A 115343-nucleotide genomic window follows, 5' to 3' on the forward strand; every position below is an offset into this window, starting at 1 on the left:
ACAAACCAGGCTGGGCATCTTGGCTCAGCTTAGGTATATTGACGCTCTTAATAAATAATAAGAGCGTTTAATGAAAGTCCTTCATACATCTGATTGGCATTTAGGCCAACAATTCTACGAGCATTCCCGATTCGATGAGCATCAAGCATTTCTAGCTTGGTTAACCGATACGCTTGTGTCAGAACAGATCGACTTACTACTGGTTGCGGGTGACATTTATCATACGGCAACACCTCCTGCCAGCGCAGAAAACCAACTCTACCAATTTATTAAAACCACTAAGCAACATTGCCCTGACTTACACATAGTGATTATTGCTGGCAACCATGATTCAGCAAATCGTATTATGGCGGCAAAACCTTTATTGGCTCAGTTTGATACCCATGTTGTTGGCCGCTTTGATAGCAATGCTCCTCATGAAGTAGTACTGCCAATCAGCACAAAAAACGGCGATGCGAATGTTGTTGCCATGCCATTTTTACGTAGCAGTGATTTAAGCAGCTATAACCGCCAACAAGAGCAGCCGTTAAGTTACAACCAGGCCGTTGCCCTTGCTTACAAAGATGCATTGCAAGCAGCAAACGAATTACCTAACGCGCCATTAATAGCTATGGGCCACCTGCATGCAAAAGGTGGAGACATCTCATCTGATTCTGAACGTAACTTAGTTATTGGTGGTGAAGATGCGATATCGGCAAGCATATTTACTGATCAACCTGATTATGTTGCGCTAGGGCATCTTCATAAAGCTCAGACCGTCGCGAAGAAAGACACCATTCGCTACAGTGGCACGCCAATGCCGATGTCATTTTCTGAAAGACGCTATCAGCATCAAGTTGTGATAGTAGAGCTTAGTGACTCAGGTACTTCTGTAAACCCCCTTTACATTCCTAGCTTTTGTAAAGTCATGTTGCTACCAGAAAAAGACTGTGTGCCACTGAACGAACTCTGTGAGCTTATAAAGCAACTCGATTTAACAGATGAAGATTTAGCGCCATACTTGCGGGTTAAATTGAGCGCCCATGACACGGACACCACTTTTAGGGAACAAATAGAACAAGCCCTTGAAGGTAAGCAGGTTAAGTTTTGTGGTATTGAAAGGGTACGTCAGCAAAGCAACCAGCAAGACGATGAACAAACTCTATTTGAAGATGTCTCGCAAATTGAAGCGCTAAACCCACATTCACTTTTAGAGCAAGCATTTGCAAACAATAAAGATATGGCAGGGCAGGCGGTGCCAAAAGAATTAGAAAGCTTACTAAGCCAAGTGATCGATGAGTTGAATGCAGAGGACCTACTATGAAAATTTTAGCGATTCGTGTTCACCAACTCGCCTCTATCTTAGACGCCGAAGTCGACTTTAGCGCTTCACCATTAAAAGAAGCAGGGTTGTTTGCCATCACCGGTGATACTGGCGCCGGTAAAAGCACATTACTCGATGCCATTTGCTTAGCGCTTTATAATAAAACCGCAAGGTTACGCGGCGATACAGGCAATAAAATTGACTTTAACGGCGACAATATAAAACTCAATGATTCGCGTAATTTATTACGCCGCGGGGCAGGGCAAGGCTATGCCGAAGTTGACTTCGTTGGCCAAGATAAACAGCAGTACCGAGCAAGGTTAAGTTTTAGCCGAGCGCGTAATAAAGCCGATGGCAAGTTACAACCTGCACAACATAGCCTGCACTCTTTACCTGATGAAACCCTTATCGCTGATAGAAGCGCAGCAAGTAAAGAAATCGAGCGTATTATTGGTTTGAGCTTTGAGCAGTTCTCAAGAGCAGTACTGCTTGCGCAACATGAATTCGCCGCATTTTTAAAAGCAACCGGGGATGAGCGTGCGCAACTACTTGAATGCTTAACAGGCACCGATAAATTCAGCCGCATTGGCCAGCGAATTTTTGAACGCCATCGTGATCAGCTGCAAGCATTAGAGCAGTTAAAGTTAAGTTTAAGTAACTATCAGGTTTTAAGCCCTGAAGAGGTCGAAACGAAACAAGCAGAACAAAAAGCGCTTGAGGCTAAACTTGCTGAGTTGCAAAAGCAAATAAAACAATTTGAACAGTACCAAACGTGGTACAAGCAAGCATCTCAGCAGCAACAGCAGCTAAACCAGGCAGAGCAAGCAAGGCAAGAGTTACAGCAACAAATGCACGCGCTTGCTGAAAAAGCCACTGAAGCGAAACAAGCCCAGCAATGCCTAGAAATAAAAGATAACCGCGAGCGCGTTACTTCGATTGCTGCTCAACATGGGCAACTTATTAAAAACCGTGAGCAGCTTTTAAATGTTGACCATGAAACACTGATCAAAGACGCTGAGCAAACACTTGAGAAGCAAACCGCGCAACTAAACCAAGCAAAGCAAGCACAAAAAGACGCGCAGCCTATTATTAGCCAGGCCCGTGAGTTATATAAGCAACTTGCCGTATTAAACCAACAAGCAGCAGCGCAAAAATTACAAGCAGAGAAAGCAAAACACCATCATCAAGAGCTGACTATTACACTAAATAGCCATAAAGCAGAGCAGCAAAAACAGCTCGATCAACAAGCACAAATAAATAGCTATTTAGAAACACACGCACAATGGCAACCATTAGCAAAAGACTGGTCATTCTATAAAAGTGAGTTAAGCCGCTTTAGCCAGCAACAGCACACAATTAGCCAATCACAGCAAAACGTAAAAGCTCTTCAACCTAAAATTGATGAGCAGCAAACAGCTGCGCAGCAGTGTAAAACTCAATACCAAGCCCTTGAGCAAGAAATTAAGCGCCTAAATGAGCAAGATACCGCCTTTAAATCGAGTTTAAACACCCAATCAATGGCAGATATTGATGCGGGGCTTGAGGCGATTAAGCACCTGATTGAAAAGCGCCAAGTATGGCAAACTAATCATCAGCAGTTAAAAAATTGGCAAACCCAGCTAAACACATTAAGCCAAACTGAGCAGCAACTACAAACAGCATTAAAAGATGCGCAGCAAGGGGCAGAGCAAGCGCAGCAGCAGGTTTCGTTTTGTGAGCAAAACTTACAGCAAGTGCAGCTTAGAGCCAGTGAAGGGGTCAGCCAGTTACGCGCTACCTTAAAAGCAGGGGAGCCGTGTGCAGTATGTGGCTCAAAAGAGCACCCGTTTATGCATGAAGAAATGGTTAACGAGCAATTTAGTCAACTTATTAACGACTTTACCAACCAGCTAACTAATGCCAAACAGCATTTAAAAGCTCAGCAAGCATTACAGCAAGCTAAAAGTAATGAGCTGGCGGCATGTAGCCAACAGATAAGCTCGTTAACTGGGCAAATCTCAGAGCTAAGCGCGCAACAACAAAGTCTCAAAGAAACCATGGCAGCTAATCGTACTGAGCTAAATGATTTAACCGAAGAGCAGTTAAGCGAGCGTCAACAACAGCTCAGCCTGCAAAAACAGCAATACTACAAAACCCTTGAGCAGCAACAACAACTGCAAAACACGCTTGCGGCTAAGCAAGCTGAGTATAATCAGCAAGGGCAAACGCTACATAGCAAAGAGCAGCAGTTAAACGAATTACAGCAACAGCTGAATAATCAGCAAACACGTTTAAACGAGCTCAATGATGATCATCAGCAACTCTATACCGCACTAAATCAACAGTTCGCCAGTGCACCTTGGTGGCAGGCACTCAATACACAAAGCATTTCTTTAGAGAACATTGCAGAGCACGTTGAGGCTTATCAAGCTTCGCTGCAAACGGCAGATGAGCTTAAAACTAGCTTAAAAGCCATTGAGCAGCACCTTGCACATGTAACGCCGCAACTTAACGAAGCACACGCCTCTTTAACTCAGTACAACGAGCAACTAAGCCAAACTGAAAACGAACTCACGCAGATACAATCAAAGCGCGAGGGCTTATTTAGTAACGCAGCGATATCGGTAGATGAGTTTATAGCAGAGCTTGAAAAGGCGATAGATTCAGCGCAGCAGGCACTGCAACTTGCCCAAGCAACCCATAGTAACGCGATAAAAGCGCGTGACGAACAAGCCATTCAAATCGCCAATTTTGACGAGCGTGAAAAAGAACTCGCCGCAGAGCAAGGGGCACTTAATGAGCGCTTTAGTCTGTGGTTTAACGATTTTAAAGCGCAGCACCCAAGCTTGGATGAGCAAGCCGTTAGTCAGTTATTAACGATAAGCCCCGCTGAAATTAAACAAACTCTAGCAGATTACCACACCAGCGAAAGTAGCTTAAAAGACGCAGAGGCGCTTTTAAAACAACGACAACAGGCTTTGGCTCAGCATCAAAATGATAAGCCAGCTCTCGGTGAAGATGAGCTGCAATTACAGCTTAATCAAGCCACAGAGCAACAAGTACAAGCGAATAACGCATTATTGCAAGTTGCGACTGAGCTTAAAACCCATCAACAAAATAGCCAAGCGCTTGAAGACAAACAAAAGCTATTAGTTGAGCAGCAAAAAAACTATGAGCACTGGCATTTACTCAATAAGGTCTTGGGGGATGCCAGCGGTAAAACCATGCGTAATTTAGCGCAAACGCAAACTTTAAAAATACTGCTGCACTACGCGAATAGTCACTTACAGACACTAAATAAACGCTACAAATTAACAGCCATAGGGCAAACGCTCGATATCGCTATTATCGATAAAGACATGGCCGATGAGCAGCGCTCTGTTAATACATTATCGGGGGGTGAGTCATTTTTAGTATCGTTAGCACTAGCGCTTGGGCTTGCTTCGTTGTCGTCGAATAAAGTACAGATAAACTCTTTGTTTATCGACGAAGGGTTTGGTACGTTGGACAGTGAAACGTTAAGCATCGCGATGGATGCTCTTGATTCACTACAAGCACAAGGCCGCAAAGTAGGGGTTATTTCGCACGTATCAGAAATGACCGAACGCGTTGCCACGCAAGTGCATGTGGCGAAAAAACCAGGTGGTTATTCAACCATCTCAGTTATTTAAAGGATTAGCATGCCAACTTTTAATCACGAAGAAGCAAATCACTACGACGAACGCATTTTGCGCCTAGTTCCAGGTTATGAGCTATTACATCAAGCAACCGCAGCCCAATTAGCAACCACGCTTAACGATGATGCGTGCATTTTAGTGGTTGGTGCCGGAACTGGTAAAGAAATCATCGAATTAGCGGCGCTAAAACCAAGCTGGCAGTTTATTGCTCAAGACATTTCACAAGACATGCTCGATATTGCCGAGCAACAGTTTGGCCAGCATAACATCAGCGATCGCGTGACAGTTCACTGCGGTGATATCAACGACATCGACACTCAATGTGACGCCGCACTGTGTTTACTAGTAATGCACTTTGTTGAAGATAACGGCGATAAAAAAACGCTGTTAAAAGCGATTCACAGCAAACTTAAAAAATCGAGCAACTTATATATTGCCGATTTAATGCGCCCAGAAACCGCTTTTGAGCGCGAATCTCAACTACAGCTGTGTACGCAGTTAGGTTTAACCGAAGTCGGCGTAGAACGCATGCGCCACAACCTAGAGCACGAGTTTTACCCATTAGACCGCATTCGTTTTTCTGAGTTAATGAATGAAACCCGCTTCAGCACCCCAAAACAGTATTTTAAAGTGCTTGGTTTTGCTGGGTATGTGGTTGGGAGTTAGCTGTTTTATAGAGCTGTCAGCTTTCAGCCGTCAGCTCTCAGATTTAAACCAACAAGTTAGCAAGCTTCAAGGGGAAAGAGTAAAGTTACATCGCGTAGGCGTGAAATTTATTTCGCGCGATGGCTTGTAGATTGGCTAGAACGCAGCAAGACCCAACAAGTTAGCGAGTTAAGAGAGCTGTCAGCTTTCAGCCGTTAGCTCTCAGATTGAAACCAACAAGTTAGCGAGCTACAAGTGGAAAGAGTAAAGTTACATCACGTAGGTGTGAAATTTATTTCGCGCGATGACTCGTAGGTTGGGTAGAGCGCAGCGAAACCCAACTAGTTAGCGAGTTTCAAGGGGAAAGAGTAAAGTTACTTCGCGTAGGCGTGATATTTATTTCGCGCGATGACTCGTAGGTTGGGTAGAGCGCAGCGAAACCCAACTAGTTAGCGAGTTTCAAGGGGAAAGAGTAAAGTTACTTCGCGTAGGCGTGATATTTATTTCGCGTGATGGCTCTAACTTTACTCTTTGAATTTACAAACTTTATCTTGCCTTGATTCAAGCAACTCAATTCTGAATATGTACGTTTTAAGAAGTCGGTTGTATTAGGTGAGTTTCGCGTAAAGTTTATTTCGAGATAACGCAGCATAGCGGGCAGATTATGCTTGGCTAAAATGCGGAGAGAAATGGCACTCCCCATATGTTACTGCCCCAACAAACCCGCAAGCGGTTTAAGTAGTTTGCTATATGACAATGCCTAAAGCTGCCTAGTTAAATACAAAACTAGAAGTATTTCTAAGCCCATAAACACGACACTCATAATAATGTCAAAAACCTTCCAAACTGCGCCACGCTTTGAATACTCAATGAGAACTCTTTGCTGATATGACGACGATAGAAAATATAGCCAGCCACGGTAGACCCACTTAAAACTGCTTCCAATTTCAGAAATAAACTCTAGCAATCAGCAACTCCTGACACATAAACAGCATAAGTAAAATTGGGAAACTATTCTTCCTGACATTTAACGCCGTGCTAAACCACACAAAATGCTTAGCTAAAATCAGCGAAGAAGGAGCGCAAGCCAAGCGTTTTTCATCCTTTAGAGCTCGTTGGGTAAGCGAAGTGGTGTTTTGATGGCGCTTGTTAGGCTTGTGGCCGAAAATAAAATTCATAGTGAGTAATCTCTGATGGATCTTCATTGATAGTTTCAATAGCTTCCATAGACGTTATTTGTCTTTCCCTGCTGAATGATGCGTTGAATTCCATATGTGGTTGTCTAGTACCATCTGAGAAAACTGTAAAGGCGTCGTACCCCAAGAAGTAAAAACCTTTTTCGTATAACAACTCAATCACTCTTAAAGCCTGTTCACGAGCGATTAGTACACCTGATCCGATGATGATATAAGGTAAACCCCAATCTTCATATAACTCAGAACTTTTCATTTGATACCAACACCCCAATAAGCGGCAAGTTACGAGCGTAAGCTAAGTTTTAGACCCCCGTTTAAACGGCTTGTTATATGGCTACTTACTCTTTCTCTTTATTAAATAAACGATATATCGATAACTGAAAAGCAGAGCAAATACTATTAAACCAAATTTAAATGGAAACCACTCCAAGCCTGTTTCTGCAAGACCGACTAAAATACATAGCCTATAAAGAGGCTCCCAAACGATACAAACTAGAGAATAAGCAAAAGCATCTGGCGCAAGTAAAATAGCAAATTTTAGCTTCTCTTTTAGTAAATTAAACATCAACTCTCGATATACACGCCCCCATAAAGGGCTAAAATTATTGGCCTAAATTAGCGACGAAGCAGCGCCGTGTTTTTGCCCCAATATCCATATGGAACGAATCCATGCTTTTGTTATATGGCATTTTGTAAAAGTGCTCGTTTAATTTTGGCATGTATTTCAACACTTTTTGAGCAGGTTATTGAATGGGCAGAAGCTAACTCCCTATTTACCAAGCTATAGAGGTGTTGAAACACAAGATTAGCTAATTCGTCTTCAGTTATAATGCCTTTTTCCATGCAAATATAGCTTTCCCGGTTAACCAGAATTTCCGTTAATTTATCTACTACGTCGTTTGATTTTGGTTTTGAAACACCTAAGTCTTCCGCAATCAAATTGCAACATTCAATAAGTGCTTTTTCGGAGTAACTGATAGTGATTCCCTCATAGCAGATAAAAATTTTACAATGCGCGCTTCGCGCATCTTTTTGTCGATATCACGCTAATGTATTTAGTAAATCTACTATAAACAAATAACGTAATACATTGCTAACTTTACTCTAGTAATTCGCTACCAAAGCCTCAAGAGGGGCCACTTTTAAGCTTGGCTTAAATACGGAGCTAAATGACTGAGCTCAGGTGTTTATGTCCTTGGGAACACAGTGAACGGCAACATTTGTTTGTTATATTTCGTCTTCAAAAAAAGCTAAAACAAATGGCTCAACTGTTTCATCCAGTTTGGCTAATTCAGCTTTACATACATGGTTTGCGAAGCCTGATTGTGCTACACCTCCATTTAATGCCAGCTCACGTAATACTTCTTTTACCATGCGTCGTTTGGTTAGACCACGAGAAAGTACGTTTAACCTGCGACTTATTGAACTATGAATTACTGGTCGATCAAAGCGAGAGTTTTCGAACAACTCGGAGCTCAAAACAACCTGATCGATAGCCATTTTCCACTCTTCAGGAACCAAAGATAAAATACGTTTTATATCTTTTTTATTAAGAGAGTGAAAAGGTTCAATATTTAATTTTGCAGAGATAATCTTCATACCCAACTTCCGAGAAATATAACGTCGCAATATGGGCCATATTAAGCTTGGCCTATAATTAACTATGAACGAGCGCCAACTAAGCTTTAGACATCCATTAATTAATGCGTTTATTAGGCATGCTTACTATTCGGCAATTGCTTTGCGCCCAAATGTTAAACACAATTCGGTTTCCCACATTACAGAAATTTCGACGGAATAGTTTTCTTGCTCCATGATTTGAATCTCTCCTTCGTACAAATTATTATTTGATAGCCAGTCAATAGCCTTTTTCCAAGTGCTATTTAGAGTTAATTCTTCACGATTCTCTTCTTGAGGGAGGCATAACAGTTGAGTTCCATCACTAAGAATTTCTTCTTTACAATCTTTGTCTATATCATGAGAAGTATAGATCAACGTTACAGTTGGCCAACCGCTAGAGTTTTCAATAACTCGAGGAATCGAGATACGATAACTGTTTTCACTCTCTAACTTTTCAAGATTAATTAACGAATCATACTCTTCACCTTGATTCGGTAACATACAAGCGCAAACCAATCGAGGAAGAAATAAAAATAATAAAAAAATCAAACGTTTAGTCATGCGCACCTACCCCCTGTTAATATGCAAACTTTTTGGTTATGAACTGGAGCGGAGCCAAATCAGCCAACTGAATTTTGTTCACTATGAAACTGTTCGTTATATGCTTTCACATCGGAGTGTGCCAAATACTGAGGCTGGAATAACTTCGCATTTTTGTCCGTTTCTATCAACTCTTAGTGCATCTCCACATTGAGTTTCCTTTTTTATTAACTGCGAGTTTTTATAATTTTTTGAGCCACATATCTCTTTAGCTTTCCGATGCCAATATGGAACTAATTGTTTAGGGTCACTAGCCGGAGCTCTTACGCTAAGACCGTAGCTTGACTTGCTATTTGCTACTTCTGTTATTCGATATTCTATATCAATTGTCGCATTGCAAGCCCAGCTTACACTCAACAGCAAAAGTAAAATTAGGATACTATTCTTCATGACATAACGCCGTGTTAAGCATCACAAAACCCTTGGCTAACATTTGCGACGAAGGAGCTCAAGCCAATCGTTTTGCGTCCGTCCTTAAGCACTTTGTTATGTTTTCAATTAAAGTTGATCGCCTTTTTTGACCACACTTTGTCAAAGTCATTTTCTGTTAAAAGCGTACAAGTACCGTAACTCCGATCATTTAAATTATCTGGTGTTATAATACCTTCGGGTAATTGACCATAAGAATCAGCTTGATGCTGCTTCGAATACTTAAGAAGCTCAGCATTTGGTTGTATCTCAATACTTTTAATAATTTCGCCCAGTTCATTAATTTGCCAATAGCAATTGATATTATCATCCAAACCAACTGAGTTGCCATTTGAAGAATACTTTACAAATTTCAATTAAACCTCAGGAAAACATAACATTTTAGTATTTATGCGACACGCATATTTCTGTCGATGCCACGCTCATTTATTTAATAATTCTATTATTACCAAAGAAGGTAATGCATTGCTAACTATAAATTTTTTATTGATACTAAAGATGTTCAGAAAAAATGGCTCAACGCTGATTTTCATCTTATTTGCAGGGTATATGGTTGGGAGTTAGCGGGCAATGAACCATCGCGCGAAATAAATTTCACGCCTACGCGATGTAACTTTACTCTTTACTCTTGAAACTAATTAGCTGATTTGAATCTGAGAGCTGACGGCTGATAGCTGACAGCTCTTTTAACTCGCTAACTTGTTGAGTTTCGCTGCGCTCTAGCCAACCTACGAACGATAGATTTTTATCGGTACTAAAGATGTTCAGAAAAAATGGCTCAATGCTGATTTTCATCTTATTTGCAGGATATATGGTTGGGAGTTAGCGAGTAATGAAGCATCGCGCGAAATAAATTTCACGCCTACGCGATGTAAAATCGCTGCTACATCAAGGCTCGCTAACTTTACTCTTTACTCTTGAAACTCATTAGCTGATGGTTTTGAATCTGAGAGCTGACGGCTGATAGCTGACAGCTCTTTTAACTCGCTAACTACCGAGAGCCTAATACCCCGCGGCCTGTCCGTCTTTACGGGTTTCTGATGCGCCGTAATAAACGCCGCTTTTTGGGTCTTTCAATATAGCTTGATAACCACCGTATGGGCCAACCGCGTCTTGTAATGTGTGGCCTTTTTTCATTAACTCACGGCGGGTTTCCATTGAAAAACCTGACTCTAAGCTAACAAAACCACCGTCTTCCATGATCTCACCGGTTGGTTGCGATGAACCTGTGTGCAGAATACGCGGTGCATCACCGGCTTCTTGTAGGTTCATGCCAAAATCAATCATGTTGATAAGTATTTGAGCATGCATTTGTGGCTGTGTGGCACCGCCCATTACGCCATAACTCATATATGGCTTACCATCTTTGGTGACAAACGCAGGAATGATTGTATGAAATGGTCGTTTGCCTGGCTCATATTGGTTCATGTGGCCTTTTTTAAGGGCGAACATTTCGCCACGGTTTTGCAATACAAAACCTAATTTTGCCGGTGTCATACCTGAGCCCATGCCGCGGTAATTACTTTGAATAAGTGAAACCATGTTGCCGTCTTTGTCGGCGGTCGTCATATAAATGGTATCGCCTTCTACTGGGCCTGCATGGTCACGTTTTGCGGCTTTGTTAGGGTCTATCAGTTTGCGTCTTTGGTCAGCATATTGCTGTGAAATAAGTGTTTGTACGGGAATGGTGTTAAATGCTGGATCGGCGTAGTACTTTGCACGATCTGCAAACGCGAGCTTTTTCGCTTCAACAAAGGTATGTACGTATTCTGGGCTATCAAAGCCCATTGCTTTGATATCGTAACCTTCAAGAATATTTAGAATTTGCTGTGCAGCAATACCTTGACCATTTGGTGGTAATTCCCAAAGCGTATACCCTCTATAATCGGCGCTCACAGGCTTAACCCATTCACTATGATGGGCAGCTAAATCTTCATAGGATAAGTAGCCGCCGTTTTCTTTCATGTAGCGACCAATTTCTTTAGCAATATCGCCTTTGTAAAAGGCATCTCGGCCGCCTTTGGCTATTTTACGATAGGTGTTTGCAAGGGCAGGGTTCTTAAAGATTTCCCCTTTTTCTGGCATTGCCCCATCAGCCATATATACATCTTTAAAACCTGGGTATTTACCACGAGCAGCCACACTTTTTTGCATATAATAGGCAATCAGTTCAGACACAGGGAAGCCATTTTCAGCGTAGTCGATTGCAGGTTGGAGTAAGGCTTTCATAGGTGTTTTGCCAAACTTTTTATGTAACTCAAACCAACCATCTACCGCACCCGGTACCGACACAGGCAAGGGCCCATAAGCAGGAATGTAGTCACCTTGTGCTTTTAAAGTATCAAAAGACAAGCTTTGTGGTGAACGACCAGAGGCATTTAAACCGTAAAGTTGCTTGCTTTTGTTATCCCAAACAATGGCAAATAAATCGCCACCAATTCCACACCCGGTCGGTTCAACCAAACCAAGTACTGCATTTGCTGCAATAGCAGCATCAATGGCATTACCACCGTCTTTTAATACTTGTAAGCCTACTTGCGTAGCTAACGGCTGTGATGTTGCAACCATCCCTGATTGTGCGATGACTTCAGAACGACTAGCAAAGTTATGGCCAGTGATGCGATCGTAAGCTTGAGTGGCGCCTGTTGTGCCTATGCATACTGCTAGCACTAAGCTCTTAATGAGTGGAGTTGATTTCATAGTTCTGCCCTTTTTATTTGTCACTATAAAAAGCAATTTAAGATGAGGCAATGGCTTTGCGTTCGAGCGCGAAAAATCGCGATTGACTTCTAAAATAAAAAAATAGCGGCTAACTTACCTAAAACCACTCCAATTTAATAAATAGCAGAACCATTTAAGCACTGCTGTGCAACTGTCGATGCTTCGCCGTGAGAGTGCATATCCTCTGCTACAAACTGATCAACAAGAGAGTCAATCAGGTTTTCTTGCTTCATGGTATCGAGGGCGTGTTGCAGCTTAGTGATCAACTCTGGCGATGTGTTTTTGTTAAGTGCTAAGTAATTACCCACCAAGGCAGGATGCTTTAACTCAAATACCGGCGTGACTTGGTCTGGGCTCATACCTACATTCATCAACTGTGATGAAAGAGTGAGAGAGGAGCCAATCAGCAAGTCATGCTTACCTTGCTTAAACATTTTTAGCTCTTCAAACTTTTTTGAGTAAGTTAAAAATTGCTGGCCTTCAGCAAGGTTAAAATCAGCAAGAACGGTTTGATAAACATCACCACGAGATACGCCAATGGTGTAGTTTTGCAACGATTGTGTACTCGTTACTTTAATGTCATTACGGTTATTTAAACGGTATAAACATGAATGCCCAGATACCAAAGGACCAACCCAATAAAATTGAGTTTCTCGCTTTGCGGTGCGTGAAGTAGAGTAAATTCCAGCATTCGGTTGGGCGAGTGTTAGTGACATTGCGCGCTTCCAAGGCAATACACTAAACGTACAGCTCAACTTGGCTCTTTCACACAAAGATTCCATGATTTTGGTGTTAATACCGGTGAGTTGATTGTGCTGCACAAAGTTATAGGGAGGGAATACTTCAGTATACAAAGTCAATTGTTCAGCACTCGCCATTGCAGTGCTGGCAGTGAATAAACTTACTATTGTTAAATGCTTAAACATCGCTCTTAACTCCAGTTTTTAACAGGTTATTCTGGTTTAACAATTCGACTTAACTGTTTTTGCAGTGTATTTAAACAAAATGGCTTAATGATAAAACCGTTCACTTTTGCTGTGATCATCTCGCTTACTGTTTGTTTACTGTCTTCGCAGGTTACCATCAATACAGGTAAATCACTTAGGACTGGGTTTTCGCGAATATGATTAAGCAAACATTTGCCATCCATTTTCGGCATATGCAAATCAGTAATCACCAGATCAAAGCTGTGTTTTTCGAGTAAATCAAACGCTTGAGCGCCATCAGTCGCCTCCGTTATATCGTTATAATCAAGCCTGCGCAACATGTTTATTAACACATGGCGCATAAGTGGCATATCGTCAACGACCAGTATTTTCATCTAGATTACTATTAAGTTTTACAATATTTAAAGCTTAGTTTGCTAACTCAATAACGCAATAAACCAGAAACTAAGAAAAAATATCTGCAACTAGCTGGCTAAGTCGTGCAATTTTAATGTTGCTCAACTGGCGGTAATCAAAATATGGGCAAACAATCACTTTATCAGATTTACTAATAGCAAATTCATCATCAAGCCAAGTTAATTGGCAATGCAAAAGCCCGTCATTTATAAGCTGCTTAGCATGGGTTCGCCCTGCAATTATATGTAATTGCTCTGGTTTGCCTAATATCGGTGGGCTAAACAGTAATGCAGTTTGGCTATGTACTTGCAGTAGTTGTCCATCGCGAAAGCTCTGCCAATCAGGTGCTCTTTTAGCAAAATCATAATATTCACTTGGTAGTGCAAAAAGTACTTTGCCATACACATTAAAAACTTTGCGCCAACCATTTCCACATGCTTGGTTTATTTCGTTTATCTGGCCGGGTTGCATTGCATGCAAATGGTCAAGCTGTTGCCAAGCAGGCATCGGCGGGCGCTTTTCTATATAAACAGCGACTTTAAACGCCTCATCACCAAAACCTTGCAGTGGCGCACTATTAACGACACTCATGACTTTTTAGCGAGGATTCGATCAAGATTATTTGCAAAGTTTTGTCGGTCAGCCTGGCTTAACGGCGGTGGGCCACCGGCCATTTCAACGCCACTTGAGCGCATTGTTTCCATAAAATCACGAACATTTAAACGTGAGCGAATGTTTTCAGTCGTATACAACTCACCGCGTGGATTAAGCGCTTGTGCGCCTTTTTCGATAACTTCAGCAGCTAAAGGAATATCACCGGTGATCACCAAATCATTGGGCTCGATGCGCTTAACAATTTCGTTATCGGCAATATCAAACCCAGAAGATACCTGCAAACGGCTAATATACTTTGAAGGGGGTACTCGCATCGCATGGTTCGCCACTAATGTGGTGAAGGTTTGTGTGCGCTCTGCGGCACGAAATAATATTTCTTTAATAACGACGGGGCAGGCGTCTGCATCAACCCAAATCTTCATGCTGTTCTCAATAATTGATTTAAAACTTTAATAGTTTACCGTAATTGAACTTAATTAGTGCTATTAACGTATTAATTTATTTAATTTTAAAGGAGCAAAAGCGTGCAAACATCATTAAAGTTACTCGGGATTTTGTACATCACTGCCATTTTGTCTGCATGTACTGGCGTGCCAGACAACATCAAACCCGTCGATAATTTTGAGTTAAACAAATACACAGGGACTTGGTACGAAATTGCACGTTTAGATCATTCATTTGAACGCGGCCTTGAGGGGATTACCGCCGAATACTCAATTAACCCTGATGGCAGTGTAAAAGTTATCAATAAAGGTTACAGCGCTGAAGAGCAAGAATGGCAGCAAGCTGAAGGTAAAGCGAAATTTGCAGAGCAACAAGACATAGGCCACTTAGAAGTATCATTCTTTGGACCATTTTACAGCTCTTACGTGGTATTTGAATTAGATAAGCAAAATTATCAATACGCTTATATCACAGGTTATAACAAAGAGTATTTATGGTTTTTGTCGCGCAGTCCTAACGTTACAGAACAGCAAATGCAGGACTTTATAAACACAGCAAAAGAATATGGTTTTAAAACAGACGAGCTTATTTATGTTGACCATGAGAGCTTGTAAAGGGGCTTTACAACTGTCTTTAAACTATCACGAATGTGCAACACAAATGTAATGGATACTAGGCAAACTTAGCGTCGTTAATTTGAAACAACATGTGATCCCCCAATTTAATCCCCTGCTTGGGTAGGCATTGCCTACCCATTTTTTTACTATTTGCTCAATTAAGCATTATTGCAAATTGGTATCAGATCAGTTTTTTACTAACTACACTACAAAATCATCACCGAAAAGCCACTCAACAGCAAAACAGACATAGTTAATACACTGACATGCTTTACCCATGAAACAGTAAAACTGTATAAAATCATGAGCATAAGTACACTTAAAGCCATATAACCGCAAAATAGCAATGCGCCGTACCCAGCATCTGACAGCACGCAAAGCACCAAACTTAGTAAAATACTGATCCAGCCGCTGAATAAAAAGCTACTTCGCTGTTTTTCGGTTAATTTCTTTTTAAATACATCACGGAAATGATTGAATTTTGCAAGAGCAAAACAATTAAAACCAAAAAAGCAGAGACTAAATTGCAGTAACTCCATCATCCTTGTTGCTCCTTTAACAGCTTGTTTTTATTTAATTTAGCCTTATTTGTAGCGGTTTTATGGCTAGGTATTTTTTTGCTTTGTAGTAAAAACAGCAGCCCAGCACAAATAAATGCACTATCAATACCGAATAAAGCCCACTGCTGAGTTAGTAAATACGTGATCCAATTACCATCTGTTGTCAGTGCATTTACCACAGGTACTAATAAGCAAGCAGCAGCGTTAAGCCAAGCACTATAGCGCCAGTGGCGTTTTTCTCGGCCGATCACAGCAACGATTAGCATCGCCAGCCAAGCTAAGAAAAACACGAGTATTTCTTTATCGGCACGCCCGGCTAACCCTAAAGGTAATAATCGATTAGCAATGAAGAACGCTGCGGTTGCAATTGGTAAACCCATCAGGGTGGCTAAATTTAGTGTCTCAACGAGCTTAAGCCCAAAGCTTGGTTTTTGCTCTGCTTTGAGTCTCTCGCGTAAGCGCCTTGCCCACATGATGCAGCCTGTGGCTATCATGGCACAGCCAGCTACACCACAGAAAAAATACAACCAACGCAGCAACGGCTCGGCTAAACGACCACTATGTAATGCCGTCATTGAGTCATAAAACTGCGCCGAAGCACTCCAATCTTCGCCAGAACTCGCTTCAAGCTCACCTGTTACACCATTGAATAAGTAGCGTGGTCCGTTATCTACAACCTCTTTGCCGGTTGCCAAATAAACCACGATTTGTGAGGTCGCTGTATTGGCATTTCTTACAAACACGTAGCTAATGTCGGCATTCGGTGACTTAGTATAAATCTGATCTAACACATCTTTGATTGCCACCATAGGGCGTTGTTCTTCACTTGGCTTTGCACGTTTATTAATAGGCAATGCCTCTTCAAACATTTGCCTTAAGCCATTTTCATATACAGTCTCGGCAGGGTAGGGGAACAGCATAAATATCAGCGTGATAATCCCCGTGTAGGTGATCATGATATGAAATGGCAGTGCCAGCACTGACGAAACATTGTGTGCATCGAGCCAGCTTCGGCTGCCTTTGTTTGCTCTAAAACTAAACATATCTTTAAAAATACGTTTGTGGATCACGATGCCTGTTATAAGCGCTACCAACATAAATAATGAAGCTAAACAAACAATTATCCGTGCAGTAAATACATCTATGTAATGTAAATCAAAGTGCAAACGATAGAAAAAGTTACCCCCCTTAGTTTCCCGAGGTTCGGGTAATTGCTCTAAGGTATTAGGGTCTAGATGTGTGTAGTTGAAAGGTGCTCGGCGCTGGCCTGGCTGTTTAGGCTCAGCAAACCCATAGCTTAAAACAGGGTTACGTGGCTCAGGTAAGTTTATCCGCCAAGATAATGAATTAGGTGCCTGTTGCTGTAATTGCGCAAACACATAATTAATTTGCTCGGCTTGAGACTGAAGCCGTTGTGCTTGATGCTGCACATGGTGCGTTTCAGGCTTGGCCCAAATAGTGATTTCATCTTTAAAAAAGCTGATGGTGCCAGCAAAAAAGATTAAGAACAGTAACCAGCATACCAGTAAGCCAACCCAAGTATGAAGCCAAGTCATTGAGCGGAAAAAGCTCTCTTTCATAACCAATCCTTAATCAATGAAAGGGCCAGCAATTGCCCACCAGTTGTTAGTAAAATAGTGATCCAAATAGTCTTTAAAGACTTAACGGCAAATACCCAAATAAACACACAACAGTAAAAAAATACCGATAGAGTCGTGGTTAACAGCACGCTGTCGAGTTTATTAAGTGGTAATAACACAGCTAGTAATGAAATAAGCACACTGGTAAAGGCGTAACCACCAATGATGGCTGCAACAAAACGCAAAAACACAGCAACACGATAAGATAGGCTCACAGAGCGCTTTTTAGCTGTATTTTTAGGGCGATTGGTAGTCACTGCATCTAATGATTGAGAATGCATGATAATCCCTTAAAAAATAACACGAGAAGAAAACCCCGTATTATATCGCCGACAAACAGAAAAGATAGTAGTTATCATTTGCATAAGCGTATTAAATAATGAAACAGAACCAACTAACTCGATCTGTTAGTAAAATAATGATCTGCTAGCTTTGTTCTGTGCAATATCATATGGTGTTAAGTAAATAAAAAGGGAGCTGCAATGAAAACAATAGGCTTAATCGGTGGCATGAGTTGGGAGTCTACACAAAGTTACTACCAGCTTTTAAATCAAGGTGTTAAAAACAAACTGGGGGGGTTGCATAGTGCCAAGATAGTACTCGTTAGCCTCGATTTTGCCGAAATAGCTGTGCTTCAACAGCAACAAGATTGGCCACAGATGGCCGAGATACTCATTAAGGCCGCTAAGCAAGTTGAAGCCGCGGGCGCGGATTATTTATTAATTTGTACCAACACCATGCACAAACTCGCTGAGAAAGTGCAAGCTGCGGTTGCAATTCCTTTGTTACACATTGCAGATGCAGTTGGTGAAAACCTGATCCAACATAACTTTAAAAAAGTGGCTTTGTTGGGCACCCAGTTCACTATGGAACAAGACTTTTACAAGCAACGTCTAGCTGATAAATTCGCCATAGACGTGTTAATTCCTGATGCACAGGGGCGTGAAACAGTGCATCGTGTGATTTATGATGAACTATGTAAAGGCATCATCAGCCCAGAATCTAAAACTGAGTATTTAACCATTATTGATGATCTAACTCAGCAAGGTGCTGAAGCCATTATTCTTGGTTGCACCGAAATAGCCTTGTTAGTTCAACAATCAGATACGTCTATTCCATTACTTGATAGTACAGCACTTCATTGCGCTATGGCGCTTGAGAATAGTTTAAATTAGGAGCACAACATGTCGAACCACCATTGCTTAAATTATGTTGAATTTGCTGCTAAAGATTTAGCCGCAACAAAGGCATTTTTTCATCAGGTTTTTAAATGGCAATTTACCGACTATGGCCCTGAATACACGGCCTTTAGCGCTGAATCAGCGGGCCTAGATGGCGGTTTTTATCAAGCCCCATTAACTAGCTTAACCAATAATGGCGGCGCGCTACTGGTGCTTTATTCAAATAATATTAAAGAAACTCAAGCACAGGTAGAAAAACACGGCGGCACAATTATTAAGCCCTTGTTTGATTTTCCTGGAGGCTGTCGTTTTCACTTCACAGAGCCAAGTGGTAATGAGTTAGCAGTTTGGTCAAAGCAAGCATAGATCATATTTTTACTAACTCATGAGTACTCAATCATTATTAGAACAAGTAAGTAAATGCGTGATCTGCGAGCCTCATTTAGCTCTTGGGGCGCGGCCCGTTATTCAATTTAATCCTCGAGCTCGTATTTTAATTGCCGGTCAAGCGCCGGGAATTAAAGTACATGAAAGTGGCAAACCTTTTAATGATGCAAGCGGGCAAAGGCTTCGCTCTTGGCTTGGTGTAACAAGCGATGAGTTTTACGATGAGCGCAATTTTGCTATCTTGCCGATGGGCTTTTGTTACCCGGGCAAAGGAAAATCAGGTGATTTACCGCCAAGAAAAGAGTGCGCGATTGCATGGCGTGAAAAGCTCTTAGCGCAACTAAATAATATTGAGCTCACCATTATCTTAGGTAAGTACGCGCAGGCATATCATTTACCCCACACTAAGCAGCTACCCTTAACTGAGTTAGTAAAATCGTGGCGTGAATATTGGCCAAATTACTTGCCACTTCCTCACCCAAGCCCTCGCAATAATATCTGGCTAAAGAAAAATCCGTGGTTTGAGCAACAAGTATTACCTGAGCTTAGTAGTAAAATACGTGCAATTTTAGCAAGGTAAAAAATGGAAAATAACTTTTTTGCTGAAAACGGCTACTACCATGTAAAGGGCCTTTACACAGAGAGTGAGCTTAGCAAGGTAAGGGCAATTCTCAATAAATTTCATCATCACTGGTTGCAAGAAAACCAATCTTTTTACCAATCCAGAGGGATTAATAGCTCAGGTTTGACTGGTGCTGCATGTTTAAGTGTTGAGGAAAAGTTTACTCTTTTTGAGTTTGTCAGCGCCAACACACTATTGAAGCAAGTTAAGGGCATTGTTGCTGATCCTCAGTTTATGAATACTCAACTATTCTTTAACCCTTACAACCCTAAACAGGCAAATTACTGGCATCGCGATATGCAGTATCACTTAGAGCTTGATGCGCAAAAGGCCGCTCTTAGCGGCCCTGAAGTGTTACATTGCCGCGTTGCTTTTGAAGATGAGCCGGGAATAGAGCTAATACCAAGCAGCCATAAAAACTGGGATTCGGATGAAGAGTTAGCAGTTAGATTAGAACAACAGGGCGCTCGCAATAGTGACTCACTGACTCGCGGTAAAAGTGTGGCACTCAAAAAAGGTGACTTACTCATATTTTCGGCAAATATGATTCATCGGGGCTTGTACGGTATGAATCGTTTTGCCTTAGATATTTTGTACTTTGAACGTCACCCAAGCCTTAATGAGTTTGTACAAACTGGATTTTTACCAACTGCACAACAAAAACAGCATCTAAAAAACGCTATGGTATTCAAGTAAGCATAAAAAAAGCGGCTCACTCGCCGCTTTCTTTATTTGATAGTGCTGTTACTGCAACATTGCGAACAGTTCTTTTAACTGCGGCATATATTGCTTAACTAAGTTAACGTTACTTTCGCTAACATCTGCTGTTGCAGTACTTGCTTTAACACCTTCTAAAGCACCTGCCATTGAGCGAGTACCCGCATCAGATGATGATGCCGTAAGGCTTTGTAAACCACTCATTGCTTGGTTTACACGTTGCTTGTTCTCTTCTGACATACCCGCTTTAAGGTTTTCTAAATACGCCATTGATACCTCTGAGCCTACAGTAACTAACTGCTCTGGCGTGAAACCATATTGTTTGGTAAGGGCTTCGAACTCAGTATAAAGCTCATGCTCTTTGATGTGACCCAGCGCATCCATAACTGACGAACTGTCAACACCATCGGAACTACCTAGCATACCACCGAGGTTTACAGTATCTAACTCAGATTGGCTTTGTGACCAATTAACGACTGCAGGAAGGGCTTTAATGTAACGCTGTAGTTGATTTTCTGAAATATCTTCTGCGAAGCTAGAAAAACTCATCGCAAGTAAGCTCATAGAAATAAGTAGTGCTTTCATCGTGATCTCCTTTCTTTCAAAATGGTTAGCAACCGGCGCAAATAGTCGAGCTATTATGTTTAGCCAATTACAAATGTTACAATACCTTTTTTACCATAGCTAACTGAACCTGATGTTAATTATTTCTAATACCGTCACAATTGATGAATGGGAACTCGACTTTAGTGCGATCCGCTCGCAAGGCGCAGGCGGGCAGAACGTCAATAAAGTAGCTACAGCTATTCATCTTCGTTTTGATATTAATCGCTCAAAGTTACCTGACTTTTACAAACAACGTTTACTTAATTTAAATGATTCTCGAATTACCAAAGAGGGCGTTATTGTCATAAAGTCGCAAAGTCATCGCACGCAAGAAATGAACAAAGAAGATGCGCTTAATCGTTTGAAAGAATTAATCATTAATGCAACACAAATACAAAAGAAACGAAGAGCAACAAAACCAAGTAAAAGCTCTCAGAGAAAGCGCATGGACTCTAAAACAAAAAGAGGACAAACAAAAGCATTAAGAAAAAATGTAAAATTCTAACTTTCACATCAGAAGATCGTGTCAAAAATAAGCAGAACTGTAAAGAAGTGTAACTTGTTAACAAAGTTAATTGATGGTTAATCCTGCCGCGTCTATAATAGTCATACAATCTCACCATTAATGAAGGAGCCGCGTATGGGCCAGAAATCACGCATTGTTGCCGCTGCAATGATAACGCTGTCAGCTTTGCCTATGTCGAGTTTTGCTGTAGATTCATGGCAAGCCGGAAACGCGTATCCGCAAGGTAGTGAAACCTGTTATAACGAAATTCTTTATAAAGCTAGATGGTGGGCAACCCCAGGAGAAGAGCCTGGCAGTTCACAATGGGGCGCTTGGGTTGCAGATGTCGCCTCAAAAACCTGTGTACAGAGTGTAGTAAAAAAACAAGACGATTTACTTAAGTCTTTACCCACAATTTTCGAACCAAATAACAATAAAAAAGGGAGTTCTGATTAACTCCCTTTTTTAATCTTTAATCAAACGTGTGATGCCTTGTCATTGCAAAGCGATTTAAGATGTGATGCATTATATACACCGCACATAAGCTCAATAGTATGGCCACAGACACCGACGAAAAACGATAGAGCGCGCTGTAAACCAGATCTTGCCCCGGCCCTAATGACTGGCCAAACAAAATACCAAATGTCGTGATAATACCAAAGCCAACACCCGGAATACCGCCACCAATTATGTGATAACGACTAAAGATAAAGGTCAAAATCCACAGAATTAACGCAGGAAATATCAAAATATCGGTATGGTTATACAAAAATAACTGTGCCACTAACGCTAAGTTACAACCGATTAAGGTGCCTATCGCGCGCTGCCATGCCGCCATACCTGCTGCTTTCCAGCACAACGAAAACAATATCAGTACCGAGGCCGCTTGAGCAGAGATAGAATCTTGTAAATCAAATACCTGAAATACAACAAATGATAAGGTCGCTACGGTTGAACAAAGTAAGACTTCATGGCGGACACTTTCTTTTGCTTTTTCTGGCATTACCCGACCTTGGCGCGGTGCAACATCAGGGAATAAACCATGCATTAGCATCGAAAACACCACAGTTACGACAACTGCAACTGCGTTACTAATGATCAGCGGATAAATACTGACACCACCGCCGGTGTAAGTCGAAAAATGTAATTGAATCGACAAACTCACCACGGTTGTAGCGCCAAATAAAAAGTTAGCGCCACGGCTCATTTGATAAAACAAAAAGGCAAAAGCCATAAAGCTCATCATTGTCATTACCACTGGCAAGTGTGCAAACAACCCTTGTACAACCAATACGAATAGCGCACTGAACACAGCGCCTGCGTAAAACTGACGAATGATATGCATGTTAAGCACAGGCACTAAACCGAGCAGTAACATAGGGTAAACAGTGAAAAAGATGCCATTCGGCCAGTTCATCAATTTTGCCAGTGAAAACCCTAATGCTGAGCCCGTAGCAATGCGTAGCGCTTGGCGTAAGCCATTACCATCGAGTTGCAATACTGACATAACTCACCCAGCCTTAGTAAATAAAGTGCAGAACACTAATGAAGCGAATTTGCATGCTTGCAAACCAGCTACCGATGCTAGAGTCAGGCAAAAGTTGCACAGTTGCACGCGCACCACTTGGAAATTTAGCCAGCATCTGGTGTTCATCTAGTTGAATATGGATACGTTGACGCTGAGCATCACGTACCCAACGGTTGCTGCTTTCAGTGGCACTGAGTAAACCATTAGCGTTAAGCTGACCATCACTCACACCCGCTTCAAAACTAATAATTTTGCCAGTAAACACTTTGCCCGGTAGCGCATCAAAGCTGACTTTTGCAGTACTACCAATTTGCACGTGAACTAAAGACTTTTCGCGAAAATCAGCAACTAAATCAGCTTTATTAGCAACAATCGCCATTAACGGCTGGCCCTTATTAGCATAGGTACCCGGTGTTACCTGTAAGTTTGCTGTTTTACCGTCGGTATCGGCTGTCACTGTGGTGTACGACAGGTTTAGTTTCGCTTGTTCAAGCTGGTTTTGAGCATGACGAAGCGCTAAATTATCATCCCCCATTTTACCGCGCGCTAATTTAGCCTCGCTAAGCTGGGCTTCAATTGCAGCCACATTGGCTTTGCTTGATTGATAGTTCGCATTGATAGTTTCGTACTCTTGATCTGAAATAGAACGCTTTTTCAATAGCGACTCACCGCGTTCAAACAGCAACGTTTGCTCATGTAGCTTAGCTTGAGCAGCCGCTAACTGTGCTTCTATTGCCTTCACACTACTATCTAAACGTTGGTTTTGTAGTTTTGCATCATCATATGCAAGTTCAGCTTGTTGCACGGCAAGCTCAAAAGGCTCATCGTTAATCTTAAACAAGGCTTGCTGTTTTTCGACGGCTTGATTATTAGTCACTAATACGTCGGTTACGCGACCACTTACCTGCGGGGTCACTTGCACAACCGGATGATACACACGGGCCTGCGGTGTAACAGGCATATACAAATCGGCAATTACAAAATATAAAAATAAAACAATAAAACCCGCTAAAGAGATTTTTACGTAACGGGCAAACTTTTGATCTGGTGTCATAACGTTACTTACCTCCTGAATAATGAAGGATACACTGACGGGCGTTTTGCTCCATCTGAATTAAGCCATGCGCCATGGTATCGAGTTGCTCAGTGGTTAAATCGGCATAAAGGTGCTCTTTCACATCGGCAATAATCACCTGCAATGTGTCTAACAATTGTAGACCTTGCTCAGTGAAGTACAGACGTTTACTGCGTTTATCTTCAGCGTCAGCTTTACGAGCAATAATCTCTTGTTGCTCAAGCTGCTTAATAGTGCGAGTTAGTGAAGGCATTTCAATGCCTAAGCTATTTGCCAACTCTTGTTGCGTACAACCTTGGTTTAGATGAAACAGGTGCATCATCGCAGTCCAGCGAGATTGAGTAAGGCCTAAAGGCTCAACCGCCAAAGTGACAGCATCGCGACATAAACGATGCACACGGCCCATACTGCCGCATAATGTTAAATCAAGAGTTTCGTGAAAAGGGGGAGTGGAAGACATGATGCGCTCCATTTACTTAGCATGCTAACTATTTTAATGTAGTTAGCATGCTAAGTAAATATTACTGCAATTAATAAAATAGATAGCTGTGTTCGATAAAAGCGAACAACTGTAAAAGTTATCTGCTAGATAACACTATTTAGCAATTAACTCTTTGATATGGCTTTCATAGAGGTCTAATTTTTCAGCAATAAATCCTGTGTGTTGGAACCGTACTACGCCTTCTTTATCGATTAAAAAGCTGCTCGGCATCCCTTTAAGTTGGTATTGTCTGCCAATAACAGCATCTGGGTCGTAAATAATATTAAAGTTAACTGCAAACTCAGCTAAAAAAGCATCGGCATCACTGCGCTCAACATCAATGTTTACAGCAACTACTTTAAGGCCTTGCTGTTGATACTTGCTCTGCATGGCAATAAACCAAGGAAACGAGCGTCGACACGGGCTGCACCAAGACGCCCAGAAATCGAGTAACACGACTTGCCCTTTGTATTGATTTAATAGTTTAGACAACTGCTGCTGACTTGCAGCTAAAGGTGGGGGAGAAGGGGGCTCTGCCATAGCAGCAGAGCTCGTAATTAAAAGAAATGCAACTAAGGTGTATTTGATCATTGATAATTTAATAAATTCGCTGGTGAATATTGGTCAGTGAGCACCTTGGTATCCGCTGGCCAATCTTGATTACCCTTAGTATAAAACAAATGCTCGCTGAGTAACTGCAAATCAACATCGTAAGGGGTTAACTTATTTGCGAGTTTGTTGACGCGTTCGGCTAACTTTTGCTGGCTAGGCATTGTCTCGAAGCCAGCTAAAATAATGCGATTAGAATTTTCATCGGTCACAACATTAACAAAGTCACCAAACACATCGAAGTAAGTTGCCGACTCATGCTGGTACAATTTACTCGATGAAAAAGTATTTGCAGCGACAATTCCGCCATCAGCCAAAACACTTTTGACTTCCGCAAAAAACTCCTTAGTGAGGAGGTGCTCAGGGATATAATCGCCGTTAAAGGCATCAAGAATAATCCAATCGTACTTTTGTTTTTTAAGTGCGGCACGTTTAATAAAAATACGACCATCTTGCACCTTAGACGTTACGTTATTAGTTTCTACAAAGCTAAAATAATCACGGGCAACTTTTATTACCGCGGGGTCAATTTCGACATTTTCGATATGAGCGCTAGGGTAAAGCTCATGAATGGTATTAGAGAGTGAACCTCCCCCTAAACCTATGATCAGTACATTTTTAGGATCATCAATAAATAGTAAGCTTGCGAACGTCATTTTGGTGTAATTAAACACCAGCTTTTTAGGCTCACTCTTATACATACAACTTTGCGTACTTTTACGGGTTTTTTCGTTAAATTTTAAACACAGTAAATCGCCAGTCTTCTCAACTAAAATATTGCGATAAAGCGAGCGCTCTTTATGTATTACTTCTGCCAAGCTGCTAAAAGGCAATGTCATGAGCAAACAAACCATTAAGACTCTAAACATACAGTACGCTCCTTTGTTTTTATTTGACTAACAGCAATTGCAAGCAAACCAAGCGCGCCTAATACCGCTGCAAAGGTTTTAATGATGTCGTTAACATCAAACGCTAACACCATATAAAAAGAGGTAATAATCGTGCCAAGAGCGCTTCCTAGGGTGCTCACAAAATACAAACCACCGGCAACCTGACCACTTTTTTCATGATCGGTAACCAATAATCGCACTGAGTAAGGTGAGATCATGCCGAGTATTGTTGTAGGGATAAAAAACAACGCTGTTGACGCCAGCAACGAGCCGTAACGACTGTCTTCAATATGGGTGAAAATAAAGGTCATAATTGGCTCAGCAAACAATACTATTGGCACCACCATAATGCTTGCTACAAAGAAAATGAGACCATATTTAGTTAACGAAGGATTGCGGGTTGAGAGCTTACCGCCAAGTAAATAGCCGAAAGATAAGCTCAACATAAATACAGTGATAATACTGCCCCATATATGCACACTGCTACCAAAGTACGGCGCTAAAATTCGACCGCCTAAAAGCTCAACTCCCATAATACAAAAGCCGCTACTAAAGGCTAAAAAGTAGATAAGCGCATTGATTTTATTCATTAAACACCCGCTGATTTTGTTGTTATTTTACCCATCTTAACCTGATGCAGATAAGGATGCCATGACTGTTTTTTAAGCTGTAAAGGCCGTTGACAAAATATAGTCTTTTAAAAATAAATAATTAAAAAGGCTAGGTTAAAGTACATGTGCTCTGGTATTTTAATGGGAACAAAATAAGCAAGGAAAAATGCAATGGATCAGCAAGTAACGAAGATCAATATCGACAACCCAACAACTTTATTTGGCCTCAAAGTTCGCACCAGCAATATGAAAGAAATGAGTGGGGAAGGTGCCAAAATCGCTGGCTTATGGCAGCAATTTTACACAGACATAGCGCCAAATTTAACGCCATCTAGCCAAGTTTATGGCGTGTATACTCATTATGAATCTGATGTCACAGGAGAGTTTGATGTATTTGCGTGTACTGACATGCAAGTCACGTCATCAGAGGTAGAAAAAACTACACTTTCTACAGGTAACTATCTTCACTTTAGCGGCAAAGGTGCAATGCCACAAACCGTTATCGATGTTTGGGGCCAAGTTTGGCAGTACTTTAGTAATGAACAGTGCCCGCATATTCGAGCATATAAAACTGACTATGAGTTTTATAAAAGCAGTGAAGAAGTTGAAGTATTCATTTCGGTTGAATAAAGCCAAACCCTATTTTTAGTGTAAAGCCCCATTACAGATAAAGCCGCTTATTGCGGCTTTGTTGTGTTTATTAATTGGCGTATCTCAGCGCTAATTGCTCTGCTTTAGCATAGGCATTAGTCAAAGAGCGTTGGTGTCTTTGGTCATTAAATTCTTGATACTCACAGGCTATTTCATCAATATGCTGCACACCTAAATACTTACTCAAGGTTTTAATGTGCGGCACTAAATGGCTCATACTCTCGCGAATACCACCTGCCTCAAAGCCAAACTCACCCGTTGAGGTTATAACCAGCAAACGTTTACCAGTTAACAAGGGTTGCAAAGGGAAATCCCCCCGCTGCAAGTCAAAATCAAACGTTTTATTGATCCTAACGATTTGATCAAACCATGCTTTTAATTGTGCAGGCATGCCATAGTTATACATAGGCGTTGATATCACGATGGTATCAGCCTTAACCAACTCATTTATCAATTCATCTGATTCGGCCAGTACTTCTCTTTGCTCAAGTGTTAACTTGTTGGCTGGCGTAAACACAGCACCAATCCAAGATTGATTAATAAATGAAGGTGGATTCATTCCAACATCACGATAAATATACTCAGCTATAGCATTATTTTGCTGTAAGTGATTTACAAATTGCTTAGCAATATTTTTAGAGATTGAATCGTGGTTAGGGTTTGCATTTTTAGCTGAACGCACACTAGCATCAATGTGTAGCAAAGTAGTCATAGTAAATACCTCATTAGTTAATGTGTTGGTATCATCAATAAATGAAGGCTATTTAACAAACGAGTTATCATTCACTATAAGTAAGTTATACTCATCTATAAATTTAGATGGGTTCAACTATGCATATATCATTACAAGCTTTAAAAGCCTTTGAATCAGCTGCGCGATTAGGTAGCTTTAAAGCAGCCGCCGCTGAGCTTGCGATTACGCCTACAGCGGTATCGCACCACATTGCTAACCTAGAAAGCCGCTTGAATACTGATTTATTTCATCGCGAGGTGAGAAAGATTACCTTAACTCCATCAGGCGAGTACCTGAGTCAAAACACAACTAGCGGCTTTAAGCTTATTTTTGCGGCAATTGAACAATTGAGCCAAGCACATAACCAAGTACGCATCACCACAACATCATCTCTAGCAGCCCTAAGATTAATACCCGCTTTAGATGAGCTAAATAGCGAAAAACCACATTTACAGCTCGATATATCAACTAGTGAAACTTTAGATAAGAAACTGCATACCTTGCCTGTTCGTCTAGGAAATAGCGAGGAAGTAAACAAAGCAGATATTATCAAATATGAGCGCTTTGATATGTATGCGGTAAACGCACAACAAAGCGCTCCTTGGCTTGATAAACAGGTTGATTTATACACCAGCCAATGGAAAAATAATGCCCTACCAGCCCCACCACTAACGCAGTGGCTCAAAAAAAATAACCTAAGTGATTCATGTTTTAAGGTAAAAACATTCGATCAAGAGCTGTTTGGTATTAATCAGGTGCTCGCCAATAAAGGTGTGGTATTTTGCTCAAAAACCTTGGTGCAACCTTACCTAGATGCAGGGTTACTAACATCGTTTGATAGCCAAGATGTTGAATCAAAACTGTGTTACTACATTCCCGAAAAGTCTCGCTTCAAAACATCAGCACATAACGCTGTGATTGAATGGCTTGAGCGGTTACTGAATTAATGATGTACAAATAACCATCATTTAAGTTACTGTGTATTCGTAACTTTTAGTCACCAATAAGGATGTTGTTGTGTATAAATTACTACTCTTTACCAGCCTATTTCTCGCTGTTTTTTCTACCAGCGCAGCGAAAATTATCGATGATGAACACGTAACAAAAGAAACAGACTGCTTCACAGGTATCTTTGCTGACTATGATTCGTGGCATCAATTTATTGCGCAAAAGAATAAACGCAAAGCTAAAAACGAAGAAGCATACTTAAAGCGCATTAAAGCCTTTGAAGAAACCTTTCCACAAGATATGTTCGATAACTTTAAAGCTAATTTAACCTGCCATAATTTTAAATATCAGGTCGATAATGTTGAGGTGCTTGGTTATATCATCAAACCTAAAGTCATCAAGAATAAGCTTCCAGTATTAATTTATAACCGCGGCGGTAACGGTAATTTTGGCAGTGTTTATTTTGCTGCAATGATGCGCAATTTATTTCCTTTAGCAGAGCAAGGCTTTGTGGTTATCGGCAGCCAGTACCGCGGTACATCGACTAAAAATGATGACTTAGATGAGTTTGGTGGCAAAGATGTTAACGACGTACTTGCGCTTATTGATTTTATTCCGCACATAGCAAGTGCAGATGAAAACCGTATTGGTATGTTAGGAGCAAGTAGAGGCGGTATGCAAACCCACCTTGCAATGCAACACACAAACAAGATAAAAGCCATTGCAACCATTGCGGGGGCGACTGATTTAGTCAAAGAGCTTACGTTTAGACCTAACATGGAAAAAAACGTGTATGTGCGTCGTATCCCCAACTATAAAGAGAACAAACAAGCAGAGCTTGAAGCACGCTCTGTGATGAACTGGGTTGATAAGCTATCACCTAAAGTGCCAATATTACTTATTCATGGCAGTGACGATAAACGAGTATCGGTCGAAAACTCAATTCAATTTGCCAAAGCGCTAGATAAGCATCATATCCCCCATAAACTTGTGGTGTATGAAGGTGACAATCACTTTTTAATGAACCATAAAGAACAAATTGAATCAGAGCTAGTTAATTGGTTTAACACCTATTTGTAAGTTTGTTTTAAAAGTAAGAAGGGCCAAATAAGGCCCAGTTTTGCCATTACTTAGCCATATCAAAATGATTAAAAGCCCCATCTAGTGCACTGCTGACGGATTGTTTTGCGTTTTGTTCATGATCAGCTCCTTTGTTGGTGTGGTGCTGCCAGGTAAGATCGTTTGGTGCATGCTTTTGAAGAGCATTCACTAAGCCATTAAATGCAACGGTTATGATTGGATTCTCATCACCACCTAATGTGACATAAAAATAGTGGGTGTTGCCTGCTGTATTAGGTAAGCTTTTACTGAACTGTTTTACGACAACATTATCGTCATACCAAGCCGCAGGGCTAAAAGCAAAGTATGCATTAAATAACTCTGGTTTAGTAACCATGGTATATAACACAAAGCTACCTCCCGCCGAAAAACCTGTTAGCGTGCGCTGCCCGCTAATACGGTACTCTCCCTCTAAATAGGGTATTAGCTCTGTTTCAATAAACTTTAAAAACACATCAGCTTTACCAAATATTTCTCGTTGATTTTGATTGATTGGGCGCGCTTCTATCGCCACATCCTTACGGGCGTAAGGTGGCACTAAATCACGATTTCGTGTGTCATGCCAAAAAAGGTTCGGGATGGCCACGAGAATAACCTCATGCTTGTCATCGGTGCTTTCAAGAAAACTTAAAGCGTCATCCCAAGTATCAAGGTTAAAATTTCCGTCAGTTTTAATTATGAGCGGATAAGCTTTGTTAGGGTTGTAGTTTTTGGGCAAGCGAATGAAAACTCGGCGCATTTCTGAAAGCGCATTCGACTTGATATCTATATCAATAAAGCGTGAACTATAGTGCTGTTGGTATTTCATCGCGATATACAAGCCTGTAGCTAACAAAACAAATGTAATAAGCCAAGCTAGATACTGAAATCTAAATTTTAGTAATGCCATTTTATATCCTTAATCAATAACTTAATGACACTACTTCAATTATAAATATTAGTTAATAAGACAATTGTAACAGGGTATTAGTTAGCCTCTTTCACCGACTTAACTGTGATACAAGATATTCATTACACACTTCGCTCGATAATCCAATAGCTCGCAGCCGCCATTACCAGCACTGATCATGTAATTCGAACTTTTGATAGCTTTCATCGAATCGCTTTATTTGTGTAACGGGGGTTTACAGTTTGCATAAAAAAACCGCAGCTTAATGTCTAAGCTGCGGTATTTTTTAATAAAGCATATTTACTTGTTAAGTAAATGCTTTTCGAAGAAGTTAGCCATCATAGTGTGATAGTGTAGGGTAGTGCCTTCACCTTCACGGAGGCTGTGAGAACGGTTCGGGTAAGAGAAAAACTCGAACTGTTTATTGTGCTTAACTAATTCGTTAATTAAACGCTCTGAGCCTTGGTAGTGTACGTTATCATCTCCGGTACCATGGATCAGTAGCAACTTACCTTGCAGGTCTTTTGCAAAGGTGATCGGAGACGTGTTGTCGTAACTTTCAGGATCGGTATTTGGGTTACCTGCATAACGCTCTTGGTAGATAGTATCGTACAAGCGAATATCAGGCACTGGGGCTGAGGCAATACCCACTTTATATTTATCACCATGGCGGAATAACAAATTAAGCGTTGAACTACCACCACCTGAGTGACCCCATACACCAACACGGTCGGTATCAATGACATCCCAACGTTTTGCCATTGCATCAAGGGCGTCAACTTGGTCACGCACAGTAATAGAGCCTATTTTTTTATAGATAGATTTACGCCAATCTCTGCCCTTTGGTGCGCGCGTACCGCGGTTATCAACAGAGGCAACAATAAAGCCTTGCTGAGTTAGATACGACTTGTATAAGTAACTGTTACCTTCCCAACGATCTTGTACTGTTGAGCCCCATGGCTCACCATAAACATAGAAAACGATTGGGTATTTTTTACTTTTATCCATATTCGCTGGGAACATGATGTAGCCATCAAGCTCAACACCATCGCGCGCATTAACCGTAAAGAACTCGTGAGTCGGTAATTGTTCAGTCGCTAATTTCTCTTTTAGTGCTTTGTTCTCAACTAAGGTTTTCACATTGCTGTGATCGCTTACTTTGATGATCTCTTTCATTGGTGGAGTGCCAAATTTAGAGAATGTATGCATCGCCCAAGAGGTATCTTTAGACATGTAATAGCTGTTTGAACCATCAAATGACGCTGGCGTTACGCGCACCGGTTTAGAGCTGCCATCAAGCGAGGTACGGAATAAGTAACGTTGGCCAGGCTCGTCCGGTGATGCAGTAAAGTACATAACGTTTTTATCTTCGTTGAGCGCTAGCATATCAATGATGTCGTACTCGCCCGGTGTTAAATCAACAACCGTTTTGCCATCGCGAGATACACGGTACAAATGGCGCCAACCATCACGCTCACTGTGCCAAATAAAGAACTTACCGTCTTTTGACCAGTTTGCTTTATAAAACCATTCAATAAAGGCATCGTCTTTATCTTCAAGAATTTTAGTCAGCTGTTGTTTTTGCCAGTCGAATAACCAAACCTTATTGTGGCTTTGCGGACGGTTAAGATCTTGGATCATCAAAGATTCACCTGTGCCTGCCCAGCTAATACGTGGAATATACCGATCGCGATTATCGCCACCTAGTTCAGCCCAGCGAGTTTTCTTGTCGCTAAGACTTACCACCCCCACTTTAACCGCAGAGTTCATCTCGCCGGCTTTTGGATACGGGAATTCTTTAAGGGTAGGGTAGAGATCATCGGTGTTATTGATCATGGTGAAGTATTTCACGCCACTGGTATCAAGCTGCCAATAGGCAATTGATTTATTATCTGGACTCCAGCGGAAACCATCACGAATGGTAAATTCTTCTTCGTATACCCAGTCAAAATTACCATTAACAATGGTGTCGTTACCGTCAGTGGTTAAAGCAGTCACAGCCTTGCTGCCGACTTTTTCCATGTAGATGTTGTTATCACGCACGTAAGCTACTTTTGAGCTATCTGGTGAGAACTTAGCAAACATCAGCTTTTTCGCTTCGATGTTTTCGCCACCTAACTGATACAGCGAATCAGTTTCGAGGTTTAATAGCCAAAAATCACCACGGCTACGTGAGCGCCACACTTGCTCGCCATTGGTAAAAACCATCAGCCATTTACCATCTTTAGACCATTGATAGCTTTCAACAGTGAGTGGCTCTTTCTCACCTTTTGGAATTAATTTTTCGTAGCTAACCAGTACCTTACGACCCGTCCCATCAGCGTTATAAAACACAATATCATTGCCTTTTACGCCGTGCTCGTCGTCTTTAGCTTTATCGTCTTGGCTGTTTTTATCGCTTTCGCGCTCTTCAAGTACCGTATAACCAGTACCATCATCGAGCCACGTAAAATAGGTGCTACGCTCAGCTTTAAAGTCTTTTTCTTTATAAATTTGTTCAAGCGAGAGCGAATTAGCCGTTGCGTTCACTGTTGCTGATGGCGTGCTCGCTTGCTCTGTACTTGAGCATGCTTGCAAACCTAAACCCGCAACCACAGTAAACGCAAGGGTTGATGTTTTTATCAAGTTCATTTTGTTGTTCCTAGGTTTTAACTTACCTAGCGTACCAAATTAGACGAATAAAATCTGAGCTTTTATCGTGCTATCAGGGGGGTTGAACTTAAACTCAATCGTCCCACAAGAACATACTGGCTTGCTTATTGGCAATACGTAGTTCGTAGATATCACTACAAGGGCGCATCGCCGCACCATAGCAAACATGTAACGGCAATAAGTGCTCTTCTCGAGGATGACTAAAACGCGCCGCAGGGGCCATTTGCCATTCTAATAGCTTAGCTTGTCGCTGTTTTTCACTCAGCTCAGTATTACCACACACATCGACTAACCATTGCTCAAAAGCGATATTTTGCGCTTTAATTTCAGCGGTTTCAGGGGTGAAAAATGCGCGCATATTATGAAAAGTAAAGCCAGAACCAATGATCAATAAATTATCGTAATCAAGCTGCTGTAAAGCCTCACCTATCGCTAGGTGTAAGCTTGGCTCAAGGCTTGGATGTAACGACAATTGCACACAAGGTATATCTGCTTCTGGATACATAATCTTCAAAGGCACATACATACCGTGATCAAAGCCACGAGATGGGTTTAATGTGCTATCAATATTAGCCTTTGCCAATGCCTGATGTACTTTTTCGGCAAGGGCTGGTTCACCTGGGCTTGGGTACTCAATACTGTAAGCAGGCTCAGGAAAACCATAGTAATCATAAATTAGCTCAGGAGCAGCGCTCGAAGTGATGCTAATTGGGTTCGCTTCCCAGTGCGCACTCACCATCAAAATAGCTGACGGCTTTTGAATTTTTGCAGCAATAGACTGCAAACAAGTGACCATATCGGCATGACTTGGATCGCCAAGTAAAGGCATAGGACCGCCGCCATGAGAAACAAAGAAAACGCGTGGCTTTTGCATAAATGTGCTCCTTAAATACACTTTTCACTATAGTGCACGCACAGAGATACAAAAACTAGCCAGAAAAACGCACAACTAGAGTGTGAATTTACACACCACTAGTTTGTAAGTACTAACTTAGAAGCCAAGCTACGTTCATGGCGGGCACTTGCCCTTTTAAGCCACCTTCGAGAGGCTCTTTGCACAGTAATGTTAGTTGATAAAAAGCATCGTAGTGCTGATGTAGCTCATCGGCTACCACACTAAACGGCGGACCCGAAAACTCATTTTGCTGATACTCAAAGACCACCACTAATTGTTTTGCTCTATTGGTTAACTCTAGTAAATGTTGGGTATATCGAATTCGTACTGGCTTTGGTAGCGCAACTAAAGCGGCACGGTCATAAACTGCGTTGATAGTGCCAAGATCAGCTGCAGTAAGTGCAAAAATATCACCCACCCAAACGGTTAGATTTGCGCCTTGGTAACATAATAGTTCGCCGTGTTGGCTAATTTCGGGTTCTAGCTTTAACTCATCAAATAACTGCTTAATGGCAATCTCACTCAGTTCAGCCCCGACAACACGCATACCTTGCCCAAGTAAATAATGAATGTCGTGAGTTTTTCCGCACAGTGGTACAAAAACAGTATCGCCTTGCTGCAAATTCAAGTTAGTAAAATACTGATCTAGATAACGGTTAACGTCTCCTTCATGAAAACCAATTTCGTTATTTTCCCAACGTTGATGCCAATGCTTTGCGTCCATTACATACTCCTAAATAAATTGAATGAATTGAGCTGATAAATATATTCCGACACCAAAAAGTAGGTGAGTTACAGCACTTTTTAAGCGGGCTTGAAGTGGGTTTGCTGTTTTCGTAGCCATTATCCCCATCCCTAAAGCGGGCTGCATAACAAAAAATGGCATAGATACGCTAGCTAATCCAAATATAGATGCAGCGATTAAGGTGGGCTGTTCAAGCCAAGCAATACCGACCAATAATATAAAAAGAAACGAAAATAAAACACCAATAAAGTAGTGTAAACACCAGCCAAACACGCACTCAAACTGCTTAACTGGACTAGTTGCTATATTCAGGTGCTTAAACTTTCCATCTAATAAACCCAAGCCCCAACGGCCAACTAAACAAAAGTTTAATGACGGTATCTTAAACACTTTAGCCAGCATAAAAGCATAAAGATCAATGAACAAAGTCGCCGCTATGCCTACAAAAGTTATCACATAAATATCATTAACACTCATAATTAGATGCTCTTAAATGATTTAATAAAAGACATGATATCTAATTGCAAAAATGCTAAAAATAGCAAGATAAGCAAACTATGATTGCATAAATGAGAACATGATTGACGATATTGCTCTATTCATACAGATTGCTAAACAAGGCGGCCTAAGTAATGCGGCTGAGAGCTTGTCGTTGCCTACCGCAACTGTATCGAGACGCTTGCAACGACTTGAGCAACGCCTAGGCGAGCAGCTTTTAAATCGCTCAGCAAGGCAATGCACGTTAACACAAGCAGGAGAGGTATATTTTCAAAGTTATGTTGAATTAATTGAGCAGTTTGAACAAACTCACCGCCAGCTTAATGATCAAAAAGCACAATTATCAGGAAAGCTTAAAGTTTTAGCACCTCTGAATATTAGTCATGGTTTCTTAAAGCCGATGTGGCTCGCATTTACTAAACAGTACCCTGATATTCAACTTGAGTTATTGCTTAATAATCAACTTGAAGATCTCAGAAAAAGCCAAGCTGATATAGCAATAAGAGTCGGGCCGCAGGCTGATTCTATGCTCCATCAAAAAAAGTTAGGCAGTGCTGATACATTATTTGTAAGCACTAAAGCATACCTTAATTCGGCACCTGCCATAGAAGAGCCTGCAGATTTAAAACAGCATAGGTTAATTGGTACCACGTTGAGAAATAAATGGCAGCTAACTAATACACAAACAAATGCAACTCATACTCACATGTGCCGCTTTGCTAGTACTTTTAACGATACTGGATTTGTAAAATACTTAGTTTGTGATGAGCAAGGTATCGCTTTGTTACCTCGGTTTGAGGTTATCGATGAATTAAAATCTCAGCAGCTAGTTCAGGTACTGCCACACTGGCGAGGAGAAAACCGCGACATTTATGCCATCTGGCCAAGCGCACGTTTACTGAGTAAAAAGGCTGCCTGCTTAAAACAGTTTATAACTGACTACATGGCTGAGAAATTATAACGTCTGCCATTTATATTCCATCTGTTTGGCGGTCAGTAGGGCGTGTTCGTAACTAATAAATTCAGCGAGTAACGCTAGGCTCATATCAATGCCTGCAGAAATTCCCCCAGAGCTGGTAAACTTACCGTCGGTGACCCAACGAGTATCTGAAATCACATTGAGCTTAGAAAACGTAGCAGCCAGCTCAGGTTGATCTTGCCAATGAGTCGTGACATTTTTACCGTTCAAAAGCCCTGTTTTGGCAAGCAAAAACGCCCCCGTACAAACACTCGCAACACGCTTGGTGTTAGTAGCTGTGTGTTTTAACCAAGTAATAACCTCTGCTTTTTCTAGCTCTCGTGTATGGTCGCCACCAACCACAACAAGGAGATCAAGCGAAGGGCAGTCAGCAAAGCTGTAATGGGGGTTTACACTATAACCACCGCGGGCAAGTACAGGACTATCACTTTCGGCAATTAAACTCACTTGCCAATCATTATTCGCTAGGCGCTTAGCAGTACTAAACACCTCAAACGGACCTGAGAAATCGAGTACTTCGGCATCATCATAGATGTAAATTCCAATATTCATACAATTGTTCCTATTATGTGGATTTATTTCTCAAGTAAAAAAACGTACTATGCCATTTTTGCAGTTCGTTAATGACATATTATTAAATTGCGCACTGTATACAAACAAAACTTCAAGGCATTGTTAATGCGTTTTTTATTTTTATTGAGCGTGCTGCTGGTTGGTTGTAAAACAACACAGCAAAGCGTTGCTGAAATTAGTGAAGTATCGCCGGGCACTATTTATTTTCAGGGCGAAACATCAAAGCAAAATGTTGAAAAGTTCGAACAGTTATTAGTAAGTAGCGATCAACAAATCAACACCTTGGTTATTAATAGCCAAGGTGGTGATGTGATGGCGGGTTTACATTTAGGTGGCTTAGTTCATGAATATCAACTCGATGTTGTGGTACACGAGCTTTGTGCATCGTCTTGTGCCAACTATGTACTTACCGCAAGCCCACATGTCCTCGTTGAAGAGCAAGCCGTTATCGGCTGGCATGGGGGCTCATTACAGCCATTATACGTGCCCATGGAGCAACCGCCTGAGGTCGCTAGCTATATAGCAAAATGGCAAGCCGCAGAGCGACAATTCTTCGATATCATTAATGTTGAACAGGCGGTTACTATCATAGGTATGATGCCTGGTATTACAGAGAAACGTGATTCTGCTATTTATAGTTACGACGCCCAAACCCTGAAGCGTTTAGGGTTACATATTGAGTTTGCTGGTGCGCAAACAGGGAAGTCAGCAAGTGGCGAAAAAATCGCGCAGGTATTCGAACTTGAAGAGTCTGTACTTAACCACTTTTTAATGCTCAACGATATCGTTTCAGCCGAACTTATTAACTAATAAAAAGCCAACATGACGTTGGCTTTTTTGTATCGCATTTAATCTAACTCTAATTGGGCTTTTTCAACAGTTTCCGCGGGTAACTCTTTTTGAACAGAAACCCCCAACTCTTTGAACTCAGAGGCCTGCTTAATCAAGTTTCCTTTACCGCGGTACAGCTGAGAAAACGCTTTATCATAGCTTTCTTTGGCGCGGTCTAACTGCTTACCAACCCCTTCCATACTGGTTAGGAAACCATTGAGCTTGTTGTAAAAACGCTCAGCACGGGCGGCAAGCTCTTTTGAGTGTTTAGTTTGCTCTTCAAAACGCCACAATTGTTTTACGATGTTCAAGCTAGTCAATAAGGTCGTTGGAGTTGCAACTAAGATATTTTTTTCGATTGCTTGCTGATAAATATCACCCTGGTACTTAAGCGCTTCAACAAATGCAGACTCTATGGGTACAAACATGATCACCACTTCGGGGGAGTTAATACCTGGTAGTCTGTCGTAGGCTTTGCTTGCTAACTCGTTTATACGTGATTGCACCGCCGTGACATGCTCTTTAAGCGCTTGCTGCGCTTCAAGCTCTGTATCGGCATTTACATAGCGTGTATACGCGTTTAAAGAGGTTTTCGCATCGATAACTAAATGACGTTGCTGAGGTAAATACACCACAACATCTGGGCGTAGACGGCCATCTTCTGTGTTAAACGATACTTCTCGCTGATAATCTACTCCAGCACGCAGCCCTGCGCTGTCTAGTACATTTTCAAGCATTAACTCCCCCCAATTACCTTGGGTTTTCTTTTGCCCTTGTAATGCGGTGCTCAGCCTATCAGCTTGTTCGGTGATAGCTTGGCTTTTAGCCTGTAAATGCAATAACTCAGTTTTTAGTGCTGCACGCTGCTTTAGATCTTCAACGTGGATCAATTCCATCTTATCGCGAAAGCCTTTTAGCTCACCCTGAACCGGTTTTAAAAGTTGCTCAATACTCTCTTGGTTTAAGGTTTTAAAACGTTGCGATTTTTCTTCAAGGATTTGATTAGCGAGGTTTTCAAACTCTTTTTTGAGTTGCTCTTTGCTTTCTTTGATATGACTAAGCTGCTCTTTAAAATGCAGTTCTTTTTGTTCTATAGTGCTTCTTAATGTACTTAAATCAACATCGCGCTGATTAAGTGCAGCTTTAGTATCAGCAAGCTCAGCTTCAACTTGACGCCAAAACTGGTTGTATTGTTGTGCTTGCTTTTCTTGTTCAACAAAGCGGGTTTTAAAGTGTTGAGACTCATCACGTTGTTCAGCGTAATCTTGCTGTAACTGCGAAAGCGTAAGTTGGCTTTGTTCAAGTTGCAGCTGCTTTTGTTCTAAATGATTTTGCTGGATTTGCTGACTATTTTGCAGTTCGGTTAATTCATTTTTTAAGCGACTTTTTTGTAAGGCAAAAATAACACCACTTGCAACAGCACCTACAGCAGCACCAAGCACACCACTTTGCCAATTAATCTGTGCAATCAGCTCTGTAATCATAACGAAAACTCAATAACTTAAAGACACATCATCATAACGAATTAGTGCTCAGCAGAGTAGGGGGTTTAGGCATAAAAAAAGCCAGCTCAAAGTGAGCTGGCTCTAACATTACTAAAATTTAGTAACCAAATGGGAAATCAACATAATGCTTATGTAAACTGCAATTTAACAACAAGCATAATAATAGACGCCCCAAAATTTGATTAGTTCAAAAAAACTTTAAAAAAATTTAATTTTTTATCAGAGCAAGCATTTGCTCTTCATCAAATTGAGTGAAACTCATTGATTTTTCGGTAAATAATGCATCAACAAGGGCTTGCTTATGCTGCTGCATTTTAAATACTTTTTGTTCAATTGAGTTGGCCATAATTAATTTATAAACAAAAACAGGGTTAGTTTGGCCAATACGGTAGGCACGATCTGTCGCTTGTTTCTCAACAGCAGGGTTCCACCAAGGATCAAAATGAATCACAGTATCAGCTTGAGTTAGGTTTAGCCCTGTACCACCGGCTTTAAGGCTAATTAAGAATACGGATGTATCACCTTGAGTAAACTCTTCGATAACACGGTCGCGGTGTCTTGTTTGCCCGGTAAGCATACTAAAACTGATGCCTAATTCATTTAATCGCTCTGCTATGACATCAAGTGCCATGGTGAATTGACTGAATATAATCACCTTACGACCTTCGCTAAGCATGATAGGCAAATGCTTAGATAACCATTCAAGTTTAGCGCTGCCAGCCTGTGAACTAGGGTCGATCAATTTTGGATGACAGCAGATTTGTCTGAGCTTTAATAATGCATCTAAAAAGGCTAGCTTACTTTTTTGCACACCTTGCTGTGCAAATAGGTCAACTAATTTCTGCTCTAAAGATTCAGTTATACCGGTGTAAATTTCCTTTTGTTTGCTCTCAAATTCAAACTCTTTAACTAGCTCTGTCTTCTCTGGGAGCTCTTGTGTTACCTGTGCTTTAGTGCGACGCAAGATAAATGGCATAATCAACGACTTAAGTTCATCAGCTCGGGCAACGTCGTTATCACGCTCAATAGGCGTTTGAAAATAGCTCTTAAAATGTGCTTGCGAACCAAGTAAAGAAGGCATTGCAAAGTCGAGCAAAGATTTAAGCTCAAATAAGTTATTTTCGATAGGCGTGCCGCTTAAGCAGAGCTTAAAGTCTGCATTAAGGCGCTTAACCAAGCGTGAAACCTGCGCAGCGTCGTTTTTAATATATTGCGCTTCATCAAGAATGATGTTTTCAAAATATAGTGGCGAATAAAAGGCAATGTCACGCTTCAACAGTGGGTAAGTTGTTAAAATACAATCTGCTTGCGACAACTGTTGTAATTGGTCGCTGCGCGCAGCACCGAAGACGGTGGTAATTTTTAAGTTACTCGCAAATTTATTAATTTCACTTTGCCAGTTACCAACCAAGCTGGTTGGGCAAACAATTAACGTGGGGCCTGCTTGTGGTGATTGCTTGGCATTAGCTAAAAAGGCAATAACTTGTAGGGTTTTACCTAGCCCCATGTCATCAGCCAAAATACCACCAAGCTGGTGACGTTTTAAAAAGTTAAGCCAATCAACACCGTGTTGTTGATACTCACGCAATTGCACACCCTGGTTTAAGCCTTGAATATCGGACTTTTTAATAAGCTGTTGTGAGCTATTTAATTCAGATAGATAAGCATCTAGAGCATCGTCAACAATATTAACCTTAATTGCTTTTTGCTCGATGAGCTTAGGCAAAAACGACAAAGGCATTAAGATTTCGTCACGGGTTTTAATATGCTCAAAACGTTCACGATAATCATTAAGCTGCATCATCGCGGCCTTTTCAACCACAGCAAAGCGTTTTCCTACAGTAAAGTAATAAAAGCGCTCACTTTGTCGATTAAGCGATTGATAAGTATTGTTATCAGTGACAAACAACTGTTGAGTTTTAACACCAGAGATCACGATTTTACTAACTATCTGATGACCTTTACCACGCTCAACTTGCAGTGAAAGTTGTTTAAGGACTTTGCCGACTGCTAACTCATCATTAATTTTCCAACCGCGTTTTAATAAGTTTGGAATTATTTCAAACTTTAACCAATGCTCATGAATAACTGATTGTTTATTAAAGATAAACTCAGTTTGTAAAGCCCCTTTACATAATTCAAAGCCAAGGTTAGTTAACTCATTTACAACGGTGTTTTCTAATGACTGGTTTAATATATCAGCTGGCGCCTGGCTTAAATCATACAAAGAGTTTTGATAATTAAACTGCAATCCTAAGCGGATTGTGCCCTCGTCATTATTAATACTGATGACAGGGAATACAGTTCGAGCTAGGCTTTTTTTGCTTTCCTTAAATGCATGAGGGATCACACCTTCACCAAAATTATCATTGAGCTGTTGATAAACGCGGTCAAAGTTCTCTGTGTGAATAGCAGGCATATTGGCAAGTAACGCTATTTCATCAGCCGTTAACGGAGTACGAATTCGGCCTACTTTTAGCTTTTCAGGGTCAAGGTAAGTAGGGGGGGTTGTTTTTAACAATAACCAATTATCTTGGCCAGCAAGCGTCATGCTCAATGACGTTAAATCTTTGTTTTGTTTCCAATCAAACTCTAACGCTTGCATACTGTCAGCTTTAATTGCTTGGCGCGAACGGCCTAAAAACAAACGCTGGGTGGCAATTAATTGCTGTAGTGCTGCAAAGCCCCATTGACCTTTAAGCTCTAGTTTACCAAGGGCATTTTGAGAACGGATCCAGCTATATAACCGAAAATCCGATTCTAATAAATCAGTAGGGGTTACAAAACTATTTAATTGCTGCTCGGTAAGGTTACGACCAAGAGTATAGTTATGCTCAGCGTCATAATTAGCTATTTTAGGAGTAAGGGTTACAACAGATTTCTCTACATCAAGAACAAATAATAAAACCTGTTTGGCATTGTCATTAGCAACTTGCTTAAGGGTTTTTAGCTCACTAAACCAATCGTTAATAATGTAGTCTTCACCGTAGTCACCTGAATGTTCAATTTTGAGTTTTAGGAGCACAGCTGCAATATGACGGCATTTAGTTTTAGAGCCACAAGTACAATGCGAATCGACCGAAAAACCACTTGGTAATTTACTGATCTCAATATGCTGAGTAAAGGTATTTCCTTCGTTACCAAACATAGATGCATCAATAACGCTAAAATCACTGTTATGTTCTAACCAGTTGATTTGGCCGTTCTGGTGATACTCTTTTGCTTTACTTAACACATGCGGCTTAAATAGCTGTTTGATGAAGCGCTCAGACAGAGGAAACTGAGTTTCTTGCTCTTGTTTGATTTCTTCAAAGATAGCTAATAAGTCATTTTTGGATAAGTTAGCAGACATAACGCTTTTGGCAGTAAAAACAAAAAATAATTCTGCCAGTATATGATCTATCGGCCCAGAGCTAAAGCACTATTGAGCAATATTGGACTGGTTGGAGCTGATAACTTAGTAAAAACCTGCTTTAAAATAAAATCAAAGCTGAAAACTGACATGCTGAGCATTTAACAAACAACAATCGCACAAGATATAAACAGGTTAATAACAAGGCAGGGGCTTTACAGATCAATTTTTTACTAAGCAATCTAATTATGAAACGAAAAGCCCTGTAAAGGGGTTATTAGTTGGTAAAAAACTGATCTGAGAGTGTAATAAGTACCAATTTCACTGGTAATTGATCACTATTTTACTAACAAAAGGAAGGGGGGAGATCACGCTTTTACTAACAGTAAAAGCGTGAGAGATCATTCTTTTACTAACTAATTAAAGCTATTTAATAGCTTAGTTAGCTGCTCTAAGCGTTTGTCTGTCATCACTTTATTATCGATTTTCACAGATAAATCACCGCTTTTGATGTTACGTTGTACGCTGACAAACTCACTATCAATAAGGGCTTCGCGACGGCTTGGCGCTGCAGGCTCAGCAGTTAATAGCTTGGTAATTGCAAGAGCACGTTTATCATCACTGCTAATTTGCGCTATTTCGCTATCACTACTTACGTCATTGACAAGCTTGGTAAACAGCTGCTCATCACGCTCTTTGGCACTAATAAGCTTTTTAGCGACTTCACGGCCAACATGATTCGCTGTTGGGTAAAGACTTAAAACCTCAGAAGGTAGGTTCTCATACGCTTTGATAGCATCAGCAATAGCAGTGTGTGATACACCCTCAATTGCCGCAATTTCACGATAAGAACCTTTTTTACCCTCAGCAATAAGCTCATCACGGGTCTGTTGATATGCTTGACCTAGCTCCCATAGACTTGGGGCAATGTATTGATCAGATGATACAGCAAGAATTTTAGCATCTTGATCTGTGAAATCTTCAGAGCTTAAAACTAAGTAATCAGAGTTACTTAAGATACATGCTTTACGACGACGAGAGCCTGCTAATACAAGCATTTCGTCACCTTTATCCCAACATAGGGCAGGGTGCTGATTACGGCCGTCTTCGGCAATTGCAGGAAGGATATCGGCAACTGACTTTTCATTTAGTAATGATTGTACACGACGGTTTTTACCATAGACCTTTGTTTTAGCTTCAATTTCTGAGCTTGGAATAACCTTACACACCAAAGTAATTTGACGTGTAGGATCGCTTGGAGCAGGCATACTGATAACATCACCAGCTGAAGCTTGCTCTAGCAAAGCATCTAAACTGCTACTTTCGATAGACGTTGAAAAAGGGTCTAAGCTGGTATCGTTTTTACGTTTTTTAGCCATTTTTATTAATTACCTTACTTAGCTGTATTTAGAGACGATTGAGTTGACTGCCAATTAGAACGGATCAGCATTTCAAGTTCATCTACAACATCTTTGATATTTTCTTGCGCACGAAGTAGTGACTCACGACTAGCTAAGCTATCTGACGTTTTTTGATCAAAAATGGTATTAAAAGAAGATGAGCTGGCGGTAATTGCCGAGCTATGATTGATTGGGTAACTCATTACTTGACGACCAAATGCACTACGAACATCTTTAACGATGTCGCGCTGTGAATGGTTCCCTTTAACATAGTTAGTTACTAAGAACTGCATGAAGTCCCAACCTTGGTGGCCAAGCGCAGCAACTGTATGGTAAATCTCGCCTAATCGCTTTAAGTATTTATTGTTTGCATCAAAGTCTACAGCTTCAGGATGAACAGGGATAAGCATCGATGTAGAAGCCATTAATGCATTATAAAACATAAAGTTAAGTGATGGAGCTGTATCAATTAGAATAATATCAAATTGATCTTTTACCGGTTCAATAACTTTTTCGAGCAATTTATGATAGTGACGAGTTTTATCATAACTAGAGCTATCTTTTAATAAAGTTGCTGTTTCATGCTCGAAGTAAAAATCATCCATACCAGAAGGCAAAATACGAATATTAGGTATATGGGTAGGTAAGAAAGAGTTTGATACTAATTCATCCCAGGTTTCATTTTCATCGAGTTCAATACAGTCACGCATTAAGTCACCCACAGTAATTGGGTCTGGCTCACTTGGTGGGAAAAAGCTTGATGAAGAACCTTGTGGATCAAGGTCAATAATACCAATTCTGTAACGTTTAATATTGGTAGTAGCAAGTGCAGCGGCAATATTTACCATGCTGGTAGTTTTACCACAACCACCTTTTAACGAGTTAATAACGATAACTTGTAATTTATCATCAACTGTACGGTGATCAGGCTTAATATCCATGATATCAGCCATAGCAAAAATATTTACCAAGGTATAAGCGTAGTGGCCATTTGCACCACGTTTGATATCAAGTGCATCAAAGTCACCATTATCATGACGTCGTTTTAAGGTACGATTATTACAACCTAATAAGTCAGCGGCTGCTTTTTGCGTATAAGTACGAAGTTCTTTTTCTTCAGACTTTAAATGGGCACGATAATGTTGAATACGTCCTTCTAGCGATTTTTCAGCAACTTCTGCTGTCGCTTTTAGTAACCTATAAGTGGCTAGCGCATTATTATTGATAGACATACTTTCTTCCTCAAAGTTATGCTTTAAGTATAATGTCCATTCAAATTGCTGTAAACAAGTATTTAAGGCGACATACCTTTTATTTATAAGACATTTAATAAAAATTTGTAACTTTACTGATACTAAGTATAAATAAGTAAGTTTAATATCGGTTAAGTATATAGGTATATAAGGTTAAGATGCTAAAATAGTGAAGTATATGACTGATTTCATTAAATATTTAGTAAAAAGCCAGATCGTGTTTTTACTTGGTAAAGATCAGATCTTTAATGACTCGCAGATCAGCCAATTACTAAGCAAAAAATGAGCTTTCAACTTATACACAGCTTAACCACTGCTTTACTCACAAAAATAGTGGTGTAGATCAACTTTTTACTAACTAAATTATAAAGTTATGCACCGAGAGCATGACTAAAATGCACAATAAGTTGGTATGGATCTGATCTATAGTTGGTACAGATCAGATCTATGCTAACTTAAGAGCTGTTTATCCACATGGAGTTTTAAAAAAGCGATTTATGTCGTGTTAAATCGCTTTAAAAAGGTGATTAACAGGACATAATCTGAACTGAGTTAGTAAAATCGCGACCTATCAACTATAACTTAGTAAAAATCTGATCTGAAAATCAGCAATTACGAAACAGTTAGTATAAAACTGATCCGAAGAAATTAATTATGATCGGATCAAGTTTATACTAACTTAAACATTTAACTTTTGAAGTTTTATGTGTTGTTATTAACTGTCGAAGAAAAATTGGAAATAAGAACAATGAGCCGAAAGGTCAACATCTCGGTAGATAACTTACCCGATACATTACGCGGGCAGATCCACGGGGTGGAAAGTGCAATAGATAATGAAAGTCTTGCACTATTTACAGACAACAAAGATGTGCGTGTTTCAATTGAAAATGCTGCACATGGTTTGAGAGCTTACTCAAATACATTTAATCATTATGATCTATGGGGACGATTTGTCCGTTCTGGTCATAAGAAGCTTCCGGTTGAAGAAGCACCAAAGAAAACCATCGTTACACGAAAAATCTCTGAAAAAGTAGACGGCATTCTATATGATGGTGAAATCAAAATTACACCTGCGGTAGTAAGCACAAGAAAAGATGGTGAAGATGTTGAATATCTTGTTTGGCCATCTGATCGTGAAGAAAAGGTCGAACGTGCTTTAATTCGATTAGCCTCTAAAGGTAAAATTGTAAAAATCAATTTTAAGTCTGGTATTCAATACGCAGTTGTTTTTTCAATGAATGAATTAGCGCAAGAGCTGAAAGCTGTTGGTCAGTCGATGCCTTATCCGCAAATCAAAGAATCATTAGAAGCATTACAAGGTTCTAAACTTTCTTTTAAATATTCAGCAACAGATACGCGTAACTCGGATATTGATGACTCATTTTACGAATCGAACATGAACTTTTTATCGTCACTTCATTTTAGTGGTAAGAAAGGTCAGGGTGGTAACGTAAAATGTGTAGCTTGTTTGAATGCCTTCGTTCATAACATGATCGATAACCTTGAATACAAAGGTTACTACTTTAATAGTGCTCAAGAATTAAAACGTGGTTTATCTCGTTGGATGATGCTGCGTTTATATCATTTATGGCGTTATGCAGCACCGGGTAAGACCTACCATTTCCGACTATTATCGATTATGGAAAAATATGGCTCTATTTATTCAACAGACGAAATTACCGAGAATAAATTAAAAGCTTTGCGTCGTGATATGACAACGACAATGAAAGACTTAATTGAGAAAGGTGCAATCTCTGAATATAACATTACCAATGTTAAAGATGACAAAACGGGAAATATTATTGATTACACATATGAGATGCATCCATCTGATCAATTTTGTGATGAGATTCTTACGCTGAATAAGCATAACAAACGAATCGAAATTCAAGGTGGTAAGCGCATTGTTGAAAATGCTGTTTTAATCGATGAAGATAAAATTGAAGAAATAGTAGAAGACTAAATTTTTAAATACTGCTAACTATAAAGAAAAGGCCACATATGTGGCCTTTTTAACATAATCAATCTGTTACTTGTTCTAAGTAAAGTCTATCAACTAAGAAATCATATTCTCTTTTTCGAGGATGACTTTCTGGTTTTTGGTAATCAGATAATGTACCAAGTTTTACATCTGGTTCTGGGTTTATCAAAATAAAAGGTAAAGCAGCACTGACATGATATCGGTTTTGAGCTGTATACCTTACATTAACTTGTGGACTAACTCTTGTTGGTCTACGAATTCGTAATTTTTCTTTATCACCTAAACTTGCAACACGACTTTGCTCTTGTGCAACTAGTGCTTGCCAAGAGTGTTGGTCTATCATTCTTGGATTAGAATAACTAGCCGATTTATCGAGCATTGCTAAGGCCATTTTTTTAGTTAGCGTTTTAGTTGCGTGTTTGTGCATCCAAGTAAAACGAACAGAGTAGGGCGATTCAGTTTCGAAGTGGATCTTACGATATGCAGCAAGTGTAATGAGATTAGGCACAGCATTATGAACCGCTTCAAATCGCGCATCATTATTATCGATAGCTATTACACTATTTTTAAAATCAGCTTTGGCTTTGTTTAACTGATTTATCCTTGCAATGAAATGTTGCTTATCGACATCTTTTAAAACTAATAAACCTGGATGTCTTTTTAAGACTCGACTACTTAATCCTGTCTTTTTATAAAAATCACCAAAGGAATTTAGAATTAACTTATGAGCATCATCGCCTTCAATTTTTTGTACACTAATTGAAGAAGGGACTTTCTTTTCGTCGTTTATATCGATATCTGGCAATTGATAATATAATGCCTTGTGAAAACCCACTTCCTTTAATTCTTCACAAAACAAATGAGTTAACTCACTTACTAAATCAAACTGACTGCGTATTTCTAACTTGGAACTCATAGGAACACATCTTACTTAAAGTTAATTCAATTCTAATCTTATCCCCTGATTATTTAAAGAAAAATTTCCACCATTGCTGACCTAATATATAAAGTTAATTAAGTATGATGTGTTCTCTCTATTGTTTGCTAGTACAACTTTTGAATTTGATCAATGTAGGACCTAAAAAGTATATTTTAAGCATGTAAAGCTAAGGTTACAGTAAGGCTTTGATTAAGTAAGATGTGTTCTTGTACTGTGTAGGAACAAATAAGGTGGTCAAAGAAGTGTAACTAACTGGTTTTAAACAATAAAATATTGGAACCTTAATTGTTATTTTCGAAACTATTTATCAAATAACGAAATAATCGTAAATAGCTGAATATTGTCCTTGAACTTAGTACGTGCAATAAGTTAGTTTTCGTTAATGGTCTATGTTAGGAATGAGGAAAGAACATGCAATCGTGGAACCCAGATAGCTGGAGAAAACTGCCGATACTTCAGCAGCCAGAGTACCCAGATCAAGAAGCCCTTAAATCTGTTGAAGGGCAATTAAAAAGCGCACCACCTTTGGTATTTGCCGAAGAGACGCGTAGTTTATACAAACAACTAGAAGCTGTATGCGAAGGTAGAGCCTTCTTATTACAGGGTGGTGATTGTGCAGAGTCATTTAGTGACTTTAATGCCGCAAATATCCGCGATACATTTAAAACCCTTTTACAAATGGCCGTTGTTCTAACTTATGGTGGTAAATGCCCTGTAGTTAAAATTGCGCGTATGGCAGGCCAGTACGCTAAGCCTCGCTCATCAGATTATGAGACAATTGACGGTGTATCTCTGCCATCGTACCGTGGTGATATCATCAATAACTTTGAATTCACAGAGCAAGCACGTGTACCCGATCCGCAGCGTTTAATGACGGCATATCATCACAGTGCTGCAACGCTGAATTTATTACGCGCATTCGCGCAAGGTGGTTTAGCCGATTTACATCAAGTAAACCGTTGGAACATGGGTTTTGTTGCTGCAAATCCACTTAAAGAGAAATACCAACAGCTAGCAGACAGAATTCAAGATGCGCTTGAATTTATGGAAGTGTGTGGTATCGACTCAACCGTTGCACCGAGCTTAAAAGAAACAGACTTATTTACATCACACGAAGCCTTGTTATTAGGATATGAAGAAGCACTAACACGCCGTGACCACTTATCAGGTGATTGGTACGATTGTTCTGCACACTTTGTTTGGATTGGTGAACGTACACGTCAACTTGATCATGCACACATCGAATTTTTTAAAGGTATTAAAAACCCAATTGGTGTGAAGGTTGGCCCAGGCATGGACCCAGATGAGCTAATCAAACTTATTGATACAGTTAACCCAGATAACATTCCAGGTCGCTTAACGTTAATTACACGAATGGGCGCTGATGTTCTTCCAGAGAAACTACCGGCACTAGTACGTAAAGTACAACAAGAAGGCCGTAAAGTTATTTGGAGCTCAGATCCAATGCATGGTAATACAGAGAAAGCGAGCTCAGGTTATAAAACACGTAGTTTTAATAATATTCTTCGTGAAATTAGCCAGTTCTTCGCAGTACACAAAGCTGAAGGTTCATACCCTGGTGGTGTTCACCTTGAAATGACTGGCCAGCACGTGACTGAATGTACTGGTGGTGCGTATGGATTATCTGATGAAGATTTAGCACAACGCTACCGCACACAGTGCGACCCACGTTTAAATGCGGATCAAGTTTTAGAACTAGGTTTCTTAGTTGCTGATTTATTAAAAGACGCACGTAAGTAACAATAAGTTATTCAAAAAAAGGCTGCACATTGCAGCCTTTTTTAATGTCCGATACTAAATAAGTTAGTACTTACGTCTTTCAAGTCCAGTATCAGATATAATCTTTGCAGAAATTTCTTCTACTGAATGATGAGTTGAATTTAAAAATTGAATCTTCTGCTTTTTATAAAGCATTTCTACTTCACGTACTTCGATACGACATTGTTTTAAAGATGCATATTTTGAATTTGCCATACGTCGCTGGCGAATATCGGCAAGGCGAACAGGGTCAATCGTTAAACCAAAAAGTTTATGTTTGTAAGCTTTTAAACACTCAGGCAGGGTGCCTCTTTCTAGATCATCTTCTGTTAGCGGGTAATTGGCTGCTTTAATGCCATACTGTAATGCCAAGTATAAACTAGTAGGTGTTTTACCGCTTCGGCTAACACCCACTAAAATAATGTCGGCTTCAGAGTAGTTTTTAATGTTAGCGCCATCATCATTGGTCAACGCATAGTTAACAGCATCAATACGAAAATCATAACTTTTCTCGTGCATTGAATGCGTTCTATGAACCTTCGGTACTGGCGCAACTTTTAACTCTTGAGAAATTTTATCACTGTATTGTGATAAAAAGTCATAACACACCGCACAAGACGATTTTATAATTTCACTCAGCTCGTGGTTTACAAAAGTGAAGAACACGAGTGGCTGTTCACCATCACGTTGCGCTGTTGAATTAATTAAGTTCTTAACTTCAATTGCTTTTTTTTCTGTTTCAACAAAAGGAATTGTTTTGTGATTAAACTCAACAGGAAACATAGATAAGGTCGCATGACCAAACACTTCAGAGGTGATTGCTGTTCCATCAGAAATATAAAATGCAGTTCTCATATTTAACCTTTTTATTACCTTTATCTGCAAAATAGGGGCTTCACGGTTTACGTGAGGTCTGTTGCCAGTGTAGAATGACTACGACCTTTTTAGAAGGTTTTCTTTCTTAACTCTCACAGTTAGTACTACAATTTGTTTATGGAGAAAGATCCGTGCAAGAATACGTTCTCTGGTATCAAGAGCTTGGTATGCAAGATGTTCCTCGTGTTGGCGGTAAAAACGCTTCACTAGGTGAAATGATCTCAAACCTAGCTAACGCTGGTGTTCAAGTGCCAGGTGGTTTCGCTACAACCGCTGATGCATTCAATGAGTTTCTAGAGCAATCTGGTTTAAACTCAAAAATCCACGATATTTTAGACACATTGGATGTGGATGATGTAAATACACTCGCTAAAGTCGGTGCCGAAATCCGCCAATGGATTATCGATACACCATTCCAACCAAACCTAGACCAAGCCATCCGCGACGCATATAGCCAACTACACGGCGACGCATCACAAGATGTTTCATTTGCAGTTCGCTCATCTGCTACAGCAGAAGACATGCCAGACGCTTCATTCGCAGGACAACAAGAAACGTTTTTAAACGTACGTGGTATTGATGCAGTAATGACTGCTATCAAACACGTGTTTGCCTCACTATTTAATGATCGCGCTATTTCTTACCGTGTTCACCAAGGTTATGACCACCGTGGTGTTGCATTATCAGCTGGCATCCAACGCATGGTTCGTTCAGATAAAGCAGCTTCAGGTGTTATGTTCAGTATTGATACTGAATCTGGCTTTGAAGATGTTGTATTTGTCACTTCAAGCTATGGTCTTGGTGAAATGGTTGTACAGGGTGCTGTAAACCCAGATGAATTTTATGTTCATAAACCAACGCTTGCTAACGGTAAACCTTCAGTAGTTCGCCGTAATATTGGTTCAAAAGCAATCCAAATGATTTACTCTGCGGATGAATCACATGGTAAGCAAGTAGAAATTGTTGACGTAGATTCGTCACTTTCAAACAAATTCTCAATCACAGATGCTGAAGTTCAAGAACTTGCAAAGCAAGCTGTGATCATCGAAAAGCACTACGGTCGTCCAATGGACATCGAGTGGGCAAAAGACGGCAACGACGGTAAACTTTACATCGTTCAAGCACGTCCAGAAACAGTTCGTTCAAACGAAGACGCTAACGTTATGGAGCGTTTCCAATTAAATGGTACAAGCACTGTTGTTGCTGAAGGCCGTGCAATTGGTCACAAGATTGGTTCAGGTACAGTACGCGTACTAGATTCAATTGATGAAATGGACAAAGTACAACAAGGTGACATTCTAGTTACTGACATGACTGACCCAGACTGGGAGCCAATCATGAAACGTGCCGCTGCGATTGTTACAAACCGTGGCGGTCGTACTTGTCACGCGGCAATCATTGCACGTGAATTAGGTATTCCTGCAGTTGTTGGTTGTGGTAATGCAACTGATTTAATTCAAGCAGGTCAAGATGTAACTGTTTCTTGTGCCGAAGGTGACACAGGTTATATCTACGAAGGTATTTTAGATTACGAAGTACTTACTTCACGTGTTGATGAAATGCCAGAGTTACCAATGAAAGTTATGATGAACGTAGGTAACCCTGATCGTGCATTTGACTTTGCACGCTTACCTCATGCCGGTGTTGGCCTTGCTCGTGTTGAATTTGTAATCAACCGTATGATTGGTGTTCACCCTAAAGCACTTCTTAACTTTGATGCTCAATCTGACGAGCTAAAAGCTGAAATCTCAGAAATGATGGCAGGTTATGAATCACCTGTAGAATTCTATATTTCTAAGCTTGTTGAAGGTATTGCAACACTAGGTTGTGCGTTTGCACCTGAGCGTGTCATTGTTCGTATGTCTGACTTTAAGTCAAACGAATATGCAAACCTTGTTGGCGGCCAACAATATGAGCCGGAAGAAGAAAACCCAATGATTGGTTTCCGTGGTGCAGCACGTTATATCTCTGAAGATTTCCGTGACTGTTTCGCGTTAGAGTGTGAAGCGATTAAACGTGTTCGTAACCAAATGGGTATGACTAATATTGAAATCATGATCCCATTTGTTCGTACGCTTGAAGAAGGTAAGCGCGTTATTGAATTACTAGAAGAGCATGGCCTTAAACGTGGCGAAAATGGTCTGAAAGTAATCATGATGTGTGAATTACCATCAAACGCGTTACTTGCAGATGAGTTCTTAGAATATTTTGATGGTTTCTCTATCGGTTCAAACGACTTAACTCAGTTAACATTAGGTCTTGACCGTGACTCAGGTTTAATTGCGCATCTATTTGATGAGCGTAACCCTGCAATCAAGAAACTATTATCAATGGCTATTCAAACTGCTAAAGCAAAAGGCAAATACGTAGGTATTTGTGGTCAAGGTCCTTCAGATCATGAAGACTTTGCAGCTTGGTTAGTTGAGCAGGGCATTGATTCTGTTTCTCTGAACCCAGATACAGTATTAGAAACTTGGTTATATCTTGCTAAGAAATTAGCCGACTAAGTGACTTTATTTAACTAAAATAAAGATTCTAATATAAAAAATGCCAGCACTTAGCTGGCATTTTTGTTACTTCGAAGGGCGTGTTGACCTTTTATGATTGATTTTGCAGCAGTGTGTTTGGTATTAAGGCAAGGCAGAGCCTGTGTAGTGTGGTTTTTTCACATAAATAGGCGATAACGCAGCATCAATGCCAAACACGCGTTGCCCTTTGGGTTCTTTCTAGGGGCGATTAACTCTTTGTTACCTACATGGATGTAGGTAAGGAGCGTGAGCAGGACGCGGTAGCTTTGCTCGATTTTTACTTAGCCCACTAGGTTACAAATCTCGCGCCGCGATTAAATCGCCCCAAGAGTGAACAAAGTCTAATCTATAAAGGGCAACACGCCCTTTAAATCAGCGAGCAAGTTTTTTATCGATATAAGCACATGACTTAGTCAGAGCCTTTTGGCACAAGGTTAAATAATCACGCGCTTTAGGATAGTAAAAAGATAAACAGAAAAGTCCTGCAATAAAGAAGATAAGCGACGGTCCGGGAATAATGACAAAAACTAAACCCAATAACATGCACAAGGCACCTAAACTGATTAATGCATTTTTTTTCATCTGACTATCTCATTTGCTGCTTTAATACACAGTATAAAAGTATTGCCCCTGAAATCGATAAAAAGAGTGTTACAAACTGTAAAATCTTCAATTTATCTTAGCTATTAGCATGATATAATTTGCAAAATGCCTTAATTTATCACCGTCATGATAGCAACAATAAGCCAACAACAAGCCGCCACAGAACTCGTATCTAATTACTTAGAAACAATTAAAAAACAAGGTTTTAGTGGTGATACCGATGCAAGCTTTTCTACACGTTTAAGTTTATCGACCGATAACAGCGTTTACCAACAGGTACCTCAAGGTGTCATCTTTCCAAAGTCAGCAAAAGACATACAACTTGCTATGCAAATTGCTTCACGTGATCCTTTTTTATCACTGACTTTTGGTCCACGCGGAGGCGGTACAGGTACTAATGGCCAGTCGCTAACCCCAGGTATAGTTGTTGATTTATCTCGCTACATGCGTGAAATCTTAGAGATCAATGTCGAAGAAAACTGGGTTCGCGTGCAAACGGGTGTAATAAAAGACCAATTAAACGACTTTTTGCGTCCTTATGGTTTTTTCTTTGCGCCCGATTTATCAACAAGTAACCGTGCAACAATCGGTGGAATGATAAATACAGATGCATCAGGTCAAGGCTCTTTGGTTTATGGCAAAACAAGTGATCACGTTTTAGGACTGACAACTTATCTTGTTGATGGCACTGAAATGTCAACAACTCCTATGCCTGTTGAAAAAGCAAAAGTAATTGCTGAACAAAACACGACAGTAGGTAAGTTATATAAAACAGTTCTTGATATTGGCCTTGAGAATCGAGACGCTATTTTAGAAAAATTCCCACGCTTAAACCGTTTTCTTACCGGCTACGATTTAGAACATATTTTTTCTGATGATTTACAAACCTTTGATATGAGCCGATTAATTACTGGTTCTGAAGGTTCATTAGGTATTGTAACTGAAGCAAAACTAAATATTACGCCCATTGCTGAATTTAAAACATTAATAAATATTAAATACGACAGCTTTGATTCTGCACTTCGTCATTCACCATTTCTAGTTGCAGCAAATGCAACTTCTGTAGAAACAGTCGATAGCAAAGTACTTAACCTTGCTCGAGAAGATATCATTTGGCATTCAGTATCGGACTTAATAACCGATGTTGAAAACAAAGATATGCAAGGACTCAACATGGTTGAGTTTAATGCAGTTTCACCTGAAGATATTAAAGATAAAGTAGACACTCTCTGTAAGCTACTCGATGAATGTGTTGAAAAACAAACTAATGGGGTGATCGGTTATCAGTTAACGAATGACAAAGCTGATATTTTAAAAATTTATGCAATGCGTAAAAAATCAGTAGGCCTTTTAGGTAATGTAAAAGGCAATCAAAAACCGTTAGCTTTTGCTGAAGATACTGCAGTACCACCAGAAAACTTAGCAGATTTTATAGTCGAATTTCGTGAACTTCTAGATAACCACAACCTACAATATGGTATGTTCGGTCATGTTGATGCCGGCGTATTACACGTAAGACCTGCACTAGATATGTGTGACCCTGAGCAAGAAAAATTACTTCGTCATATTTCAGATGAAGTCGTTAAACTCACTGCCAAATATGGCGGCTTGATGTGGGGTGAGCACGGCAAAGGATATCGAAGTGAATATGGCCCTGAATTTTTCGGCGAGCATTTATTTACACAACTTCGAAAAATCAAAGCGGCATTTGATCCAAATAACAGAGTAAACCCAGGTAAAATCTGTACGCCAATTGAAAGTAAAGACTCACTCGTTTCTGTTGATGATCAAAAGCGTGCCTGGTTCGACAAAGAAATTTCTATCGATGTTAAAACAGAATTTAATAACGCGATGACCTGTAATGGTAATGGCCTGTGTTTTAACTACGATGAAAAATCACCAATGTGTCCATCTTATAAAGTAACAGGTGACCGCCGTTATTCACCTAAAGGTCGCGCAAGTTTAATGCGCGAATGGTTGCGACTTCAAGAGTCTGAAAATATAGATTTACTCAATGTCGAAAAAGAATTAGTTAATGGCGAAGTAATCACTTGGTGGGAACGCTATCAACATAGTCGCGATAAGAAAAAAGGTGTTTATGATTTCTCTCACGAAGTGAAAGAATCAATGGATGAATGTTTAGCTTGTAAAGCATGTACAACTGCATGCCCAATAAAAGTTGATGTACCAACATTCCGTTCACGCTTTTTAAATTTCTACCACAGTTATTATGCTCGTCCTGCTAAAGATTACTTAGTTGCAGGCATCGAACAAACTGCGCCGGTGATGGCAAAGTTTGCTAAAGTGGTAAATCCAATTGTAAATACAAAGCTTGTTTCAGGTTTAATTAAAAATACCATTGGTTATGTTGATACGCCAAGCTTAAGCGTACCGCAACTTTCTAAACGTATTTCTAAAGATCAGCAATTTAATTTTGAATTACTTAACTCGCTTTCAAAAGAACAACAAGCAGAGTATGTACTAATAGTTCAAGATCCATTCACTAGTTTTTACGAAGCTGAATTAGTCGAAAGCTTTATTAAAGTGATTAAAGCGCTAGGCAAAAAACCGATGCTATTACCGTTTAAACCAAATGGTAAAGCTCAGCATGTAAAAGGTTTTTTAAATGAATTTAAAACAACAGCAAAAAATGCAGCTGAGTTTTTAAATTCACTGAGTGAAATCAACGCGCCTTTAGTTGGGCTCGATGCATCTTTGGTTATGTGTTACAGAGATGAGTATGTCTCAATATTAAAAGATCAGCGTGGTGACTTTAAAGTTGAATTAGCTCATGAATGGCTTCAAACGCAAAACTTTAAACAAGTTACTCTTGCCACTACAACGAGTTCGCCATTTAAATTATTAAGTCATTGTACTGAAACAACCGCAATGCCGAATGCTTCTAAAGTTTGGCAAACCATTTTTGCTGATCTAAATTTACAACTCGAAACTACCAGTACGGGTTGTTGTGGTATGGCAGGAACATACGGCCACGAAAAGCAAAACCAAGAAAATTCACGGGCTCTTTATGAAATGAGTTGGCAACCAATTATTTCTAATAATGAGCCTGAAACTATTTTAGCAACTGGCTTTTCTTGTCGTAGCCAAGTGAAGCGCTATGAAAAATTTAAGCCAAAGCATCCACTGCAATTAATTGCAGAGCTACTTTAAGTTGTAAAAATAAAAAAGGCGCTCAACGCGTCTTTTTTATTGGTAACTTTTTGCGATGGGCTTGGTACTCATGCCATGAATGAACACACTAAATAAAATGGTTGTTAATGTTACTGTGGCAATTTGTTCTTTGTTTGCAATTTCTGTATCCATAACCATTAAAGTGAAAACGATAGACGCCAATCCTCGAGGACCAAACCACGCAAAAGTAAGCTTGTCTTTAAAATTTAGATTAGTAAACATAAGTGAAAGTAGTACCGGCACAATTCTAAAAATCGTAACACTTAATAACGCATAAAAAACAATTGGCCAGGTAATATCATTCACAATTAAGTGACCACATACAAAACCAAATAAACACCAAATAAGTAGGGCAACGAATTCAGCGATATGCTCTGAGTCTTTAACTAATGTTATACGAATTTTTTTGGGTGCTAAGTAATCAAATAAAAGTCCCGCAACAAAAACAGCTATAAAACCACTGCCATGTAAATTTTGTGTTAAAGAGAAAATGGCCATCACTAAACCAATCAATAAAAATGGACTGCTATTATTTGCAAAGTAATGACGTGCTAATGCAATTTTTAAAAGTGGAATAAATACTGCCATCGACACACCTGCAATAACCAGTGCAACACCTAACTCTCTTGTAAAAACAAGTAAAGTATCAATTGTCGTTACAGCACTTTCTGGATTTTGAGCTAATAAAAGTAAAACTAAAAAGATGGGTACGCAAAGGCCATCGTTCAAACCACTTTCCGTATTGATTCCTTCGCGAACTTTTTCTGGTACCGATGTACATTCTAAAATTCCTTTGCTAAGCGCAGCATCCGTTGGTGTTAAAATAATCGCGATCAAGGCAGATTGAAAAAGTGATAACTCCGAAAAGAAAAACAATCCACCGGCAACACCTAACAGTAATGTCATCGGCAAAGCCACAAAAAGTAGCAGGCTAGGGTACTGATAACTATGTTTTAATACGGGGAGTTTTGATTTTGCTGCATCGGTAAATAAAAAAATACTTAAGGTTAATTCAACCAAAGGTAAAATGTCGCTGAGTCCGGCTTTGCCTAACTTAAACTCACTCGGCAAAAAGTAAGACATTGCAATTCCGACCAACACAAAAAACATCGGCCCAGTAATTTCTGTTCGCTCTAATTGCCGAATCGTCAGTGAGTAAAATAATAAAGCTAAACCGACTAACGCCAGTATTGTATATTCCATTAAACTTTCCTTTTTATTCCAGACTTTGCACGTTCTTTTATATTTGTTTGAATATAAATTTGATCCGTCGTAGCGATTTTTGCATGACCTAAATCTTCAGATAAATGTTTTAGCGGTCTTGTTTGAGCATCGTGTGTTGCACCGGTATGTCTTAACCAATGAGCAGTCGCCGCTTCAAGTTGTTCCGCATCATCTTTAAAGCCGTCTTGTAAGAGAGACTGTTTTGCTAAGTCAAAACTTTGTTGTACCAAACGACGAATTTGTCGAACAGTCATTCCCCCTTTACCACGAATTTTGTGAACAAGCGGCTCAGCTTCATCAACACGGGGCAGGGCAGGTAAACCACGGTAAAGCCTATAACGTTTTAGATAAGATATAAAATCTTCACTTAAGGTAACATCGCGTAATTTGTTACCTTTACCCATAATTCTTAAAAACCAAAAACCATCATTATCTTGCCAAAAATGTGACATAACCGGCGACCACTGAGGGCGCTCGGATAACTCAGAAATTCGTAGATACAATCCTTTTAAGCAAGCGAGAGTAAATAAATTTCTTTCTAAATCAGGTTGTTGCTCACATAAATCTCGAGTAACGCCAAATACATACTCCCATTGAATATCACTGAGTGTATCGGGGATTTTAATTTGCGATTGCACAACTAAGTAAGGGCTATTCTTTTTAACAACCGGTACAAAGTTAGCAAAGGTTTTTTCTTCTAAAATTGCGAACTTATAAAAAACATTGAGTGCTGTAAACATAGCTGCGAGTGTTTGTTGGCTAGCAATATTTTCTTTATTGATGAAAGGGCGCCAATTTGTATTTAGTCGTCTTATGCCTTGTTCATCTTTATAACGCCATTGCACTGAATTTGATAACCAGGCTGAATCTGGTTCAACCATAAAATCAACATAAGCTTCAATATCGTCACGTTTTAGATCAAATACCGATTTTTCAGCAACCAACCACGACCATAAACAAAAACGCTCAAGCTCATTTCGAAAACGATTAAATGTGGCTTCTGATTTTCGGCCATACACATATAAAAACTGATAAAGAAAAACTAAGTCATTTTTTGATTCAGCAACAGTCAATCCAACTTGATGTATAAAGTTATCAAGTTCTGGATATTCTGTTGCAAGAGTATCATCTTCAAGATGGGCAATTTGGTAACGCAGTTGTTTTAGTGTATCGACGAGAGCAACGAGCATAATGATGTAATATCTTGTAAAATAGCTAGTTATAAGATTACCATAAAGTCCGATACTGTCTAGTATTGGACTTAATATATCTTTAGTATTTGCAACATTAACTAGATTGCCATACTAATATTCAAGGAATATGTATGAAAAAGTTTATCGCTATTAGTTTAGTTTTAATCACTTCAATTTTAACCGGTTGTGCTACAACAGGCAGTGCATCTCCCGATGAAAAACGTGCTTTAGTACAAAGCATGAAAAACAATACATTAAGTGAGCTTTACACTCAAAAACCTGATGTTAAACAACAAATTGCTAACTCTGCTGGTTATGCGGTTTTTGATAATGCCAATGTAAATGTTGTTTTAGCCAGTTTTGGCGGTGGCTATGGTGTTGTTAAAAACAACCTAACCGGTAAATCAACTTACATGAATATGGGTGAAGCGGGTTTAGGTCTAGGTTTAGGTGTTAAAGACTTTAATGTTGTGATGGTCTTTCATAACCAAGCAGCAGTAAATCGCTTTATTGAACATGGTTGGGCATTCGGAGGAAATGCAGATGCAGCAGCAAAATATGAAGATAAAGGTGGCGCTTTAGTTGCCGAAGCAATTGCAGACCAAGTAACTGTTTACTCTTTAACCGAAAATGGCCTTGCGTTACAAGCGGTACTGAAAGGCACTAAGTTTTGGGTAGATTCTGAGCTAAATTAAGCTATTTAAAACCCTTCTAAAAGTGGGCTAGTTAGCAACCTAACTCCCGCTTTTAATTATTTTAGCTAATTTAACATAACGTAATTTATGGGTAGTTTCTATATTTTAATCTTTAGGTATAGGCTATTAAATTGACTAGTTTTCTAAATTCACATTTCTAATGATTTAATACTTAAAACTGCTGTTCATTTCAAACTTTTTATTTATCTATGCTATCAGAAATTTCGTATTTAATTCATAAGCCACTAATTTTACTTAATATTATTTCTTCATCTTATTATAGTAAGACTTTCGGGTTGGGCCATAAGGCTTAGGCCTCAATACCGCTCACGAATCACATTAGTCTAAACAATAATAACAAGGATTCATCATGAGGAAGTTTTTTCTAATCATCATAATTGGCTATTTCGCATGGGATTATTATGCAGTTAATTATGGGGGTATCTCACCAACACAAACGCTTCAAACAAAAATTATTGATCCCGTAAAATCAAATTACAGCCATAATCGAGATATCACAATATCTGATTATGAAAAGCCAGAGTATGAATGTGATGGCCGACAATATTGCAGCCAAATGAACTCTCTAGAAGAAGCGTTATTTTTTACTAAAAATTGCCCTAACACAAAGTTAGATCAAAGCCCTGGTGAAGCCCCCTGCCAGAGTGATTTTATTTTGCGAGATTAATGTATTTTAAAAATCAAGTTGGCTAAATTTTACAATTTAGCTAACTTTTAACCCATATACCCAACTTTTCTTAGTTAAATAATATTAACTTTTGTAACATAAAACCGGAATTTTCCTAGTTCTTTATCACGAATTTATCGCTAAATTGTTTATAAACATTAGTGTTCAAATTAACACTACCTCTTTCTGGTTCAGACTGTTTTTACTCCGCTAATTTACTTTCTGAACTTAAAGCTGTACTTGGGTGATTTTAACGTGAAACATAGAATTAATACCGATACCGAAGTTAAATTTTCTGAATCTGACATCCTCTTATCAACTACAGATTTACAAAGTCATATTACTTATGCCAATGATGAGTTTTGCAAAATAGCTGGTTTCACGCTAGACGAAATGCTAGGTAAGCCTCATAACCTTGTTCGTCACTCTGATATGCCAAAACTGGCTTTCGCTGATTTATGGCAACATCTAAAAAATGGTCAATCTTGGATGGGGCCTGTTAAAAATCGCTGTAAAAATGGTGATTATTATTGGGTTAATGCCTTTGTAACACCGATTAAAGATAAAAGTGGTCGTACCGTTGAGTTTCAATCAGTCAGAACTAAACAAAGTGATGATGTCGTACAAAGAGCGACCGCTGAATACGCTAAAATAAACAATAATCAAAAATCTCATGCTACAGCAGCCAAGTTCGATTCCACTCTTTACATAAGTGCCCTATTATTCATTAGTTTTTTAGGTTCGCTGGCTGCCGTTTTTAGCTCTGGATTCGATATTTTTAATTGTCTACTAGTTCTATTTTTAGCATCAGCTAATGGGCTTATGTATTTTTGGCGTCAAAAATATTTAGCGCTTATAAATAAAGCAAAACAAGTGTTTGATAACCCTTTAATGGCCTACCTCTACTCTGGTACTAATGATCAATCTGGCTTTTTACATCTTGCCCTTGAGATGCAACAAGCTAAATTAAAAGCGGTTGTTGGTCGTGTAAATGATGTGACCATGGGCGTTAATTACAACGCGCAACAATGTGCAGAGTCTGGTCATAACGTGACTGAACTTTTAAATAAACAAACAGATGAAGTCTCTCAAATTGTTGTTGCCACAGAGCAAATGACGGCCTCAATCAATGAGCTTTCATCGAGTACAATGCAATCTAATCAAGCTGCTGAAGAGTCAAACCAAGCAACCGAACAAGGCTCACTTGCGGTCAAACAAACGATAACTTCAATTAGTGAGCTTGATGAAAAACTCAAAGCAGCGAGTAGCCAAGTAGAAAACTTAATTGAAGGCAATCAACACATTGTTGCAATTTTATCTGAGATAAACGCCATTGCTGATCAAACTAATTTACTTGCTTTAAATGCGGCCATCGAAGCTGCCCGAGCAGGCGACCATGGCCGTGGCTTTGCCGTTGTTGCTGGTGAAGTACGTGCATTGGCCTCACGTACTCAGCAATCCACAGAAGAAATAAACAATGTATTAAATCAGCTCACACACGCCTCAAAACAAGCACAACTTGCCATGCAAGATGGACTTAATTTGTCGGCTAAAAGTGTTGAGCTTGCACATCAAAGTGGTGATAGTTTAGACCATATTAAAGCTCAGTCTATCAAACTAAGTGAACTCAATAGCATCATAGCGCATGCAATGAACGAACAACTCACAGCAAGCCAAGTTATTGCTACCAACTTAACGTCAGCACAAGACTTTGCTCATGAGTGTACAGAGCTTGGCCATACTTCGCAGCAACTTTGCGAAGCGCTCCTCAGTAAAGTGACAGAGCAAACTTCCTTGATTAATCAGTTTAAGTAGCGAAAGCAATACTATTTAATAAGCTTTATTTTCGGTGTGTGCTTATTAGTACACACCGCATCGAATGCTTCTGCTAGCCGTTCTGTTTCTTTGAATACCTGCTGCCAATATTTAATGCGTGTATCAGCATCAAGTTCTGTAAAGTCTTTACGATCAGGGATTTTGCCATAAGGTAATGAAGCAACAAAGTCAGCTGATGGAGTGATCATCACTACGTTATCATAGTTACTCGGGGTAATACCGCGCTTTAGGCTCTTATCAAACCAACCTGCTTTAGGGCTGTTATTAAAATGCGGATATAAAATAAGCCCGTCATTATGAATACTTAAGTCAAAGTGATAATCGATAATACCGCCATCACGATACATACCAGGCGGTGTTCCTGTTATATTTTTAATACCCTGCATGACTAATGGAATAGAGCCTGAAGCAAGTAACGCATCCGCTAAATTATCTTCGCCTAGCTCAATAGTATGGGTATTGAAAGTATTATTATCGGAAAAAGATAACTGACTATCCGCAGGCTGAAATACATAACGTTCATATTGCTTACTTAACAAACGTCTATTCATTCGATTGACTAAGTAGCTTTTAGATAAACCCATTAACTGCATCACTTTGTTTTCTGATGCTGTAAAGCCATTCGATTTTGCAACTATAAAGTGGGCTTTAAAAATAGGGTTGTTAATGATTTCTTGAATACCATTTTCAGCAAAAACTATGCTTAATAACTCTCGCGCTTTTGTTGTTATTTCTTCTGGTTTTGCTTTATTCGATGAATAGCGTGTTTCAGAGTAAGACTTGGCTAATCGAGATATTGCAGCAACAGGGTCATTTTGTGCAAAACAAGCAGATCTAAATGCCCCGGCACTTGACCCTAATAAGTTTAAAGGTGTGGTACGGCCTTTAAAAAACTCACCAAATAGATATTTATCCAAACCAAATAATGTAAACCACTTGGGCCCGCCGCTTGCTCCTAAAAAGGTATTAAACAAATCGGCAGACAGGCCTTGCTCTTGAATTACTTTTGCAGCACTAGGCCCTGCATAAATATCTATCATGGTTACTTTTCTCGTTATTGTTTTAGCTTATTTGCGCCAAATCCCTTGTTCTGTTTGACCTTGAACCTGCACTTTTTCAGAATCAAAACTAGGTTCTTGTCCTGCTTCACGTTGACTATGATAGTCTTTTGTCACAGATAAGATGGTTGGCGTTAAGCGTATGATAGCGATAACGTTCACCACTGTCATTAAACCTAAAGCAATGTCTGCAAGATCCCACACTTGTTTAATGGTGGCCGATGCGCCCCAAATCATCATGGATAAATATAAACAGGTATAAATACCTCGGCCGAGTTTATTATCTAGTTTAAATAAGTGCAGGTTACTTTCTGCGTAGGCATAGTTTGCAACCACTGAAGTAAACGCGAATAAACAAATTGCAGCCGCTACAAAGTAAATGCCACCAGCAGCCATATGCGCTGTCATCGCAGATTGAGTTAAGCGGATCCCTTCCATTTCGCCGCTAATATCAATATCAGCCAATAAAATAATCACCGCCGTACAACTACACAGCACAATGGTATCGAAAAACACCCCTAGCATTTGAATATAGCCTTGAGTGACTGGGTGATTTGGTACGGGTGATGCACAGCCAGATGCATGTGGCACACTACCCGCTCCGGCTTCATTCGAATAAAGCCCTCGCTGAATACCATTTTTAATTGCGGCGCCCATTGCTCCTGCGCCTGCTTCTTGTAAGCCAAAGGCTGAAAGTAAAATATCCTCGATCATCGCAGGCACTTTACCGATATTTAATAAAGTAATAATGATGGCGGCGAGTACAAATAAAATGCCCATAACTGGTACAATGCGTTCAGCAAAGCGGGCAATAGCTTTAAAGCCACCTAAAATAATAGAGCCTGCCAGTATCGTGATCACAATACCTGAATACAAAGTTGGAATTTCAAATGCGTAATTAAGGGCATCGGTAATGGTATTCGTTTGCATGGCACTAAACGTAAAGCCATAACCAAGAAACAAGCAAAAAGCAAAACACACTGCAAGCGCTCTGCTGCCCAAGCCTTGCTGAATATAATAAGCAGGCCCGCCCCTAAACTCGCCATTGGCATCCCTAACTTTATAGACTTGCCCAAGTACGCTTTCGGCAAAACCAGTGGCCATGCCCAAAATGGCAATCACCCACATCCAAAATATTGCACCGCTGCCCCCTAACGAAATTGCAACGGCAACCCCTGCAAGGTTACCAGTACCTACACGTGCTGAAAGACCTGTACATAAAGCTTGAAACGAACTGATTGAGTTTTTATCTGTGCTGCTACTCGACTTTAATAGGCTAAACATATGGCGAAACTTAACCAATTGAATCGCTTTTAACCTGACCGAAAACCAGATCCCAGCAAACAGAAGAATATAGATAAGAATTTGGCCTTCTCCCCAAAGAAGACCATTGATCGTCGATACAGCACTGTTAAACATGGTAAGCCTTTATTGTTCTTGTAGATAAAAAATCACAAAAAGTGAATAGCTAACCACTTTAACTCTATTTACAAATATCTCAAGTAGGCAATGGGATTAATTAACTGAGCCTGCTACCGACTAATTTAGCAGTTGCTTCTCTAAAAAGGCACGACCTGCCGCTAGGCCTAATTTGTGATCATAACGAAGATCATAGTCTGTGCTACCCAGTAGCTTACTGCGTAATTTATCGCCTGCAAAAATTTGCGTGATACGGGCATCACTTGGTGGGTTGGCAATGAAATCCAGTTCATCTTGATAAGCTTGTTCGTGTTGAACCAAGTAATCAATGGTTTTAGGGCAATAACCTGATACGCAAACCAGTGACTTTAACTTATTTACCCATTCAGATTGTACTTGAAAGTTTTCATCAACAGTTCTAATAACCACAATATCACGAGCACCACGGTTATAAGCTTCTTTCACAGGTAAAGGTGCAGCTAAGCCACCATCTAAATACATATCATGCACTAAATCAGTATTAGAGCTTTGAATAATGGCATCGTTTGCGGCCTTTGTTGTTAACCAAGGTGTTAAGTTAACGCCGTCTTTATATAAAAAGGGTAATGCGCTTGATGCTTTTAACAAGGTCAACCATTGTGTATCTTCACCATTTGGGCTCAAGTAATATGGCTTACGATCAGCTGCGTTAGTGGTTGTGATCAACAGTTCGCGTTTACCTAGGCTTTGTGTTGCTGTTTTAAAATCAAGGGCACGGTTTACCTCTTTGGTTTTATCAAAATACCAATCAAGGTCAACAATGCTTTTACCAAACAGCCCGCGGCCAAGTTGGAAAAAACGTTTATGACGAGAAAGGCCTCTGATCAAACGTTTTGCATAGCCTTTTTGACGCGCTAAATAACTTGTTAAGTTTTGTGAGCCTGCTGATGTACCAATGAATAAATCGAATGGATCATAATTATTTTCTAACCACGCATCGAGTACACCTGCGGTAAAAATCCCTCGTTGCCCACCACCCTCAGCGATTAATGCTGTTTTTGTTTGTGGTTCTACTGCGGCAATTGTTTGAGATTTCACGGTGCACCTTCCTAGGGTAATGGTTAATAAATGTATTGTATAAAGTTAAATTCAATCCTTAAAACGGATTATATAAATTGATTTAATCTATAAAACCGTTTAATAAATGAGTGTCAGGGCTTAAGCAATGCGCATAAAAACTCATTACACGCATTAACTATTTGCTAAACCGTATTAGTGCATGATGCTTGCTAATATTTCCAGCGCATGTTGTCTGTCACTCAATTCATACAGGTCATTTGTAAAAATAAACTCATCAACCTGTAGCGTTTGTTTAATCATACTCAGCTTATGCTTAACGCTCGCTTGACCGCCAACAACTGAAAGCCCTAAAAAGCTTTCTACTTGCATTTTTTCTTGCGCTGTCCACAATCCTTCCATTGTTGCAACAGGCTCTTTAAGCCAAAGTGGCTTGCCGCGCATAAGTGCTAAGATACGTTGTTTCGCTGTGGTTGCTAAAAACTGTGCTTGTTCGTCGGTGTCAGCGGCAACAACAGGCAAACCAAGCATGACGTATGGCTTATCTAATACCTCAGATGGTTGAAATTCTCTGCGATACAATGCTATGGCATCTTCAACAAAGCGTGGCGCAAAATGACCCGCAAATGCATATGGCAAACCTTTTTTAGCAGCAAGCCCCGCACTATAAAGGCTTGAGCCCAGTAACCAGATTGGGACATTAGTGTCTTCACCTGGGATTGCGCGTACTGGAGAGTCACCTTTATATGGGCCAAGTAAAGCTTGCAGCTCCGTTACTTCATCATTGAAGTGTTCAGCGCGTTGTTCGTCACGGCGTAAAGCACGGCTGGTAATTGGATCACTACCTGGGGCACGGCCTAAACCTAAATCAATGCGACCGGGGTATAAACTCTCTAGGGTGCCAAATTGCTCAGCAACCACCAGCGGTGGATGGTTAGGTAACATCACCCCACCTGCACCTACGCGGATATTCTGGGTTTTGCCTGCGATGTGGCCTATCAGTACAGAAGTTGCGGCACACACGATACCACGCATATTGTGATGCTCTGCCATCCAAAACCGATTAAAACCCAGTTTGTCGGCTGTTTGTGCATAGGTAACACTGTTAGCTAGTGTTTGCGAAACGGTTTCATGCTCTTTCATTGGGCTCAATTCAAGCAATGAAAAAGGTGTGTTGCTAAGATCTGACATTCGCTCTCCAAAGTTTAACTCTTTATACTTAGTTAATGAGAGCGAATGGCTATTTTTCAAATGCTAATTAGGCACGGCTTTGTTGCTGTTTTTCCACCTTTAGGCCATCGGCATCAATACCACGCTTCCAATAGGCCGATGCAACTATGTGTTCACGATCAATTTCAAAACTGCTTGTAATTAAACGGCGAATTGCCTTCACCAAATTTGCTTCTAGCGCCATAAACACCATAGGTTGCGTGTTATAGCCAGCACATAAGCGTGTTATTTGGTCGAGCAGATCGGTTTCTGGCTCATCTGTAACTAACCATTCAACACTGTGTTGGGTATGTGCTTTAATTTGCTCAAGTTCAATGATGTCGGCTTTATCAGCAACATGAATAATGACATCGACAGTGGCATCTTGTGGCAGGGCTTGTAAGTAGCCATTGATTGCATTTACAGAGGTTAAATCTGCCAGCATTAAATAATGTGTTTGCGTAAAATCAGTGAGTTTTTTAGGGCCTGGGCCTGCTATGCCTACCTCGTCGCCTACACACGCATTTTGTGCCCAGTTGGTTGCCACGCCTTGATGTTGGTTAACCACAAAGTCGAGGGTAATTGCACCGTTAATTGGGTTGATATCACGAATAGTGTAAGAGCGCATTAATGCAGGATGCTCAGCGTGTAAATCAAGTTCAACCTTAGATTCACCGGCATGCGGGAGTAATACCTTTACGTACGCACCTTTTGCATCTTGTGGAAAATCGGCAAACTCCTCTGAGCCAACAACAATTCTTTGTAGATGCGGGGAAATACGTGTAGTACTTAATACGTTTGCACGACGAACTTTTCTAGCCATCTTGGTCTCCTAGCTGGTTAAATTGCACAACGCCCCAATAGTTGATATAGTCAACTATACGCTTTAAATTGACTTTGTCAACTAATGCAAACTTGCTTAACTTAGGTGAACCATGCCACAAACCTCGCTTTCTTCTGCTTTATTTACACTGGCACAAAGTTACCGTGTCACTGTACGCGAAGCCATTAACGCCAACGAGCTTGGTCTTAATGCGCTGCATGTACGCTGTTTACATATCATTGCCGAAACACAGCACTGTACCGCTAATGATATTGTTACCAAAACCGGTCGTGATAAAGCACAAATAGCACGCTTAGTAAAAGAGCTTATAAAGCTTGAACTGGTTTCTAAATGTGCTGACGAAAATGACAAACGCTGTTTAATTTTATCCTTTACTGATCAAGGTAACGCCCTGTTCTCACGTTTAGAAGTTGCAGAGCAAGAGGTTGATGCCAAACTTTGCCACGGTTTAACGGATCAGCAAGTACGTGATTTTATCGCTATTGCCACAACCATGATCGAAAATATCAATCACAACACGCCGTGATCTTATTGGCAAGATAACCATAAACCACTATACTGTATGAATGTACAGTGTGGTGGTTTTGTTATGCGTGTTATTCCTATTTATATCGAAGCTGGCGTATGTGGTTTTGAATCACCGGCAGCACAATACAAAGAGCTAGGCTTATCATTAGATCAACTATTGATTAAACACCCTGATGCAACATTTATTGGTATTGCCTCTGGCGAATCAATGCAAGGTGTGGGGATTTTTGATGGTGACTTATTACTGGTTGATCGCGCCGAAGATGTTAAAAATGGCGATGTCATTGTCGCGAATCTAAATGGTTTATTTGTTTGTAAGCTATTAGATAAACACAATGCCCAGCTATTATCAGCCTCGCCTAAATACCCTGCAGTGCAACTACGCCAATCGGATGAATTTCAATTAGAAGGCGTGGTCACTCGCTCAATTCGCTTACATCGCAGTAGTAAAGAGCTATTAGCATGTACGCCTTAGTCGATGCGGTGGCCTTTTATGCCAGCGCCGAAAAAGTATTTGACCCAGCTATTCGTAGTAAACCGGTCGTGGTTCTTACTAACAACGATGGCTGTATTTGTGCCGTGTGCCCTATTGCACGAAAGCTGGCTATTCCAAAATTTCAGCCTTATTTTCAAGTAAAGAAAATACTCGAAGATAACCAAGTGGTGATCCGCTCATCTAACTATGAGCTGTATGCGGATTTAAGCGAGCGGATGATGAACGTGATTGGCCGTTTTTGCGATAATCAGCACATATACTCTATTGATGAATCATTTTTAAACTTTACTGGTTTCAAAAAACTTATCCATGATTGGCATCGCTATGGCCATGATATTCGCCGTACCGTATGGCGCGAAACAAAGCTGCCTGTCGGTGTTGGATTTGGCCCAACAGCAACCCTAGCCAAAGCCGCCAATCATGCAGCGAAAAAACTCCCCGGCTTTGATGGCGTTGCAGTGATTGACTCAGAAGCTTCACGGGTAGCCATTTTAAAAGCCATGGACGTACAAGATGTTTGGGGCGTTGGTCGACGCTTAGCTAAAAAACTCAAAGTAATGAATATTAATACAGCCTTTGATTTAGCCGAGCAAGACCCACGAAAAATGAAACGCCTATTTAGTATTGTATTAGAGCGCACAGTGAACGAGTTACGGGGTAAAAGCTGTTTAGCCTGGGATGAAGTACGCCAAGACAAAAAAGAGATTTTTTCGACCCGTAGTTTTGGAGAGCGTATCACTGACGCCACCGCGCTGAAAACGGCACTGATCAATCATTGTGTCATTGTAGCAAGAAAACTACGTGCGCAAGGCTCACACACTCAACGCTTATTAATGTTTGTGGCCAGTTCTCCTCACCAAGATGGCTATTATAAAAAGTCCTATATTTATGAGTTTAGTGTCGCCACCGCCGATAGTTGCGTGTTTGCCAATGCTATCAGCGAGGTATTTGATCATCTCTATAAACCTGGGGTACGATTTTATAAATGTGGTGTAGGTGCCCTAGAGTTATCAAGCCAAATGTTTCAGCAGCCTGATTTGTTTCAAACGCCTATCGATAACCCTAAACTGATGAAGTGTCTTGATAGCATTAACAGCCGTTATGGCGTGGGTACCCTTGCCATAGCCAGCGAAACTCCAACGACCCGTTGGCATATGAAGCGCGCGTACTTATCACCTCATTACACAACCCGCTGGCATAACCTACCAAAAATACATTGCTAAAAGTCTGCCAGCTTAGCATTTAATAAACTACATAAATCCTTAGGTGCCAATGCAATCTCAAGTCCTCGTTTACCTGCTGAAACATACATCACATCAAAGCTATCTGCAGATTGATGCACATAGGTATTAAGGCGCTTTTTCTGACCTAGCGGGCTTACCCCACCTAAAATATAACCTGTGGTATTTTCGACTTTTTGTTGTGGAGCCATCTGTACTTTTTTAACCTTTGCCGCTTTTGCTAGCATTTTAAGGTTAACTTGCTGGCTAACTGGCACAATAGCAACCAAAAGCTGGTGGTCAGCATCTTCAAGTACTAATGTTTTAAATACTTGCTCTGCTGGTAGCTTAAGCTTTTGAACCGCTTCAAGGCCAAACTGTTGTTGCGAAGGCTCATGCTGATAGCTGAGCACATCAAAACTAATACCTTTCTTCTTCAGTAAGTTTATAGCCGGCGTCATTGATTTTCCTATAACTAATTAATTAGTAGTGACTTTATGAAACATACCGTGAACATGGGATATAAGGCAATAGAAAAACCGCTACAAAACACACGAAATAGACCTAATTCGACTACACTAAAGTAATGAATCCTGGGCAGGGTATCAAGCATGTCTAGACACACAGGGCTCTATCTAGCCAAACAGTTATTTATCATACTCACCCTATTGTATGCAGTGAATTTTGTGTGCAACGAATACCTAGCATGGAATGCTTACATGGATTGTCAGAGCAAATGCCATACGCTTGGCTTAGAAAAAGGCCGAATACAAAACACTACATTTTCAGAGGATGTGACTTTATGTCGTTGCCTTGCTGATACCGACTACTACGTTGTGCTGAACTAAATCTGAAAATACCGACTAGGAATTAGGTAAATTTCACGTATTATTAAATTGATTATAAGTTAAACAAAGGAAAGTACATGTTTTTAGACTACTTTGCACTGGTCATGCTAGTGTTTGTAACGGTAGTAATATTTTATGGTGTTATTGCCATTCACGATATTCCCTACGAAATTGCCAAAAAGCGTAATCACCCTCATCAAGATGCCATCCATTATGCAGGCTGGGTTAGCCTATTTACCCTACACGTGCTGTGGCCATTTTTATGGGTTTGGGCGACATTATGGCGTGATGACCGCGGTTGGGGTTTTAACCAGATCCAAAAGGAACAAGAGGACTTAGCTGAAAAAGTGGCAAGCCTGACAGCCACAGTGGCAGCGCTACAAGCACAAATAAATGCTCAATCGAATAATAAAGAGAAATAGAATATGGATTTGTTATTAATACTTACTTATACCGCATTGTGCATTGGTATCTTTAAAGTTTTTAAAATCCCACTTAATAAATGGACGGTACCCACCGCGGTACTTGGTGGTGTAGTGCTGATCGGCGCTTTGATCCTGTTAATGAACTATAACCACCCACATTCAAATATGGCCAGCAGTGCCTATGTCACAACACCTATTGTGCCAAATGTACGCGGTACCGTTGAAGAAGTTGCAGTAAAACCAAATCAGCCTGTGAAAAAAGGAGACTTACTGTTTCGCCTAGACAATACCTTATATCGAGCCAAACTAAATCAAGCGATTGCCGCTTTACAAGATGCAAAACAGTCAGTCCTCGGTTTAGAAGCGGCCTATAAATCAGCACAAGCCAGTGCCCTAATGGCTAAAGCTGAATATGATCGCAGTAAGAAAGAATACGAACGTTATGAAAAAGGCGCAAAAAGCGGTGCTTACTCAAAAGGCCAAGTTGATAATAAATTAGGTGTATACTTAGCAGCAAAGGCAAGTTACGAAGCAGCACAGGCCGAAGAGTTACGTCAAAAACTTGCATTTGAGTCTGAAATAAACGGCGAACAAACTAAAATTGCCGCAGCTCGCGCTAATTTAGAGCAAGCTCAATTTAACTTAGACAGCACAAGCGTTTATGCACCTACCGATGGCTATGTTACACAACTAACATTACGCCCTGGGATGATTGCAGTACCAATGCCACTACGCCCAGTAATGACCTTTGTGCACAAAGAAGATACCGTTTACGTCGCTGCATTTAGACAAAATTCACTATTAAGACTCGAACCAGGCTACAAAGCAGACTTTATCTTTAAAGCTATTCCTGGCAAAACCTTTGCTGGTGAAGTAATCGATGTATTACCTGCTATTGGTGAAGGGCAAGTACAAGCACAAGGCACACTGATGGGCACTGAGTTTTTTGCTCGCCAAGGCCGCGCAATTGTCACCTTAAAAATCACAGACGACATGAGTGAATATCACCTACCACAGGGGACAAGCACAGAAGTCGCTGTTTATTCAGAACACTTCGAGCACGTATCAGTAATGCGTAAGGTATTGATCAGAATGAAAAGTTGGCAAAACTACCTATTCTTAGATCACTAAAGTAGGCAATTACCAATAAAAAAAGGCGCTTATTAGCGCCTTATTTACTCTCTAACTAAAGTTGCTTAACGAGAGTTACTTAGTTAGGTCATCGAAAAACTTCTTAACACCGTCAAAGAAACCTTTTTCTTTTGGACGGTTTTTAGAGCCATCTTTACCCATGCTTTGCTCAAGTTCTTCAAGCAATTCACGTTGACGATCATTAAGATTAACCGGCGTTTCAATAACCACTTTACAGATCAAGTCACCTTGAGCGCCACTACGTACAGACTTAACGCCTTTACCACGCATACGGAACATCTTGCCCGTTTGGCTTTCTGATGGGATCTTCAGTTTTGCACGGCCATCCAGTGTCGGAACTTCAATTTCACCGCCCAGTGCTGCTGTTGTAAAGCCAATAGGCACTTCACAATACAAGTTATTACCATCACGTTGGAAAATCGGATGTTCACGTACAGAAACCTGAACGTATAAATCACCTGCTGGTGCTCCATGCATGCCCGCTTCACCTTCGCCCGATAGACGAATACGGTCACCTGTATCAACACCCGCTGGGATCTTAACTGATAAGGTCTTAGTTTTTTCTACGCGACCTTGACCATGACAGCTGTCACATGGATCAGAAATAATTTGACCTGTGCCCTGACACGTAGGACACGTTTGCTGAACCGCGAAGAAACCTTGGCGCATTTGTACTTGGCCTGCACCATGACAGGTAGTACATGTTTTTGGTTTAGAACCAGCTTTTGCACCGCTACCGTCACATGGCTTACAGCTAACCCAGGTTGGTACTTTAATTTCGACATCTTTACCACGAACAGCCTCTTCAAGGCTTAAGTCCATGTTGTAACGTAAGTCCGAACCACGTTGTTGACGCGATTGACGACGACCACCGCCACCACCAAAGATATCTCCAAACACATCACCGAAAATATCACCAAAATCACCATGACCGCCGCCGAAGCCACCGCCATGACCGCCACCACCTTGTTCAAAGGCTGCATGGCCATACTGATCATACATTTGACGCTTTTGCGGATCAGTTAGTACTTCGTAGGCATCTTTTACTTCCTTAAATTTAGCTTCAAGGTCTTTATCGCCTGCGGTACGGTCTGGATGATATTTCATCGCTAAGCGCTTATACGCTTTTTTTATGTCTCGTTCGCTGGCATCTTTGCTCACGCCGAGAACTTCATAATAATCGCTTTTTGACATATCTATCACACTACTCTTTTTACTGCAGCTACACTGCGTAAGGTAAATCGACTGATACAAATCGTATAATGGTCATGACCATTTAAGAAGATTAGCAACTTATCAATTTACCATTTATATACATGCAAAAGGCGCGTCAAGCGAAATCGCTGGCGCGCCTCAATCATTTCATCCTAACTTAATTGGCTAAACAAAGCAGCCATTATTACGTTAGGCAGAAGCGAAACAAGCAATTACTTGTCGTCTTTCACTTCTTCGAACTCTGCATCAACAACATCGTCGTCTTGTTTTGCAGAAGATTGCTCAGCACCTGCATCCGCACCGCCTTGTTGTTGCTGTGCTTTAGCTTGTGCAATTTCCATTAGCTTTTGTGACTTCTCGGCAAGAGCTTGTGTTTTCGCTTCAATCTCTTCTTTGTTGTCACCTTTAATCGCCGCTTCTAGCTCTGTAAGCGCAGCTTCGATTGCTTCTTTATCTTCTGCAGGTAATGCATCACCCGCTTCTTCGATTTGCTTACGTGTACCGTGAACCATTGCATCAGCTTGGTTACGAGTCGCTACTAGCTCTTCGAATTTCTTATCTTCTTCAGCGTGCGCTTCAGCATCACGAACCATTTTTTCTACTTCATCATCGCTTAGACCTGAAGAAGCTTGGATTGTGATCTTCTGCTCTTTACCTGTATCTTTATCTTTAGCAGATACATGTAAGATACCGTCCGCATCTACGTCGAATGTTACTTCGATTTGTGGAGTACCACGTTGTGCTGGGCGAATACCTTCTAGGTTAAATTGACCTAGTGATTTGTTATCGCTTGCACGCTTACGCTCACCTTGTAGTACGTGAATAGTTACCGCTGATTGGTTGTCTTCAGCTGTTGAGAAAACTTGTGATTTCTTAGTAGGAATCGTCGTGTTTTTCTCGATTAGAGCTGTCATTACTTGACCCATAGTCTCGATACCTAGTGATAACGGAGATACGTCAAGTAGTAGTACGTCTTTAACGTCACCAGCTAGTACACCACCTTGAATCGCTGCACCTACTGCAACTGCTTCATCTGGGTTAACGTCTTTACGAGGCTCTTTACCAAAGAACTCAGCAACTGTTTTTTGTACTAAAGGCATACGTGTTTGACCACCAACAAGGATGATGTCATTTACGTCGCTTACTGATAAGTCAGCATCAGCTAGTGCGCGCTTAAGTGGCTCGATTGACTTAGTTACTAAGTCTTCAACAAGTGACTCAAGTTTTGCACGAGTAACTTTAACGTTCATGTGCTTAGGACCAGTTGCGTCAGCAGTCACGTACGGTAAGTTAACTTCTGTTTGCTGTGCAGAAGAAAGTTCAATCTTCGCTTTTTCAGCAGCTTCTTTAACACGTTGCATTGCAAGCGGGTCGTTCTTAAGGTCGATGCCTTGATCTTTCTTAAACTCTTCAACTAAGTAGTTGATAACACGGTTATCGAAGTCTTCACCACCTAAGTGAGTGTCACCGTTAGTTGCTAGAACTTCAAATGTGTGCTCGCCTTCAACTTCGTCGATTTCGATGATAGAGATATCGAAAGTACCACCACCTAAGTCATATACTGCAACAACGTTTTCACCTTTATTTTTGTCCATGCCGTATGCAAGTGCAGCGGCAGTTGGCTCATTGATGATACGTTTAACTTCAAGACCGGCAATACGACCAGCATCTTTAGTAGCTTGACGTTGTGAGTCATTGAAGTATGCAGGTACTGTGATTACTGCTTCAGTAACCGCTTCACCTAGGAAGTCTTCTGCTGTTTTCTTCATTTTTTTCAGCACTTCTGCTGAAATTTGTGGTGCAGCACGTTTCTCGCCACGTGCTTCAACCCATGCATCACCGTTATCAGCTTTTACAATTTTAAAAGGCATGATACCGATATCGCGTTGTACTTCTTCGTCTTCAAAACGACGACCAATTAGACGCTTGATTGCAAATAATGTGTTAGTTGGGTTAGTTACTGCTTGGCGTTTTGCAGGTTGACCAACTAATGTTTCACCGTCTTGCGTATATGCAATGATCGATGGTGTTGTGCGATCGCCTTCCGCGTTTTCGATAACGCGTGCTTTATCACCGTCTAGTACTGCTACACAAGAGTTAGTAGTACCTAAATCGATTCCAATAATTCTACCCATGAATCTTCTCCAACTTCAAAATTCGTTAAAACGTTCGATGACTAGTAGATAGGGGTGCAGGAAACTGAATTCAACTGTAAAAATGAAAAAAAATTACTTTTTTTTGAAATATTTTCGAAATGGGCGTTTTTTCCACAAAAAGCGCTGTTTTCTCAGCCTGCTTGCAGGATAAACAAACTGGTCTGATGACTTTAGCTATGCTATAACAAACACCATAACAATAAATGTTAAGGAAAATTATGCATTTTGAACAATTACTCGCCATGGCAGCTGAACTAGGCAAAGACAAAACAAAAGTAATGCAGTTTCCAGAAAACTGGTGCCAAGGTCGCACAGCGTTTGGTGGATTATCTGCAGCTTTATTATATCAAGCTATACGTCAGCATATCGATAGCTCTCGCCGTTTATTATCTTTAAGCACTAACTTTGTTGGCCCGTTAATCGCTGACAATGATTTTTCAATCGACGTTGAAGTCTTACGTGAAGGCAAAAACAGTGCGCAGGTACTAGCAAAAGTGATTCAAAATGGCGATGTTTGTGTTATTACACAAGCCTGCTTTGGTGCACAGAGACAGTCCGATGTTCGTGTAGATGTCACTAAGACCATGCAGCTAAAACCGGTTGATGAGCGTTTCACTCTACCTTATAAGGAAGGCGTCATGCCGGCATTTTTCCAGCATGTGGCATTGTGTTTACAAGACGGCAATATGCCTTTCTCTGGAGCAGATACCTCACATTTAGGTGGCTGGATGAAATTCAAACATGTGCCAGAGCAAATGACTGAAGCCCATATCATCGCCCTAACAGATGCATGGCCACCAACCTTATTACAAATGTATAAGCAACCTGCACCAGCAAGTAGTATGTCGTGGTACATAGAATTTGTAGAAGAGCCTGCAATTGCCCATGATGCTTGGATTGGCTACGAAGCGGTTACACACCATAGTAAGGATGGCTATGGGCTAGAAGATGGCTGCATTTGGAGTGAAGATGGTAGGCTAATTGCGCTGAGCCGCCAAACCGTCGCGTTATTCGCGTAACTCGGGCTCTGAAAGTTGCGCGTACTCAGTACCATCAAGGCGAATAATTGCTTGGTACTGGCCTGACTCAATGATCTCACCAAGACCCAAATTAAAGGTGTTTTTTAAAGTTTTACTGTAAAAAAACGCAGGTCTTGGTGCTTCTTTAAAGATTGCATGCACAATAAAAGGTTTTACCTCAGCGCTTTGTTTATATTTTTCTAAATAATATAAAAACACTCGGCGCTCTAAGATAATTACATCGACCCAGCCTTTCATAAGGTGATCAACTTGTGCTTCTTGATTAACTACTTCTTCGTAAGAACGCAAAATATTAGTAACCGATTTAAAAGGTGCTTCAATGAAATTAGTCGCATTTTGAAAGGCAAGCACGCTTTTACCTGCTAAATCGTAGATACTATTAATTTTCAGCTCTTTATTGGCAAGACTAACAGCCACATTTTGGTAGCTCAGTAGCTCGTCACTTTTATAAACATGCGGCGTGAGTACGGGTGGAAAATTTAATGCAATATCTACTTTGCCCTGCATAAGCTGCTGCTCAGCACGCTTATTAGACATGTAATGGATATCGATATTAGATATGCCTTGCGATTTAAAAGCAGCTTTCAATATTTCGAGTTGAATACCGCTGTTAGTGTCTTGAATGACGTAAGGAGGCAAAGAGGCGCTTGCAGCAACAACTATAGGCTTTTGCGTATTTGGCTCAGATAAACACTCACCTTTAACACTAACAAACAACATTAAAAGGATAAATAATTGCTTCACTGCTCACCTTAAAGAATTAAATGTATTAAAAAGCGTAATCGCTTTGTACAAATATTAGCTTATATTAAACAAAGGTGCATTTGAATTTATACACTATTTGATGCAAACTTAACTAAGTTCTTGTTTAAGAGACCCTAAGTTTGCAAACAGCCTGTCCTAGCTGCGATCTTGTCATTGAGATCCCACACTTAAGTGCAAAACAAGTGGCAATATGCCCTCATTGCAATACAAAGCTTTCGGCATCGCAAGCTAACCAAGATAGTATGGTGGTCGCACTAAGTTTAAGTGCTATTGTTATGCTACTGAGTAGTATGTTTTACCCATTTCTGTCTTTTACCAGTAGTGGTATTACCCAAACAATCACCTTACCCGATGCCGCACGTATTCTCTTTAATTACGACAACGACTTTTTAGGTTTGTTCATCGACACCAGTATTATTGGTCTGCCACTACTTTTATTAGTACTCATAATTCCTCTGCATTTAGGCTTACTAAAAGCGCTGCCGTATCAATGGGGAAAAAGACTGTTAAAAACCACCTTTGCGTTAGAGCCTTGGATCATGTCTGAGATTTTTTTAATTGGTGTGATGGTCAGTATGGTTAAAATCATGTCGATGGCCGATATTGAATTTGGTGTAAGCTTTTGGGCCTATAGCGCTTTTGTTATCTGTTATGTGGCAGCCACAGCAAAATTAAATAAGCACACCTTATGGCAACAATTAAAAGAACCAGAATATATAGAGCAAACACAGCCAAATACGCGTGCTATTGATCAAGGATTAAGAGCATGTCATGTTTGTGGACAACTGTGTACGACCGAAATCTGTTCACGCTGCGACTCTAAAACTTACAGTCGTAACCCTTTTAGTGTGCAAAAAGCCGCAGCATGGTTATTAACCTCAGTGGCCTGTTATATTCCTGCTAATGTCTATCCTATTATGTACACCACAAGCCTTGGCGATGAAACTCCATCGACCATTATTGGTGGCGTAATGATTTTATGGAATAGTGGCTCGTACCCTATCGCAATGATCATCTTTTTAGCGAGTGTGGTTGTACCCCTTGCCAAAGCGCTAATATTAAGTTTTTTATGCTTTATGGTGATGAGGCCAGCAAACAGACAAACTAAGAGCTATACACGTATCTACCAATTGACTGAATTTATTGGTAAATGGTCAATGATCGATGTATTTGTTGTGGCGATTCTAGTAGCCTTAGTACAACTAGGAAACTTAATGTCAGTAACACCTGGCATTGGCACAATATTTTTTACAACCATGGTTATTTGCCAAATGTTGGCAGCCCATGCGTTTGATCCCCGTTTATTGTGGGATAACCCAGATAACTTAAGTACTGCGAAACAAGAGACCTTGGCATGAGCGAAACCGCTAAAATAAAAACAGCGCCAAATATATCGGCCATCTGGATCATTCCAGTTATTGCCTTATTAATTGGCGCATGGATGTTGTACCAGTATCAAGCAAATAAAGGCACCACCATCTTCATCAAAATGCCTCATGCAGAAGGTATTGTGGCTGGTAAAACAGAAATAAAAGTACGTAGCGTGAAGATTGGCCAAATCGACCATGTTCGTTTATCAGATAAACAAAATAGCGTTATCGCACGGGCGCAAATCGATAAACATTACGACGATTTACTCACAGATGATGCGAAAATTTGGGTTGTAAAACCACGGATTGACGATACCGGCATAAGCGGCATGAGTACCCTACTCTCTGGTGTGTATTTAGAATTTGCACCGGGAGAGAGTAAAAAGCTGGCCGAAAGATTTGAGCTACAAGATGAACCGGCTCTAATTGGTAAAGATGTAAAAGGTGGGCGCTTCACCCTATTAAGTTATAACGCAGAAGTGCTTGATGTCAGTACCGGTATTTACTTTAAAGATTACAAAATAGGTCAAATAGAAACCGCCACCTTTGATTGGAAGAATCAAGCGATGAAATATGGCATTTTTATCAATGAGCCATATCAAAACTTGATCACCTTAAACTCTATTTTCTGGGTAAACTCAGGCATCGAAATAGATCTCTCTGCAGATGGTATTAATGTTAACACAGGCTCCTTAAGTAAATTGCTCAAAGGCGGTATTTCTGTTGGCATTCCTGAGCAACAAGCGCCCGGTGAAGTTGCCAGTAACGGCCATAGCTTTTCTTTAAGTAATAGCTACAAAGCCGCCTTAGAAGAACGCTTTTACGATTTTGACTACTACTTAATCGACTTTGAGCAATCAATTCGCGGCTTACGCGCTGGCGCTCCTGTAGAATACCGAGGTATGCGTATCGGTAGTGTGGTTGAAGCACCTGCAAGTGTCATAATAGATGGTAAGCCCGCACACTTTAGAACCGATAATACCGCAGTACCTGCCCTGATAAAAATTGAATATGGGCGCCTCTACCACGACAGTGCAGCAGCACGCGAGTTTTGGTACTCGAGTTTAGATGGTTGGATCAAAAATGGTCTTCGTGCTTCTTTAAAGCCGGGTAACTTACTCACTGGCGCAGTGTACGTTGACTTAGATATTTACGATAATGCAGAGCCTGCCGAATTAAAGACAATAGCCGAGTACACTGTATTCCCGAGTGTATCAAGCGGTATTACAGTCATAGCCGACCAAGTCTCTGATGTATTAAATAAAGTAAATAACCTTAAAATTGAAGATAGCTTGGCACAAATGCAGACCACCTTTGCCGAGTACCAAGCGCTTGCTCATGACATGAGAGAGTTACTAAATAAGCAAGATACACAAGACTTACCGGGTGATATTAATCGCAACTTTGCAGAAATGACTAAGAGCATGCAACAGTTCGATAAAACCATGAAACAATTTGAAAAGACCATGGCAAGTTATGAGCAAGGTTCAACATTCCACCAGCAGTTGCAAACGACTTTATCTGAATTTAAACGTTTAAGTGAAGAGCTACAGCCATTCACACGAGGTTTAAACCAGCAACCTAATATGTTGATCTTTGATAAAGAGCTACCAGCAGACCCAACGCCGAGGAAACAATAATGAACTATAAACTCTGTGCTTCCGTTGCATCAGTGCTATTACTTTCGGCCTGTAGTCAAACGTCATTCTCGACTATTGAGTATTATCAATTTTCGCAGCCAATAGTCGCAATGCAGCGATTAGCTGATAATACGCAAGCTCAGCTCAGAATTAACACCGTACAATTACGAGGTGCGCTTAATAATCGTGGCATTGCTATGGTTCTCGACAACAACCGAGTCAATGCTGCTAACTACCATTTATGGAGCGAATCACCTGATTTAATGTTAACCGCCAGTGCCCATCAACAGCTTTACACAGAGCTTGATAATTGGATGGTAATAAAAGGCTTGCCAGTGATCACCGATTTAGATCAGCAAAGTTTCTATGAATTAGAATATGAGCTACATCACTTCAACGGCGATGAACAAGGCAATGCCAACATTGCCGGGCTTTGGCGTTTGTACTATACAAACCCTGAATCTGGCCGAAAGTTAAAGGCGGTCAATTATTTTAATGAGCTTACACCACTTCAAGACAGTGATTACGAAGGCCTTGTTGCAACACTTGAGTCAACGTGGCTGAAAGTTAACAAACAAGTTGCAAACGAAGTATCAAAGCTTGCTCTTTAATAAGAGTTTTAGAGACTGATTGTCATCGTTAATGATGACATCGCCTAGAAACTCAAAACCGAGTTTCTGTAACACTTTCTGTGAGCCAATATTGGTTTGCGAGGTTATTGCAGCAAGTACACCAAGCTCTAATACGTGTTTTTTGGCCATCAATAACCGAGCAGCAGCTGTAATAATACCCTTGCCTTCATATTTAGCTAACAATGCAAATCCTAAATCGGGGATAGCTAACGCATCGCGCTGAAAGAGCCCCACCATTCCAACCGGTGTATCATCAGCTAAACAAACAATATAACTGCCAAAGCCCAATTGCTGGTGGCTATTTATAAACGTTTGTTGAATATAATGCTCAGCTTGTACGGGCGTATTAATATTTTTATTACCAATGTGCTCTAAAAATGTTGCTTGGTTTAAAAGCTCAACGATAAAAGTCGCATCATCAGGCTGCCCGGCACGTAAATATATATCTAACATTTATTAAAACACCTTACTAACGACATCATTGCTAAAATTAAGGCAGTCAAGAACACGCTCTTTTTGTACTTTAGATAACTCGTCTATATCGAAGTAGCCGAACTCTGTGTGCTCATCGCTCAACATTATCTCAGCGTCCTCAGCCATATGAGCACGGAAAATAAACGCATGAGAGTTAAACGCTGTGTGATAATAAACACCACTTAAATAAGCGATATCTACGTCACAATTAAGTTCTTCTTGGCATTCGCGAAGTAACGCTTGATGAATGGTTTCACCTTTATCTAAAGCGCCGCCAGGTAACCCCCAACTTTTTTGACCGTAATCAGCTTTTAGTAATAACACTTGCCCTTGGTTGTTGGTGATAACCGCATGGCTACTGAGTCTGTAAGTATCTGAAAATGCCATAATCCCTTTGCTCATTTAATAAAAAGTGACGTTATTGATGAGTGTAAAATAATTATCATCGCAATAAAAATTGTTATTGACTAAATTAATATTCAGGATTATTTTTCTTGCGATGTTTTGGGCAAAACAAAAGCAGTATACCCTCTATACTGTCTGGCGCCAGCCAACGCAGGCACTTTCCCTAATGGGTCCATAAAAGTGTGTTCGCGTAAAGCAGTTACTTGAGTCGATAGACTTCTGATTTCTGTAAGCAATCTCGCATTGCTTAACTGTGTGAAAAATATAATGCAAGAACCTTCTGCGTTAAGTTTACTGCCGCCAGTATTGGTGGTGGTTTTGGCCGTATTTTTACGCCGCCCTATTTTATCTTTACTAATTGGATCTTTGTTTGGTTTAGCCATGCTAGGCCCAACCGCTGTGTTAGCCAATTTTGCTGATATTTCATTAAAAGTAATGCAAGACGAAACCATTGCTTGGCTAATTTTAGTCTGTGGTGGGTTTGGTGCATTAATCGCTTTATTAGTGAGAACCGGAGGTGCAAGTGCCTTCGCCGAATTAGCGTTAAAATTTGCAAGAGGCCAGCGCTCATCGTTGGTGATGACCTTTGTGCTAGGTGTGATTATTTTTATTGATGATTACTTAAATGCATTAACCGTTGGTGAAACCATGAAGCGTATCACCGATAAGTTTAAAATTAGCCGTGAAATGCTCGCTTATGTTGTTGACTCAACTGCTGCGCCTATCTGTGTGCTTGTACCACTCTCTACATGGGCCGTTTTTTTTGGCGGCTTGTTAGTTGATAATAATGTTGCACCAGAAGGCCAAGGTATTGCCGTCTACATTCAAGCAATCCCTTATATGTTATACGCTTGGTTTGCAGTCATTGTGGTATTACTGGTTAGCTTAAATGTGATCCCTGCTTTTGGTCCGATGAAAAAAAGCACAACTACGTGCCATGAATAATCAAATCGAGATCTCGAATAGCCAATACACAGATATTCAAACAGCAGATGAATACGCAGTGAAAGCAGCGGAAGAAAACTTTGAAACAGCAGCATCAAACGGCAAACTCTATAACTTTTTAGTGCCGATAGTTTTACTTGTTTCGTTTACTGTTTACTTTGACATTGACGTATATAAAGGATTGCTTGCAACCTTTGCCGTTGTTTTACCTTTTTACATGTTACAAAAGTTAATGACATTGTCAGAACTCGTTGAACGTATGCTCGATGGTTTTAAAAGCATGATCCCCGCTATTGGGACTGTGGTTGCTGCATTTATATTTAAAGATGTGTGTGACCAATTAATGCTTCCGCAATATGTTATTAATACATTAAGCCCTTATATGACAGCGCAGTACCTACCTGCGGTAGTATTCTTAGCAATGGCACTACTTGCTTTTGCAACGGGTTCGAGCTGGGGGATTTTCGCGGTAACAATTCCTATTGTAATACCACTGGCTTACGCAATTGATGCCAATATTCCTTTAGTGATTGGTGCTTTGTTGTCGGCGTCGTCATTTGGTAGTCAAGCCTGTTTTTATTCTGACTCCACGGTACTTGCTGCACAAGGCTCAGGGTGTGATTTAGTCAGCCATGCTATCACGCAACTGCCTTATACCTTACTTGCTGCAACGGCTGCATTTATAGGATTTTTGCTTATCGCATAAATTAAAAAGCCCAAGCAATTGCTTGGGCTTTTGTTTATCAACTATTAGGTTACTTTTGGAATTTGATCCCTTTGTAATAACTCTCTAAGTTTTCAACTTTTGTTTGGTTTTTAAGATCTGCAAATGGCTTATCCGCAAACTTACTACCACGCATTTGAATATTTAATCGTGGTGCCTCACTGTTGAGCATGGTTTTCTTGTAATAATCTTTAAGATCAGCCAATGTCACTTTTTCAACTTCTGCGATAAGCTTTTCTTTAGAATCGAAGTTAAAGTTTTCACGGTACCAATCAGATATAAGCGGTGACATTTCATCACTTAAATTCTTAGGTTGCTCTTTTAAAGACACAAGCGTTGCATTTTTAAGCTGTGCAAATGTTTCTTCTGTCATGTTATCAAGCTCAACAGCGTATTGCTTTTTAAACTCATCAAAACGCGCTTGCATTTCTTTAGGGCCTTTAACCGGTGTTTGAATATAAAGACCCAAAGCAGAGTAGTCTTCAATTGGACGCGCTAATGCACCAACCGCATAAGCTAATTGCTCTTCAGTTCGTAACTTATCAAACGCTACGGTTCTAAAGTGGCTTTGTAAAATTTGTGCCTGTGCTTTTTGCTTATAACCAGGGGTTGGGTGTACAACCATATCAATAATTGCTACATCCGCTACATCTATATCTTTTTGCAGTACAATACGCTCACCAGGCTGAGGTAACCAGGCTTTGCTTCTGGCAAACTCAGTCGCTTGATGACCTTTAGGTAGTATAGCGGTTATCTTACTCGCAATAGATTCAACATCGTTTTGGTTATAGTTACCAAAAGTGAATACGCGTAGATCATTGGCAGCAAGTGTAGATTGTTTAATAGCCGCGAAATCAGCAAGGGTTAGTGTGTCTGCCGCTGCAATCAAGGTTTCGGTGTCAAATTTACCACTACGTGTAAGCTTAGAGTACTCACCGAATGCTTGATAGAATGGGAACTGCTTTTGTTGATTGAGTAAATCACGCTTAAAACGATCGATTGCTTGGGCAAAACCTTCTTCAGACACATCTAACGTTAGATTTTCAAGGGCCTGAGCTAAAAGAACATCTTGTTTATCAGTGAAACCACTTAGCGATAACACAAGGCCGTTACTTGGCTGTAGCCCTAAACTCATACCAGCAACAGCTGCTTCTGTGCTTAGTTTGCTTTGTTGTAAGTTATAAAGATCAGCCCAAATTGAGTAAAGAACTTGTGATTTTACATTCACAAGGGCATCCGGCGTATTAATGTAAACTTCAACAAGGCCTTTTGGCTGTTCAGCAAACTGCTGACTTGCTTGACGCCAAACTTTTACACCCTGCTTATCAAATACTAGTTCAGGGTGCGCCTGTTGTTTAAACTCAGCGGTTTTAATTGCAAAGCTTTCAGGTAATAAGCGGTTAACTGTTGGCAATGCTAAAGCGTATTCGCTCGGTTTGCTCCAACTTGCAACTTCTGCTTCGCTGATGTCTTCTATACGATATTTACCATCGTAAAAATGTAGCTGTGAATCTGTTTCTTCTTGCTTTGAAATATACCAAATACGTAGCGTATCTTCGTTTAATTGTGAAAGCACATTTTGCACCGCGTCTGCATCAAACTTAGCATAATAATAAGGTGCGTTAATTGCGTTGTTCACAGGGAACTTTTGCATGCTATCAGTTAAGTTACTTACATAACCAAACTCATCACCTTTTTCAAGGAATTGAAATTCATTGTTTAACGATGTACGAATTTCATTAAAGTATTTGCTATCAACACCCTGCTCTTTAATAAGCGCAATGTACTGCATAACCATAGCGACAATTTCTTCGCGGTTTTGCATGCCAGCATCAGTCAATTCAATATTAACCGTTAAGCTGCCATAGTTACCATATTGTGTTGGGGCATCAGAAGCAGATAAACGTGACACCCAGCCTTTATCACGCAAGATTTGCGCAGGACTACCTTGCATTTCGTTACTTAAAAGGTATGAAACAAAACGATTTGGTTTAACCGCAAACTGTGAACTGTTATCAGCAATTGTGAACTCTAACTGTAGTTGTTTTACATCTTCATTTGGTGAGTAGTAAACACGCTTTCCGCCAGCAACAGAAAAGTCTAACTTATCAGTCACCGTTGGTTTTTCGATTTTTTTATTTTCAATATCAGCAAAATACTGTTTAGCTTTTGCTTCCATTTCAGCCAGTGGACGATTTGAGATCATCGCCACTTTCATAATATTCGATGAATAATATTTGTTATAGAAAGCAACGGTTTCTTTATGCAGATTGCTGCCTTCTTTGTCCCCTAAAGTTTCTAGGTTACCAATTAAGAAACGGTTTGCAGGGTGTGAGCCCATCATTTGACGCGCTAGTTTAAATTGGCCAAAAAAGTCCATTTCACGGCGCATTGACCATTCTGCATTTACCGCATTTTTTTCTTTATCTGTGTACTCAGGATAAAGCTTTGGAGATTTAAAGAAATCCGCAAAACGATCAAGTGCTTCATCGTAAGCATCATTGTTCACTTTGAACATGTAGTTTGTTATATCTAACCAGGTGTAAGCGTTATGCGCGCCACCATTTTTGGTCATAAAATCACTGTAACCTTTAGTGTCTGGGTAGCGGTCTGTACCAAGGAACAGCATATGCTCTAGGTAGTGCGCCATGCCTTGTTGAGACATAGGGTCGTGCAATAAACCAACGCCTACACTCAAAGCAGCAGCTGATTTTTCAGCACTAGGATCTGAAATTAAAATTACATCAATTTCGTTATCTAGTTTTAATGTTTTGTACTCACGGGTGTCGTTTGGGCTGATAACTAACGAGTCAGGAATAAGGTTAGTATTAGCTGCAGGAGGCGTTGTGGTAGAAGTAGAAGAACAACCTGCTAACACTGCAAAAGCGATTGCACTGAGTCCAATTATTTTTTTCATTATTTTGTATCCATTAGAAATTGAATAAATTTTTATTTATCATGAGTTTTCGAGCGCCGCAATTCAATGCTTTTCAGCTAAGTTACAGCAAAACTTTGTAACACATTGTGAAAATGCAATACTTACGGTTAAGATTAATAGCAATAACTATAACAAAGGATGAGCTATGGAAAAGTGGCTAATTGTAGCAATGTTCACTCAGGTCTTTCTGACTTTTGCAGTTATGTACATTATGGGTAAGCGTCGTTTTCGTGCGGCAAAACAAAAAACCATCGAGATGAAAGACTTCTTAACAATGGAGCTTGAAAAGGCTGGGGATAATGTTCGCGTAGCAGATCGTAACTTTATCAATCAATTCGAAATGCCTATGCTGTTTTTTATTGCCTGTTTAACAGCTCTGCAAGTCAATGCTGTAGGTACTGTATTTGTTGCCCTTGCTTGGGTTTATGTTGCATTAAGAATTATTCATAGCGTAATACACTTAACTTCAAACACCTTGAAGGCTCGCTATTATAGTTTTGTTGTCAGTAGCTTTATAATGGTAATAATGTGGGTACTTATTTTAGTTAGAATCTTCTAATAAACATCAATACAAAGAAATAAGGCGCTTTTTAGCGCTTTTTAGCGCCTTATTAACTTTATTGATTGGAATTATTTACGACGAGCAAAGCCTGCAAGAGCTAATAAAGATAGCATCCACGCAAGACTCCCGCCTGAGCTACCACCGCCATTGTCTGAAGAGTTATCTTCATCAATTAGCGTGTTCTCTTTTGGTGACAAAGAAGCAGATGAATTCGGATCATCATCAATCACAGTCACGCTGTTAATGTAAAATAAGTTTTCACCACTGAAACCTGATGTTGTATCTGGGCACTGCTCTTCATTAAGGTTTACTACTGGGATTTCTCCACAGTGAACTAAAGAGGTGATTTGTTCTAAAACATCCATACTCTGTACAGTTACTTCACCAAAAACAGTAAAGCCACCATTTTGTAAGTCGAGGTTAGCGCTGTTATCTTTTAAATTGAAAAACCACTGACTTGTCGCACTATTAGCATTACCACCAACTTTCGCCATTGCAATGGTACCTTTAACATTCGACAGCTCTGGCTCATTGGTAATAGCGTCAGCAGTTTCTATCGCCTCAAAATCAGTATCAAATTTAAAACCACCACCTTGCAATACAAAGTTATCAACTGAGCGATGGATAACCGTACCGTCGTAGCTGCCATCTGCAACATAGTTTAAAAAGTTTTCAACGGTAACAGGTGTATGTTGGTCATAAAGGTGAACAGTAATACTGCCCAGATCTGTCTGCATTTCAACAATAGTAGCATTGGCTGTAAAACAGCTAGCCAATAAAGCAGTTGCAAGTAGATGTTTTTTCATTGTTTATCTTTCCTGATAATTTTTATTATAAAACTGCAAGAAGCTTAAACAAAATAGACAGACGCTTAAATAGCAAACAAAACAGTTACACAAAACGCGCCAAAGCAATTACATCTCAGTTACATTAATTTACACCATGTATTCATTATGGTTATAAAAAATTTAAAGAATAAATCAAAATCGTCTTATCAAATAGGCTCAGTTTGTTAGTATCAGCACGACAACAATGAACACACAGGAATGAACCATGGCGAATGAAGAGAACGCAATATGCGATTTTGGCCTACACCAAGGTGAGCCTTATAGTAAGTTACCCGCTAGTTTTTTAAATTGGATGGTCGGCAATAATCATCAAAAGTCTCATTACGCAGAACAAGAACTACAACGCAGACAACTTGCCGCAACAGGACAACTAAATACAGAAAATAGCGACAAAAGTTTATAAAATACATTTAATTTAAACTTAAGTCGTTTAAACTAAGCGCATAATTAACCTACTGCTCTATTCAGGCAAACAATTATGCGCTTTTTTTTACTAACATCGCTACTGGTTACCCTAACCGCATGTAGCTCCTCTTCTAATAATACTGATTCAGCCCAATATTTAACTCTGCTTCATACTAATGATAACCATGGTCGTTTTTGGCATAACGAACAAGGTGAATATGGCATGGCTGCTCGTAAGACTTTAATTGATCAACTAAAAGCCGAAGCTAAAGCACAAGGCCATGCTGTTTTACTGCTTTCAGGTGGCGATATCAATACGGGTATTCCAGAGTCTGACTTACAACACGCGGAGCCCGATTTTAAAGGTATGTCGTTAATTGGTTATGATGCCATGGCAATTGGTAACCATGAGTTTGATAATCCACTGGCAGTACTTGATCAACAACAAAAATGGTCAAACTTCCCTTTTTTATCAGCCAATATCATAGATAAAACAACCGGTGAAAATCGTTACCAAGGCTATAAAATCTTTGAAAAGAATGGCCTTAAAATTGCTGTAATCGGCTTAACTACCACAGATACCGCTAAAATCGGTAACCCGCAATATATCGGTGGCCTAGAATTTAAAGACCCTACAGACGTTACTGCAAAGTTAGCTCCAGAAATTGATAAACAGTACAACCCAGATATTACCATCGCTGTTACTCACATGGGTCACTATGTTGATGCTAACTTTGGTATTAATGCGCCGGGTGATGTAACTATGGCACGCAACTTACCAAAAGGAATGCTTGATATTATTGTTGGCGGTCATTCACAAGAGCCAGTGTGTATGAAAGAAGCGAATGTTGCTGACAAACGCTTTATGCCAGGTAAAGAGTGTAAGCCTGACCAACAAAATGGTACTTGGATCATGCAAGCCCATGAGTGGGGTAAATATGTGGGTAAAGCTGAATTCAAATTAGAAAACGATGAATTAACTTTGCTCAATTACTCACTTATTCCTGTAAATCTTTATATCGATGATGAAAACGGTAATAAAAAGCTAGCGGCTGAATACATTGAACCAAACAAAAACTTACAAGACATCCTTGCGGTTTATCAGCAAAAAGGCGCAGCACAAATTGCTGGTAAAATAGGTAACGTGGATGCAAAACTTGAAGGTGACCGCAATAAAGTACGCTATGAGCAAGTAAACTTAGCACGCGTTATTATTGCTGCACAAATGCAGTCAGTGGGTGCTGATTTTGGTTTGATAAGCGGTGGCGGTATTCGCGATAGCATTCAAGCAGGCGATGTAAGTTATAAAGATATTTTAAAAGTTCATCCTTTTAAAAACCGTATCACCTATATTGATATGACAGGCCAAGAGCTATTTGACTATTTACAAGTTGTTACTTCTTTCCCACCTGATTCAGGTGCTTACTTACAATACTATAAGCTAAGCTTTAAGCGCGATAACGACACTTTATCTGATGTTAAAATTGCCGGTAAACCACTTGATATGGCTAAAACTTATCGTATGAGCATTAACAGCTATAATGCCTCTGGTGGTGATGGTTACCCTACTCTTACCAATAAAAAAGGCTTTGTGAGTACAGATGATACAGATGCACAGGCATTAAAACGTTTCTTTGAGCAAAATAGTCCTGTTAAAGCGTCTGATTACGCTCCTAAATAAAGACTAGTTAAATAGAAAAAGGGAAGTCAGTGACTTCCCTTTTTACTTTTAAACTAGATTACTTCCCAATGACTTCAATATCGGCAATCTCAATCGCTTTCAATCCATAATGATGTAATCGAGAACGGGAGCCTTCACCATGCGCCTTAGGTGGATAATAGGTTTCTTTTATCTCAGGCTGCTCTTGCCAAACTTCATCAAGTGCTGCCCGAATTTCACTTAATGTTTTTTCTAAACTATTGGTAAAGTTTGGGCGCTTACGTATTGTGTGACCAAGCTCTACTAACCGGTAAAAATACTTGTTTGCTAAAGTCAGTAATTCTTCTGGTACATCTTTATTTTGATTAAGCACTACATCCGGGTGTTCAATACAAAACTCAACCAATGCAAGATAAAAACACAGTGGTTTATTAGCAAGCGCCACTGTTTTATCAACAGCACAACTAGCAGCCAAGGTTTTATTTTGAAGATCGACTATCAATTTAGGCTTTTCTTCTGCCTGAACAGCAACTTCCGGTTCGTGTTTAGCTATTTGGATTTTAGTGCGTTCACTTATAAATAATAAATAAGTAAATGCAGCTGCAAATAAACACACCAAAATCAACACTGCGATATCATCTTTAGAAAATAAAGACGATGCCACAACAAAGCTAACCGTTAATGATTTTTGTGGTGCATGCAATTGTTTAGTGATTAAATCTGCACGAGCAGGATAATCAGAGATCCCCTCAATGGAGTAAACCATCACGCCTGAGTCAGCTAATTGTGCATTAAGACGCGCGATATAATTGAGTACCATATCTTTACTACCTGAATGCTTTAAAAAATCATCAGGTAAATTTAAATGGTTTAAATCAAGGGCAATGCGGTTTTCAACTTTCGCTAAAGTCAGGGCATCATTTGTTGTTGTCTTATAAGCTTTTGCTGTAATAAAGCTGGCAAATAAAACCAAGCAACAGCTTATAAATACTCCGCCATAAGCAAGTTTTACTCTAATTGGCAGCATTGCTATCCCCTACTTTCATTGTTTGCTGAGTCGACTCACATTCCCAAAAAGACTCAACATGATTAAAGTAATGAGAATTTTGATTGTGTGCCAATTGGGTTAACTGCGCTTGAACTGCACATAAAAGGTCGGTGTTTTCATCCTGCATTTTTAAATACCAACGACTACCACTTATATTGTCGCGTATAGGCGTAATGTAGTTTTTAGAAAAAAGCTGCTGGTCGCTGTCTTGCCAATAAGAAGAAATTAAATCGACCTTACCACTTGCAAGCAGCTCTCTTAATTCAGTATGGGAACTTGCGTAAGTGATATTAAGGTTTTCTAGGTTGATATCTAATTTTTTAAATAATTGTTTAGGGAGAATGTGTCCAGAGCGGCTCGTTGGGTAATCAAGCAAACCAATACGTTTATCTAAAAAGTAGCTTTTTTCAATGCGTGGCTTTTCTTTACTAGAAATTAAATAAGCAGTGTAGTCAGGAAAGCCAACAACTGCTTGGTAGTTATAGGTTGACTCGGCCATAAAGGCATTAATCAAGTTTTCTTTAGCCAGGATCAAATCTGCAATCCCTTTACCTAAAAACTCAATTGTGTCAGATGTTTTATAACCCCAATAAGAGGTGACCTTGCCGTATTGTTTACTAATGATGTCATCAGCGCACAAAGTTTTAGCAACATCCTCAGCCAATACTTTGCCAGATGAATACACCACCAACTCGTTGAGATTAACCTCTGATTTAGTATCACATTGGAAAGACGTTTCAATAAATGCATCGATGTCAGAAACAGCCGGTTTACCCTGCAAAATTCCGATATAAAAAAACAAAATAACTGCTAGAAACAAAAATGTAACAATCGACGATTTTTTTATTAGTATTGTTCTTAAATTCAATTTTAATAGCCAACAACGCTTCGTTGTCTCTATTTGAACAATTATTCTTACTTATTACAACAAGTAATTTTACCTGAATATTTTAAGCTATTGATAAATAACATATATGAACAAGAAATTATGAATCTTATTGAGTCCTTTCTATTTGCTTTTAAATTCAGGAAAATATGCATCAAGAAATCGTGCTTCAGGGCACATTCATTTTTGGACACTGAGTCAATGTTACAAAAAACAATAAAAATGTTGCTGTTATCGACACCAGTTATTTCAGCTGTGTTAAGTAACCCGGCTAATGCATGGGGTCAGAATGGTCACCGTATTATTGGTGAAATTGCATCTAAGCATATTACAGACACCACCAAGCAAGCATTAGTTCCTTTACTTGATGGTGATTCTTTACCACAGGTAGCAACGTGGGCTGATGAAATGCGTTCTGCTCCAGAAAAATTCTGGCAAAAGAAATCTTCGCGCTGGCATTACATTAACTTTAAAGAAGGCGATGCTAAACCTCATTACGACTCACATGCCCACCATAACAAAGAAACCGTGTCAGATATCCTCGAAGGCATGGAATATTCAATCTCAGTATTACAAAACCAAAAAGCTTCTCTAGGTGAAAAACAGTTCGCACTGCGCTTTTTAGTTCATCTTGTTGGTGATAGCCATCAACCTTTTCATGCTGGTCATGGTGAAGATCGTGGCGGCAACAATATTTCTGTCACATTCTTCGGTCAAGATACCAATTTACATAGCTTGTGGGACACAAAACTCATTGAAAATGAAAATTTGTCCTATACTGAGTTTGCGCAATTTATAAATACATCAAATCAAGCGTTAATAAAGGACTATCTTGCCAGTTCACCTAGCGATTGGTTAATCGAATCAAATAATATTGCAAACTCTCTGTATAAAGAAAATGAAACAAACGTAAGTTATAGTTATATCTACAAAAACTTACCGGTTGTTAAAACTCGCCTACAACAAGGCGGGATAAGATTGGCAGGTTTATTAAATAGTCTATTTGATAAATCAGCAAAACCGTTAGTAAAGGCACTTAAGATGCCAACTGACAGCAAACTATAAATGAAACATAACCTCTAACACGGGAAATAACATAATGAAAATCCAACTCCGCAAAACAGCTCTATCACTTGCTATTGCAGCATGTGTTGGTGTGAGTGGTGCAGCGTTAGCAAATGAAACAACATCTGCTATCAAGGGTCAAATCAAAGGTCCTAGCGGCAACCCTGCTGCAGGAACTAAGATTACTATCGTTCACTTACCTTCAGGTTCAACTAAAGAAACTGAAACGAACGATGCGGGTTACTTCACAGCAAAAGGCCTACGTGTAGGTGGTCCTTACCGCGTTGTTGTAGATTCTGACGTATTCGCAGATCAAACATTCAACAACATCAACCTACAAGTGGGTGCTGACTACCCAGTTAATGTTACGTTAGAGAGACAATCTGATGTAGAACAAATCGTAGTTACTGGTCGTCCAATCAGCCGTATGTCTGGTGGTACAGGCCCAGCTGCAACGTTCACACTTGAAGATTTAGAAAACCAACCAGCTATCAACCGTGACTTAAAAGATATCGTTCGTATCGACCCACGTGTAACAATTGACGATAGCCGCGGCTCAATCAACTGTGGTGGTGGTAACCCACGTTTCAACAGCTTAACGCTAGACGGCGTTCGTATGAACGATAACTTCGGTTTAAGCTCTAACGGTTACCCTACAATCCGTGCACCTTTCTCTTTTGACTCAATCGAACAGGTTGCAGTTGAACTAGCACCTTTTGATGTTCAATATGGTGGTTTCACATCATGTAACATCAACGCTGTTACTAAATCAGGTGGTAACGAAGTACACGGTGGTATGTTCTTCGATTACACAAATGATTCAATGAAAGGCGACAAAATCGAAGGTGAAGACTACGATAACGGTGATTACACTGAAAAACGTTATGGCTTCAACGTTGGTTTACCACTAATTAAAGATAGCCTTTTCTTATTCACATCTTACGAAAAACTTGAAGGTGTTAAGCAATACAACTACGGCGGCCTAGACACAGGTAGTGTTACAGCTGCAGACGTTGCACGTGTACAACAAATCGCTCAAGATGTTTACGGTTATGACGCAGGTGGCATGCCATCGAGCGCACCAGTTGAAGATGAAAAAATCTTAGTTAAGTTAGACTGGAACATCAACGATGACCACCGTGCAAACTTAATCTATAACTATAACGATGGTTTTACACTGTCTCAGTCAGATGCTTACAGCAACACTGTTACTCTAGATAATCATTTCTTCAAGCAAAGTGCTGAATTTACATCAATCATTGGTTCACTTTACTCAGATTGGTCTGATGAATTTTCAACTGAAATTCGTTTAGGTAAATCAGAGTTAGATCAGACTGTTCGCTCTTTAGATGCAGCTAGTAGCTTCGGTGAAATGCAAATTCGTACAGAAGACGGCGGTACTATCTATATTGGTCCAGATGATTCTCGTCAATCAAATGCTCTTAGCTACGAAACAGTGACAGCAAAAATTGCAGGTACATATTACCTTGATCAACACACGATCACAGCTGGCTATGAGTTTGAAGAATTAGACGTATTTAACCAATTCGTTCAGCACACTCAAGGTGAGTGGCGTTTTAGATCTGTAGATGATTTTGAAGATGGTTTTGCAGATCGTGTCTACTACAATAACGCAGCTGGTACAAATGATCCAACTGATGCTGCGGCTAACTTCTCTTATGCACAACACACTTTATATGTGCAAGATGAGTACAGCTTTACAGATTTAGATGCAACATTAACGTTTGGTCTACGTTACGACAAATACACAAGTGACGACAAACCTAACTACAATGAAAACTTTACAAACCGTTACGGTTTCAGCAACCAAGGTACATTCGACGGCATCGATTTAATTCAACCACGTGTTGGTTTTGAGTGGTACGCAACAGATGCACTAGAAGTACGTGCAGGTGTTGGCCTATTCTCTGGTGGTAACCCGAATGTATGGCTATCTAACTCATACTCAAATGATGGTATCACTAACATTGGTACATCAATCAGAGGTGGTGTTGACCTATTTTCTACGCCAAACGTGAACGGCGGCACACCAGGTTACGAAGTACCACAAAGCCTTTACGATCAAGTTGCAAACACAGTCATTGGTTCAGGTGATTCATCGGTAAACGCTGTTGACCCAGACTTCGAAATGCCATCAGAGTGGAAATACTCAGTAGGTGCAACATACACAACAGAAGATGAGTATGTATTCTCACTAGATTACTTATTCACTAAACGTAAAGATGCTGCTTTCCTAGAAGATATCGCGTTACAAGATTCTGGTGAAACAACATTTGATGGTCGCCCAATTCTTGAGTCAAAAGAAGGCCGTAGCGGTGACTTATTACTTACAAACGTAAGTGGTGACAGCGGTGAGTCTCATGTTATCTCAGCTGCAATGAGCAAACGTTTTGATAACGGTATTAGCGTACAACTAGCTTATGCTTACACTGACTCAACTGATGTTAACCCTATGACAAGCTCTGTAGCGAGCTCAAACTACGGTAACTTAGCGACATACGATCCGACTAATCCAGGTGCACACACATCTGATTACGAGATCCCGCATCGCTTTACTATGACATTAGGTTATACAACTGAGCTGTTCGATGGATACAACACTCGTTTCAACCTATTCAGTGAAACGTACAAAGGTCTTCCTTACAGCTACACGTTTGATGATTCAGACTATGATGTTTGGGGTGATAGCAACTCAAATGGCGGTCGTCAGTTAATGTATATCCCTGAAGTAAATGACCCTAACGTTGTTTATGACATGACACCAGAAGAAGTAACTGAGTTCAACGAGTGGATTTCTGCTCAAGGCTTAGCACGCGGTGAAATCTCTGGTCGTAACCGTCAAAATGCTGATTGGTTCACTAAAGTTAACTTCAAGATGACTCAAGAGTTACCTGGTTTCATGCCTGGTCACAAAGGTGAAGTGTTCTTCGTTATCGATAACTTAACAAACATGTTAAACGATGACTGGGGCGTACTTAAGAAAGGTAGCTTTGTTGGTAACAGCATGGTGACCGTAGACCTTGATGATCAAGGTCGTTACGTATACTCAGACTTCAACCCTAACAATGGTAAAACTGCAACTCAAAGCAGCGCATCAGTTTGGGAAATGCGTGTAGGTGTACGTTACACATTCTAATAACGAGTTAACCTTGTTATAAAACAAAAGCCCGCCCCTACTGGCGGGCTTTTTACGTTTGGAGAAGTTAACGAGTTGCTAGTTACGAGAGTAAAGCTACTAGGGGAAAGTTAGCAAGAGTAAAGCTTCAAGAGTAAAGTTAGAAAGTTGCAAGGTAACAGCGATTTTACATCGCGTTCTAGTGCCTAAAACCTAGAGTCTAATACCTGATAAAATTTCCGTAGGACGGGCTTTAGCAGTGAATGGTTGTAGTAACGAGATACGAGATAAGAGTTACGAGAGTAAAGCTTCTAGAGGAAAGTTAGCAAGTTGCTAGGTAGCAGATTTTACTCGCATCTGATGGCTGACAGCTGAAAGCTGAAAGCTTTCTAAAAAATGCAGGCCATTTAGACCTGCACAGATACTTTATTTAAGCTGCGTAAACCGCAAGTGGGTGTGTTGTATTGATAGATACATGCACTGCATCACCTGGGCGTACCATCACTTCATGGCTTACTCGGCTTGTCACTACAGTATCACACGCTAATTTTACAGCGCATAAGCGACTACCACCTTCGTAACGTACCCATGTCACTTTACCATTGCTAGTAGCTGCATTTTGAATAAGGTGAACATCATCAGGGCGAAGTAATACATCAACTTTTGCAGTATCATGATCAATCCTAATCGCTGGTGCATTACCTAAATCAGTGGTGGCAATATCACCTTCACAATTACCGGCAATAAAACTTGCTTCACCTAAAAAGCGTGCCACAAAGCGATTGCTTGGTAAGCTAAAACAGCGTTCAGGGGTATCGATTTGCTGAATAATGCCTTCTTTAAGTACGCCAACACGGTCACCGACAGATAAGGCTTCTTCTTGGTCATGAGTTACCCAAATAGCAGGTACTCCCGCATCTTTTAATGCATTACGAATATCCCAACGAAGGGTGTCTTTTAAAGCTGCATCTAAGTTTGATAACGGCTCGTCAAGCAATACAAAGTCTGGTTCGTGAGCTAGTGTACGGGCAAGCGCTACACGCTGCTTTTGACCACCCGATAAGGTAGCGGGCTTTTTATTACGAAATGCTTCAAGACCCAATAACTTAATCCAATGATCTGCTTTTGAGGTATCGGTTAATCTAAAGCAAATATTTTGCTGTACCGTTAAATGCGGAAATAACGCAAAGTCTTGAAATACCATTCCTACTTTACGTTTTTCTGGTGGTACTTTTAATTTGGGTGTTGCCCGCCATGAGCCTAAATTAATTTCGCCTTCGCTGATAGGAATAAGCCCAGCTAACGCTTGTAAAATTGTACTTTTACCACAGCCAGTTGGACCAACTAGCATGAGGATCTCACTTTCCCCAAGTGATAAGTTAAGTTCACTTACCACACGATTGCTACCATAATCGATAGACAGCTTACTAACTGATAGCATTAAACTGATCCTTAATGTTCTAATTGACTGCGCTTTTCACCTGAGAGCATTATAGCTAAGCCACATGCTGATATCACTACTAACAAGAGCCCAGGAATGGCAGCTCGACCGAAATAACCGGCTTCATAAACTCGCCACAAATAGGTTGATAGGGTTTCAAACCCTGTTGGGCCGAGTAACAATGTTGCTTCAAGCTCTCGCATTGATTCTAAAAATACCAAGGCTGCACCAGCAATGATACCGCGCAGTGTTAAAGGCAAGGTAATACGCATAAATGCTTCACGAGGGCTGGCGCCTAATACACGTGCTGATTTGATTAAACTCGAGTCTAAGTGTTCTGTGCTGGTACGAACTGAGCCAACTGCCAGCGGTAAAAAGCGCAGCACATAGGCAATCACTAATAATGCCAGAGTTTGGTATAAAAGCGGTAATTGCAAGCCACCATAGACAAGTGCAGTACCCATCACTATACCCGGAATACCAAATCCGAAATAAGTGACTCGTTCCATAATGCGCCCTACTTTACCACTTAAGGCAGCATGCGCTACAGGCACAGCAACCACAACAGCGACAATAGCCGCAATGCCAGATGCATAAGCTGAGTTCCACGCAATACTGAAATCAAAATCAGCAACACCATCGCGAGCAAGCCAGAGAGTAAAAATGGCTAACGGCAAACAAATAGCCAATAATAAAACGGGTAGAAAAGTCACTAGCATGGCTAACTTTTGACCGTTTGATGGAAATAACATTAGCGGTCTACCGTGGCGCTCAGAAGCTGTTTTAATTTGTGATTCGATGAACAGCAAAAAGCCTACTATCACCATTAATTGTAGCGATAACATCGCTGCACGACTTAACCCAAAGGCGTTATATTCAACATAGATTACTCTGGTAAAGGTATCTAAGCGCATCATCGCCGGTGTACCAAAATCTGATAGAGTATAAAGTGCAACAAGTAATGAGCCCGCTGCTATACCGTTTATTACACGCGGTAATATAACTTTAAACACACTCATCGGCATCGACATACCTAAAGTGCGAGCCGCGTTTACCATGCTGGCATCTAGACTAAGTAAAGACGAACGTGTTGTTAGCATTACAAATGGAAACGTGTACAGCGTCATTACAATAGCGGCACCCGTTAAGCCATAAATAGGCGGGGTTTCAAAGCCTAACAGCTGATTAATTTCACCACCGGGGCCAAATGCTGCATATAAAGTAAACGCGCCAATATAACTTGGAATAGCAAGTGGAGCTGCAAACAAAACAAGCCAAAGCTTTTTAAAAGGAAGTTGAACATAGGCACTAATAAACGCCAGAGGCACGCCAATTAAAATAGAGCCTATAACAGTTAACACCATAAGTGATAAAGTGTTACCCAGAATTTTTAAATTGTGACTATCAAAAACAGCCGTCGCATCACTGGCTAAAGTGATCAGAATATAAACTGGCACTAACGCCAAAAGCGCTGCAAGCAGCGCCATGGGATAAGAAGCAGGTATGCGCATTATAAAACACCGCTGCTGCGCATAAGGTCGAGTGTTGGCCTTAAATCTGCCAATTGAGTTAAATCGATTTTCGGCGGCGACACATCCGTTAAGGCTGGTAATCCAGCTGGCTGGTCAATACCTTGAATCAATGGAATTTCGTAGGCTTCACGTGCTAAGTAACTTTGTACTTCAGAACTTAGTAAGTAGCGCATAAAGTTCATTGCGTTCGGGTTGTCTGTCAGCGATAACACACCTGATGCATTAACTAAGCAACCGGCATCTTGATTGGTGAATGCAAGATCAAGGTTTGCATCTGGTTTACCTGACTTAAGGCGTAAGGTGTAATAATGGTTTGCAAAACCAATATCCACTTCACCACGTTCAACGGCCATCACTACACCAAGCTCGCCGGCATAGGTTTTCGAACGTTTTTGAACTTTCTTAAGCCATTTAGCGGTTTTATCTTCACCTTCAAGAATACGCATTGCCGTGACAAATGATTGGAAAGAAGCATAAGCAGGTGCCCAACCAATTGATAAATCGCTATCAGCAATGGCCATTATGCTATCTGGGATCTGATCTTTTGATAAACGCTTAGTGTTGTAAGGTAATGTACGAATACGACCTGTCACTGGTGCCCAGCCCGGATAGCGGAACTGCGGTTGTAATTGCGCTTCTAAGTCACTTGGTAGCGGTTTAGCTAAACCTGCGTCTGTTACTAAGCCAATCGCGCCTGAGTCAACGGCCCAAAATAAATCAGCACGTTTAACACCCGCTTTCGCTTCAGCCACAATCATGTTGGCAAGTGCAGCAGTTGGGCCACGGCGAATTGATAAATTAAGTTTTGGGTTTTTCTTTTGGATTGATTGCAGTACGTTTTCGTACAAACCACCTTCACCACGGCCTAAATATAAGGTTAAGTCACCCTCTAGGGCCGGTAAGTCTTTCACTGAAATTGGGCTTGCAGCAGAGGCTGCAAAGGCACGAGAAAGAGGTAGTGGCATTGCGCCCACTACCCCAAACGCAGCCAGGCCTTGAATAAAGGTCCTACGCTTCACTAAAATACATCCTTACGTGCTTTTTCGGCTTCTTCTAGTAACACCTTAGCGCGATCTAGTTTTTCTTGCATATCAACAACCACTGCACGTACTTGGTCAACAGACCCTTTATCAGAAATAGCTTTAGGCAGGGTTACGTTAAAATCTTTTTCGAGAACTTCTACTAACTTCGCATCTTTTTCGATAAGTGTACCTTCAACACCTTCGAATAAGTGAAGGTAAGTATCGTGTACAATTTGGGTTGCTTCATCGCTTAAACGTTCTGCGTATTTTGCAACAACACGGTCTAATTTATGTTTGATCTCATCGATAGTAGCGCTTTGCGTCATTGTTTCAGAAGCAGTTGCTTTTACAGCTTTTAATAAGCCTTTTTGCTGGAAGTCGGCAGCAAGTTTAACAGCTCCAAGACCCTGCCACAAGGCAGCATTTAAGGCCTTTTGGTGCTCTCGAACTTCGCTTGCTGGTTTTTTGTCATCAATGGCCATTTTGATACCATAAATGCCTTGCCAGATTGATGCATAAACCGGTACATAATTCGTTTCAATCGCACTGTGAAACTTTACTGATTCCCAGTATTCAATTAAATCATCGCTTTTAACTGCTTTTGCGCCTTTTGTTTCATAATCGGTAACCATGGTGTCAACTTTACCGATCATCCACTCAACGTCTTCTGAGTAATCTTTTAAATTTTCTTTTAGATGATTAACGTGCTCACCAATTGGGCCATTTGCCAATACAGGTTGGGCAATAAAAGTAGATGCTAATACTAGGCTAAGACCTAGTGTTTTAACGGTGTTTAACGCTAATTTCATAGGGGGACATCCAAGTTTCTAATTGTAAATGATAGCCATTATCATATACGTATCGATTGTCTAAATCAATTGCTATAAAGCCTTGATTACAGAATTACACATTTTTATTTAAGTGATTGGAAAGCTTACTAAGAGTGTTCATAAATTGTTTAAGTTCTTGGCTATCTAAGTCACTCACTAAACCGGCTTGCCACTCGTTTGCTAATGGCACAATTTGTTCATGCAAACGGTTCCCCTCAACGGATAGTGATAATAAATTTGCGCGTTTATCCTTAGGGTTTTCTTTGGCTATTATAAGGTTTCTGGTCAATAGCGACTTTACTGCACGAGACACCGTTGATTTATCCATTTGTGCCATATCACATAATTCTTTGGCAGTACGCTCGCCATATTGGGCCAAATTCGCAATTATACGCCATTGTGGCACGGTTAAATCGAACTGCTGTTGATATAGCTCACTAAACTGCTCACTCATTTGCATTGCAATATTGGTTAATGAATAAGGTAAGAACTGTTTTAAATCGAGCGTTGTTTGATTATCTGTCGTCATGGCTGCACTACTGTCAAAGAATATTTACACAAGTAAGTTCAGTGTAGTTTGAATTTAGTCTCACATGAGAGTATCTTACCTAAAACCTTTCAGGAGTCTAGTGATGAATAACGAATTACAATATATGACAGGCTTTGGTAATGAATTTGAAACCGAAGCATTACCCGGTGCATTACCTATCGGTCAATTCAGCCCGCAAAAAGTTAAATACGATTTATATGCTGAGCAGTTCAGCACAACGGCATTTACAGCGCCCCGTGCTGATAACCGTCGTACTTGGTTTTACCGCATTCGCCCGTCAGTAATACAAGGTGATTACACGCCAATTGATAATGGCCTTATTCGTACAGCTCCTATCACCGAAGTGCCAACACCACCGACAATGCTACGTTGGGACCCAATTGAAATTCCAGAACAGCCAACTGATTTTATAGATGGTTTAGTCACTATGGCTGCCAACGGTAGTGCCAATGCACAAACAGGTATTGGTATTCATATTTATGTCGCTAATAAATCAATGAAACAGCGTTACTTTTATAATGCTGATGGTGAAATGTTATTTGTGCCGCAACAAGGTGAGCTATTACTTAGAACTGAGTGCGGGCAACTAACCGTTCGAGCAGGAGAAATTGCAGTTATTCCTCGTGGCATTAAGTTCGCAGTTGATTTGCTCACCGATACAGCCCGTGGCTACATCTGTGAAAACTATGGCCATGCCTATATTTTACCAGAGCGCGGCCCAGTGGGTGCCAATGGTTATGCTAATGACCGTGACTTCCACTACCCTGTAGCGGCTTTTGAAGATGTAGAAGGTGATTTTGAACTCGTTGCTAAGTTCAATGGTAATATGTTCCGTTGTGATATTGGCCACTCGCCATTAGATGTGGTTGCTTGGACGGGTAATAGTGCACCTTACAAGTATGACCTTGCTCGATTCAATGTTATGAATACAGTAAGTTACGATCACCCAGATCCTTCAATCTTTACTGTATTAACATCACCATCGGGTACTGAAGGTGTCGCTAATATCGATTTTGCTATCTTCCCTCCACGTTGGATGGTGGCTGAGAACACATTCCGCCCACCTTATTACCACCGTAATATTATGAGTGAGTTTATGGGCTTAATCGAAGGTGTGTACGATGCCAAAGAACATGGCTTTGTACCAGGTGGTTCTAGCTTACATAACTGTATGTCGCCACATGGTCCAGAAGCAGATGTATTCGAAAAAGCATCAAATGCTGAGCTTGAACCACAACGCTACGAAAACACTTTGGCATTTATGTTCGAATCGCGTTACGTTATTTCACCAACTAAATATGCCCTTGAAGGTAAAGAGCGTCAGCCTAACTACACAGACTGTTGGCGCACTATTAAAAAACATTTCACAGGTAACCAGGACGTATAATGAAACTTTATAGCTATTTTCGTTCATCAGCTGCATACCGAGTACGCATTGCGCTTAATTTAAAGAACATTGATCACGAGTTGGTGACGGTTAATTTATTAAAATCAGAGCAACAAAGCGACGATTACCTAACTAAGAACCCACAAGGGTTACTGCCAGCACTTGAAACTGAGCAAGGTGTGCTTGCGCAATCGCTGGCTATTTTAGAGTGGCTAGAAGAAACTCACCCAGAAACACCTTTGTTGACTGGTGATGCATGGCAAAAAGCACAGATCCGTAATTTATGTTATGCCGTGGCGTGCGATATCCACCCTATCGATAATTTGCGCGTATTAAAGTACTTAGCTAACGATCTTGGTGTTGATGAAGAAGCAAAAACGACCTGGTATAAGCATTGGGTAGAAGTTGGCTTTGAGAGTATCGAAAAGCTACTTGATGAAGCGAATACTTTTTGTGTGGGCAACAAACCAACGCTTGCTGATGTGTGCTTAGTGCCGCAAGTATTTAATGCCTTGCGCTTTAAGGTTGATATGACCAAGTACCCTAAAATTGCTGCTGTATATGAGCAATGTAATAAGCTTGATGCCTTTATTGATGCTGTACCACAAAATCAGCCAGATGCAATTTAGGCTTTAAGATTTGTAGTTAAAAAGGCCCGAACGCTTCGGGCCTTTTTTATTTTTTATCTAAGCGCTGAGTTAATCACACTCACATGGTTAATTAAATCGAGTCCTAAGTCGGTTAAGTAGCCACCATCAGGACTATCTGTAATACCTTTATCATAAAGACGTTTTGCTGCATCTTTAATTGAGCTTTCGGCATCGGAATGAATTTTAATTCCCTGCATTTGGGAGTTGCGAGGAAATTTTGCAAGCAGGGTTAGTTCGTCGATCATATTTTTATCAAATTGCATGTGTTCACCTTTTTATTATTTATTCCTTGTCATAAGCTTAGTGTAGTTATACAGATCTGCCCAACGGGAGGCGTATTTTGTTAAAGAAAATTTTACTGTTAAGTACTTTGTTTACTTTAGGGTTTCTAAACCAAGCGCTAGCAAAGGAAAAACCACTAATCGTGCTTGATGGTCAAGAGGCATTAAACAATCAAAAAGTGTGTTGGTATGAAAATAAACGCTATACCGAAGGTGCCTATATTGCCGTTGGCGATATTAGGTTAATTTGCACTGCTAAACAGCCTAATTTTTCCAACAGTGATTTGGCTTGGCTCAGACTAAGTGCTAATGGCGAGATTATTTACCCTAAACAAGCGAAAACGATTCACGTCAATTAGCTTAAAACGCACAGATAGGGTACTATTGTGCGGTTGCAAATAACCTAAGATTTATCATGGACAATCAACCAAATAATCCGTTACATGGCGTTAAACTAGCCGACATCGTTACTAAACTTGAAGCAAAACTTGGTTGGGAAGGTATGGCAGCGCACGTAGATGTACGCTGCTTTCAGAATGACCCAAGTGTAAAGTCGAGTCTTAAATTTTTACGAAAGACCCCTTGGGCACGAGAAAAAGTAGAGCAGTTATATATTGATACCTTTATCAATAATGACCTAGCTGATGATGGCACTTTCCAATGGAAAAGCATCAAAAAGTAACCACTTAATCTTCAGCTGCTACTATCACCGAAAGCGATTTCGGTGATATCTCTACCTCTAGTTTATCTGCGGTTTTCACCTCACCATCAATAACATAGCTCAACCCTTTTTCTGCGCTTACTGTTACTCGTTTAGCATTTGTGTGATGACTGTTAATGGCAAAACTAGTTTGCGTAATGCTCGAGAACACTAACTCCGCAATACTTAAAGTACTCGCTTTAGAATCGGCACTAGGTGTTAGCCAATTTACATCGAGTAAACCATCTTGATGATCTGGCTGCCCTGCAGATTGAGCAAGTAAAGTAGTAAATGGCGCTGCGTTAGCGATGATTAAACTGGTGGTATTGATTGTTTGCTCATCGTTATTATCAAGAGTAACAACGTAGTCTTGAGCTTCATGCTCACCTAATGCTTGCCAAAATCCTTGTAAATACGCTAATTGCCCAGACTCATTTTTAGCATCACGATGGGCTTTTTCAATCATCTTTTGTTCAAAACCAATCCCTGCTAGTAATAACATACGCTCGCCATTACATACAGCGGTATCTATCCGACTCGCCTGCCCTTCAATTATTAGCTCACACGCCTGCTCTACCGGAATAAGCTTCGATTGTATACCCATCAACACATGAGCGAGGGCATTGGCAGTACCTAAAGGAATAATACCCAGTTTACAGTCTGTATTAACAAGTACACTTGCCACCTCTGTTACTGTGCCATCGCCACCACAGGCGATGACTACATCAGGGTTCAATTCAAGTGCTTCTTTGGCTAACTCAGTACCATTTACCTGTTCTGACGTGGTGTAAACAGTTAAATCGTAATACTCAGACAAACGAGATGTAATTTGTTTACGTTTAGCTTCCCACAGTTTTGTTCCAGAAACAGGATTAGCAATGAGCACAGCTTTATTTTTGATTAGTAAGTCACCTCTACGATGGCGACGCACAAGATGTCGCAGCTGGCGCTTGTTTAAATTTGCAGTTTCTCGTGTCTCTTTAATTTGTGCGAGTACTTGGTGCACATCGGCATCTTTGTTTTGGCTAAGTAAGTAAGCTGCCATCACAAATACTGAACGGCCACGCCCTAAAGCGCAATGAACTACAACACGTCTATCTGCTTTTACTTGATGGTCAATCCAATTAATCGCTTGGTGTAGTTGCGCGCGTGTTGGCACGCTATGATCAAGAACAGGAATATTTAAATAACGAATATTCTCTTGCGTAGAAGACCATTCAAGGCCATCAAACTCGCAAGTTACATCTAAAATAGCTGTAATACCCATTTCTTTCATGGTGTCTATATCTGAAGGAAATAAACGACAGGCTAAAAATAAATGCTCATTAATTTGTTGTAATGGTGGCACTTTGTCGTGTTTTCTCGACCAAGCATTGTAAAGTTGTGCACCCAATAAAAATGGAATAAAAGCCCAACGAATATAGATAGGAATAACGCCATTTTCACGTTTTCTAAAAATACGTGCAATATTAAAAAAATATGCGCCACTAACCAAAAGTAACGACAAAGCCGTCCAATAAAAAAACAGCGCAAAGTAAACAGTTTCAACTCGAATAGCCGCAATTATAAATACAATCGCTAAAGCTAAGTAACTAAATGCTGCCCACATAATCACTCCTTGTTATTCTAATTGCATACTACGTTGCAAGTTTCACTCCAGTAAAAGCCGTTAAATTACCCCTACTGGCTATTTAAAATCAGTAACTTAGCATTTATAAAAAAGCTTACCATTTTAGTTTAGGACATTTTTTCATAATTTTATGAATAACTTACAATAATTTACATAGAACCAATTGTATAGATTTGCCAAGTACTCTTTCCCTGCTAGTCTAAGTTAAAAGCCATGCCTAATAATCACAGGTTTTTAGTAGAGCTTTCATTAAAAATTTAAATCAACCCGAGCCTAATTCGTTATGAAATACGATGACCAAACGCTACTTAATTTACTTGCAGCAGAATATGTTTTAGGCACTTTACATGGCCATGCCCGAGATAGATTTAGCCGCTTAATGCGCACCTCTCCTCGAGCCCGATACGCAACCTCATTATGGCAAAGACATATAAAAAACCTAGAAAACGCGATTGAATCTAACCCACCGGATCAGCAAGTATGGGATAAAATAACAAAACGGATTGACCCACTTTTATTACCAACACAGAAGAAAGCAAAAGACCCTAACTATGGAATTTTTAAGGCTTGGGCTGCTATTGCAACCGCGGTCTGTATTGTGTTGATATTAATTACTTGGCAACCGCAAGAGTCGTTTAGTGATAAAATCAATCACTCGGTAACGTTTTATGACTCAGCAAATAATCCAGTTTGGAATTTAGAAATAAGCGATCACAGTATTTTACTTAAAGCTGCTAGCGGCATGAGTTTACAAACTGATTATGATTACCAGTTGTGGATCCGTTTAAAAGACTACCCAAGCGCCATCCCTATTGCTTTATTACCAAAAACAGATAGCAAAGAAATTGCCCGAAACGCAATATTTAAACCACAAGATATCACTTTACTTGCGATAAGCCGTGAGCCAATTGGCGGCTCACAATCAGGTAGCCCAAGTGAAATTATTTATACAGCCTTACTCGATGCGAACTAATCATACACAGACTAGAAACAATATATAAATACGAGCAAAGCCTGTATTTCTAAGATAGATGACCTAGTCGATAAACCTTTGTACTTGCTATATTGACAGCCTCTTTTTATATCCGCTTTAAAAAATAGGCGGTAATTCGAGTATTAGACTCGTCTCCTTGTATTATCTTAGGAATAAAAATGAAAAAGTCGTTGTTGGTTACGCTATTTCTATTAATTTTTAGCTCTATCTGTCACGCCCACCAGCAAAGCACCGCTTATCTTAATTTAGAACAACAAACGAGTAATAAGCTATCACTAACCGGCTCTTGGCAAGCCTCGGTGAATGATCTCGATAAAGCGCTCAACTTCGATAAAAATCAGGATAATGTAATTACATGGCATGAAATTACATCACAGCAGCAAGCAGTATTAGACTATCTAAATAGCCATTTTAATGTGTTACAACAAAATCAAAGCTGCAAGGTCACGGTTGATGGTGCACTTAGTATAGATAACCACTTTAATCAGTCGTATATCCATGTGCCACTACAAGTTGATTGTCCATCTGATAGTTCTATAACAGTTAATTACACAGCCCTATTTGATATAGATGAGCATCATCAAGCAATTGCCGCCATTGCTAAATCAAGCCGCGTATTTGAACAAAATACGCCAAAACAAGTTATCAACTTTAAAGAGCAAAGCTTCACCACAACGTTTATTGAATATGTACATCAAGGCATATTACATATTTGGATGGGCACAGATCACATCTCGTTCTTAATTGCCCTATTGCTGGGCGGTGTGTTAGTTCGTAAGCAAGGCGAGTGGCAACGTGTCGAGTCTAAAAAACAAATTCTAATTGATACAGCGTGGATAATCACCGCTTTTACAATTGCTCACTCAATTACCCTCACAGCGACTGCTATGAATATCATATCGCCAAACACACGATGGGTAGAATTAGGTATCGCGCTTTCAGTATTATTTGCTGCAATAAATAATATCTGGCCAATGATTGTGCGCTTAGGCTGGATCACATTCTGTTTTGGTCTATTACACGGTATGGGGTTTGCGAGTGTTTTAGGTGAGCTTGGTTTATCAAATGAATACCAGCTAATGAGTATTTTAGCCTTTAATTTAGGGGTTGAGATTGGTCAACTGGTTATTTTAGCAATCTGTTTACCACTGCTAATGCTACTTAGAAATAACACTTGGTACAAAAAAGCTATTATGCCAGCAGGCTCAGTGGTAATTGCAATTATGGCAATCCAATGGTCTATAGAGCGCTTTTAATAAGTGCTTTATTCAAATGGTAACAATAAGGTTTTCATTGTTGGACGTAGCGCTTTAAGTAACTCATGAATATCTAAATCTGGGTTGAGCATTTTACGCAGTAACAGGCCACCCATTACTGAAAACATCACTTCAATACGGGCATTCACTTCTTCAAGTGCTGTGCCTTGTAATGGCCCTCTTTCACCCACTAATAATTCACGCATAGAATCACGAGCGTGGCTATCTGACTCTCTTAATAAGTTAGCCACTTTTTCGTTACGAGCAGCTTCGGCGAGCATTTCTAAATCAAGCGCACCTTGATTCAAATCGGTATGGCGCTCAACGCCTCTGCCTAGACCATCTAGTAATACAGTGACACGATCGCCGGGTTTATCAGCAAACTCTTTAAAGATTGAGAACATTTCTTCCATATCACGCTCAACAATCGATTCTATAATCGCTTCTTTACTGGCGAAGTAATTGTAAATGTGGCCAGCACTCATACCCGCGGTTTTAGAAATTTCGGCCATTCCCGCGCCATGATAACCCTTACGTCGAAAACAATCCGCTGCGGCACAAAGCACTTGATTACGTCTTGCCTCAGCAAGCGCAGGGTCATTGTGTCTTTTCGTTTTTTGCGTCATGGTTTCTCCAAGCTTTACTGACTAGGGTTAACTTTAATTTAAACAAGGTTTACAGGATCTTAATCTTTGAGGAGAGTCAAAACAACTAAGAACCTGCAAAACCTTAAATAAATTATGCTTTTGCTGATTTATTGCACAGATTTTTGTGCATTCCAGCCGCCACCCAGCGCTTTATACAAATTAATTTGGCTCGCCAGATACGCTTGCTTACCCAAAATTAACTGTTGTCCTGCACTGTACCAATTTCGTTGTGCATCCAATACTTGCAAGTAGCTGTCGGCACCCTTTTGAAAACGCGCATCCGATAAAGTAAAAGATAGCTCATTACTTTGATACAAGTCATTCAGGGCATCTAGCTGTTGCATATAACCTTCACGGTCAGCAAGGGCATCAGATACTTCTTTAAATGCCTGTTGAATGGTTTGCTCGTAACTGGTTATAGCCATTTCTTGTTGAGCTTTTGCAACATCGAGATTAGCTTGATTACGACCCATGTTAAAAATAGGCAAGTTTACCGAAGGCACAAAGCTCCAAGTCCCAGAACCTGAATCAAAAAGATTACTCAAGTCAGCTGAAGCTGTCCCCGCATTCGTTGTTAAACTGATGCTTGGATAAAATGCCGCTTTTGCCACACCAATGTTTGCATTGGCAGCCAATAAATCATGCTCTGCAGCTTTGATATCAGGTCGCTGAGTCAATAGCTCAGACGGTAACCCTACTGGCACATCAGGCAAACTAAGTACATCATCTATACTTTCACTTGGTAATAAATCTGCAGTGACGGTTTTACCTACTAGAAAATCGAGGGCATTTTTATCACGCTTTAGTAAACGCTGATAGTTTGCAATATCGACTTTAGCGGTTGCTACTGTGCTTTCAAGTTGCGATAGCGTTAACTGAGAAGCAGCACCTAGAGCAAATGTCTTACGAGTTAGCTCTAAAGACTCCTGCTGAGACTTCAAAGTCTCGTTTGCAAGTGCCAAAAGCTCTTTATCCGTCGCATAGTTAAGCCATGCATTCACTAATTCGGAGATCAAACTAATGCGTACACTGGTTAAACTGTATTCAGCCGAATATAGGTTTTGTAATGCTTGCTCTGATTGGTTGCGTACTTTGCCCCAAAGATCAATTTCGTAAGCGGTTAAGCCTACAGTTGCTGTATAGTTTTCAGAGATAGTTGCTTGACCAGTACCAGATAAATCTGCCGGAAGACGCTGACGCGTACCCGATGCATTCAAATCAATGCTTGGGTAAAGCGCTGAATCTTCAATCTGATACATTGCTCTAACCTGCTGCACATTCAGTGCAGCAGTTTTTATGTCTTTGTTGTTTTCCAGCGTTAGCGCAATCAACTGTTGAAGTTGCGCATTACTGAAAAATGACTGCCAATTGAGCGCATTTATATCACCCGCTGTACCTTGGATATCATAGTTTTGAGCAACGGGTAATTCACGTTGCTCCATATCTGGCGCCATATTACAGGCAGATAACATAAGTGCAGCAACAGACACTGAGATAAGTTTAGCTTTCATTATGCCTGCTCCTCATTAGTTGATTTTGTTTTGCCTGGGAATACTCGGCGCACCAGTACAAAGAACAGCGGCACAAAAATTACCACAATTGTCGATGACGCAAGAGTACCGCCAATAACAGCAATACCTAGTGCGTTTTGTGCACCTGAGCCTGCACTTGATGCAATTGCCAATGGTAGTACACCACACACAAATGCCATTGATGTCATAAAGATTGGACGTAAACGTAGACGAATAGCTGCTACCGCGGCATCGACAAGTTTCATACCTTCATCCATTTTATGAATAGCAAACTCTACAATTAAGATGGCATTTTTTGATGCCAGACCTATGGTGGTTAAGAGACCCACTTGGAGATAAATATCGTTTGATAAATTAAATACAAATGACGCAATCGACGCACCAAATACACCAAGCGGTACAATAAGCATAACTGCTGCAGGAACTGACCAGCTCTCATATAACGCCGCTAAACATAGGAATACAACCAACAATGAAAGTGCATAAAGTAATGGCGCTTGACCACCACTTAAACGTTCTTCATATGAAATACCTGTCCATTCGAACGATACACCCGGTGGTAACTTCTTAACCATTTTCTCAACTTCAGCCATCGCTTGACCAGTACTGTAGCCCGGAGCAGCAGCACCTTGGATTTCCATCGCTGAAAAGCCGTTATAACGCTCAAGACGAGGTGAGCCATATGTCCAATAAGAGTGAGCAAAGGCTGTAAATGGCACCATGTCACCATTGGCGTTACGTACATACCACTCATCTAAGTCTTCTGGCACCATGCGTGATTCAGGCGTACCTTGTAAGTACACTTTTTTCACACGACCACGGTCAATAAAGTCATTTACATAGCTACTACCCCAAGCCGTTGATAACGTATTATTGATATCTGCTTGAGTAAGACCTAATGCTTCGGCTTTCGCTAAATCAATATCAAGCTCTAGCTCAGGTTTATCTTCTTGACCATTCGGGCGCACACCTGATAACACCGGGTTTTGTGCAGCCATACCTAAAAACATGTTACGTGCTTCAAGTAGTTTTTCGTGACCTAGACCAACCCTATCTTGTAAGAACAAGGTGAAACCGTTTGCAGTACCAAGCTCAACAACCGCAGGAGGTGGGAAAGCAAATACGAACGCTTCTTTAATCGTTGAGAAGTATCCCATGGCTTTACCCGCAACCGCACCGACGGTTAGATCAGGACGCTGACGTTCATCCCAGTGTTTTAAACCCACAAAGCCGATTGCCGCGTTTTGACCAGAACCTGCAAAGCTGAAACCTGTTACCGTAAAGATAGACTTAACCGCTTCTGATTGTTCTTCTAAGAAGTGATGTTCCATCTTTTCAACAACTTTTAAAGTTTGCTCTGTTGTTGCACCGGCAGGTAAGCTTACTTGGTTAAACAAAATACCTTGGTCTTCATCTGGTAAGAATGCCGATGGTAATTGTGAGAAAATAAACACCATGCCACCCACGATTAAACCGTAAATAAGTAAATAGCGTTTACTGTGCTTGATCATGCGAGACACAAAACCTTGTGTACCCGAGTTCGTTCTGTCAAAACCACGGTTAAAGCCAAGGAAGAAACGACCAAATAAAGATTTATCGTTATGTACATGACTTGGTTTAAGCATTGTCGCACACAAAGCAGGTGTTAAAATCAATGCAACAAGTACTGATAAACTCATCGCAGTTACCAAGGTAATTGAGAACTGACGATAAATAACCCCTGTTGAGCCAGGGAAGAACGCCATAGGCACGAATACTGCCGACAGCACCATCGCAATACCAACAAGGGCACCTTTGATTTCATCCATTGATTTACGTGTTGCCTCAAGAGGAGATAAGTTCTCTTCGGTCATTACACGTTCAACGTTTTCAACCACGACGATTGCATCATCTACAAGTAGACCAATGGCAAGTACCATCGCAAACATGGTTAAGGTATTAATTGAGAAGCCAAACACTTGCAAGATAGCAAACGTACCTAGCAATACAACAGGTACTGCAATAGTCGGAATAAGTGTTGCTCTGAAGTTCTGTAAGAATAAGTACATGACCAAGAACACCAGCACAACAGCTTCGATTAGAGTGCTGACAACTTTTTCAATCGAAAGTGAGACGAATGGCGTCGTATCGTAAGGAACAACCGTTGTTAAACCTTCAGGGAAGAAAGGCTCAAGTTCAGCAAGGGCCGCTTTTACGCCATCAGCTGTATCAAGTGCATTAGCACCACTGGCAAGCTTAACACCTAAACCTGATGCCGGTTTGCCGTTAAAACGCGCAACAACACCGTAGTTTTCACCACCTAATTCAACATCAGCAACATCACTTAAACGAACAACTGAACCATCAGCATTGGTTTTTACAAAGATATTTCTAAATTGCTCAGGTGTTTGTAAGCGGCTTTGTGCAGTTACCGTTGCATTTAATTGTTGGCCACTTACTGCTGGCAACGCACCTAATTGACCTGCTGAAACTTGTGCATTTTGAGCACTGATTGCAGCACTAATATCAGCAGGAGTTAATGAGTACTTCAGTAATTTAGCTGGGTCTAACCAAATACGCATTGCATATTGAGACCCAAACAGCTGCACTTCACCGACACCGTTAACACGAGAAATAATATCAAGCACGTTTGATGAAACATAATCACCGATATCGATGTTGTTCATACTGCCGTCTTCAGATACAAAGCCTACAACCATTAAGAAGTTACGAGCCGATTTTGCAACCGAGACACCTTGACGTTGTACTTCTTCTGGTAATAACGGTGTTGCAAGCGACAATTTGTTTTGTACTTGAACCTGTGCGATATCCGGGTCTGTATCTGCACTAAAGGTTAAGGTTAACGTCGCTGAGCCGTTAGACTCTGAGGTTGACGACATGTAGAGCAAGCCATCTAGCCCTTTCATTTTTTGTTCAATAACCTGTGTAACCGTATCTTCTAGAGTACGGGCCGACGCACCAGGGTATGTGGCTTGAATACTAATTGCAGGTGGTGCAATTGATGGATACTGCGCAACCGGCAAACTTCTAATTGCTAAGATACCTGCCAGCATCACAACGATAGCAAGCACCCATGCAAATATGGGCCGATCAATAAAAAATCGTGACATTAAGTTTCTCCGTTACTGGCTGTTAGCTGCTGATTCTGCAGGCATTGCATTGACTGGTGCACCTGGGCGGATTTTCTGTAAACCTTCAACAATTAACTTATCGCCATTGTTTAGGCCGTCTGTCACTAACCAATTTGAGCCAACAGTACGATCAGTTTTAAGCACACGTGCTTCTACGGTATTGTCTTTGCTTACAACCATGGCAGTAGGCTCACCTTTTGTGTTTCTGCTTACGCCACGTTGCGGTGCTAAAATCGCATCACTTTTCACACCTTCAACAATCACTGCACGAACATACATACCTGGCAGCAGTAATTTTTCAGGGTTAGGAAATTCAGCACGTAAGGTTACTGAGCCTGTGCTTGGATCAACAGTCACTTCAGAGAATTGCAATGTACCTTTATGTTGATAAGTACTGCCGTCTTCCATCTTTAATTCAACTTTTGAATGCAA

General features: G+C 40.3%; 109 protein-coding genes and 1 pseudogene (2 of these 110 cut by a window edge). 46 read left to right on the plus strand and 64 right to left on the minus strand.

The genetic code is table 11. The annotated features are described in order from the left end of the window. The 4 genes from HUS61_RS05025 to HUS61_RS05040 all read left to right on the plus strand — a co-directional run. Nucleotide 1, plus strand: a 1-nt sliver of a protein-coding gene (locus tag HUS61_RS05025) for a hypothetical protein (protein ID WP_054553375.1). Its footprint begins 236 nt before the window's first position; a 1-nt sliver of its 237-nt coding sequence is all that appears in the window; the start codon falls outside the window, past its left edge; the stop codon is cut by the window's left edge — 1 of its three bases falls inside, at nt 1. A 69-nt stretch (nt 2–70) separates the two neighbouring features. Further along, nucleotides 71–1303, plus strand: coding sequence for an exonuclease SbcCD subunit D C-terminal domain-containing protein (locus HUS61_RS05030; RefSeq protein WP_175081383.1), 1233 nt, complete (start codon nt 71–73; stop codon nt 1301–1303). Next, entirely contained in the window at nt 1300–4953 is a 3654-nt protein-coding gene (locus tag HUS61_RS05035) for an SbcC/MukB-like Walker B domain-containing protein (RefSeq protein ID WP_175081384.1), read from the plus strand. Before HUS61_RS05030 ends, HUS61_RS05035 begins: the two co-directional genes overlap by 4 nt. 9 nt (nt 4954–4962) lie before the next feature. Further along, on the plus strand, nt 4963–5625 hold the full coding sequence (locus HUS61_RS05040) for a class I SAM-dependent methyltransferase (protein ID WP_175081385.1): 663 nt from the start codon (nt 4963–4965) through the stop codon (nt 5623–5625). A gap of 1128 nt (nt 5626–6753) precedes the next feature. On the opposite strand, the gene HUS61_RS05045 is transcribed toward HUS61_RS05040, so the two are convergent. The 11 genes from HUS61_RS05045 to HUS61_RS05095 form a co-directional block, all read right to left on the minus strand. Continuing rightward, nucleotides 6754–7053: a hypothetical protein gene (locus tag HUS61_RS05045; RefSeq protein ID WP_175081386.1), complete on the minus strand. Its 300-nt coding sequence runs from the start codon at nt 7051–7053 to the stop codon at nt 6754–6756. An 81-nt stretch (nt 7054–7134) separates the two neighbouring features. After that, entirely contained in the window at nt 7135–7365 is a 231-nt protein-coding gene (locus HUS61_RS05050) for a hypothetical protein (protein ID WP_175081387.1), read from the minus strand. 113 nt (nt 7366–7478) lie between these two features. Continuing rightward, nucleotides 7479–7739 (minus strand): hypothetical protein, encoded by a 261-nt coding sequence (locus tag HUS61_RS05055; protein WP_175081388.1) that lies wholly within the window; start codon nt 7737–7739, stop codon nt 7479–7481. A 288-nt stretch (nt 7740–8027) separates the two neighbouring features. Next, nucleotides 8028–8399 carry a hypothetical protein gene (locus HUS61_RS05060; protein ID WP_175081389.1) on the minus strand — a complete coding sequence of 124 codons (372 nt, stop codon included), beginning with the start codon at nt 8397–8399 and terminating at the stop codon, nt 8028–8030. Nucleotides 8400–8525: 126 nt separating this feature from the next. Beyond that, entirely contained in the window at nt 8526–8981 is a 456-nt protein-coding gene (locus HUS61_RS05065) for a hypothetical protein (RefSeq protein WP_175081390.1), read from the minus strand. A gap of 533 nt (nt 8982–9514) precedes the next feature. Next, complete coding sequence (locus HUS61_RS05070; RefSeq protein ID WP_166338207.1) at nt 9515–9805, minus strand: hypothetical protein; 291 nt, start codon at nt 9803–9805, stop codon at nt 9515–9517. Between the two features lie 646 nt (nt 9806–10451). After that, nucleotides 10452–12149: a gamma-glutamyltransferase gene (gene ggt, locus HUS61_RS05075; RefSeq protein ID WP_175081391.1), complete on the minus strand. Its 1698-nt coding sequence runs from the start codon at nt 12147–12149 to the stop codon at nt 10452–10454. Nucleotides 12150–12283: 134 nt separating this feature from the next. After that, a complete protein-coding gene (locus HUS61_RS05080; protein WP_175081392.1) occupies nt 12284–13096 on the minus strand; it encodes an ABC transporter substrate-binding protein in 813 nt (270 codons plus the stop codon). A 26-nt stretch (nt 13097–13122) separates the two neighbouring features. Next, entirely contained in the window at nt 13123–13491 is a 369-nt protein-coding gene (locus tag HUS61_RS05085) for a response regulator (protein WP_175081393.1), read from the minus strand. Nucleotides 13492–13561: 70 nt separating this feature from the next. Then, nucleotides 13562–14104 carry a DUF6942 family protein gene (locus tag HUS61_RS05090; RefSeq protein ID WP_175081394.1) on the minus strand — a complete coding sequence of 181 codons (543 nt, stop codon included), beginning with the start codon at nt 14102–14104 and terminating at the stop codon, nt 13562–13564. After that, a complete protein-coding gene (locus HUS61_RS05095) occupies nt 14101–14550 on the minus strand; it encodes a YaiI/YqxD family protein (RefSeq protein WP_054563136.1) in 450 nt (149 codons plus the stop codon). Before HUS61_RS05095 ends, HUS61_RS05090 begins: the two co-directional genes overlap by 4 nt. A 102-nt stretch (nt 14551–14652) precedes the next feature. On the opposite strand from HUS61_RS05095, the gene HUS61_RS05100 reads away from it, so the two are divergent. Then, a complete protein-coding gene (locus HUS61_RS05100) occupies nt 14653–15186 on the plus strand; it encodes a lipocalin family protein (protein WP_175081395.1) in 534 nt (177 codons plus the stop codon). Between the two features lie 209 nt (nt 15187–15395). Here HUS61_RS05100 and HUS61_RS05105 read toward each other — a convergent pair whose 3' ends face one another. From HUS61_RS05105 to HUS61_RS05115, 3 genes are read right to left on the minus strand one after another with little or no spacing between them, the layout of a single operon-like run. After that, a complete protein-coding gene (locus HUS61_RS05105) occupies nt 15396–15731 on the minus strand; it encodes a DUF3325 domain-containing protein (RefSeq protein ID WP_054563134.1) in 336 nt (111 codons plus the stop codon). After that, complete coding sequence (locus HUS61_RS05110) at nt 15728–17329, minus strand: PepSY domain-containing protein (protein ID WP_175081396.1); 1602 nt, start codon at nt 17327–17329, stop codon at nt 15728–15730. The genes HUS61_RS05105 and HUS61_RS05110 overlap by 4 nt, the downstream gene beginning before the upstream one ends. Next, a complete protein-coding gene (locus HUS61_RS05115; RefSeq protein ID WP_181447678.1) occupies nt 17326–17670 on the minus strand; it encodes a hypothetical protein in 345 nt (114 codons plus the stop codon). Before HUS61_RS05115 ends, HUS61_RS05110 begins: the two co-directional genes overlap by 4 nt. A 201-nt stretch (nt 17671–17871) precedes the next feature. Here HUS61_RS05115 and HUS61_RS05120 point away from each other — a divergent pair, with 201 nt between their 5' ends. Genes HUS61_RS05120 through HUS61_RS05135 form a run of 4 tightly spaced genes read left to right on the plus strand, consistent with a single transcriptional unit; the run spans nt 17872 to nt 20275 of the window. Beyond that, complete coding sequence (locus tag HUS61_RS05120) at nt 17872–18564, plus strand: aspartate/glutamate racemase family protein (protein ID WP_175081397.1); 693 nt, start codon at nt 17872–17874, stop codon at nt 18562–18564. Nucleotides 18565–18573: 9 nt separating this feature from the next. Beyond that, nucleotides 18574–18936 carry a VOC family protein gene (locus HUS61_RS05125; protein WP_175079916.1) on the plus strand — a complete coding sequence of 121 codons (363 nt, stop codon included), beginning with the start codon at nt 18574–18576 and terminating at the stop codon, nt 18934–18936. Between the two features lie 19 nt (nt 18937–18955). After that, the gene (locus HUS61_RS05130) at nt 18956–19537 is read left to right on the plus strand and encodes a uracil-DNA glycosylase family protein (protein WP_175081398.1); all 582 of its coding nucleotides are present in this window, start codon (nt 18956–18958) and stop codon (nt 19535–19537) included. A 3-nt stretch (nt 19538–19540) separates the two neighbouring features. After that, nucleotides 19541–20275: a phytanoyl-CoA dioxygenase family protein gene (locus tag HUS61_RS05135; RefSeq protein ID WP_175081399.1), complete on the plus strand. Its 735-nt coding sequence runs from the start codon at nt 19541–19543 to the stop codon at nt 20273–20275. Between the two features lie 48 nt (nt 20276–20323). Here the strand turns inward: HUS61_RS05135 and HUS61_RS05140 are convergent, their stop codons facing one another. Beyond that, nucleotides 20324–20881 carry a hypothetical protein gene (locus tag HUS61_RS05140; protein WP_058584364.1) on the minus strand — a complete coding sequence of 186 codons (558 nt, stop codon included), beginning with the start codon at nt 20879–20881 and terminating at the stop codon, nt 20324–20326. A 112-nt stretch (nt 20882–20993) separates the two neighbouring features. Between HUS61_RS05140 and arfB the strand changes: the two genes are divergently transcribed. Then, entirely contained in the window at nt 20994–21407 is a 414-nt protein-coding gene (gene arfB, locus HUS61_RS05145) for an alternative ribosome rescue aminoacyl-tRNA hydrolase ArfB (protein ID WP_054563127.1), read from the plus strand. 135 nt (nt 21408–21542) lie between these two features. Next, nucleotides 21543–21863 carry a hypothetical protein gene (locus HUS61_RS05150; protein ID WP_175081400.1) on the plus strand — a complete coding sequence of 107 codons (321 nt, stop codon included), beginning with the start codon at nt 21543–21545 and terminating at the stop codon, nt 21861–21863. 16 nt (nt 21864–21879) lie between these two features. On the opposite strand, the gene HUS61_RS05155 is transcribed toward HUS61_RS05150, so the two are convergent. The 6 genes from HUS61_RS05155 to HUS61_RS05180 all read right to left on the minus strand — a co-directional run bounded on the left by HUS61_RS05155 (nt 21880) and on the right by HUS61_RS05180 (nt 26580). Beyond that, complete coding sequence (locus HUS61_RS05155; protein ID WP_175081401.1) at nt 21880–22914, minus strand: DUF2955 domain-containing protein; 1035 nt, start codon at nt 22912–22914, stop codon at nt 21880–21882. A 13-nt stretch (nt 22915–22927) separates the two neighbouring features. Next, nucleotides 22928–23989 (minus strand): HlyD family secretion protein, encoded by a 1062-nt coding sequence (locus HUS61_RS05160; RefSeq protein WP_175081402.1) that lies wholly within the window; start codon nt 23987–23989, stop codon nt 22928–22930. Nucleotides 23990–23993: 4 nt separating this feature from the next. Continuing rightward, nucleotides 23994–24470, minus strand: coding sequence for a MarR family winged helix-turn-helix transcriptional regulator (locus tag HUS61_RS05165; protein WP_175081403.1), 477 nt, complete (start codon nt 24468–24470; stop codon nt 23994–23996). 135 nt (nt 24471–24605) lie between these two features. Continuing rightward, entirely contained in the window at nt 24606–25031 is a 426-nt protein-coding gene (locus HUS61_RS05170) for a TlpA disulfide reductase family protein (RefSeq protein WP_175081404.1), read from the minus strand. Between the two features lie 47 nt (nt 25032–25078). Then, entirely contained in the window at nt 25079–25969 is an 891-nt protein-coding gene (locus tag HUS61_RS05175) for a spermidine synthase (RefSeq protein WP_175081405.1), read from the minus strand. Continuing rightward, complete coding sequence (locus HUS61_RS05180; RefSeq protein ID WP_175081406.1) at nt 25954–26580, minus strand: fused MFS/spermidine synthase; 627 nt, start codon at nt 26578–26580, stop codon at nt 25954–25956. Before HUS61_RS05180 ends, HUS61_RS05175 begins: the two co-directional genes overlap by 16 nt. Before the next feature lie 192 nt (nt 26581–26772). Here HUS61_RS05180 and HUS61_RS05185 point away from each other — a divergent pair, with 192 nt between their 5' ends. Then, on the plus strand, nt 26773–27231 hold the full coding sequence (locus HUS61_RS05185) for a GyrI-like domain-containing protein (protein WP_175079926.1): 459 nt from the start codon (nt 26773–26775) through the stop codon (nt 27229–27231). 70 nt (nt 27232–27301) lie between these two features. Here the strand turns inward: HUS61_RS05185 and HUS61_RS05190 are convergent, their stop codons facing one another. After that, nucleotides 27302–27964, minus strand: a complete 663-nt coding sequence (locus HUS61_RS05190; protein WP_175081407.1) for an FMN-dependent NADH-azoreductase — start codon at nt 27962–27964, stop codon at nt 27302–27304. Between the two features lie 119 nt (nt 27965–28083). On the opposite strand from HUS61_RS05190, the gene HUS61_RS05195 reads away from it, so the two are divergent. Next, entirely contained in the window at nt 28084–28932 is an 849-nt protein-coding gene (locus HUS61_RS05195) for a LysR family transcriptional regulator (RefSeq protein ID WP_175081408.1), read from the plus strand. A 70-nt stretch (nt 28933–29002) separates the two neighbouring features. Beyond that, a complete protein-coding gene (locus HUS61_RS05200) occupies nt 29003–30013 on the plus strand; it encodes a S9 family peptidase (RefSeq protein WP_175081409.1) in 1011 nt (336 codons plus the stop codon). 46 nt (nt 30014–30059) lie between these two features. On the opposite strand, the gene HUS61_RS05205 is transcribed toward HUS61_RS05200, so the two are convergent. From HUS61_RS05205 to HUS61_RS05225, 5 genes are all read right to left on the minus strand, one after another. Beyond that, on the minus strand, nt 30060–30941 hold the full coding sequence (locus HUS61_RS05205) for an alpha/beta hydrolase (protein ID WP_175081410.1): 882 nt from the start codon (nt 30939–30941) through the stop codon (nt 30060–30062). Nucleotides 30942–31241: 300 nt separating this feature from the next. Then, nucleotides 31242–33572, minus strand: coding sequence for a S9 family peptidase (locus HUS61_RS05210; RefSeq protein WP_175081411.1), 2331 nt, complete (start codon nt 33570–33572; stop codon nt 31242–31244). Between the two features lie 94 nt (nt 33573–33666). Continuing rightward, nucleotides 33667–34467 (minus strand): class III extradiol ring-cleavage dioxygenase, encoded by an 801-nt coding sequence (locus tag HUS61_RS05215; RefSeq protein WP_175081412.1) that lies wholly within the window; start codon nt 34465–34467, stop codon nt 33667–33669. A 112-nt stretch (nt 34468–34579) separates the two neighbouring features. Continuing rightward, on the minus strand, nt 34580–35212 hold the full coding sequence (gene tmpT, locus HUS61_RS05220; protein WP_175081413.1) for a thiopurine S-methyltransferase: 633 nt from the start codon (nt 35210–35212) through the stop codon (nt 34580–34582). Nucleotides 35213–35221: 9 nt separating this feature from the next. Next, complete coding sequence (locus HUS61_RS05225; protein WP_175081414.1) at nt 35222–35710, minus strand: DUF2938 domain-containing protein; 489 nt, start codon at nt 35708–35710, stop codon at nt 35222–35224. 100 nt (nt 35711–35810) lie between these two features. Here HUS61_RS05225 and HUS61_RS05230 point away from each other — a divergent pair, with 100 nt between their 5' ends. Continuing rightward, nucleotides 35811–36692: a LysR family transcriptional regulator gene (locus tag HUS61_RS05230; RefSeq protein WP_175079933.1), complete on the plus strand. Its 882-nt coding sequence runs from the start codon at nt 35811–35813 to the stop codon at nt 36690–36692. Here the strand turns inward: HUS61_RS05230 and HUS61_RS05235 are convergent. Beyond that, complete coding sequence (locus tag HUS61_RS05235; RefSeq protein ID WP_175081415.1) at nt 36687–37262, minus strand: DJ-1/PfpI family protein; 576 nt, start codon at nt 37260–37262, stop codon at nt 36687–36689. The genes HUS61_RS05230 and HUS61_RS05235 overlap by 6 nt on opposite strands. A gap of 126 nt (nt 37263–37388) precedes the next feature. Between HUS61_RS05235 and HUS61_RS05240 the strand changes: the two genes are divergently transcribed. Continuing rightward, nucleotides 37389–38093, plus strand: coding sequence for a hypothetical protein (locus HUS61_RS05240; protein ID WP_175079935.1), 705 nt, complete (start codon nt 37389–37391; stop codon nt 38091–38093). A gap of 38 nt (nt 38094–38131) precedes the next feature. On the opposite strand, the gene rmuC is transcribed toward HUS61_RS05240, so the two are convergent. From rmuC to HUS61_RS05260, 4 genes are all read right to left on the minus strand, one after another. Further along, on the minus strand, nt 38132–39598 hold the full coding sequence (gene rmuC, locus HUS61_RS05245; protein ID WP_175079936.1) for a DNA recombination protein RmuC: 1467 nt from the start codon (nt 39596–39598) through the stop codon (nt 38132–38134). 229 nt (nt 39599–39827) lie between these two features. Then, nucleotides 39828–42971: a DEAD/DEAH box helicase gene (locus tag HUS61_RS05250; RefSeq protein WP_175081416.1), complete on the minus strand. Its 3144-nt coding sequence runs from the start codon at nt 42969–42971 to the stop codon at nt 39828–39830. Nucleotides 42972–43387: 416 nt separating this feature from the next. Further along, nucleotides 43388–44350, minus strand: coding sequence for a hypothetical protein (locus HUS61_RS05255; protein WP_058584343.1), 963 nt, complete (start codon nt 44348–44350; stop codon nt 43388–43390). 14 nt (nt 44351–44364) lie between these two features. Next, a complete protein-coding gene (locus tag HUS61_RS05260; RefSeq protein ID WP_175081417.1) occupies nt 44365–45603 on the minus strand; it encodes an AAA family ATPase in 1239 nt (412 codons plus the stop codon). Nucleotides 45604–46372: 769 nt separating this feature from the next. Here HUS61_RS05260 and HUS61_RS05265 point away from each other — a divergent pair. Continuing rightward, the gene (locus tag HUS61_RS05265; protein WP_054563104.1) at nt 46373–47587 is read left to right on the plus strand and encodes a hypothetical protein; all 1215 of its coding nucleotides are present in this window, start codon (nt 46373–46375) and stop codon (nt 47585–47587) included. 58 nt (nt 47588–47645) lie between these two features. On the opposite strand, the gene HUS61_RS05270 is transcribed toward HUS61_RS05265, so the two are convergent. Next, complete coding sequence (locus HUS61_RS05270; protein ID WP_175081418.1) at nt 47646–48521, minus strand: DNA replication terminus site-binding protein; 876 nt, start codon at nt 48519–48521, stop codon at nt 47646–47648. 435 nt (nt 48522–48956) lie between these two features. Here HUS61_RS05270 and HUS61_RS05275 point away from each other — a divergent pair, with 435 nt between their 5' ends. Beyond that, a complete protein-coding gene (locus tag HUS61_RS05275; RefSeq protein WP_175081419.1) occupies nt 48957–50306 on the plus strand; it encodes a class II 3-deoxy-7-phosphoheptulonate synthase in 1350 nt (449 codons plus the stop codon). 63 nt (nt 50307–50369) lie between these two features. Here HUS61_RS05275 and HUS61_RS05280 read toward each other — a convergent pair whose 3' ends face one another. Continuing rightward, on the minus strand, nt 50370–51179 hold the full coding sequence (locus tag HUS61_RS05280) for a pyruvate, water dikinase regulatory protein (protein ID WP_058584340.1): 810 nt from the start codon (nt 51177–51179) through the stop codon (nt 50370–50372). Nucleotides 51180–51331: 152 nt separating this feature from the next. On the opposite strand from HUS61_RS05280, the gene ppsA reads away from it, so the two are divergent. Beyond that, on the plus strand, nt 51332–53707 hold the full coding sequence (gene ppsA, locus HUS61_RS05285; protein WP_175081420.1) for a phosphoenolpyruvate synthase: 2376 nt from the start codon (nt 51332–51334) through the stop codon (nt 53705–53707). 393 nt (nt 53708–54100) lie between these two features. On the opposite strand, the gene HUS61_RS05290 is transcribed toward ppsA, so the two are convergent. Then, nucleotides 54101–54310 (minus strand): PGPGW domain-containing protein, encoded by a 210-nt coding sequence (locus HUS61_RS05290; RefSeq protein ID WP_175081421.1) that lies wholly within the window; start codon nt 54308–54310, stop codon nt 54101–54103. A gap of 147 nt (nt 54311–54457) precedes the next feature. Between HUS61_RS05290 and HUS61_RS05295 the strand changes: the two genes are divergently transcribed. Next, nucleotides 54458–57502, plus strand: a complete 3045-nt coding sequence (locus HUS61_RS05295; protein ID WP_175081422.1) for an FAD-binding and (Fe-S)-binding domain-containing protein — start codon at nt 54458–54460, stop codon at nt 57500–57502. 36 nt (nt 57503–57538) lie between these two features. Here the strand turns inward: HUS61_RS05295 and HUS61_RS05300 are convergent, their stop codons facing one another. Further along, on the minus strand, nt 57539–58726 hold the full coding sequence (locus HUS61_RS05300) for a sodium:proton antiporter (RefSeq protein ID WP_175081423.1): 1188 nt from the start codon (nt 58724–58726) through the stop codon (nt 57539–57541). Further along, complete coding sequence (locus HUS61_RS05305) at nt 58726–59937, minus strand: tyrosine-type recombinase/integrase (RefSeq protein WP_063530343.1); 1212 nt, start codon at nt 59935–59937, stop codon at nt 58726–58728. The genes HUS61_RS05300 and HUS61_RS05305 overlap by 1 nt, the downstream gene beginning before the upstream one ends. Nucleotides 59938–60071: 134 nt before the next feature. Between HUS61_RS05305 and HUS61_RS05310 the strand changes: the two genes are divergently transcribed. From HUS61_RS05310 to HUS61_RS05320, 3 genes are all read left to right on the plus strand, one after another. Continuing rightward, on the plus strand, nt 60072–60635 hold the full coding sequence (locus tag HUS61_RS05310; RefSeq protein WP_175081424.1) for a YSC84-related protein: 564 nt from the start codon (nt 60072–60074) through the stop codon (nt 60633–60635). A 370-nt stretch (nt 60636–61005) separates the two neighbouring features. Further along, nucleotides 61006–61323, plus strand: coding sequence for a hypothetical protein (locus tag HUS61_RS21780; protein ID WP_054563095.1), 318 nt, complete (start codon nt 61006–61008; stop codon nt 61321–61323). Between the two features lie 255 nt (nt 61324–61578). Then, nucleotides 61579–63138, plus strand: coding sequence for a PAS domain-containing methyl-accepting chemotaxis protein (locus HUS61_RS05320; protein ID WP_175081425.1), 1560 nt, complete (start codon nt 61579–61581; stop codon nt 63136–63138). An 11-nt stretch (nt 63139–63149) separates the two neighbouring features. On the opposite strand, the gene HUS61_RS05325 is transcribed toward HUS61_RS05320, so the two are convergent. The 5 genes from HUS61_RS05325 to HUS61_RS05345 all read right to left on the minus strand — a co-directional run bounded on the left by HUS61_RS05325 (nt 63150) and on the right by HUS61_RS05345 (nt 68724). Then, complete coding sequence (locus tag HUS61_RS05325) at nt 63150–64199, minus strand: patatin-like phospholipase family protein (protein ID WP_175081426.1); 1050 nt, start codon at nt 64197–64199, stop codon at nt 63150–63152. A gap of 27 nt (nt 64200–64226) precedes the next feature. Further along, nucleotides 64227–65636 (minus strand): sodium:alanine symporter family protein, encoded by a 1410-nt coding sequence (locus HUS61_RS05330; protein ID WP_054552224.1) that lies wholly within the window; start codon nt 65634–65636, stop codon nt 64227–64229. 120 nt (nt 65637–65756) lie between these two features. Continuing rightward, nucleotides 65757–66713, minus strand: coding sequence for a patatin family protein (locus HUS61_RS05335; protein WP_175081427.1), 957 nt, complete (start codon nt 66711–66713; stop codon nt 65757–65759). A 174-nt stretch (nt 66714–66887) separates the two neighbouring features. Further along, the gene (locus HUS61_RS05340) at nt 66888–67883 is read right to left on the minus strand and encodes an LLM class flavin-dependent oxidoreductase (RefSeq protein WP_175079959.1); all 996 of its coding nucleotides are present in this window, start codon (nt 67881–67883) and stop codon (nt 66888–66890) included. 67 nt (nt 67884–67950) lie between these two features. After that, nucleotides 67951–68724: a siderophore-interacting protein gene (locus HUS61_RS05345; protein ID WP_175079960.1), complete on the minus strand. Its 774-nt coding sequence runs from the start codon at nt 68722–68724 to the stop codon at nt 67951–67953. 112 nt (nt 68725–68836) lie between these two features. On the opposite strand from HUS61_RS05345, the gene HUS61_RS05350 reads away from it, so the two are divergent. The 3 genes from HUS61_RS05350 to HUS61_RS05360 all read left to right on the plus strand — a co-directional run bounded on the left by HUS61_RS05350 (nt 68837) and on the right by HUS61_RS05360 (nt 70992). Further along, complete coding sequence (locus HUS61_RS05350) at nt 68837–69271, plus strand: MarR family winged helix-turn-helix transcriptional regulator (protein WP_054552220.1); 435 nt, start codon at nt 68837–68839, stop codon at nt 69269–69271. A gap of 63 nt (nt 69272–69334) precedes the next feature. Further along, a complete protein-coding gene (locus tag HUS61_RS05355; RefSeq protein ID WP_054552219.1) occupies nt 69335–69748 on the plus strand; it encodes a LexA family transcriptional regulator in 414 nt (137 codons plus the stop codon). Then, the gene (locus HUS61_RS05360) at nt 69736–70992 is read left to right on the plus strand and encodes a Y-family DNA polymerase (RefSeq protein WP_175081428.1); all 1257 of its coding nucleotides are present in this window, start codon (nt 69736–69738) and stop codon (nt 70990–70992) included. The genes HUS61_RS05355 and HUS61_RS05360 overlap by 13 nt, the downstream gene beginning before the upstream one ends. On the opposite strand, the gene ybaK is transcribed toward HUS61_RS05360, so the two are convergent. After that, nucleotides 70989–71450, minus strand: coding sequence for a Cys-tRNA(Pro) deacylase (gene ybaK, locus HUS61_RS05365; RefSeq protein WP_175081429.1), 462 nt, complete (start codon nt 71448–71450; stop codon nt 70989–70991). The genes HUS61_RS05360 and ybaK overlap by 4 nt on opposite strands. A gap of 150 nt (nt 71451–71600) precedes the next feature. On the opposite strand from ybaK, the gene HUS61_RS05370 reads away from it, so the two are divergent. The 3 genes from HUS61_RS05370 (at nt 71601) to HUS61_RS05380 (ending at nt 73393) form a co-directional block, all read left to right on the plus strand. Next, a complete protein-coding gene (locus HUS61_RS05370) occupies nt 71601–71837 on the plus strand; it encodes a hypothetical protein (RefSeq protein ID WP_130167504.1) in 237 nt (78 codons plus the stop codon). A gap of 77 nt (nt 71838–71914) precedes the next feature. After that, nucleotides 71915–72259: a DUF3302 domain-containing protein gene (locus HUS61_RS05375; protein ID WP_054552213.1), complete on the plus strand. Its 345-nt coding sequence runs from the start codon at nt 71915–71917 to the stop codon at nt 72257–72259. Between the two features lie 3 nt (nt 72260–72262). After that, nucleotides 72263–73393 (plus strand): HlyD family secretion protein, encoded by a 1131-nt coding sequence (locus HUS61_RS05380; RefSeq protein ID WP_055198877.1) that lies wholly within the window; start codon nt 72263–72265, stop codon nt 73391–73393. Between the two features lie 75 nt (nt 73394–73468). Here HUS61_RS05380 and dnaJ read toward each other — a convergent pair whose 3' ends face one another. Both dnaJ and dnaK read right to left on the minus strand, forming a co-directional pair. Next, a complete protein-coding gene (dnaJ, locus tag HUS61_RS05385; protein ID WP_054563084.1) occupies nt 73469–74608 on the minus strand; it encodes a molecular chaperone DnaJ in 1140 nt (379 codons plus the stop codon). A gap of 233 nt (nt 74609–74841) precedes the next feature. After that, nucleotides 74842–76764: a molecular chaperone DnaK gene (dnaK, locus tag HUS61_RS05390; protein ID WP_175081430.1), complete on the minus strand. Its 1923-nt coding sequence runs from the start codon at nt 76762–76764 to the stop codon at nt 74842–74844. A 239-nt stretch (nt 76765–77003) separates the two neighbouring features. On the opposite strand from dnaK, the gene HUS61_RS05395 reads away from it, so the two are divergent. Next, nucleotides 77004–77804, plus strand: a complete 801-nt coding sequence (locus tag HUS61_RS05395) for a thioesterase family protein (RefSeq protein ID WP_175081431.1) — start codon at nt 77004–77006, stop codon at nt 77802–77804. Here the strand turns inward: HUS61_RS05395 and HUS61_RS05400 are convergent. Beyond that, nucleotides 77793–78569, minus strand: coding sequence for an ABC transporter substrate-binding protein (locus tag HUS61_RS05400; protein ID WP_240701529.1), 777 nt, complete (start codon nt 78567–78569; stop codon nt 77793–77795). The genes HUS61_RS05395 and HUS61_RS05400 overlap by 12 nt on opposite strands. Before the next feature lie 140 nt (nt 78570–78709). Here HUS61_RS05400 and HUS61_RS05405 point away from each other — a divergent pair, with 140 nt between their 5' ends. From HUS61_RS05405 to HUS61_RS05415, 3 genes are read left to right on the plus strand one after another with little or no spacing between them, the layout of a single operon-like run. Further along, nucleotides 78710–79948 carry a PqiA/YebS family transporter subunit gene (locus HUS61_RS05405; protein ID WP_175080623.1) on the plus strand — a complete coding sequence of 413 codons (1239 nt, stop codon included), beginning with the start codon at nt 78710–78712 and terminating at the stop codon, nt 79946–79948. Beyond that, nucleotides 79945–81600 (plus strand): intermembrane transport protein PqiB, encoded by a 1656-nt coding sequence (pqiB, locus tag HUS61_RS05410; RefSeq protein ID WP_175080622.1) that lies wholly within the window; start codon nt 79945–79947, stop codon nt 81598–81600. The genes HUS61_RS05405 and pqiB overlap by 4 nt, the downstream gene beginning before the upstream one ends. Continuing rightward, a complete protein-coding gene (locus HUS61_RS05415) occupies nt 81600–82211 on the plus strand; it encodes a membrane integrity-associated transporter subunit PqiC (protein WP_175081432.1) in 612 nt (203 codons plus the stop codon). The genes pqiB and HUS61_RS05415 overlap by 1 nt, the downstream gene beginning before the upstream one ends. On the opposite strand, the gene HUS61_RS05420 is transcribed toward HUS61_RS05415, so the two are convergent. The 3 genes from HUS61_RS05420 to HUS61_RS05430 form a co-directional block, all read right to left on the minus strand. Continuing rightward, nucleotides 82194–82685, minus strand: coding sequence for a GNAT family N-acetyltransferase (locus HUS61_RS05420; protein WP_175081433.1), 492 nt, complete (start codon nt 82683–82685; stop codon nt 82194–82196). The genes HUS61_RS05415 and HUS61_RS05420 overlap by 18 nt on opposite strands. A 3-nt stretch (nt 82686–82688) precedes the next feature. After that, complete coding sequence (locus tag HUS61_RS05425; RefSeq protein ID WP_175080619.1) at nt 82689–83093, minus strand: NUDIX hydrolase; 405 nt, start codon at nt 83091–83093, stop codon at nt 82689–82691. 98 nt (nt 83094–83191) lie between these two features. Next, nucleotides 83192–83494: a hypothetical protein gene (locus HUS61_RS05430; protein WP_175080598.1), complete on the minus strand. Its 303-nt coding sequence runs from the start codon at nt 83492–83494 to the stop codon at nt 83192–83194. Here HUS61_RS05430 and HUS61_RS05435 point away from each other — a divergent pair. Continuing rightward, nucleotides 83379–84762 (plus strand): annotated as a pseudogene (locus tag HUS61_RS05435) (Na+/H+ antiporter NhaC family protein). The gene HUS61_RS05430 and the pseudogene HUS61_RS05435 overlap by 116 nt on opposite strands. Before the next feature lie 49 nt (nt 84763–84811). Here HUS61_RS05435 and HUS61_RS05440 read toward each other — a convergent pair. Next, nucleotides 84812–87697, minus strand: a complete 2886-nt coding sequence (locus HUS61_RS05440; protein ID WP_175081434.1) for an insulinase family protein — start codon at nt 87695–87697, stop codon at nt 84812–84814. Nucleotides 87698–87863: 166 nt separating this feature from the next. Between HUS61_RS05440 and HUS61_RS05445 the strand changes: the two genes are divergently transcribed. Then, complete coding sequence (locus HUS61_RS05445) at nt 87864–88277, plus strand: MAPEG family protein (protein WP_175081435.1); 414 nt, start codon at nt 87864–87866, stop codon at nt 88275–88277. A gap of 71 nt (nt 88278–88348) precedes the next feature. Here HUS61_RS05445 and HUS61_RS05450 read toward each other — a convergent pair whose 3' ends face one another. Further along, a complete protein-coding gene (locus HUS61_RS05450; RefSeq protein ID WP_368737277.1) occupies nt 88349–89056 on the minus strand; it encodes a peptidylprolyl isomerase in 708 nt (235 codons plus the stop codon). On the opposite strand from HUS61_RS05450, the gene HUS61_RS21875 reads away from it, so the two are divergent. The 3 genes from HUS61_RS21875 (at nt 89034) to ushA (ending at nt 91214) form a co-directional block, all read left to right on the plus strand. Beyond that, the gene (locus HUS61_RS21875; RefSeq protein ID WP_350338400.1) at nt 89034–89102 is read left to right on the plus strand and encodes a hypothetical protein; all 69 of its coding nucleotides are present in this window, start codon (nt 89034–89036) and stop codon (nt 89100–89102) included. The genes HUS61_RS05450 and HUS61_RS21875 overlap by 23 nt on opposite strands. A gap of 231 nt (nt 89103–89333) precedes the next feature. Then, nucleotides 89334–89531, plus strand: coding sequence for a hypothetical protein (locus HUS61_RS05455; RefSeq protein WP_054563072.1), 198 nt, complete (start codon nt 89334–89336; stop codon nt 89529–89531). A gap of 75 nt (nt 89532–89606) precedes the next feature. Next, entirely contained in the window at nt 89607–91214 is a 1608-nt protein-coding gene (ushA, locus tag HUS61_RS05460) for a bifunctional UDP-sugar hydrolase/5'-nucleotidase UshA (protein WP_175081437.1), read from the plus strand. 58 nt (nt 91215–91272) lie between these two features. Here the strand turns inward: ushA and HUS61_RS05465 are convergent, their stop codons facing one another. Both HUS61_RS05465 and HUS61_RS05470 read right to left on the minus strand, forming a co-directional pair. Next, the gene (locus HUS61_RS05465; protein WP_258535937.1) at nt 91273–92220 is read right to left on the minus strand and encodes a hypothetical protein; all 948 of its coding nucleotides are present in this window, start codon (nt 92218–92220) and stop codon (nt 91273–91275) included. After that, on the minus strand, nt 92207–93109 hold the full coding sequence (locus HUS61_RS05470) for a hypothetical protein (protein WP_175081438.1): 903 nt from the start codon (nt 93107–93109) through the stop codon (nt 92207–92209). Before HUS61_RS05470 ends, HUS61_RS05465 begins: the two co-directional genes overlap by 14 nt. Before the next feature lie 219 nt (nt 93110–93328). Between HUS61_RS05470 and HUS61_RS05475 the strand changes: the two genes are divergently transcribed. Together HUS61_RS05475 and HUS61_RS05480 are read left to right on the plus strand one after the other, a co-directional pair. Beyond that, on the plus strand, nt 93329–94192 hold the full coding sequence (locus HUS61_RS05475; protein WP_175081439.1) for a S1/P1 nuclease: 864 nt from the start codon (nt 93329–93331) through the stop codon (nt 94190–94192). A 34-nt stretch (nt 94193–94226) separates the two neighbouring features. After that, nucleotides 94227–97349, plus strand: a complete 3123-nt coding sequence (locus HUS61_RS05480) for a TonB-dependent receptor (RefSeq protein WP_175081440.1) — start codon at nt 94227–94229, stop codon at nt 97347–97349. Between the two features lie 409 nt (nt 97350–97758). Here the strand turns inward: HUS61_RS05480 and HUS61_RS05485 are convergent, their stop codons facing one another. The 5 genes from HUS61_RS05485 to HUS61_RS05505 form a co-directional block, all read right to left on the minus strand. Beyond that, nucleotides 97759–98769, minus strand: a complete 1011-nt coding sequence (locus HUS61_RS05485) for an ABC transporter ATP-binding protein (RefSeq protein WP_175081441.1) — start codon at nt 98767–98769, stop codon at nt 97759–97761. Between the two features lie 11 nt (nt 98770–98780). Next, nucleotides 98781–100280: an iron ABC transporter permease gene (locus tag HUS61_RS05490; protein ID WP_175081442.1), complete on the minus strand. Its 1500-nt coding sequence runs from the start codon at nt 100278–100280 to the stop codon at nt 98781–98783. After that, nucleotides 100280–101320: an extracellular solute-binding protein gene (locus HUS61_RS05495; RefSeq protein WP_054563064.1), complete on the minus strand. Its 1041-nt coding sequence runs from the start codon at nt 101318–101320 to the stop codon at nt 100280–100282. Before HUS61_RS05495 ends, HUS61_RS05490 begins: the two co-directional genes overlap by 1 nt. Continuing rightward, nucleotides 101320–102132 (minus strand): hypothetical protein, encoded by an 813-nt coding sequence (locus tag HUS61_RS05500; RefSeq protein WP_062565497.1) that lies wholly within the window; start codon nt 102130–102132, stop codon nt 101320–101322. The genes HUS61_RS05495 and HUS61_RS05500 overlap by 1 nt, the downstream gene beginning before the upstream one ends. A 94-nt stretch (nt 102133–102226) precedes the next feature. Next, nucleotides 102227–102682 carry a MarR family winged helix-turn-helix transcriptional regulator gene (locus HUS61_RS05505; protein ID WP_175081443.1) on the minus strand — a complete coding sequence of 152 codons (456 nt, stop codon included), beginning with the start codon at nt 102680–102682 and terminating at the stop codon, nt 102227–102229. A gap of 103 nt (nt 102683–102785) precedes the next feature. Here HUS61_RS05505 and hmgA point away from each other — a divergent pair, with 103 nt between their 5' ends. Then, complete coding sequence (gene hmgA, locus HUS61_RS05510; protein ID WP_175081444.1) at nt 102786–104090, plus strand: homogentisate 1,2-dioxygenase; 1305 nt, start codon at nt 102786–102788, stop codon at nt 104088–104090. Next, entirely contained in the window at nt 104090–104719 is a 630-nt protein-coding gene (maiA, locus tag HUS61_RS05515; RefSeq protein ID WP_175081445.1) for a maleylacetoacetate isomerase, read from the plus strand. The genes hmgA and maiA overlap by 1 nt, the downstream gene beginning before the upstream one ends. Before the next feature lie 53 nt (nt 104720–104772). On the opposite strand, the gene HUS61_RS05520 is transcribed toward maiA, so the two are convergent. Further along, nucleotides 104773–105003 carry a TIGR02647 family protein gene (locus HUS61_RS05520; RefSeq protein WP_054563059.1) on the minus strand — a complete coding sequence of 77 codons (231 nt, stop codon included), beginning with the start codon at nt 105001–105003 and terminating at the stop codon, nt 104773–104775. A 77-nt stretch (nt 105004–105080) separates the two neighbouring features. Here HUS61_RS05520 and HUS61_RS05525 point away from each other — a divergent pair, with 77 nt between their 5' ends. Next, nucleotides 105081–105380, plus strand: a complete 300-nt coding sequence (locus HUS61_RS05525; protein WP_175081446.1) for a DUF1496 domain-containing protein — start codon at nt 105081–105083, stop codon at nt 105378–105380. A gap of 56 nt (nt 105381–105436) precedes the next feature. Next, nucleotides 105437–105703, plus strand: a complete 267-nt coding sequence (locus tag HUS61_RS05530; protein WP_175081447.1) for a VF530 family DNA-binding protein — start codon at nt 105437–105439, stop codon at nt 105701–105703. A 4-nt stretch (nt 105704–105707) separates the two neighbouring features. Here HUS61_RS05530 and HUS61_RS05535 read toward each other — a convergent pair whose 3' ends face one another. Further along, nucleotides 105708–107330: a diacylglycerol kinase family protein gene (locus HUS61_RS05535; protein WP_175081448.1), complete on the minus strand. Its 1623-nt coding sequence runs from the start codon at nt 107328–107330 to the stop codon at nt 105708–105710. 304 nt (nt 107331–107634) lie between these two features. Between HUS61_RS05535 and HUS61_RS05540 the strand changes: the two genes are divergently transcribed. Then, nucleotides 107635–108324, plus strand: coding sequence for an anti-sigma factor domain-containing protein (locus tag HUS61_RS05540; RefSeq protein ID WP_175081449.1), 690 nt, complete (start codon nt 107635–107637; stop codon nt 108322–108324). Between the two features lie 179 nt (nt 108325–108503). Then, the gene (locus HUS61_RS05545; protein WP_175081450.1) at nt 108504–109601 is read left to right on the plus strand and encodes a HupE/UreJ family protein; all 1098 of its coding nucleotides are present in this window, start codon (nt 108504–108506) and stop codon (nt 109599–109601) included. An 8-nt stretch (nt 109602–109609) separates the two neighbouring features. On the opposite strand, the gene HUS61_RS05550 is transcribed toward HUS61_RS05545, so the two are convergent. The 4 genes from HUS61_RS05550 to HUS61_RS05565 all read right to left on the minus strand — a co-directional run. Continuing rightward, complete coding sequence (locus HUS61_RS05550; protein WP_058584303.1) at nt 109610–110227, minus strand: TetR/AcrR family transcriptional regulator; 618 nt, start codon at nt 110225–110227, stop codon at nt 109610–109612. 128 nt (nt 110228–110355) lie between these two features. After that, nucleotides 110356–111759 (minus strand): efflux transporter outer membrane subunit, encoded by a 1404-nt coding sequence (locus HUS61_RS05555; RefSeq protein WP_175081451.1) that lies wholly within the window; start codon nt 111757–111759, stop codon nt 110356–110358. Next, a complete protein-coding gene (locus tag HUS61_RS05560; RefSeq protein ID WP_054563051.1) occupies nt 111759–114890 on the minus strand; it encodes an efflux RND transporter permease subunit in 3132 nt (1043 codons plus the stop codon). Before HUS61_RS05560 ends, HUS61_RS05555 begins: the two co-directional genes overlap by 1 nt. 12 nt (nt 114891–114902) lie before the next feature. Next, nucleotides 114903–115343, minus strand: partial view of an efflux RND transporter periplasmic adaptor subunit gene (locus tag HUS61_RS05565; RefSeq protein WP_063529955.1) — the 3' end only. Its footprint extends 723 nt past the window's final position; only the last 441 of its 1164 coding nucleotides appear in the window; its start codon lies off the right edge, out of view; it ends in the stop codon at nt 114903–114905.

Source organism: Pseudoalteromonas sp. 0802 (assembly GCF_013350085.1).
In the GTDB taxonomy this organism is placed as follows: Bacteria; Pseudomonadota; Gammaproteobacteria; order Enterobacterales; family Alteromonadaceae; genus Pseudoalteromonas.

Excerpts from the sequence above, each read along its gene's own strand:
- HUS61_RS05455 (WP_054563072.1), top strand. The coding sequence starts at position 89,334 with ATGGCGAATGAAGAGAACGCAATATGCGATTTTGGCCTACACCAAGGT.
- pqiB (WP_175080622.1), top strand. The coding sequence starts at position 79,945 with ATGAGCGAAACCGCTAAAATAAAAACAGCGCCAAATATATCGGCCATC.
- dnaJ (WP_054563084.1), bottom strand. The coding sequence starts at position 74,608 with ATGTCAAAAAGCGATTATTATGAAGTTCTCGGCGTGAGCAAAGATGCC.
- HUS61_RS05280 (WP_058584340.1), bottom strand. The coding sequence starts at position 51,179 with ATGAGAACTGCATTTTATATTTCTGATGGAACAGCAATCACCTCTGAA.
- HUS61_RS05050 (WP_175081387.1), bottom strand. The coding sequence starts at position 7,365 with ATGTTTAATTTACTAAAAGAGAAGCTAAAATTTGCTATTTTACTTGCG.
- ggt (WP_175081391.1), bottom strand. The coding sequence starts at position 12,149 with ATGAAATCAACTCCACTCATTAAGAGCTTAGTGCTAGCAGTATGCATA.
- hmgA (WP_175081444.1), top strand. The coding sequence starts at position 102,786 with ATGAATAACGAATTACAATATATGACAGGCTTTGGTAATGAATTTGAA.
- HUS61_RS05520 (WP_054563059.1), bottom strand. The coding sequence starts at position 105,003 with ATGCAATTTGATAAAAATATGATCGACGAACTAACCCTGCTTGCAAAA.
- HUS61_RS05150 (WP_175081400.1), top strand. The coding sequence starts at position 21,543 with ATGGGCCAGAAATCACGCATTGTTGCCGCTGCAATGATAACGCTGTCA.
- HUS61_RS05090 (WP_175081394.1), bottom strand. The coding sequence starts at position 14,104 with ATGAGTGTCGTTAATAGTGCGCCACTGCAAGGTTTTGGTGATGAGGCG.
- HUS61_RS05550 (WP_058584303.1), bottom strand. The coding sequence starts at position 110,227 with ATGACGCAAAAAACGAAAAGACACAATGACCCTGCGCTTGCTGAGGCA.
- arfB (WP_054563127.1), top strand. The coding sequence starts at position 20,994 with ATGTTAATTATTTCTAATACCGTCACAATTGATGAATGGGAACTCGAC.
- HUS61_RS05395 (WP_175081431.1), top strand. The coding sequence starts at position 77,004 with ATGCATTTTGAACAATTACTCGCCATGGCAGCTGAACTAGGCAAAGAC.
- HUS61_RS05045 (WP_175081386.1), bottom strand. The coding sequence starts at position 7,053 with ATGAAAAGTTCTGAGTTATATGAAGATTGGGGTTTACCTTATATCATC.
- ushA (WP_175081437.1), top strand. The coding sequence starts at position 89,607 with ATGCGCTTTTTTTTACTAACATCGCTACTGGTTACCCTAACCGCATGT.
- maiA (WP_175081445.1), top strand. The coding sequence starts at position 104,090 with ATGAAACTTTATAGCTATTTTCGTTCATCAGCTGCATACCGAGTACGC.
- HUS61_RS05085 (WP_175081393.1), bottom strand. The coding sequence starts at position 13,491 with ATGAAAATACTGGTCGTTGACGATATGCCACTTATGCGCCATGTGTTA.
- HUS61_RS05420 (WP_175081433.1), bottom strand. The coding sequence starts at position 82,685 with ATGTTAGATATATATTTACGTGCCGGGCAGCCTGATGATGCGACTTTT.
- HUS61_RS05130 (WP_175081398.1), top strand. The coding sequence starts at position 18,956 with ATGAGTACTCAATCATTATTAGAACAAGTAAGTAAATGCGTGATCTGC.
- HUS61_RS05540 (WP_175081449.1), top strand. The coding sequence starts at position 107,635 with ATGAAATACGATGACCAAACGCTACTTAATTTACTTGCAGCAGAATAT.
- HUS61_RS05485 (WP_175081441.1), bottom strand. The coding sequence starts at position 98,769 with ATGCTATCAGTTAGTAAGCTGTCTATCGATTATGGTAGCAATCGTGTG.
- HUS61_RS05500 (WP_062565497.1), bottom strand. The coding sequence starts at position 102,132 with ATGAAATTAGCGTTAAACACCGTTAAAACACTAGGTCTTAGCCTAGTA.
- HUS61_RS05195 (WP_175081408.1), top strand. The coding sequence starts at position 28,084 with ATGCATATATCATTACAAGCTTTAAAAGCCTTTGAATCAGCTGCGCGA.
- HUS61_RS05185 (WP_175079926.1), top strand. The coding sequence starts at position 26,773 with ATGGATCAGCAAGTAACGAAGATCAATATCGACAACCCAACAACTTTA.
- HUS61_RS05345 (WP_175079960.1), bottom strand. The coding sequence starts at position 68,724 with ATGGCTAGAAAAGTTCGTCGTGCAAACGTATTAAGTACTACACGTATT.
- HUS61_RS05370 (WP_130167504.1), top strand. The coding sequence starts at position 71,601 with ATGTCTAGACACACAGGGCTCTATCTAGCCAAACAGTTATTTATCATA.
- HUS61_RS05475 (WP_175081439.1), top strand. The coding sequence starts at position 93,329 with ATGTTACAAAAAACAATAAAAATGTTGCTGTTATCGACACCAGTTATT.
- HUS61_RS05030 (WP_175081383.1), top strand. The coding sequence starts at position 71 with ATGAAAGTCCTTCATACATCTGATTGGCATTTAGGCCAACAATTCTAC.
- HUS61_RS05210 (WP_175081411.1), bottom strand. The coding sequence starts at position 33,572 with ATGAACTTGATAAAAACATCAACCCTTGCGTTTACTGTGGTTGCGGGT.
- HUS61_RS05425 (WP_175080619.1), bottom strand. The coding sequence starts at position 83,093 with ATGGCATTTTCAGATACTTACAGACTCAGTAGCCATGCGGTTATCACC.
- dnaK (WP_175081430.1), bottom strand. The coding sequence starts at position 76,764 with ATGGGTAGAATTATTGGAATCGATTTAGGTACTACTAACTCTTGTGTA.
- HUS61_RS05355 (WP_054552219.1), top strand. The coding sequence starts at position 69,335 with ATGCGTGTTATTCCTATTTATATCGAAGCTGGCGTATGTGGTTTTGAA.
- HUS61_RS05040 (WP_175081385.1), top strand. The coding sequence starts at position 4,963 with ATGCCAACTTTTAATCACGAAGAAGCAAATCACTACGACGAACGCATT.
- HUS61_RS05445 (WP_175081435.1), top strand. The coding sequence starts at position 87,864 with ATGGAAAAGTGGCTAATTGTAGCAATGTTCACTCAGGTCTTTCTGACT.
- HUS61_RS05060 (WP_175081389.1), bottom strand. The coding sequence starts at position 8,399 with ATGAAGATTATCTCTGCAAAATTAAATATTGAACCTTTTCACTCTCTT.
- HUS61_RS05260 (WP_175081417.1), bottom strand. The coding sequence starts at position 45,603 with ATGTCTATCAATAATAATGCGCTAGCCACTTATAGGTTACTAAAAGCG.
- HUS61_RS05205 (WP_175081410.1), bottom strand. The coding sequence starts at position 30,941 with ATGGCATTACTAAAATTTAGATTTCAGTATCTAGCTTGGCTTATTACA.
- HUS61_RS05095 (WP_054563136.1), bottom strand. The coding sequence starts at position 14,550 with ATGAAGATTTGGGTTGATGCAGACGCCTGCCCCGTCGTTATTAAAGAA.
- HUS61_RS05160 (WP_175081402.1), bottom strand. The coding sequence starts at position 23,989 with ATGACACCAGATCAAAAGTTTGCCCGTTACGTAAAAATCTCTTTAGCG.
- HUS61_RS21780 (WP_054563095.1), top strand. The coding sequence starts at position 61,006 with ATGAGGAAGTTTTTTCTAATCATCATAATTGGCTATTTCGCATGGGAT.
- HUS61_RS05170 (WP_175081404.1), bottom strand. The coding sequence starts at position 25,031 with ATGGCAGAGCCCCCTTCTCCCCCACCTTTAGCTGCAAGTCAGCAGCAG.
- HUS61_RS05190 (WP_175081407.1), bottom strand. The coding sequence starts at position 27,964 with ATGACTACTTTGCTACACATTGATGCTAGTGTGCGTTCAGCTAAAAAT.
- HUS61_RS05490 (WP_175081442.1), bottom strand. The coding sequence starts at position 100,280 with ATGCGCATACCTGCTTCTTATCCCATGGCGCTGCTTGCAGCGCTTTTG.
- HUS61_RS05360 (WP_175081428.1), top strand. The coding sequence starts at position 69,736 with ATGTACGCCTTAGTCGATGCGGTGGCCTTTTATGCCAGCGCCGAAAAA.
- HUS61_RS05250 (WP_175081416.1), bottom strand. The coding sequence starts at position 42,971 with ATGTCTGCTAACTTATCCAAAAATGACTTATTAGCTATCTTTGAAGAA.
- HUS61_RS05165 (WP_175081403.1), bottom strand. The coding sequence starts at position 24,470 with ATGTCTTCCACTCCCCCTTTTCACGAAACTCTTGATTTAACATTATGC.
- HUS61_RS05330 (WP_054552224.1), bottom strand. The coding sequence starts at position 65,636 with ATGTTTAACAGTGCTGTATCGACGATCAATGGTCTTCTTTGGGGAGAA.
- HUS61_RS05105 (WP_054563134.1), bottom strand. The coding sequence starts at position 15,731 with ATGATGGAGTTACTGCAATTTAGTCTCTGCTTTTTTGGTTTTAATTGT.
- HUS61_RS05255 (WP_058584343.1), bottom strand. The coding sequence starts at position 44,350 with ATGGCTAAAAAACGTAAAAACGATACCAGCTTAGACCCTTTTTCAACG.
- HUS61_RS05325 (WP_175081426.1), bottom strand. The coding sequence starts at position 64,199 with ATGATAGATATTTATGCAGGGCCTAGTGCTGCAAAAGTAATTCAAGAG.
- tmpT (WP_175081413.1), bottom strand. The coding sequence starts at position 35,212 with ATGGACGCAAAGCATTGGCATCAACGTTGGGAAAATAACGAAATTGGT.
- HUS61_RS05080 (WP_175081392.1), bottom strand. The coding sequence starts at position 13,096 with ATGTTTAAGCATTTAACAATAGTAAGTTTATTCACTGCCAGCACTGCA.
- HUS61_RS05480 (WP_175081440.1), top strand. The coding sequence starts at position 94,227 with ATGAAAATCCAACTCCGCAAAACAGCTCTATCACTTGCTATTGCAGCA.
- HUS61_RS05530 (WP_175081447.1), top strand. The coding sequence starts at position 105,437 with ATGGACAATCAACCAAATAATCCGTTACATGGCGTTAAACTAGCCGAC.
- HUS61_RS05115 (WP_181447678.1), bottom strand. The coding sequence starts at position 17,670 with ATGCATTCTCAATCATTAGATGCAGTGACTACCAATCGCCCTAAAAAT.
- HUS61_RS05230 (WP_175079933.1), top strand. The coding sequence starts at position 35,811 with ATGATTGACGATATTGCTCTATTCATACAGATTGCTAAACAAGGCGGC.
- HUS61_RS05235 (WP_175081415.1), bottom strand. The coding sequence starts at position 37,262 with ATGAATATTGGAATTTACATCTATGATGATGCCGAAGTACTCGATTTC.
- HUS61_RS05535 (WP_175081448.1), bottom strand. The coding sequence starts at position 107,330 with ATGTGGGCAGCATTTAGTTACTTAGCTTTAGCGATTGTATTTATAATT.
- HUS61_RS05035 (WP_175081384.1), top strand. The coding sequence starts at position 1,300 with ATGAAAATTTTAGCGATTCGTGTTCACCAACTCGCCTCTATCTTAGAC.
- HUS61_RS05375 (WP_054552213.1), top strand. The coding sequence starts at position 71,915 with ATGTTTTTAGACTACTTTGCACTGGTCATGCTAGTGTTTGTAACGGTA.
- HUS61_RS05295 (WP_175081422.1), top strand. The coding sequence starts at position 54,458 with ATGATAGCAACAATAAGCCAACAACAAGCCGCCACAGAACTCGTATCT.
- HUS61_RS05555 (WP_175081451.1), bottom strand. The coding sequence starts at position 111,759 with ATGAAAGCTAAACTTATCTCAGTGTCTGTTGCTGCACTTATGTTATCT.
- HUS61_RS05175 (WP_175081405.1), bottom strand. The coding sequence starts at position 25,969 with ATGTTTAGAGTCTTAATGGTTTGTTTGCTCATGACATTGCCTTTTAGC.
- HUS61_RS05140 (WP_058584364.1), bottom strand. The coding sequence starts at position 20,881 with ATGAAAGCACTACTTATTTCTATGAGCTTACTTGCGATGAGTTTTTCT.
- HUS61_RS05340 (WP_175079959.1), bottom strand. The coding sequence starts at position 67,883 with ATGTCAGATCTTAGCAACACACCTTTTTCATTGCTTGAATTGAGCCCA.
- HUS61_RS05465 (WP_258535937.1), bottom strand. The coding sequence starts at position 92,220 with ATGCTGCCAATTAGAGTAAAACTTGCTTATGGCGGAGTATTTATAAGC.
- HUS61_RS05440 (WP_175081434.1), bottom strand. The coding sequence starts at position 87,697 with ATGAAAAAAATAATTGGACTCAGTGCAATCGCTTTTGCAGTGTTAGCA.
- HUS61_RS05430 (WP_175080598.1), bottom strand. The coding sequence starts at position 83,494 with ATGGCTAAACCAAACAAAGATCCAATTAGTAAAGATAAAATAGGGCGG.
- HUS61_RS05415 (WP_175081432.1), top strand. The coding sequence starts at position 81,600 with ATGAACTATAAACTCTGTGCTTCCGTTGCATCAGTGCTATTACTTTCG.
- HUS61_RS05275 (WP_175081419.1), top strand. The coding sequence starts at position 48,957 with ATGCAATCGTGGAACCCAGATAGCTGGAGAAAACTGCCGATACTTCAG.
- HUS61_RS05310 (WP_175081424.1), top strand. The coding sequence starts at position 60,072 with ATGAAAAAGTTTATCGCTATTAGTTTAGTTTTAATCACTTCAATTTTA.
- HUS61_RS05225 (WP_175081414.1), bottom strand. The coding sequence starts at position 35,710 with ATGAGTGTTAATGATATTTATGTGATAACTTTTGTAGGCATAGCGGCG.
- HUS61_RS05125 (WP_175079916.1), top strand. The coding sequence starts at position 18,574 with ATGTCGAACCACCATTGCTTAAATTATGTTGAATTTGCTGCTAAAGAT.
- HUS61_RS05300 (WP_175081423.1), bottom strand. The coding sequence starts at position 58,726 with ATGGAATATACAATACTGGCGTTAGTCGGTTTAGCTTTATTATTTTAC.
- HUS61_RS05270 (WP_175081418.1), bottom strand. The coding sequence starts at position 48,521 with ATGAGTTCCAAGTTAGAAATACGCAGTCAGTTTGATTTAGTAAGTGAG.
- HUS61_RS05135 (WP_175081399.1), top strand. The coding sequence starts at position 19,541 with ATGGAAAATAACTTTTTTGCTGAAAACGGCTACTACCATGTAAAGGGC.
- HUS61_RS05120 (WP_175081397.1), top strand. The coding sequence starts at position 17,872 with ATGAAAACAATAGGCTTAATCGGTGGCATGAGTTGGGAGTCTACACAA.
- HUS61_RS05505 (WP_175081443.1), bottom strand. The coding sequence starts at position 102,682 with ATGACGACAGATAATCAAACAACGCTCGATTTAAAACAGTTCTTACCT.
- HUS61_RS05305 (WP_063530343.1), bottom strand. The coding sequence starts at position 59,937 with ATGCTCGTTGCTCTCGTCGATACACTAAAACAACTGCGTTACCAAATT.
- HUS61_RS05240 (WP_175079935.1), top strand. The coding sequence starts at position 37,389 with ATGCGTTTTTTATTTTTATTGAGCGTGCTGCTGGTTGGTTGTAAAACA.
- HUS61_RS05290 (WP_175081421.1), bottom strand. The coding sequence starts at position 54,310 with ATGAAAAAAAATGCATTAATCAGTTTAGGTGCCTTGTGCATGTTATTG.
- HUS61_RS05265 (WP_054563104.1), top strand. The coding sequence starts at position 46,373 with ATGAGCCGAAAGGTCAACATCTCGGTAGATAACTTACCCGATACATTA.
- HUS61_RS05110 (WP_175081396.1), bottom strand. The coding sequence starts at position 17,329 with ATGAAAGAGAGCTTTTTCCGCTCAATGACTTGGCTTCATACTTGGGTT.
- HUS61_RS05545 (WP_175081450.1), top strand. The coding sequence starts at position 108,504 with ATGAAAAAGTCGTTGTTGGTTACGCTATTTCTATTAATTTTTAGCTCT.
- HUS61_RS05155 (WP_175081401.1), bottom strand. The coding sequence starts at position 22,914 with ATGTCAGTATTGCAACTCGATGGTAATGGCTTACGCCAAGCGCTACGC.
- HUS61_RS05215 (WP_175081412.1), bottom strand. The coding sequence starts at position 34,467 with ATGCAAAAGCCACGCGTTTTCTTTGTTTCTCATGGCGGCGGTCCTATG.
- HUS61_RS05560 (WP_054563051.1), bottom strand. The coding sequence starts at position 114,890 with ATGTCACGATTTTTTATTGATCGGCCCATATTTGCATGGGTGCTTGCT.
- HUS61_RS05065 (WP_175081390.1), bottom strand. The coding sequence starts at position 8,981 with ATGACTAAACGTTTGATTTTTTTATTATTTTTATTTCTTCCTCGATTG.
- rmuC (WP_175079936.1), bottom strand. The coding sequence starts at position 39,598 with ATGATTACAGAGCTGATTGCACAGATTAATTGGCAAAGTGGTGTGCTT.
- HUS61_RS05380 (WP_055198877.1), top strand. The coding sequence starts at position 72,263 with ATGGATTTGTTATTAATACTTACTTATACCGCATTGTGCATTGGTATC.
- HUS61_RS05350 (WP_054552220.1), top strand. The coding sequence starts at position 68,837 with ATGCCACAAACCTCGCTTTCTTCTGCTTTATTTACACTGGCACAAAGT.
- HUS61_RS05180 (WP_175081406.1), bottom strand. The coding sequence starts at position 26,580 with ATGAATAAAATCAATGCGCTTATCTACTTTTTAGCCTTTAGTAGCGGC.
- ybaK (WP_175081429.1), bottom strand. The coding sequence starts at position 71,450 with ATGACGCCGGCTATAAACTTACTGAAGAAGAAAGGTATTAGTTTTGAT.